At 35.5% G+C, this 115,343-nt stretch carries 121 protein-coding genes, 7 pseudogenes and 1 riboswitch (1 of these 129 running past the window's edge); of the genes and pseudogenes, 52 read left to right on the forward strand and 76 right to left on the reverse strand.

Features of this window, described 5'->3' with window-relative positions; all coding sequences use genetic code 11:
• The first annotated feature begins 116 nt into the window (after positions 1-116).
• A complete protein-coding gene (locus BANVL01_RS03350) occupies positions 117-692 on the forward strand; it encodes a dihydrofolate reductase family protein (RefSeq protein WP_066089807.1) in 576 nt (191 codons plus the stop codon).
• A 44-nt stretch (positions 693-736) separates the two neighbouring features.
• The gene (locus tag BANVL01_RS03355) at positions 737-1,129 is read left to right on the forward strand and encodes a hypothetical protein (RefSeq protein ID WP_066089810.1); all 393 of its coding nucleotides are present in this window, start codon (positions 737-739) and stop codon (positions 1,127-1,129) included.
• A gap of 233 nt (positions 1,130-1,362) precedes the next feature.
• On the opposite strand, the gene BANVL01_RS03360 is transcribed toward BANVL01_RS03355, so the two are convergent.
• The 8 genes and pseudogenes from BANVL01_RS03360 to lipM all read right to left on the reverse strand — a co-directional run bounded on the left by BANVL01_RS03360 (position 1,363) and on the right by lipM (position 10,146).
• Positions 1,363-1,716 carry a disulfide bond formation protein DsbD gene (locus tag BANVL01_RS03360; RefSeq protein ID WP_235845477.1) on the reverse strand — a complete coding sequence of 118 codons (354 nt, stop codon included), beginning with the start codon at positions 1,714-1,716 and terminating at the stop codon, positions 1,363-1,365.
• 807 nt (positions 1,717-2,523) lie between these two features.
• Positions 2,524-4,155, reverse strand: a complete 1,632-nt coding sequence (locus BANVL01_RS03365; protein WP_066089816.1) for a P-loop domain-containing protein — start codon at positions 4,153-4,155, stop codon at positions 2,524-2,526.
• Between the two features lie 422 nt (positions 4,156-4,577).
• Positions 4,578-5,180, reverse strand: a pseudogene (locus BANVL01_RS03370) (ribonucleotide reductase barrel domain-containing protein); the annotation flags it as partial.
• Positions 5,181-5,476: 296 nt separating this feature from the next.
• A pseudogene (locus BANVL01_RS03375) lies at positions 5,477-5,992 on the reverse strand (ribonucleotide reductase barrel domain-containing protein); the annotation flags it as partial.
• Positions 5,993-6,052: 60 nt separating this feature from the next.
• The gene (locus BANVL01_RS28855) at positions 6,053-6,988 is read right to left on the reverse strand and encodes a restriction endonuclease (RefSeq protein WP_066089824.1); all 936 of its coding nucleotides are present in this window, start codon (positions 6,986-6,988) and stop codon (positions 6,053-6,055) included.
• Positions 6,989-7,193: 205 nt separating this feature from the next.
• Positions 7,194-7,847 (reverse strand): annotated as a pseudogene (locus BANVL01_RS03385) (ribonucleotide reductase barrel domain-containing protein); the annotation flags it as partial.
• Between the two features lie 346 nt (positions 7,848-8,193).
• Positions 8,194-8,982, reverse strand: a pseudogene (locus tag BANVL01_RS03390) (ribonucleotide reductase barrel domain-containing protein); the annotation flags it as partial.
• A gap of 327 nt (positions 8,983-9,309) precedes the next feature.
• The gene (gene lipM, locus BANVL01_RS03395; protein ID WP_066089830.1) at positions 9,310-10,146 is read right to left on the reverse strand and encodes a lipoate--protein ligase family protein; all 837 of its coding nucleotides are present in this window, start codon (positions 10,144-10,146) and stop codon (positions 9,310-9,312) included.
• A gap of 194 nt (positions 10,147-10,340) precedes the next feature.
• On the opposite strand from lipM, the gene BANVL01_RS03400 reads away from it, so the two are divergent.
• Positions 10,341-10,724, forward strand: coding sequence for a rhodanese-like domain-containing protein (locus BANVL01_RS03400; protein ID WP_066089833.1), 384 nt, complete (start codon positions 10,341-10,343; stop codon positions 10,722-10,724).
• Positions 10,725-10,793: 69 nt separating this feature from the next.
• Here the strand turns inward: BANVL01_RS03400 and BANVL01_RS03405 are convergent, their stop codons facing one another.
• The 4 genes from BANVL01_RS03405 to gcvT all read right to left on the reverse strand — a co-directional run bounded on the left by BANVL01_RS03405 (position 10,794) and on the right by gcvT (position 15,843).
• Entirely contained in the window at positions 10,794-11,804 is a 1,011-nt protein-coding gene (locus BANVL01_RS03405) for a DUF3231 family protein (RefSeq protein ID WP_066089836.1), read from the reverse strand.
• Positions 11,805-11,921: 117 nt separating this feature from the next.
• Positions 11,922-13,382, reverse strand: coding sequence for an aminomethyl-transferring glycine dehydrogenase subunit GcvPB (gene gcvPB / locus BANVL01_RS03410; RefSeq protein ID WP_066089839.1), 1,461 nt, complete (start codon positions 13,380-13,382; stop codon positions 11,922-11,924).
• Positions 13,375-14,721, reverse strand: coding sequence for an aminomethyl-transferring glycine dehydrogenase subunit GcvPA (gene gcvPA / locus BANVL01_RS03415; protein ID WP_066089842.1), 1,347 nt, complete (start codon positions 14,719-14,721; stop codon positions 13,375-13,377). The genes gcvPB and gcvPA overlap by 8 nt, the downstream gene beginning before the upstream one ends.
• A 21-nt stretch (positions 14,722-14,742) precedes the next feature.
• Positions 14,743-15,843 carry a glycine cleavage system aminomethyltransferase GcvT gene (gcvT, locus tag BANVL01_RS03420; RefSeq protein WP_066089845.1) on the reverse strand — a complete coding sequence of 367 codons (1,101 nt, stop codon included), beginning with the start codon at positions 15,841-15,843 and terminating at the stop codon, positions 14,743-14,745.
• Between the two features lie 183 nt (positions 15,844-16,026).
• A riboswitch (glycine riboswitch) is annotated at positions 16,027-16,115 on the reverse strand.
• Between the two features lie 152 nt (positions 16,116-16,267).
• Between gcvT and BANVL01_RS03425 the strand changes: the two genes are divergently transcribed.
• From BANVL01_RS03425 to comGA, 3 genes and pseudogenes are all read left to right on the forward strand, one after another.
• Positions 16,268-17,956, forward strand: coding sequence for a DEAD/DEAH box helicase (locus tag BANVL01_RS03425; RefSeq protein ID WP_066089848.1), 1,689 nt, complete (start codon positions 16,268-16,270; stop codon positions 17,954-17,956).
• A complete protein-coding gene (locus tag BANVL01_RS03430) occupies positions 17,934-18,725 on the forward strand; it encodes a YqhG family protein (RefSeq protein ID WP_066089851.1) in 792 nt (263 codons plus the stop codon). Before BANVL01_RS03425 ends, BANVL01_RS03430 begins: the two co-directional genes overlap by 23 nt.
• A gap of 116 nt (positions 18,726-18,841) precedes the next feature.
• Positions 18,842-19,642, forward strand: a pseudogene (gene comGA, locus BANVL01_RS03435) (competence type IV pilus ATPase ComGA); the annotation flags it as partial.
• Between the two features lie 488 nt (positions 19,643-20,130).
• Here comGA and BANVL01_RS27150 read toward each other — a convergent pair.
• Entirely contained in the window at positions 20,131-20,298 is a 168-nt protein-coding gene (locus BANVL01_RS27150) for a hypothetical protein (RefSeq protein WP_156482179.1), read from the reverse strand.
• Between the two features lie 293 nt (positions 20,299-20,591).
• On the opposite strand from BANVL01_RS27150, the gene BANVL01_RS03440 reads away from it, so the two are divergent.
• The gene (locus tag BANVL01_RS03440; protein ID WP_066089855.1) at positions 20,592-21,878 is read left to right on the forward strand and encodes a hypothetical protein; all 1,287 of its coding nucleotides are present in this window, start codon (positions 20,592-20,594) and stop codon (positions 21,876-21,878) included.
• Positions 21,841-23,085 carry an SIR2 family NAD-dependent protein deacylase gene (locus tag BANVL01_RS03445; protein WP_066089860.1) on the forward strand — a complete coding sequence of 415 codons (1,245 nt, stop codon included), beginning with the start codon at positions 21,841-21,843 and terminating at the stop codon, positions 23,083-23,085. Before BANVL01_RS03440 ends, BANVL01_RS03445 begins: the two co-directional genes overlap by 38 nt.
• A 445-nt stretch (positions 23,086-23,530) precedes the next feature.
• Here BANVL01_RS03445 and BANVL01_RS03450 read toward each other — a convergent pair whose 3' ends face one another.
• Both BANVL01_RS03450 and BANVL01_RS03455 read right to left on the reverse strand, forming a co-directional pair.
• On the reverse strand, positions 23,531-23,710 hold the full coding sequence (locus BANVL01_RS03450; RefSeq protein ID WP_066089863.1) for a hypothetical protein: 180 nt from the start codon (positions 23,708-23,710) through the stop codon (positions 23,531-23,533).
• A 2-nt stretch (positions 23,711-23,712) separates the two neighbouring features.
• On the reverse strand, positions 23,713-24,258 hold the full coding sequence (locus BANVL01_RS03455; protein ID WP_066089866.1) for a hypothetical protein: 546 nt from the start codon (positions 24,256-24,258) through the stop codon (positions 23,713-23,715).
• 66 nt (positions 24,259-24,324) lie between these two features.
• Between BANVL01_RS03455 and BANVL01_RS27650 the strand changes: the two genes are divergently transcribed.
• Positions 24,325-24,519: a hypothetical protein gene (locus BANVL01_RS27650; RefSeq protein WP_156487449.1), complete on the forward strand. Its 195-nt coding sequence runs from the start codon at positions 24,325-24,327 to the stop codon at positions 24,517-24,519.
• 62 nt (positions 24,520-24,581) lie between these two features.
• Here the strand turns inward: BANVL01_RS27650 and BANVL01_RS03460 are convergent, their stop codons facing one another.
• Positions 24,582-25,094: a hypothetical protein gene (locus BANVL01_RS03460; RefSeq protein WP_066089869.1), complete on the reverse strand. Its 513-nt coding sequence runs from the start codon at positions 25,092-25,094 to the stop codon at positions 24,582-24,584.
• 167 nt (positions 25,095-25,261) lie between these two features.
• Between BANVL01_RS03460 and BANVL01_RS03465 the strand changes: the two genes are divergently transcribed.
• On the forward strand, positions 25,262-25,444 hold the full coding sequence (locus BANVL01_RS03465; protein ID WP_066089872.1) for a hypothetical protein: 183 nt from the start codon (positions 25,262-25,264) through the stop codon (positions 25,442-25,444).
• A 23-nt stretch (positions 25,445-25,467) separates the two neighbouring features.
• Here BANVL01_RS03465 and BANVL01_RS03470 read toward each other — a convergent pair whose 3' ends face one another.
• The 10 genes from BANVL01_RS03470 to BANVL01_RS03520 form a co-directional block, all read right to left on the reverse strand.
• The gene (locus BANVL01_RS03470) at positions 25,468-25,749 is read right to left on the reverse strand and encodes a colicin immunity domain-containing protein (protein ID WP_066089875.1); all 282 of its coding nucleotides are present in this window, start codon (positions 25,747-25,749) and stop codon (positions 25,468-25,470) included.
• A gap of 194 nt (positions 25,750-25,943) precedes the next feature.
• Complete coding sequence (locus BANVL01_RS03475; protein WP_066089878.1) at positions 25,944-26,237, reverse strand: hypothetical protein; 294 nt, start codon at positions 26,235-26,237, stop codon at positions 25,944-25,946.
• A gap of 878 nt (positions 26,238-27,115) precedes the next feature.
• Positions 27,116-27,613, reverse strand: a complete 498-nt coding sequence (locus BANVL01_RS03485; protein ID WP_066089883.1) for a DUF7674 family protein — start codon at positions 27,611-27,613, stop codon at positions 27,116-27,118.
• An 861-nt stretch (positions 27,614-28,474) separates the two neighbouring features.
• Positions 28,475-28,888 (reverse strand): hypothetical protein, encoded by a 414-nt coding sequence (locus BANVL01_RS03490; RefSeq protein WP_066089887.1) that lies wholly within the window; start codon positions 28,886-28,888, stop codon positions 28,475-28,477.
• Between the two features lie 481 nt (positions 28,889-29,369).
• Positions 29,370-30,659: an IS110 family RNA-guided transposase gene (locus BANVL01_RS03495; protein ID WP_066089890.1), complete on the reverse strand. Its 1,290-nt coding sequence runs from the start codon at positions 30,657-30,659 to the stop codon at positions 29,370-29,372.
• Between the two features lie 404 nt (positions 30,660-31,063).
• The gene (locus BANVL01_RS03500) at positions 31,064-31,969 is read right to left on the reverse strand and encodes an ABC transporter permease subunit (protein WP_066089893.1); all 906 of its coding nucleotides are present in this window, start codon (positions 31,967-31,969) and stop codon (positions 31,064-31,066) included.
• Positions 31,962-32,864 carry an ABC transporter permease subunit gene (locus BANVL01_RS03505; RefSeq protein WP_066089896.1) on the reverse strand — a complete coding sequence of 301 codons (903 nt, stop codon included), beginning with the start codon at positions 32,862-32,864 and terminating at the stop codon, positions 31,962-31,964. The genes BANVL01_RS03500 and BANVL01_RS03505 overlap by 8 nt, the downstream gene beginning before the upstream one ends.
• A 363-nt stretch (positions 32,865-33,227) precedes the next feature.
• Positions 33,228-34,049, reverse strand: coding sequence for an Imm26 family immunity protein (locus tag BANVL01_RS03510; protein WP_066089899.1), 822 nt, complete (start codon positions 34,047-34,049; stop codon positions 33,228-33,230).
• A 150-nt stretch (positions 34,050-34,199) separates the two neighbouring features.
• The gene (locus tag BANVL01_RS03515) at positions 34,200-34,676 is read right to left on the reverse strand and encodes a hypothetical protein (RefSeq protein ID WP_066147700.1); all 477 of its coding nucleotides are present in this window, start codon (positions 34,674-34,676) and stop codon (positions 34,200-34,202) included.
• A gap of 1,027 nt (positions 34,677-35,703) precedes the next feature.
• Positions 35,704-36,021, reverse strand: a complete 318-nt coding sequence (locus BANVL01_RS03520; RefSeq protein ID WP_066089902.1) for a hypothetical protein — start codon at positions 36,019-36,021, stop codon at positions 35,704-35,706.
• 375 nt (positions 36,022-36,396) lie between these two features.
• Here BANVL01_RS03520 and BANVL01_RS03525 point away from each other — a divergent pair, with 375 nt between their 5' ends.
• Complete coding sequence (locus BANVL01_RS03525) at positions 36,397-36,936, forward strand: hypothetical protein (protein ID WP_066089905.1); 540 nt, start codon at positions 36,397-36,399, stop codon at positions 36,934-36,936.
• A gap of 1,036 nt (positions 36,937-37,972) precedes the next feature.
• Positions 37,973-38,575 carry a hypothetical protein gene (locus BANVL01_RS03535; RefSeq protein WP_066089909.1) on the forward strand — a complete coding sequence of 201 codons (603 nt, stop codon included), beginning with the start codon at positions 37,973-37,975 and terminating at the stop codon, positions 38,573-38,575.
• A gap of 894 nt (positions 38,576-39,469) precedes the next feature.
• Here BANVL01_RS03535 and BANVL01_RS03540 read toward each other — a convergent pair.
• From BANVL01_RS03540 to BANVL01_RS03560, 5 genes are all read right to left on the reverse strand, one after another.
• Positions 39,470-39,961, reverse strand: coding sequence for a DUF4367 domain-containing protein (locus tag BANVL01_RS03540; RefSeq protein ID WP_066089912.1), 492 nt, complete (start codon positions 39,959-39,961; stop codon positions 39,470-39,472).
• A 145-nt stretch (positions 39,962-40,106) separates the two neighbouring features.
• Complete coding sequence (locus tag BANVL01_RS03545; protein WP_066089915.1) at positions 40,107-40,583, reverse strand: GNAT family N-acetyltransferase; 477 nt, start codon at positions 40,581-40,583, stop codon at positions 40,107-40,109.
• A 234-nt stretch (positions 40,584-40,817) separates the two neighbouring features.
• Positions 40,818-41,063 (reverse strand): hypothetical protein, encoded by a 246-nt coding sequence (locus BANVL01_RS03550; protein WP_066089918.1) that lies wholly within the window; start codon positions 41,061-41,063, stop codon positions 40,818-40,820.
• Positions 41,064-41,269: 206 nt separating this feature from the next.
• Positions 41,270-41,779, reverse strand: coding sequence for a hypothetical protein (locus BANVL01_RS03555; RefSeq protein WP_066089919.1), 510 nt, complete (start codon positions 41,777-41,779; stop codon positions 41,270-41,272).
• A 162-nt stretch (positions 41,780-41,941) separates the two neighbouring features.
• The gene (locus BANVL01_RS03560) at positions 41,942-42,664 is read right to left on the reverse strand and encodes an alpha/beta fold hydrolase (RefSeq protein ID WP_235845479.1); all 723 of its coding nucleotides are present in this window, start codon (positions 42,662-42,664) and stop codon (positions 41,942-41,944) included.
• 159 nt (positions 42,665-42,823) lie between these two features.
• On the opposite strand from BANVL01_RS03560, the gene BANVL01_RS03565 reads away from it, so the two are divergent.
• Positions 42,824-43,663 carry a tyrosine-type recombinase/integrase gene (locus BANVL01_RS03565; protein WP_066089922.1) on the forward strand — a complete coding sequence of 280 codons (840 nt, stop codon included), beginning with the start codon at positions 42,824-42,826 and terminating at the stop codon, positions 43,661-43,663.
• 59 nt (positions 43,664-43,722) lie between these two features.
• Here the strand turns inward: BANVL01_RS03565 and BANVL01_RS03570 are convergent, their stop codons facing one another.
• The 11 genes from BANVL01_RS03570 to BANVL01_RS03620 form a co-directional block, all read right to left on the reverse strand.
• A complete protein-coding gene (locus BANVL01_RS03570; protein ID WP_066089925.1) occupies positions 43,723-43,962 on the reverse strand; it encodes a hypothetical protein in 240 nt (79 codons plus the stop codon).
• A 308-nt stretch (positions 43,963-44,270) separates the two neighbouring features.
• A complete protein-coding gene (locus tag BANVL01_RS03575) occupies positions 44,271-45,185 on the reverse strand; it encodes a hypothetical protein (RefSeq protein WP_066089927.1) in 915 nt (304 codons plus the stop codon).
• A 19-nt stretch (positions 45,186-45,204) separates the two neighbouring features.
• Positions 45,205-45,696, reverse strand: a complete 492-nt coding sequence (locus BANVL01_RS03580; protein ID WP_156487450.1) for a DUF6932 family protein — start codon at positions 45,694-45,696, stop codon at positions 45,205-45,207.
• Between the two features lie 363 nt (positions 45,697-46,059).
• The gene (locus tag BANVL01_RS03585; RefSeq protein ID WP_066074826.1) at positions 46,060-47,019 is read right to left on the reverse strand and encodes a DUF4179 domain-containing protein; all 960 of its coding nucleotides are present in this window, start codon (positions 47,017-47,019) and stop codon (positions 46,060-46,062) included.
• Positions 47,016-47,567 (reverse strand): sigma-70 family RNA polymerase sigma factor, encoded by a 552-nt coding sequence (locus BANVL01_RS03590; RefSeq protein ID WP_066074828.1) that lies wholly within the window; start codon positions 47,565-47,567, stop codon positions 47,016-47,018. The genes BANVL01_RS03585 and BANVL01_RS03590 overlap by 4 nt, the downstream gene beginning before the upstream one ends.
• Positions 47,568-47,764: 197 nt before the next feature.
• A complete protein-coding gene (locus tag BANVL01_RS03595; protein WP_066074831.1) occupies positions 47,765-48,073 on the reverse strand; it encodes an immunity protein TriTu family protein in 309 nt (102 codons plus the stop codon).
• A gap of 560 nt (positions 48,074-48,633) precedes the next feature.
• Positions 48,634-49,239 (reverse strand): hypothetical protein, encoded by a 606-nt coding sequence (locus tag BANVL01_RS03600; RefSeq protein WP_066089933.1) that lies wholly within the window; start codon positions 49,237-49,239, stop codon positions 48,634-48,636.
• A 225-nt stretch (positions 49,240-49,464) separates the two neighbouring features.
• Positions 49,465-49,782, reverse strand: a complete 318-nt coding sequence (locus BANVL01_RS03605) for a hypothetical protein (RefSeq protein WP_066089936.1) — start codon at positions 49,780-49,782, stop codon at positions 49,465-49,467.
• Between the two features lie 507 nt (positions 49,783-50,289).
• Positions 50,290-50,961 (reverse strand): VanZ family protein, encoded by a 672-nt coding sequence (locus BANVL01_RS03610; protein ID WP_066089939.1) that lies wholly within the window; start codon positions 50,959-50,961, stop codon positions 50,290-50,292.
• 188 nt (positions 50,962-51,149) lie between these two features.
• Positions 51,150-51,365 (reverse strand): hypothetical protein, encoded by a 216-nt coding sequence (locus tag BANVL01_RS03615; protein WP_066089942.1) that lies wholly within the window; start codon positions 51,363-51,365, stop codon positions 51,150-51,152.
• A 507-nt stretch (positions 51,366-51,872) separates the two neighbouring features.
• Positions 51,873-52,256 carry an IolE/MocC family protein gene (locus BANVL01_RS03620; protein ID WP_066089945.1) on the reverse strand — a complete coding sequence of 128 codons (384 nt, stop codon included), beginning with the start codon at positions 52,254-52,256 and terminating at the stop codon, positions 51,873-51,875.
• Between the two features lie 271 nt (positions 52,257-52,527).
• On the opposite strand from BANVL01_RS03620, the gene BANVL01_RS03625 reads away from it, so the two are divergent.
• Positions 52,528-52,755, forward strand: a complete 228-nt coding sequence (locus tag BANVL01_RS03625) for a hypothetical protein (RefSeq protein ID WP_066089948.1) — start codon at positions 52,528-52,530, stop codon at positions 52,753-52,755.
• Between the two features lie 148 nt (positions 52,756-52,903).
• Positions 52,904-53,299 carry a DUF3888 domain-containing protein gene (locus BANVL01_RS03630; protein WP_066089951.1) on the forward strand — a complete coding sequence of 132 codons (396 nt, stop codon included), beginning with the start codon at positions 52,904-52,906 and terminating at the stop codon, positions 53,297-53,299.
• Positions 53,300-53,829: 530 nt separating this feature from the next.
• On the opposite strand, the gene BANVL01_RS03640 is transcribed toward BANVL01_RS03630, so the two are convergent.
• A complete protein-coding gene (locus BANVL01_RS03640) occupies positions 53,830-54,945 on the reverse strand; it encodes a DUF4179 domain-containing protein (protein ID WP_066089957.1) in 1,116 nt (371 codons plus the stop codon).
• A complete protein-coding gene (locus BANVL01_RS03645; RefSeq protein ID WP_066089960.1) occupies positions 54,942-55,508 on the reverse strand; it encodes a sigma-70 family RNA polymerase sigma factor in 567 nt (188 codons plus the stop codon). The genes BANVL01_RS03640 and BANVL01_RS03645 overlap by 4 nt, the downstream gene beginning before the upstream one ends.
• Before the next feature lie 575 nt (positions 55,509-56,083).
• On the opposite strand from BANVL01_RS03645, the gene BANVL01_RS03650 reads away from it, so the two are divergent.
• Positions 56,084-56,314: a hypothetical protein gene (locus BANVL01_RS03650; RefSeq protein ID WP_066089962.1), complete on the forward strand. Its 231-nt coding sequence runs from the start codon at positions 56,084-56,086 to the stop codon at positions 56,312-56,314.
• 322 nt (positions 56,315-56,636) lie between these two features.
• Here the strand turns inward: BANVL01_RS03650 and BANVL01_RS03655 are convergent, their stop codons facing one another.
• The 3 genes from BANVL01_RS03655 to recJ all read right to left on the reverse strand — a co-directional run bounded on the left by BANVL01_RS03655 (position 56,637) and on the right by recJ (position 60,931).
• On the reverse strand, positions 56,637-58,529 hold the full coding sequence (locus tag BANVL01_RS03655) for a TnsB C-terminal domain-containing protein (protein ID WP_066089965.1): 1,893 nt from the start codon (positions 58,527-58,529) through the stop codon (positions 56,637-56,639).
• Between the two features lie 212 nt (positions 58,530-58,741).
• On the reverse strand, positions 58,742-59,086 hold the full coding sequence (locus BANVL01_RS03660) for a hypothetical protein (RefSeq protein ID WP_066089968.1): 345 nt from the start codon (positions 59,084-59,086) through the stop codon (positions 58,742-58,744).
• 174 nt (positions 59,087-59,260) lie between these two features.
• Positions 59,261-60,931, reverse strand: a complete 1,671-nt coding sequence (recJ, locus tag BANVL01_RS03665) for a single-stranded-DNA-specific exonuclease RecJ (RefSeq protein ID WP_066089971.1) — start codon at positions 60,929-60,931, stop codon at positions 59,261-59,263.
• 151 nt (positions 60,932-61,082) lie between these two features.
• Here recJ and BANVL01_RS28730 point away from each other — a divergent pair.
• From BANVL01_RS28730 to BANVL01_RS03685, 5 genes and pseudogenes are all read left to right on the forward strand, one after another.
• Positions 61,083-61,409, forward strand: a pseudogene (locus tag BANVL01_RS28730) (TniQ family protein); the annotation flags it as partial.
• Positions 61,410-61,511: 102 nt separating this feature from the next.
• The gene (locus tag BANVL01_RS03670; RefSeq protein ID WP_235845480.1) at positions 61,512-62,894 is read left to right on the forward strand and encodes a helix-turn-helix transcriptional regulator; all 1,383 of its coding nucleotides are present in this window, start codon (positions 61,512-61,514) and stop codon (positions 62,892-62,894) included.
• A 230-nt stretch (positions 62,895-63,124) separates the two neighbouring features.
• Complete coding sequence (locus BANVL01_RS03675; RefSeq protein ID WP_066089977.1) at positions 63,125-65,110, forward strand: TnsB C-terminal domain-containing protein; 1,986 nt, start codon at positions 63,125-63,127, stop codon at positions 65,108-65,110.
• Complete coding sequence (locus BANVL01_RS03680; RefSeq protein WP_156482183.1) at positions 65,103-65,984, forward strand: TniB family NTP-binding protein; 882 nt, start codon at positions 65,103-65,105, stop codon at positions 65,982-65,984. Before BANVL01_RS03675 ends, BANVL01_RS03680 begins: the two co-directional genes overlap by 8 nt.
• A gap of 110 nt (positions 65,985-66,094) precedes the next feature.
• Positions 66,095-67,699: a TniQ family protein gene (locus BANVL01_RS03685; RefSeq protein WP_066089980.1), complete on the forward strand. Its 1,605-nt coding sequence runs from the start codon at positions 66,095-66,097 to the stop codon at positions 67,697-67,699.
• 253 nt (positions 67,700-67,952) lie between these two features.
• Here the strand turns inward: BANVL01_RS03685 and BANVL01_RS03690 are convergent, their stop codons facing one another.
• Positions 67,953-69,284, reverse strand: coding sequence for a hypothetical protein (locus BANVL01_RS03690; protein ID WP_066089981.1), 1,332 nt, complete (start codon positions 69,282-69,284; stop codon positions 67,953-67,955).
• Positions 69,277-69,471: a hypothetical protein gene (locus BANVL01_RS03695; protein ID WP_066089983.1), complete on the reverse strand. Its 195-nt coding sequence runs from the start codon at positions 69,469-69,471 to the stop codon at positions 69,277-69,279. Before BANVL01_RS03695 ends, BANVL01_RS03690 begins: the two co-directional genes overlap by 8 nt.
• 476 nt (positions 69,472-69,947) lie before the next feature.
• On the opposite strand from BANVL01_RS03695, the gene BANVL01_RS03700 reads away from it, so the two are divergent.
• From BANVL01_RS03700 to BANVL01_RS03740, 10 genes and pseudogenes are all read left to right on the forward strand, one after another.
• A complete protein-coding gene (locus tag BANVL01_RS03700) occupies positions 69,948-70,271 on the forward strand; it encodes a hypothetical protein (RefSeq protein WP_342342320.1) in 324 nt (107 codons plus the stop codon).
• Entirely contained in the window at positions 70,237-71,289 is a 1,053-nt protein-coding gene (comGB, locus tag BANVL01_RS03705) for a competence type IV pilus assembly protein ComGB (RefSeq protein WP_342342321.1), read from the forward strand. The genes BANVL01_RS03700 and comGB overlap by 35 nt, the downstream gene beginning before the upstream one ends.
• Positions 71,290-71,307: 18 nt before the next feature.
• Positions 71,308-71,463 (forward strand): annotated as a pseudogene (gene comGC / locus BANVL01_RS03710) (competence type IV pilus major pilin ComGC); the annotation flags it as partial.
• A 144-nt stretch (positions 71,464-71,607) separates the two neighbouring features.
• Entirely contained in the window at positions 71,608-72,486 is an 879-nt protein-coding gene (locus tag BANVL01_RS03715; RefSeq protein WP_066089994.1) for a hypothetical protein, read from the forward strand.
• Positions 72,487-72,496: 10 nt separating this feature from the next.
• Positions 72,497-73,747, forward strand: a complete 1,251-nt coding sequence (locus BANVL01_RS03720; protein ID WP_066089997.1) for a hypothetical protein — start codon at positions 72,497-72,499, stop codon at positions 73,745-73,747.
• Positions 73,748-73,771: 24 nt separating this feature from the next.
• Positions 73,772-74,056, forward strand: a complete 285-nt coding sequence (locus tag BANVL01_RS28145; protein ID WP_235845481.1) for a hypothetical protein — start codon at positions 73,772-73,774, stop codon at positions 74,054-74,056.
• 28 nt (positions 74,057-74,084) lie between these two features.
• Entirely contained in the window at positions 74,085-74,768 is a 684-nt protein-coding gene (locus BANVL01_RS03725) for an HNH endonuclease (protein ID WP_235845482.1), read from the forward strand.
• A gap of 73 nt (positions 74,769-74,841) precedes the next feature.
• Positions 74,842-75,615, forward strand: coding sequence for an HNH endonuclease (locus tag BANVL01_RS03730; RefSeq protein ID WP_066147703.1), 774 nt, complete (start codon positions 74,842-74,844; stop codon positions 75,613-75,615).
• A gap of 92 nt (positions 75,616-75,707) precedes the next feature.
• The gene (locus tag BANVL01_RS03735) at positions 75,708-76,058 is read left to right on the forward strand and encodes a hypothetical protein (RefSeq protein ID WP_066090000.1); all 351 of its coding nucleotides are present in this window, start codon (positions 75,708-75,710) and stop codon (positions 76,056-76,058) included.
• A gap of 1,075 nt (positions 76,059-77,133) precedes the next feature.
• Positions 77,134-77,328, forward strand: a complete 195-nt coding sequence (locus BANVL01_RS03740) for a transcription initiation factor TFIIIB (protein WP_066090003.1) — start codon at positions 77,134-77,136, stop codon at positions 77,326-77,328.
• Positions 77,329-78,025: 697 nt separating this feature from the next.
• On the opposite strand, the gene BANVL01_RS03745 is transcribed toward BANVL01_RS03740, so the two are convergent.
• The gene (locus tag BANVL01_RS03745; protein ID WP_066090006.1) at positions 78,026-78,910 is read right to left on the reverse strand and encodes a hypothetical protein; all 885 of its coding nucleotides are present in this window, start codon (positions 78,908-78,910) and stop codon (positions 78,026-78,028) included.
• Positions 78,911-79,208: 298 nt separating this feature from the next.
• Here BANVL01_RS03745 and BANVL01_RS03750 point away from each other — a divergent pair, with 298 nt between their 5' ends.
• The 7 genes from BANVL01_RS03750 to BANVL01_RS03765 all read left to right on the forward strand — a co-directional run bounded on the left by BANVL01_RS03750 (position 79,209) and on the right by BANVL01_RS03765 (position 83,245).
• A complete protein-coding gene (locus BANVL01_RS03750; RefSeq protein ID WP_066090008.1) occupies positions 79,209-80,282 on the forward strand; it encodes a helix-turn-helix domain-containing protein in 1,074 nt (357 codons plus the stop codon).
• 1 nt (position 80,283) lies between these two features.
• Positions 80,284-80,919, forward strand: coding sequence for a hypothetical protein (locus BANVL01_RS03755; protein WP_066090009.1), 636 nt, complete (start codon positions 80,284-80,286; stop codon positions 80,917-80,919).
• A 150-nt stretch (positions 80,920-81,069) separates the two neighbouring features.
• A complete protein-coding gene (locus BANVL01_RS03760; RefSeq protein ID WP_066090012.1) occupies positions 81,070-81,663 on the forward strand; it encodes a hypothetical protein in 594 nt (197 codons plus the stop codon).
• Positions 81,663-81,821, forward strand: a complete 159-nt coding sequence (locus BANVL01_RS27155; RefSeq protein ID WP_156482184.1) for a hypothetical protein — start codon at positions 81,663-81,665, stop codon at positions 81,819-81,821. Before BANVL01_RS03760 ends, BANVL01_RS27155 begins: the two co-directional genes overlap by 1 nt.
• Positions 81,811-81,948: a hypothetical protein gene (locus tag BANVL01_RS27160; RefSeq protein ID WP_156482185.1), complete on the forward strand. Its 138-nt coding sequence runs from the start codon at positions 81,811-81,813 to the stop codon at positions 81,946-81,948. The genes BANVL01_RS27155 and BANVL01_RS27160 overlap by 11 nt, the downstream gene beginning before the upstream one ends.
• Before the next feature lie 235 nt (positions 81,949-82,183).
• Complete coding sequence (locus BANVL01_RS27165) at positions 82,184-82,333, forward strand: hypothetical protein (protein ID WP_156482186.1); 150 nt, start codon at positions 82,184-82,186, stop codon at positions 82,331-82,333.
• 90 nt (positions 82,334-82,423) lie between these two features.
• The gene (locus tag BANVL01_RS03765; protein ID WP_066090015.1) at positions 82,424-83,245 is read left to right on the forward strand and encodes a hypothetical protein; all 822 of its coding nucleotides are present in this window, start codon (positions 82,424-82,426) and stop codon (positions 83,243-83,245) included.
• 21 nt (positions 83,246-83,266) lie between these two features.
• On the opposite strand, the gene BANVL01_RS03770 is transcribed toward BANVL01_RS03765, so the two are convergent.
• Positions 83,267-84,766, reverse strand: a complete 1,500-nt coding sequence (locus BANVL01_RS03770; protein WP_066090018.1) for a recombinase family protein — start codon at positions 84,764-84,766, stop codon at positions 83,267-83,269.
• Positions 84,767-84,900: 134 nt separating this feature from the next.
• On the opposite strand from BANVL01_RS03770, the gene BANVL01_RS27170 reads away from it, so the two are divergent.
• From BANVL01_RS27170 to BANVL01_RS03805, 8 genes are all read left to right on the forward strand, one after another.
• Entirely contained in the window at positions 84,901-85,071 is a 171-nt protein-coding gene (locus BANVL01_RS27170; RefSeq protein WP_156482187.1) for a hypothetical protein, read from the forward strand.
• 6 nt (positions 85,072-85,077) lie between these two features.
• Positions 85,078-85,518 carry a competence type IV pilus minor pilin ComGD gene (gene comGD / locus BANVL01_RS03775; protein WP_066090021.1) on the forward strand — a complete coding sequence of 147 codons (441 nt, stop codon included), beginning with the start codon at positions 85,078-85,080 and terminating at the stop codon, positions 85,516-85,518.
• Positions 85,505-85,840 (forward strand): hypothetical protein, encoded by a 336-nt coding sequence (locus BANVL01_RS03780; protein WP_169803127.1) that lies wholly within the window; start codon positions 85,505-85,507, stop codon positions 85,838-85,840. Before comGD ends, BANVL01_RS03780 begins: the two co-directional genes overlap by 14 nt.
• Positions 85,788-86,264 carry a competence type IV pilus minor pilin ComGF gene (gene comGF / locus BANVL01_RS03785; RefSeq protein ID WP_235845483.1) on the forward strand — a complete coding sequence of 159 codons (477 nt, stop codon included), beginning with the start codon at positions 85,788-85,790 and terminating at the stop codon, positions 86,262-86,264. The genes BANVL01_RS03780 and comGF overlap by 53 nt, the downstream gene beginning before the upstream one ends.
• On the forward strand, positions 86,261-86,644 hold the full coding sequence (gene comGG / locus BANVL01_RS03790; RefSeq protein WP_066090027.1) for a competence type IV pilus minor pilin ComGG: 384 nt from the start codon (positions 86,261-86,263) through the stop codon (positions 86,642-86,644). Before comGF ends, comGG begins: the two co-directional genes overlap by 4 nt.
• A 45-nt stretch (positions 86,645-86,689) precedes the next feature.
• On the forward strand, positions 86,690-86,875 hold the full coding sequence (locus tag BANVL01_RS03795) for a YqzE family protein (RefSeq protein ID WP_066096772.1): 186 nt from the start codon (positions 86,690-86,692) through the stop codon (positions 86,873-86,875).
• A gap of 230 nt (positions 86,876-87,105) precedes the next feature.
• A complete protein-coding gene (locus BANVL01_RS03800) occupies positions 87,106-87,804 on the forward strand; it encodes a helix-turn-helix transcriptional regulator (protein ID WP_066090030.1) in 699 nt (232 codons plus the stop codon).
• 84 nt (positions 87,805-87,888) lie between these two features.
• Entirely contained in the window at positions 87,889-88,131 is a 243-nt protein-coding gene (locus BANVL01_RS03805; RefSeq protein WP_066090033.1) for a DUF2626 domain-containing protein, read from the forward strand.
• 35 nt (positions 88,132-88,166) lie between these two features.
• Here BANVL01_RS03805 and BANVL01_RS03810 read toward each other — a convergent pair whose 3' ends face one another.
• A complete protein-coding gene (locus BANVL01_RS03810; protein WP_066090037.1) occupies positions 88,167-89,261 on the reverse strand; it encodes a class I SAM-dependent methyltransferase in 1,095 nt (364 codons plus the stop codon).
• A gap of 186 nt (positions 89,262-89,447) precedes the next feature.
• The gene (locus BANVL01_RS03815) at positions 89,448-90,083 is read right to left on the reverse strand and encodes an MBL fold metallo-hydrolase (protein WP_066090040.1); all 636 of its coding nucleotides are present in this window, start codon (positions 90,081-90,083) and stop codon (positions 89,448-89,450) included.
• 211 nt (positions 90,084-90,294) lie between these two features.
• Here BANVL01_RS03815 and BANVL01_RS26515 point away from each other — a divergent pair, with 211 nt between their 5' ends.
• Positions 90,295-90,471, forward strand: coding sequence for a DUF2759 domain-containing protein (locus BANVL01_RS26515; protein WP_066090043.1), 177 nt, complete (start codon positions 90,295-90,297; stop codon positions 90,469-90,471).
• Between the two features lie 33 nt (positions 90,472-90,504).
• On the opposite strand, the gene BANVL01_RS03820 is transcribed toward BANVL01_RS26515, so the two are convergent.
• The 21 genes from BANVL01_RS03820 to BANVL01_RS03920 all read right to left on the reverse strand — a co-directional run bounded on the left by BANVL01_RS03820 (position 90,505) and on the right by BANVL01_RS03920 (position 109,923).
• Positions 90,505-91,635 carry a YqgU-like beta propeller domain-containing protein gene (locus tag BANVL01_RS03820; protein ID WP_066090046.1) on the reverse strand — a complete coding sequence of 377 codons (1,131 nt, stop codon included), beginning with the start codon at positions 91,633-91,635 and terminating at the stop codon, positions 90,505-90,507.
• A 135-nt stretch (positions 91,636-91,770) separates the two neighbouring features.
• Positions 91,771-92,745 (reverse strand): ROK family glucokinase, encoded by a 975-nt coding sequence (locus BANVL01_RS03825; protein WP_066090049.1) that lies wholly within the window; start codon positions 92,743-92,745, stop codon positions 91,771-91,773.
• 1 nt (position 92,746) lies between these two features.
• Positions 92,747-92,959: a YqgQ family protein gene (locus BANVL01_RS03830; protein ID WP_066090052.1), complete on the reverse strand. Its 213-nt coding sequence runs from the start codon at positions 92,957-92,959 to the stop codon at positions 92,747-92,749.
• A gap of 20 nt (positions 92,960-92,979) precedes the next feature.
• Positions 92,980-94,512 (reverse strand): rhomboid family intramembrane serine protease, encoded by a 1,533-nt coding sequence (locus BANVL01_RS03835; RefSeq protein ID WP_066090055.1) that lies wholly within the window; start codon positions 94,510-94,512, stop codon positions 92,980-92,982.
• A 172-nt stretch (positions 94,513-94,684) separates the two neighbouring features.
• Positions 94,685-94,879, reverse strand: a complete 195-nt coding sequence (gene yqgO, locus BANVL01_RS03840; protein ID WP_066090058.1) for a protein YqgO — start codon at positions 94,877-94,879, stop codon at positions 94,685-94,687.
• Between the two features lie 107 nt (positions 94,880-94,986).
• On the reverse strand, positions 94,987-95,940 hold the full coding sequence (locus tag BANVL01_RS03845) for an L-lactate dehydrogenase (protein WP_066090061.1): 954 nt from the start codon (positions 95,938-95,940) through the stop codon (positions 94,987-94,989).
• Between the two features lie 51 nt (positions 95,941-95,991).
• Positions 95,992-96,777 (reverse strand): DUF92 domain-containing protein, encoded by a 786-nt coding sequence (locus BANVL01_RS03850; RefSeq protein ID WP_172800906.1) that lies wholly within the window; start codon positions 96,775-96,777, stop codon positions 95,992-95,994.
• A complete protein-coding gene (locus BANVL01_RS03855; RefSeq protein ID WP_066090068.1) occupies positions 96,777-97,343 on the reverse strand; it encodes a 5-formyltetrahydrofolate cyclo-ligase in 567 nt (188 codons plus the stop codon). The genes BANVL01_RS03850 and BANVL01_RS03855 overlap by 1 nt, the downstream gene beginning before the upstream one ends.
• A 58-nt stretch (positions 97,344-97,401) precedes the next feature.
• On the reverse strand, positions 97,402-97,551 hold the full coding sequence (rpmG, locus tag BANVL01_RS03860) for a 50S ribosomal protein L33 (RefSeq protein WP_015594975.1): 150 nt from the start codon (positions 97,549-97,551) through the stop codon (positions 97,402-97,404).
• 155 nt (positions 97,552-97,706) lie between these two features.
• Positions 97,707-98,330, reverse strand: a complete 624-nt coding sequence (locus tag BANVL01_RS03865) for a hypothetical protein (RefSeq protein WP_066090071.1) — start codon at positions 98,328-98,330, stop codon at positions 97,707-97,709.
• A gap of 14 nt (positions 98,331-98,344) precedes the next feature.
• Entirely contained in the window at positions 98,345-99,595 is a 1,251-nt protein-coding gene (locus tag BANVL01_RS03870) for a glycosyltransferase family 4 protein (RefSeq protein WP_066090074.1), read from the reverse strand.
• Complete coding sequence (locus BANVL01_RS03875) at positions 99,588-100,109, reverse strand: DUF4912 domain-containing protein (RefSeq protein ID WP_066090077.1); 522 nt, start codon at positions 100,107-100,109, stop codon at positions 99,588-99,590. The genes BANVL01_RS03870 and BANVL01_RS03875 overlap by 8 nt, the downstream gene beginning before the upstream one ends.
• Before the next feature lie 188 nt (positions 100,110-100,297).
• On the reverse strand, positions 100,298-100,957 hold the full coding sequence (phoU, locus tag BANVL01_RS03880; RefSeq protein ID WP_066090080.1) for a phosphate signaling complex protein PhoU: 660 nt from the start codon (positions 100,955-100,957) through the stop codon (positions 100,298-100,300).
• A gap of 13 nt (positions 100,958-100,970) precedes the next feature.
• Entirely contained in the window at positions 100,971-101,744 is a 774-nt protein-coding gene (gene pstB, locus BANVL01_RS03885) for a phosphate ABC transporter ATP-binding protein PstB (protein ID WP_066090083.1), read from the reverse strand.
• 12 nt (positions 101,745-101,756) lie between these two features.
• Complete coding sequence (gene pstB / locus BANVL01_RS03890) at positions 101,757-102,512, reverse strand: phosphate ABC transporter ATP-binding protein PstB (RefSeq protein WP_066096775.1); 756 nt, start codon at positions 102,510-102,512, stop codon at positions 101,757-101,759.
• A gap of 83 nt (positions 102,513-102,595) precedes the next feature.
• Positions 102,596-103,483: a phosphate ABC transporter permease PstA gene (gene pstA, locus BANVL01_RS03895; RefSeq protein ID WP_066090086.1), complete on the reverse strand. Its 888-nt coding sequence runs from the start codon at positions 103,481-103,483 to the stop codon at positions 102,596-102,598.
• A complete protein-coding gene (gene pstC / locus BANVL01_RS03900; RefSeq protein WP_066090089.1) occupies positions 103,483-104,403 on the reverse strand; it encodes a phosphate ABC transporter permease subunit PstC in 921 nt (306 codons plus the stop codon). Before pstC ends, pstA begins: the two co-directional genes overlap by 1 nt.
• An 85-nt stretch (positions 104,404-104,488) precedes the next feature.
• Complete coding sequence (locus tag BANVL01_RS03905) at positions 104,489-105,424, reverse strand: phosphate ABC transporter substrate-binding protein (RefSeq protein ID WP_066090092.1); 936 nt, start codon at positions 105,422-105,424, stop codon at positions 104,489-104,491.
• A 270-nt stretch (positions 105,425-105,694) separates the two neighbouring features.
• Entirely contained in the window at positions 105,695-107,791 is a 2,097-nt protein-coding gene (locus BANVL01_RS03910; protein WP_066096778.1) for a peptidoglycan D,D-transpeptidase FtsI family protein, read from the reverse strand.
• Between the two features lie 195 nt (positions 107,792-107,986).
• On the reverse strand, positions 107,987-109,204 hold the full coding sequence (locus BANVL01_RS03915) for an MFS transporter (RefSeq protein WP_066090095.1): 1,218 nt from the start codon (positions 109,202-109,204) through the stop codon (positions 107,987-107,989).
• 110 nt (positions 109,205-109,314) lie between these two features.
• Positions 109,315-109,923: a superoxide dismutase gene (locus BANVL01_RS03920; protein ID WP_066090098.1), complete on the reverse strand. Its 609-nt coding sequence runs from the start codon at positions 109,921-109,923 to the stop codon at positions 109,315-109,317.
• A gap of 360 nt (positions 109,924-110,283) precedes the next feature.
• Here BANVL01_RS03920 and BANVL01_RS03925 point away from each other — a divergent pair, with 360 nt between their 5' ends.
• Positions 110,284-110,979 carry a Crp/Fnr family transcriptional regulator gene (locus BANVL01_RS03925; RefSeq protein ID WP_066147705.1) on the forward strand — a complete coding sequence of 232 codons (696 nt, stop codon included), beginning with the start codon at positions 110,284-110,286 and terminating at the stop codon, positions 110,977-110,979.
• A 36-nt stretch (positions 110,980-111,015) separates the two neighbouring features.
• On the opposite strand, the gene BANVL01_RS03930 is transcribed toward BANVL01_RS03925, so the two are convergent.
• Positions 111,016-111,498 (reverse strand): DUF456 domain-containing protein, encoded by a 483-nt coding sequence (locus tag BANVL01_RS03930; RefSeq protein ID WP_066090100.1) that lies wholly within the window; start codon positions 111,496-111,498, stop codon positions 111,016-111,018.
• Positions 111,499-111,662: 164 nt separating this feature from the next.
• On the opposite strand from BANVL01_RS03930, the gene BANVL01_RS03935 reads away from it, so the two are divergent.
• From BANVL01_RS03935 to ispG, 3 genes are all read left to right on the forward strand, one after another.
• Positions 111,663-112,442: a DUF1189 domain-containing protein gene (locus BANVL01_RS03935; RefSeq protein WP_066090103.1), complete on the forward strand. Its 780-nt coding sequence runs from the start codon at positions 111,663-111,665 to the stop codon at positions 112,440-112,442.
• A 94-nt stretch (positions 112,443-112,536) separates the two neighbouring features.
• Positions 112,537-112,869, forward strand: coding sequence for a protein YqfZ (gene yqfZ / locus BANVL01_RS03940; RefSeq protein ID WP_066090106.1), 333 nt, complete (start codon positions 112,537-112,539; stop codon positions 112,867-112,869).
• Between the two features lie 101 nt (positions 112,870-112,970).
• The gene (ispG, locus tag BANVL01_RS03945; protein WP_066090111.1) at positions 112,971-114,083 is read left to right on the forward strand and encodes a flavodoxin-dependent (E)-4-hydroxy-3-methylbut-2-enyl-diphosphate synthase; all 1,113 of its coding nucleotides are present in this window, start codon (positions 112,971-112,973) and stop codon (positions 114,081-114,083) included.
• A 62-nt stretch (positions 114,084-114,145) separates the two neighbouring features.
• On the opposite strand, the gene BANVL01_RS03950 is transcribed toward ispG, so the two are convergent.
• Positions 114,146-114,502, reverse strand: coding sequence for a hypothetical protein (locus BANVL01_RS03950; RefSeq protein WP_066147721.1), 357 nt, complete (start codon positions 114,500-114,502; stop codon positions 114,146-114,148).
• Positions 114,503-114,885: 383 nt separating this feature from the next.
• Here BANVL01_RS03950 and BANVL01_RS03955 point away from each other — a divergent pair, with 383 nt between their 5' ends.
• A protein-coding gene (locus tag BANVL01_RS03955) for a 5' nucleotidase, NT5C type (protein ID WP_066090117.1) crosses the window boundary here: on the forward strand, positions 114,886-115,343 show its 5' portion. The gene runs 145 nt beyond the window's last position; only the first 458 of its 603 coding nucleotides appear in the window; it begins with the start codon at positions 114,886-114,888; the stop codon falls past the right edge of the window.

The following is a 115,343-nucleotide window of genomic DNA, read 5'->3' on the forward strand; positions in this document are numbered from 1 at the left end:
TTAATTAGTTTTAACTTATAGAATTTTTTATCGAAATTTATAAAAAATTGGTTATACTTACATTGAAGGTAAAGAAGTATAAAAAAATATCCCTCATGAACAAAGGAGAACTAAAAATGAGAAAACTCGTTCTATTTCTGCACGCATCGCTTGACGGTTTTGTAGAAGGGCCGAATGGTGAAATGGACATTGGCTGGGTTTCCTACGATGCTGATTTGGAGAAACACGCGAAAGAAATTCTGAGTACTGCCGACACTGTCATTTGGGGAAGGGGGACTTATCAGATGATGCACAGTTACTGGACATCTGTGCCTTCGAACCCATCAGCTTCGCAGTATGAACAGAATCATGCCGAGTGGATCGTGAAGACAGCCAAAATCGTTTTTTCCACGACGCTGGAGAAAGTCGAATGGAATAATTCCAGACTGGTGAAAGAAGATGTCGAGGAAGAGATCAATAACCTCAAACAGCAGCCAGGCAAGGATATGGTCATCCTCGGCAGTCCTAGGTTAGCACACTACCTTATGCAGCTTGATTTAATAGATGAGTATAAAATTACGGTTTCTCCCGTCCTGATCGGCAGCGGGTTGCCGTTATTCCAAGGTCACAAGGAGAAGATCAATCTTAAACTTATCGAAAACAAGACATTTGATTCTGGAGCCATAGCCCTCGTTTACCAGACGGTGAGATGACCTTGTCTAGTGTGAAGAAATTTTATACTAACGGAGGGTATGAAATGAAGATTTTGTTTGATGAAACATACACTTCAAAAGACGGAAAGCTTACAAGCAGGAATATTTGGTATGGATATGCTGATATATCTGTTGATGGTCACCATGGAAAAACCATTAAGCTTAATGAAGATTTTATGGATCAATTATGCGAATTAATAAAAAATGACTTATCTAAGAATGCAGCAAATGCGCCTACTCAAACTAACTGGTATTTCTATGGAAGTGCTGTAACTAAGGACGCTATTGGAGACAATATCCGTCCGACAATTATGGTTCGTGAGAGATCTGACGAGTTTATAACTAATTTTAATATCAGTGACCATGATTTTGCTGTAAATATTGATGCTATTCTGTTGTTTAAGACGGATTTTGAAAAACGTTTAGCGAGTCATTGATGAGTAATATAAGTATAAGCATATTCAAACTATTTGAGGGGATGATTCCATAATGAATTCATTCTCCTTTTTCATGTGGTGGGAGTCTTTTTGTGTGAGGAAAAGGCCATTTAATAATACAGTTTGTGAATAATTACACTTAAATTAGACTCCCTATAGTTGAATAAGAAAAGTGAAGCTTATTCAACTCCCGATTATTGAATATGGATTCTTCAAAAATTCTTATACTCTATCTACCTTTTTTTTGAATTTAAGTCTTCATTTACTTTATAAACAATACTGCCAAATGTAAACTTAACAGGGTATAGAGCAACGATTACAGCAATAATTTGACTAAGTGTTTTAATCCATCCTTGAAGATGTAATACATCATTGATTAAATAATTAGCTAGTTGAATAAGTGCAAATACAACAATTACAGATATAATAAATGAAAATACAACGGAAATCGATTGAGATCGGGAAAGTTTTTTTATCTTTTTTAAGTTCTTGATACTACCATCGCTAATTGAAAAACAAAGATACGTAACCGGAAGCCATAACACGTAGATATCTAAATAGCCTAATCGAATCCATGAAGCAGCCAACCCTATAAGCAATACCCATCCGATTATGTTGAATACTTTTTTATTCACTTAATCACCATCCTATATATTTTTAAGATAATAAAATTTCAACTACAGACTGTTTAAGGGCCAATTTATTCAATTAAATGGCCTTGATTGTTCAACACAAGTTAAACAACACTCTTCAACAAACCTGATTCGTCAGCTTAAGTATAATCCTTCACACTCTCTTCTGTACCGCTCATAAAACCTTTTAAAAAAAGTTATGAATCTTGTTCCCCCTCGCTTTTGCATTTGAAATAGTGGAGTACATAATTCGCAAAAAAAACTGCCGATAAACTTCTCGGCAGAACAAAATGTCCGTTACAATATTTTCCTTAATTTCAGTCACACTTATAGTCACACTCTAAACGAAAGTCACACTTTTTTAAACCAAATCGGGAAGAAAGGGATTGATTAAGCTCAATTAAAAAATGGCTTAAACCGCTGATTTGACAAGTTTTCATAGTATTTTCAAAGGCTTTTAAAACAACCCTTACAAAAAATCATAAGGTGAAACGTTCTCCATGTAGCTTTAAAATAAAGTTTGATCAAAAACACGTCACAAATCCACATCTTACTGTAACTTAATAGAACCCGTTTTGAAAAAAAGATTGATCAAAACGGATTCTTTCTTTGTGAAGCATTGCACAATTTTTATAAAAAAGTTTGATAATTTTCTAGGTATTATCTTCAACAATTGCACCCGATTGCCGAATATTTAGGATATGTCTTTCACTAATTACCTTAACTATTTGATTATCAAGATAATCAATATTTATGTCGTAATCAGAGGTGTTCAGGGGGCTCAATCTGAATAGAATTCAAATGTTTCATTCGGTTTATGACAGATAATACTTCATTAATTCTGGGTAATTCAAGCCATCTTTCGAAACCGGGAAAAAAGGAAGAAAATACAATATCCACTCCTTCTCTCTCCATATCTTCGAGAGCTTTTTTGATCTTTTCATGAAGAAAGATGACGCGATCCTGATTACTTATAGCGATTTTTCGAATTAAAAAGGCAATAGCCGCAAGCTGGGCGTGTGATGTAATATTGTAAAGCCCTCTGATATCAATTTGTTCATCACCTATCACCATGTATCCCATGGTTGAAACCATCAGCTTTTCTGTACCACTCCCCTGTGGATAGCTCGAAAAGTGATTGGTGGTTATTTTTCTTTCTATCTCCCATTTTGTAAGGGGGATACGTTCACGTGGTTTGTCGTGTTCACATAAATTTTTTGCTTCCTCGGTTACGTTTTTTGGCACAAAATTGTCCATCAGGATGATTTGATCGGCAACGGATAAAAATTCACCGCTACCTCCAATAACAAGAACGGAAGATACGTGGGCAGCCTCATAAAGCTCCCTGACGCGTTCCGTAAAAGGTGTAATGGGTTCATGCTTGATTAATGAACGCATTTTGATGTCTTGAATCATAAAGTTGGTTGCACTTCTGTCTTCATCAATAAGAAGAAGCTTACACCCGAAGTTGATTGCCTCCATTATATTTGCGGCTTGAGATGTGGAACCGGAGGCGTAGTCAGTCGAAAACTGTTCAGCCGAACTATTGGGTATCCATTTTATGAAAGGCGTAATATTGATATTTTTTATGGAACGGCCTTCCTCTGCAGATATTTCCATTGCACTTTGATCTGAAATCACAAATTCTCGTCCGTCTCCTATGATGTGATTGTAAATCCCCGAATTTAGTGCATCCAGCAATGTGCTTTTACCCGAATAACCACCGCCGGTGATGACCGTCACACCATGTTTTATCCCCATTCCTCGCAAACCACAAATTTCAACTTCAACATCTTCCGGGGATGTAAAAGGCAAGGCACCCTCCAGTGGCCCGCGTTTGTCTTTATTTCTTGGCAAAATGCTGCCATTCGCAATAAACGCAGAATAACCATTGGATTTTAGCCATCTGCGAATCCTATTTTGTTTTTTTACCAATTCAAAGGCAGCATTTAATTTGATGAGATCAAACTTGGCATTAAACTCCTCCACTTCTTTTGGAACCATTTTGCAAAGCATGCGCATAGCTTTATTATTATTCTTGAATGGAAGTTGAACTGTAATCATTAAGCATAAATACCATTTTTCCGAGATGACTTCGACATAGGATGCATTACGTTGCAACAACACATTGGTTGGACGAAAACAATAAAAAGCACCATTTTCTTTATCAGAACGTGACCGGTTATAAATCAATTCATTTAATGCCTCAATATGATCACCCCATTCTCTTAATGCAAAATCTGAGAGAACAACTTGATCCATATTTTCATCTAAGCCGAGACGTTCAAAAGGTATTTTTATGGTAATACATGGTTTATCCAGTGTGAGTCTATGTGTCGGTTCAATGTAATAGGCAACATCATTATTCCAATAGATTGGGTCTTCATAAATCATACTGTAAGATGACTGTCCGGATTGTAATGAGCGAAAATATTGAGCGAGTCTTTTAATAAAGCATCATCCTTTCATATTTGGAAAGCGGGGAATAACGGAAAACAAAAAAATAACAGCCACTCCGTAAGTGGCTGTCATAGACCGGCAAGAAAGCTTAAACGTTCCTTCTGCCATATAAAAAGCCCTGAGAGTGAATCATACCCTCAGAGCCTAATGTATTCGTAAAAAAATAACTAAAAAGCAATATGAGGATATGACGTATATTTTTTTGTTTTCATTATCCTCACCTCATTACGATTTATTTTTACTGCAACACAATCTTAACATTAATTTAACCATTTGAAAAGAGGCTGTGCATGTCACTTTTCGCACGGGGAACCATTTCCCTAAACAACTGAGGCGGCTTTATCCCCTAGAAAACTCTATAAACCACACTTTAATTGTGCACCACAATTGGTACAGGTATTACACCCGCCGATTTCTTTTACATTTCCTTTGCGGCAGACTGGACAAGTGTTCCCTACCTCTGAGCCAATTGTTACATCTGTTGAACGAAGATCACTGATAGTGTCAACAAGAACGACATGCTGCTTTGGTTTTTCATCAAACATCGATAATTGTTCATTGGTATTTTCTTCAGCTTTAAGTGTTAAAACCTGAGAATCCCTTGAGCCGTCCACATAAACTGTTCCGCCTTTGGCACCTCCGCGGTATAAGCGCTCGTAAACTTTTTCTACCTGTTCTACGCTATACCCTTTCGGCGCATTTACGGTTTTACTGATTGAGCTATCAATCCAACGCTGAATCACACATTGTACGTCTGCATGTGCTTCTGGGGCTAGCTCCATAGCTGCTACGAACCAGTTCGGAAGATTGTTTGCATCAGCTTCTGGGTGCTGATCCAAGTACTCTTGTACGATATCTGCTTTTACTTCTATAAATTTACCTAGACGACCGCTGCGGAAATACGAGAATGAGAAATAAGGTTCTAATCCGGTCGATACGCCAACCATTGTTCCAGTACTCACGTTTGTTACTCTCTATAAAGATTATATAGAGGGCGGGATTATTAGTACCCGCTCCATACGTCGCCATATGGGTCAGACTATATCACCAACCATTAAAAATGGTTGCTCAGCGTTTAGTCGTTGAGGGGTCAGCCACGACTTCCCTGCGGATTGTCTGGTAGGAATTTCACCTACACTCTTACATTTTTACCTATTTACAGTTGGCAAGACTAGGTAGTAAGAGATACGCCAGGGTTTCCCGCATACAGCTAAGTTTACGCAGCGCTCTTACGAACACTGGGGGCAATATGTTTACCCGTCGGAGCAACAGTTAGCAAATGTGAATTTCTTATTCCGTTATCTAAAATTGATTGACGGACATCTTCAGGCATTTTTTTCATAAAGCCTGTATCGATGAAAGCTTGTCGTAACCGATTTGTATCATTTTGTGAATTACCAGTTAAGAATGGGAAACTTCCCTTCTCTTTGGCTAATTCTATTGATGTCCGATAAGCTGTTGTAGCAATTGTTTCAAATACTTCATCAACAAGTTTGTTCCCTTCAGGTGAACCATACTCGGTTTCGCAATAGATAAGTAAATCGTGTAAGCCCATTACACCTAGACCGACACGGCGTTCACCATGTGCTTGCTTTTTATTTTCATCCAGGAAGTAAGGGGTAGCGTTGATGACATTGTCCTGCATCCGGACGCCGACCGCTACTGTTTTCCTTAACTTTTCAAAATCAACTGTTTTCGTTTCCTTGTCTGCCATTTCTGCAAGGTTAACAGCTGCAAGGTTACAGACTGAAAATGGTGCGAGAGGTTGCTCCCATTTTGTTATCCTATTGGTTTTTTATCCAATAGATCTTACAGTTCAATTCCTGTAAGTTCAGCATACCTTTTCATTACACACATTTTGCATAAACTTAATTAATTCTTTTCTTCCTTGATCCTCACCAAAAACTGCCTTGGATATGACTCTCATATCTTTCACATCAAACAGTTTTTCGATGTCTTTCAATAAAGGCTTAATAGTGGTTTTAATCCTATTTAAGGGAGTCGCAAGAACAATTTCTCTGTGATCATTTGACCATTGAATTATATATTCTTTAATATCATCATGAATTTCTTTTCTTTTTCCCACATAAATATCAGTGGCTCTTTTTATCGCGTCTTTTCCAGCACATGATTGACTACAAAATTTTTGAGGGGATGTTTCAATTACAATAAATTTCTTTTTGCACTCTAAACAAAATCTGGTTTGCCTTCTCTTTTTTAATTTTCCTTTTTGAGCTAAACCAGAATTTCTTAATCCCTCCAGCATTCTTTGTTTTGCAGTACCATCACTTGCCCATAGCTTTTTTGTATGCTCACCTATTTTTCTTTTCGAATCATTATTATGCTTTAGATTATAATGGCCATTAAGTTCACCATAAGCAGCTTTATTTATAGTAGTATTACTTGAAGTTATCCATTCATTAATTGTTGATGTTAAAGAAAATGGTAACTCTTTATAAAGCTTTAATAATTCTTCATAAGAAATAAGTTCACATTTGATATTAAATTTTTCTTCAATGGTATTTAAAGAATTCCTTGCATTATTTTTTGCTTCCTTGTTTCTAGATTTTATTTCCACTATCTTTTGTAGCCTATTATCTTTGTCGTAAAGAAAAAAATCCGGCTTATACATTTTATAACCTAAATCAAATACCTTTTCTTCGTATCTCCAATGAATCGAAAAATAATCAAGATATTTAGCATATGCGTATTCGTAAGAACTTCTTAAATAATGTCCTTTATAAAAACCCGCATACCCTCTATTCACTTTAATCACCTTAATCCTATCAATTCATTATTTGATTATGGTTTTTGTGTGTAATGTTGCGGCCTCGTGGATGGATTATATTCTGCTTTGCAGGTTCACCATCTATGCGTTGCCCCTGACTAGACTTTTGCATCTAGCCTTCGGTTCGGATTCCCAATCTCAGGGTTCCCGCTTCATTCCGCAATTTTTAACGTGAGGCAAGCTATTCACCACACGGATTTGTAGCAACGACTTGCTGTCCATATGCTTTAGCATTTGTCATGTCGTTTGCGTTATCAATGAAAAATATTCCCGGTTCTGCGGAGTAGGTAGCGCAAATATTAATTAAATTCCATAACTCTTTGGCTTTGATTTTTTTGTAAACGCGCACCTTGTGACCGAGTTTTTCCCACTCACGGACGTCCCCAATTTGATGCCATTCTTCATTGTATATTTTCATTTCCTCTTCGTTGTAGTGTTCAACATAAGGAAAACGCAGCTCATATTCACCGTCTTTTTCAACAGCTTCCATAAACTCTTTCGTTAAACAAACGGAAATGTTTGCTCCAGTTAGGAATTCAGAATTATGAACAGTATAGTTACCACCGGTCGCTAATTTTTCTTCTGCTTCTGCAATGATCTTTTCATCAAATCCACCATAACCTGGAATGTTTTTGTAATTCGCAATTCCCTGGTACATTGCCGTTTCCTGTAATGTTAGAGGAGTGAATTTAAGTTTATCTTTTGCATGTTTTTTAATCGTTTCATCGTTTGTATTTTCAATTAAGAATCGTAGAATTCTCGGATTTTGCATTTTAGAAATAATAAATTCAATAATATCTGGATGCCAATCCGTCAACATGATCATTTGCGCTCCACGCTTTTTTGTTACTACTCAAAATTGAGCGGCTAGGTCATTTCTGCCTAGCTCTCATGCTTTCACATGAGATCAGAACTATATCATCAAAGATTAAATCTTTGTCTCGTGCCCTGAAATTCCGTTACCAGAATAACAGTTTACTCTTTCCATAGTGGTTTACCGTAGGAAATTTTAATAGTCGTTGAACGTTCATCTCCGTTTCCAGAGAAACTTCGCTGCTGATTGCCCAATCCTTATCATTTTCAAACCTTCACGCTCACCGTTGCCAGTCACGTTGTGGTTGATAAGGCTCTAAGGGTGTTCCAGCAATTCACGAGATTTTAATCCCGCCGTTTGGAGCTAGTTAACGGGATCCACCCTGCTCAACCAAATGCGTCAATTTTGCAATATCATCCAGCCATGAAACCGATCCAGATGATTTTCCATTTACGCCTCTTGCTAAGGTGTTTCTAGGTCTCAAAGTCGATCCATTCGTGCCGACACCGCCGCCGCGGCTCATGATCTCCATTACCTGCTTACGGTGGTCAGAGATGCCTTCACGTGAGTCCGGAACGAACGGCATCACGTAACAATTAAAAAATGTCACATCCGTATTTGCCCCTGCACCATACAGGACGCGACCCGCTGGAATAAAGTTCATCGTAACAAGCTCTTGATAGAACTTTTCAAACCACTCTTTTCGCTTCTCTTCGGTTTCTTCCACCATCGCTAAGCCTGTGGCATTCCGCTTCGCAATTTGCTCGTAGAAAAGCTCTAACGGCTTTTCAATGATATCCAGTGACCGCCAAATAAGTCCTGTACTCGTTTCCTCGGGGTCATCGAGTACACCCCTGAATTCCTCATCCACCAAAACCTTTGCTTTTTTCCTCTCCCAATCAATTTCCATAATGGTACCAAGGCCGCGGGCTGGAAATTTTGGATCCTCTTTAATGGTTAAAACAACAAAGTCGCCATTCGTGAGGGTAATTTTTGCTGTGTCTTTAAAGGTGTAACGGTCTAACATGACCAAACGTGAAACACCCTTGTGAGTTATTTTCATATCTGGGGTTACCGGGTGCACTTGAGGGAAAAGGCGGATATCCTCATTCAACCTTTCAAAATCAATATTCATTTTTTGTCTAAAAACTACAGACATGAGAACAACTCCTTCGATTAATTTCTCTACCATGTTTTAGATTCTAGTAAGTTATGCCTTATCTTGTTGTCTTAATATCCATTAGGTTAACATAGAGAAAGACCCTAAATCAATATATAGTACCGAAAATATTTTCGACACCACTATATATTGTATTTAAGGCAAATAACTATTATTTTGTCAAACTTTAAAAAAACTAGATTATGGAGGAAATTAAAGGATTCAAATGGTTTTCACCATAAAACAGGAAATTTTAACAAATTTCGCACCTTGCCACTTTTTAAAATAAGTAATAAAGCAAAAAGCGGCATTCGCCGCTTTCTGAAATTACCGTTTAAAATTCCATTCATCACTTTCATAACGCTCACTCGCTAACTTTTGAACGTAGGCCAGTTCTTCCTCCGTAAGTTGATATGATTCAAGCTCAATATTCAACCCTTCAGCAAAGCCTTTATAAAAAGCATCTTTTGCTTCCTCGAGTGAAACCCTTCGTGAGCTAATCGCATTGATAGCCACAGCTTTATCCTTAAAGGCCTTCTTCATTCGTTCCTTGACCCGGTCATTTGAATATTTAAATAGACTGAAAAGCTTATCTTCGTCTAAATCCAATAGAATCGAGCCGTGCTGCAGAATAACACCCTTTTGCCGCGTCTGTGCACTTCCTGCTACCTTTCGGCCTTCGACGACAAGCTCATACCAGCTCGGGGCATCAAAGCAGACAGCGGAGCGAGGATTTTTCAACGCATCCCTTTCCTCCGGAGTTCTTGGAACCGCGAAATATGCCTCAAGCCCTAAATGGTGAAAACCTTTTAATATTCCTTCCGAAATGACCCGGTATGCTTCAGTAACGGACTTAGGCATTTCCGGATGTGCTTCTGACACAATGACACTATATGTAAGCTCATGTTCATGAAGGACTCCACGTCCGCCAGTAGGTCTTCGGACAAACCCCAGCCCATGCGCCTTTACTGCCTCCATATCAATTTCTTTATCCACGTTTTGAAAATAGCCTACAGATAAGGTTGGAGGGTTCCAGCCATAGAAGCGGATCACCGGCGGGAATTTTCCCTCGCTGTGCCAATCAAGTAACGCTTCGTCTAATGCCATATTAAAAGATGGTGAACTATTACCCGTATCGATAAATCGCCAAACTTCGTTATTCATTTAAAAACCTCATTTTTATAAAGTTACTTCGAATTTTAGTCTACCAAAATCTGATAGGAATTCAAAATGAGATGTTTCTGGTATAATTAAATTAGGCAAAAATAAAAAGATTTTTCCTATTCATCTTTATCTTTATGGCAATGACTTATATAATAAAAACTAGTGCAAGAAAGCTTGAAAGGAGCAAAAAGAAGTTGAGTTCACTTTATGTCTTATTAATCATCATTGCAGCAGTAATCATCTATTCCGTTTTTACCTATTTCTATCAGAAGAGGATTGTTAAAACGGTAACCGAAGAAGAGTTCCGTGCGGGATACAGAAAGGCACAACTAATAGATGTTCGGGAAGCAAATGAATTCGATGGCGGCCATATTTTAGGGGCACGTAATATCCCAATGTCCCAGATGAAAATGCGAATGAAGGAAATTCGCCAGGATATGCCTGTTTACTTGTATTGCCAAAGTGGCATGCGCAGCGCACGTGCAGCACAATTTCTACACAAAAAGGGCTATAGAGACCTAACCCAGCTGCAAGGCGGGTTCAAGAAGTGGTCTGGCAAAGTAAAAGTGAAAAAGTAACATCAAAAGAGGATGTCTCAAAAAGGTCTGATCCTATTGAAACATCCTCTTAAACGTTAATTCCCATCTTTATGAACTAGTCAGTTTTCGTCTATCTTCGATTTGCGGCGGCTCCTCCATCCATCCGTTTTTAATCATGATTTCCCCGCCTTTTTTGGCAAAAGAGAAAATGTCTAATGCAATCCGAGCCATTGTCATTGGTAAATCACTTCGTAAGCTAAATGCTCCCCCGAGTGCATTACTCCCAAGACCAAAAGTGCTTAACAAGTTGGTGATATACATCATCAGCTTATCTGAAAATGGGGCAACAGTGGAATCGGTGGCTTTTCCATTAGGTGTAGCCGGTGGTTCAATAAAATCCTGCCGTAAAAATTCTCCTAATGTGGTTTCAATTTTCATTGATAAATTCATGCCCTTAACAAAATAGTCTTTCACCTGTTTATCTTTTGCAACCTGGGCGAAGCCAATCATTAATTGCAAGCCTACTAAGTTTGTCTCAATCGCATGATAAATCAGTGAAACTTCAATTGTATTTAAAGATCTTGTCTTATTTAAGATGTTAAAACCTGATAAATAATCTTTATCTTGAACAAATGTAACCTCTTTTGGCATTGACACAGCTGGCGAACGGACTAGAACCCCCTTCTCCAATAGAATTTGTGTCGCCTGATCTAATTCCTCTTGGGCGTTATCAGTCAATTGCATAAAGAAATTTCTGATATCTTTTCGGAAAGACATGGTTGAATAGAGAGCAAAAAGACTTATACCAATTTTATCTATCATTTGTAAAAACATTAAGTCATAAAGATTACCAAATAATTTAGGCTTATTTTTATAGACATCATTTTCAGTAAAGCCAATTGGGACTACTGCTCCCTCTTCCTCAAATATAGTGCTTATTGTTTCTACGGCTTGTTTCGAAAAATCATAACTTGATTGTAATAGTTGTTGAATTTCTTGCTCTTCAACATGTTCAAGTAAATGTTCGAGCACCCTCATAAGCATCGTTTTGTCCTGATAGGTCATCCAAAGGTTTCCTAATTCAGATGCTGTCAATGGAATATGGTTTGAAACCGCCATTTTTTGCCCTCCTTGTCTTATTTTTATTATTTACCTAAGAATGAAAAAAAATAATAATCACCTTCAAGAATGAAAAAAAAGAGTCAGATTCACTATCCGAATCTGACTCAATCCTTTTTAATTCTTTTGATATTTTAAAATTGGCTTACGCGCTGCCAACGTTTCATCCAAACGACCAACAACCGTCGTATGCGGTGCCTCTTGAACGATTTCAGGATTCTCTTCCGCTTCTTTAGCGATTTGAATCATAATATCGACGAAAGAATCAAGTGTTTCTTTTGATTCTGTTTCCGTTGGTTCGATCATGATACATTCTTCCACATTTAACGGGAAGTAAATGGTTGGTGGATGGTAGCCGAAATCAAGCAGGCGCTTCGCAATATCCAATGTGCGCACACCCAATTTTTTTTGGCGTTTACCGCTAAGGACAAACTCGTGCTTACAATGTTTATCAAATGGCAAATCGTAATGCTCAGCAAGTCTTCTCATCATGTAGTTAGCGTTTAATACCGCATATTCCGTTACCGCTTTTAAGCCGTCAGGACCCATGGAGCGGATGTAAGTATATGCCCGAACATTGATGCCAAAGTTGCCGTAGAATGGCTTCACACGGCCAATTGATTGCGGGCGGTCATAATCCAGCACAAACTCCTCGCCGCGCTTCGAAATAATTGGCTTCGGAAGGAATGGAATTAAATCTGCCTTGACTCCAACCGGTCCTGAACCAGGTCCGCCGCCGCCATGTGGGCCAGTAAAGGTTTTATGAAGATTTAAATGGACAACGTCAAAGCCCATGTCACCAGGTCTAGCTTTTGAAAGAACTGCGTTCAGGTTCGCTCCATCATAATAAACCTTTCCGCCTGCTTGGTGAACGATTTCAGCGATTTCGAGAATTTCCTCTTCAAATAGTCCAAGTGTATTTGGGTTTGTAAGCATAAGGGCGGCCGTATCTTCCCCGACAACCCTTCTTAAATCCTCAAGGTCAACAAGACCCTTATCGGTTGATTTGACAGTAATCGTATCAAAGCCTGCAATCGTCGCAGATGCCGGGTTCGTGCCATGGGCGGAATCTGGAACGATTACCTTTGTTCGCTTCATATCACCGTTTGCTTCATGATAGGCACGGATTAGCATTAATCCGGTCCATTCCCCGTGCGCGCCTGCCGCCGACTGTAATGTCACTTCATCCATACCGGTAATTTCAATTAAATGCTCCTGCAAATCGTATAACAGCCCGAGCGCACCTTGGACAGAGCTTTCGTCCTGGAGCGGATGTACATGGGCAAAGCCGTTATAACGGGCAACATTTTCATTAATTTTCGGATTGTATTTCATCGTACAAGAGCCTAATGGATAAAAACCTGAGTCTAGGCCATGGTTTCTCTTCGAAAGAGCGGTATAGTGACGCATGATATCAAGTTCAGATACCTCTGGAAGCTCAGCTTCCTCTTCCCGTATATACCCCTCCGGAAGAAGGCTGACCAAATCTAATTCTTGTACATCCATTTCAGGGAGACTGTATCCAATTCGTCCAGGTGTACTAGATTCAAAAATGAGTGCTTGATCATGATTATGCATGCAAATCCCCCAATTCTTTCACGAAAGTATCGATTTCTTCCTTCGTCCTTTGTTCCGTTACAGCAATCAGCATATGGTTAGCAAGCGCTGGATAGTCACGTCCTAAATCATAGCCGCCGATCATCCCTTTTTGTAACAGCTGCTGATTTATTTCCTTCACAGGTTTGTTTAATTTAACGACAAATTCATTGAAGGAATGGCCATCATAAACGACTTCAAAACCGGCTTCTTTAAAAGCAGTTTTGGCATAGTGAGCCTTCTGTAAATTAGCGGCAGCCATTTCGCGGACACCTTTTTTACCAAGCGCTGTCATTGCTACAGATGCTGCAAGGGCATTTAATGCTTGGTTCGAACAAATATTGGATGTGGCTTTTTCACGGCGGATATGCTGCTCACGCGCTTGGAGTGTTAACACAAATCCACGTCGGCCTTGATCGTCTACCGTCTGTCCAACAAGACGGCCTGGAACTTTTCTCATTAATTTATTCGTGACAGCAAAATAACCGCAGTGTGGTCCGCCAAATGCAGTTGGGATTCCAAAGACTTGAGCATCGCCAATAACAATATCCGCCCCAAATTTGCCCGGAGGTGTTAACAGCCCAAGGGATAACGGATTGCTGTTGACCACAAACAACCCCTTACTGGCATGGGTGATTTCTTCTACTTCTTTTAACGGCTCGATTCTGCCAAAGAAGTTCGGATATTGAACAATAACCGCTGCCACATCATCATTAACTAATTCTTTTAATACTTCAACATCTGTTACGCCATCTTTTACAGGCACTTCTACTACTTCTAGATACTGTCCTTTGGCATATGTTTTCAGAACGTCACGATACTCAGGATGAACGGCACTTGAAACGAGAATCGTTTTTCGTTTCGTATGGCCTGCACTTAACATCGCTGCCTCAGCAAGTGCTGTTCCGCCGTCATACATCGAGGAGTTGGCCACATCCATTCCCGTTAGCTCGCAAATCATTGTTTGGAATTCAAAAATCGCTTGCAGTTCGCCTTGAGAAATTTCCGGCTGATAGGGTGTATAAGCAGTATAAAATTCAGAACGAGAGATAACATGATCCACGATGACAGGCATGTAATGGTCATAAACACCGGCACCTAGAAAAGATACATTCCTTTTAAGGTCGGCATTGCGGTCCGCTAACATAAAAAGTTCCTTCATTAATGCCGTCTCAGACTTTGCCGCTTTAATCTTATACTCACCCTTAAATCTTACTTTCTCAGGGATATCGCTAAACAGTTCATCAATCGAGGAAACACCAATCGTATCAAGCATTGCCCTCTTATCTTCTTCAGTCATAGGTAAATAGCGATGTTTCATAAACCTAACTCCCTTCATGTTTTACTTTTCTCTTTTATAAAAAGGTGTTTGAACTACTGCAGCTTTTAAACGTTTGCCGCGAATTTCAACTTCAACCTCAGTATCAAGACCCGTAAATTCAGTTTTAATGAGTACAAGGCCAATATTTCTCTTTGATGTAGGCGGCTGTGTGCCAGTTGTCACTTCACCAATCAGCTCATCACCTTTATAAACAGGGTAACCGTGACGAGGAATTCCGCGGTCAATCATTTCGATACCGACTAACTTTCTCGATAAACCATTTTCCTTTTGCTGTTTTAGTGCTTCTTTCCCAATAAAATCAGCTTCTTTATTCAATTTCACTGCAAAGCCAATCCCCGCTTCAAGTGGAGAAATTTCTGGTGAAAGCTCCTGTCCGTAAAGGGCTAAATTTGCTTCAAATCTTAGCGTGTCGCGAGCTCCCAACCCAACAGGCACGACGCCTTCTTCTTCTCCTGCGGTTAAAATCGATCTCCAAAGTTCAACAACATCACTTACATCACAATAAACCTCAAAGCCATCTTCACCGGTATAGCCCGTCCTTGATACAAGTGTCTTTTTACCTTTTATAATCACTTCTTGTTGAAATTTGAAAAAGCCGATTTCACTTAAATTGGTGTCAGTTAGTTTTTGCAATATTTTTTCAGCAAGTGGTCCTTGAAGAGCGAGCTGAGCCGTTTTCTCTGACAGGTTTTCAATGCTGACATCACCTTCTAAATGCTCTTCCATCCATTTGTAATCCTTTTCGATATTGGATGCGTTTACAACAAGCAGATAATGGTTGTCTTCAATTTTATAAACAAGCAGGTCATCAACTGTACCGCCGTTTTCATAGCACATCGCGGTGTATTGAGCCCCGCCATTTTTTATTTTGGATATGTCATTGGTCATTATTTTTTGCAAGTAGTTTAAGCTGTCAGGGCCTTTTACTTCTACTTCTCCCATATGGGATACGTCGAATAAGCCTGCACGAGTACGAACGGCTTCATGTTCTTCCTTTATGCTTGAGAATTGAACTGGCAGCTCCCAGCCTCCGAAATCAATCGTTTTTCCGCCGTATTCCTTATACACTTCAAAAAGCGGAGTACGTTTTAATTCAGTCACGATAAATCCCCCTTTAATCTTTTGATACTTGAATTAGTTGAAAAAACCAAAATGGCTCATATAAAAAAGGACAGAAACCTCCCTTGAAACATAAGAAGGTCTCTGTCCTTGCACCTGAAAGTTTACCTAAAATGGCTTTCCCCTTTGGTGGCTCACAACACAGGTGAGCTCTCTCCAGAGCTGCGTCAAACAAGAGTTCTTTTGCCTGAGAGATTCACATCATCTGCTTGCTCCTTCGGCGCTACAAAGGTAGTCTCTCCCCTTGTTGTCATTCGCATTTATAATATTATCCAATTTGGTCATACTAATTATACTTCTCAATAACATTACTTTATTAAAATATTTTAAACTTTCAAAGCTATTTTCATCCTACCATTAAACCAATACTTGGGCAATATATTTTGTAGGAATAGGAGATGAAACTATGTCGGTTCAAATTGAATTTGATTCCTCCTGGCAGGATGATTTTTTACATAGAATTGAGCATGATGGTCCATGGGGGAATTGGGAGCTTTTTAAACTAGCAATTGGCGTCGAAAACCATCTTGTCATCCCAGAGTTTGAGGGCTTAATGGCCCCTAGTCATTTGTCAAATCTAACCCCGCTCCCCCACCAGCTCGAAACGGCTAAACAGGTAATTGAAAACATGAATGGAAAAGCCATTCTAGCTGATGAGGTTGGACTAGGAAAGACAATTGAGGCTGGATTAATTCTGAAAGAATATATGATTCGAGGACTAGTAAAAAAAGTGTTAATCCTCGTACCAGCCTCTCTAGTTACACAATGGGCGATTGAATTGAATAGCAAGTTTTTTATTCCAGCGATTACACAAAGAAAAAGCTATGTGTGGGAACAGTGTGATATCGTTGTTTCCTCCATTGATACAGCCAAGCGCAATCCTCATAGAGAGATCATCTATAAGCAAGATTACGATTTAATTATCATCGATGAAGCCCATAAGCTGAAAAATAATAAAACGAAAAACTATGAATTTGTCCAAAACCTGAAAAAGAAATTTTGTTTATTATTAACGGCAACACCGATTCAAAATCGAATTGAAGAAATTTTTAACCTTGTTTCCCTGTTAAAACCGGGACATTTAGGCAGTGAGACTAGCTTTTACGAAAAATATAAACGCGATGCACGGTCGTTAAATGATGATGAACATTTAAAGGAATTAGTGAACAAAGTCATGATTCGAAACCGGCGTGCCGATACGGGCATTGAATGGACAAAAAGGCATGTTGAAACCATTCCGATTGAGTTTTCAGCAGCTGAGAGGGATTTATATGAATCGGTAACTGCCCTTAAAAGTGAAGGAGATTGGGTGCAGGCGAGCTCTTTCTCGGTAATGACCTTGCAGCGCGAAGCCTGCAGCAGCAGGGAAGCTGTTTTTTATACACTTAAGAATATGCTCCAGAAGAAAGAGAATCCGACACCAGCCTTTGAGAATCAAATCCAATACCTGATTAAAAAAGTCGAAGCCGTCGGGCAGAATTCGAAGGCAGAAAAGGCCCTTGAATTGATTCAGAAGGTAGATGATAAAGTGATTATTTTCACTGAATATCGCGCCACACAGATGTACCTTCAATGGTTTTTAAAGCAGCATGGCATCTCCTCCGTCCCCTTCCGCGGCGGGTTTAAGCGTGGCAAAAAGGATTGGATGCGGGAATTATTCCAAAAGCATGCCCAGGTTCTCATTGCAACTGAAGCGGGCGGCGAAGGAATTAACCTGCAATTTTGCAACCATATTATTAACTTTGATTTACCATGGAATCCGATGCGACTTGAACAGAGAATTGGCAGGATTCATCGTCTCGGCCAGGAAAAGGACGTCATGATCTATAATTTCGCGATTAGAAATACGGTTGAAGAACATATCTTAAAGCTTCTATATGAAAAGATTGAGTTATTTGAGCGGGTCATCGGCGAACTCGACGATATCTTAACAAAGCTTGAATTCGGCAATATCGAGGATCATTTAATCGATATTTTCGGACAATCCGCATCAGAAGGCGAGATGAGAATTAAAATGGAAAACCTATCATCCATGATTGAGTTTGCGGAAGGAATGAAGAAAGGAGAATCACATGCAGCAGCAGGAAATTCATAATTTTCTTTTGAACTATTTTCAGGCAAATGAATGCCCAATCCTTGAAAACCATCCAGGATATATAACCATACAGTTAACCATTGAACTTGATAAAGAACTCATGAACCGCCCATTTTACTGGCATTATTTAGAGAAGACGGGCGGGATTCCGAACCCGATGAGCCTCACCTTTATTACCAACAAGGAGGAAGCTCCTGAGAAATTAAAGGGTGAAATCATTCATTTTGGTTCACCAAGGCTGCATCAAATTTTTGATTCGACAAAAAGTTTATCCCGTTACATTCGTCTTTATGAAAACCATCAGTACCATAATAGTCAAACCCCTTTGCTGCCATGGCTGTGCATGAATGTGAAAATTTCTTATCAATGTGACCGTAAGCGCGATGTTTTTAAGTCGATCGGCCTTCAGCTGATTAATGGACAAATGGTCGAAAACTTCCACGACCGCCTGCAGCAAATAACGCTGACGCCAAAAATACCGGACTATTCCTTTACCCTATCCCCGCTAGTAAAGCCAAAAAGCGGGATGTCGAGAATTGAAAATTATCTGAGATCAGTAATTGAGGGAGAAGAACATTCATGGGCCGAGGAAGCAAGAATGCGCTGGAATCAAGATTTGCGGCTTTTAGATCATTTTTATGAAGACGTCGAAGAAGAAAATGAGAGCTATTCAACAGAAAAAAAAGCCCTCCAGGAACAATATGAACCCAAAATCAACATCTCCTTCATCAACGGCGGGCTCTTTTATCTAACAGAAAAGGCAATATAAGGAATAAGGTGTCAGGCACCATGTGAAATTTTCACATAGTGCCTGACACCTATTTGTCAAAAAAAATAAAATAATTTTAAATTTAAAGAAGGAAAAGGTGGAATGTTGTCGAATATATGCAGGGACAAATTAAAAAGGTGGTGTTACTCATTGTTAGTGCTATTGAAATTTTAGCAAATCGGATTGTTACTGATGCAGCACGAAACCAAGCGACAGATATTCATATCGTCCCAAGGAAGAAAGACACACTCGTTCAGATCCGTTTAACGAACAAACTTATTCCCCGGCTATCCCTTCCTAAGGATGAATGCGACAGATTAATCTCACATTTTAAATTCACAGCCAATATGGATATTGGTGAACGACGACGCCCGCAAAGCGGCGCAATTTTTTGTGAAGTTGACGGACAATTAATGGGTCTTAGACTTTCAACACTCCCATCAAACAACAGAGAAAGCCTTGTGATTAGGCTTTTACCTCAACAAGAACAGATTCCTTTTCATCAGCTCTCATTATTCCCTGCAATGACGCGAAAACTACTAGCACTTCTTAAACACGCACATGGATTAATCATCTTCACCGGGCCAACCGGCAGTGGCAAAACCACAACACTTTATTCGCTATTAAACGAAACGGCCCACTTATTTCACCGTAATGTCATTACACTTGAAGATCCAATTGAAAAAAACTATGACTCTGTCCTGCAGGTCCAAGTGAATGAAAAAGCAGGTGTTACTTATGCTGCCGGCCTTAAGGCGATTCTTCGCCATGACCCCGACATTATTATGGTTGGTGAAATCAGAGATGCAGAGACTGCGAAAATCGCCGTCCGTGCGGCACTCACCGGGCATTTGGTGCTTTCGACGATGCATACCCGGGATGCTAAGGGCGCAGTATATCGTCTCCATGAATTCGGTTGTTGTGTGTCACCATCCTTGGCATTGTGTCAACATCCCTGTCATCCTCTCAACATCCTAGGCACTCAGAATACCCCAATCCCCTGATACAACAATACTTCGTTTCAGAATGGTTGTCATCGTGAAGATTTCTTCAAATTGTATTTTAAAAGGAAATTCATTGTTTGGCATTAGCAAAGTATTATGCCATAATGCTTGGCGGAAGGAAATTCAAAACTTGGCACAAGAATAATAAATGATCAGTATCCATGGCAAAATATAATTCTATATATGGCACAGGAACAATTTACTTTCAAATTGCTTGGCAACGAATGTCATGATTCATAAAGGTCGAATAGCCATACAAGTTAATCGAGCTTATTTTGGATGTGGAATTCTTTCCTAAATTAGTTTGTGTTGTATAATTAAAAATCCTATTTATTCCACAGAATGAAACAGAAAGTTTATTTTCTTCTTTTCAAAAATCAAATCGTTCAAATAAAAAGCAACTACCTTAATTTTGGCAACTGCCTTACTTTTATTTCCATTCTTTTTAATAAAAACCTATTTGGGTTGTTTTTATTGTGATTATCATCTATTTTAGTATTCTTTAATAGGTCATTTATCTTTTTATTTGCTTCATTTTTGCCTATTTTTAGCATCAGATCATCAAACATGGCTACGGTTTCGACCTCCAAAAAATATTCTAGATTTGAAGAAATTCAACATCTTGTTGTATAATTTTAATTTTTCTCATCTACTTCTTTTTCCGCCTGTTTAAATTTCTCTTCGAATTCCTTCATTAATTTATTAAATATATCATCGAACGATTTAGACACATCTCCATACCCCAACAACAAATTTATATCTAATAGGTATGAGATATCAGTATTATTCATAGTACGGGGTTTGTTATAATAAGAATTGGAGTAAATAGCTAATAGTATAGAGAGATATTGGGGGAATGTTTTTGGAAAAGCAGCTTGTACCCGACTTCTTAGGAACTAAGTTTATTGATTATATTCATTTTAAGCGGTTCAAAGAGCTTATGAAAGAAAGACTTAATTATAAAAATAATAAGCCAAAGGATTTTATTAGTTTCTATTCTGCATATTTAGATGATCAGAAAAACAGGGATATAAATGCCGTATTATTTGAACATATTTTCTATGGACAATTAAAAAATATTACAGTTCATAAATTAATATTAACTAAAAAACCTAGCATTAAAGATTTTAAAAAAAATACTAAAAAATTGTTTGACTTCTTTCAAAGTGATTCCATTCCTCCTAATGTGAAAAGGAAAATGTCGGAAGATGGCTTTTATGTTATGGACAGCTTCAATGTATCTGTAAAGGGAACAAAATTTTTGGCTGGATATGATTTTGTTGAGGATGAAGATAACGTAAAAAGTGCAAGGTTTTTAATTGGAAGAGTCGTTCCCCGAAAGAAAAAGGACGGGAAAATTAGAAACGAATACTTATTGGCTGGTGTAGAAATTAATTTTGAAGAGAAAACGTGCCTCATTTTAAATCGGAACTTGACTGGAATTAATTTTGAAAGTGAGGAAGAAGAAGACCTTGGTCATACCATAAAACAATTTCATGACTGGGTAAAGGAAAAAATATTTTTCCATTTTTCTCTTAAAACGAAGTTAGATGTAAAACAGGATCGTAAGGGTATGTATAGTTTATGCAAGATGCTCTTTGACCAACTTGTGTCTGAAGATCGAAATAAAATTAAAACTATGGCAGATAATGAAATAAGCAGTATGACTAATCGCCTCTTTAAGAATTTAGATAAAATGGGTGAAAAGTCTAATAAAAAACAGAAGAGTGATTTCATAGAAAAAATTCACTCTTTATTATTAGGTATTTATGTAAGTAACAATCTGGATGATGAAAAATTAGTCAAGAAGGCTAGGGACTTAGGCTTAATCGGCTTTCCGACTAAAATATCATATAAAAATGAAAAGGCAAATAAAAGCTCAACTGGAACTTCTGCTGCACAAAATCCGATCGCTAGTTCTGACACCTTATATAGCCTATATACTGACTTTGAAAATGCAAAAGAGCTTCAGCAATGGTCAATGTCATGGTTTTACAAAATTGTGGATACGAATGATGTTGATGTAGTACAAACAACAATCTATACAACAACTGAACAATTTAGAATAATATTTAAAGCTAGAAGGCATTTGAATAAGGAGTTTATATATCATGTCGTTAGAAACCTTGATAGCCACCGTCAGTACTGATTTAGGAATAGATAAAAGTGACACAACCCGACTGCTATTTAATATGGTGGAAACAGTCGGTCGTCAAAAATTCACCTTACGTACTTTTGAAGGTGTTTTCAGCCCATTGCAAATTGATTTTTTTATAAAACGGACAACAGATTTTAACTTTCTTGATGTTCAAATTCATTATGAATGTTTTACGTACAATGATGACTCCATTGCATCAGATATAAAAGATAATTGCAGATTTTGTAGAGAACCTATTGAGGGCAGTTTAAAACATGAAATTGAATACTTGTATGTATTAAAAGATATTTTTATAAATGAGATTAGAAATATGATGAAAAATGTTTTACAAGAACATTATTTAGTATGGGATTATAAAAAAAATTTAGACATGCTTAAAAAAGAAAAAGATTTGCTAATTCCATTTATTGGTGCTGGGTTATCTATGCCATTTGGTCTTCCGAATTGGGGAGGATTGTTAGAGTTGCTTTCTGAAGAGAATCTGCCGAAATTACACCAAAAGGAAGCCTACAAAGAAATCATGGAATTAGGCGATTATTTAGAAGCTCTTGATTATTTGCGAAAAGTTTCCCCCTATATATCGACAGAAGAACAAATACAAGAAGAGATTAGTGGCATAATTGAAAAAGAAAAAAATTTAAATATCCTTGATGAAAATCATAATTATTTTGATTTGTTAAAGCTAAATTCAAATTTTTATATAACTACCAATTATGATTTATGCATAAGTGACTTTCTGAGCAGGGAACATGAATATACAGTGCCGTTAACAATCAAAGAAGTTCAAAATCCAAAAAAGTTAATGCAAGGTCAAAATCAAGTCATCCATTTACACGGTCATGTGAAAAAGTTGGAAACCATGATTGCTTCAAAGAAGAGTTATCAAGATTTGTATAAAGATGAAAAGTTTCATCTGTTGTTGGCGTCTATTATAGGTAATCGCCCTCTATTATTTATTGGATTTTCATTCTCTGACGAATTCTTTCAGGATTTATATAGGAAGTTAAATGCAACGTTAAAAACTTATCATTATATTGTGCTTATTAATCCTGAGCTTAAAGATGTAAAAAAATTCATTGAAGATAACATTAAAGTAATTGGGCTTAATGTAAAAATAAATGATAAAGGAAAGACTGACTATAAAGACTACGTAATAGCACTACGATCATTAATTAATTATTTAATTGATGATAACTGAAAATTGGTTATCATACCCTTATTGAAAATATTAAATTGTTCAAAGAAGACGAAATAATACGAAGGATATATTTTGAATGGCTAAATTAATCAAAGTTTACGTCAATTTATTAGGGGCTTAATGATTGAGATCGTTAATATTAGAGCATGGTTTCACTTGTAGCGTCTTATGTAATTGAAGAGAATATTAAATTAAATAAAAAAATCCTACATATTTTTTTTATCAATTTGCACAGTACTTTATTTAAACGAGTTAGGTTACTGAATCTTTTTCAAATCTAAATAAATGTTTATTCACTTATCAAGTTGATCCATATTAAGAAGAAGAAGACTGTTAAGAACTTATTATTTTGCTTTAATCTATATTGCTTGTTAATTGAGAATACAAAAAAACAAAGGAACTTTGATTTTTTAAGTCCTTTGTTTTTTTGCAAAGCTTATTTATTTTATCTTTCTCTGGCTTGTCGCTTATCTTCATTAATTATATCAACCAAATATTGTAAAGTTTCTGGATTTGTACATTTATCTTCTACATCTAAACTATTAATTACCTTTGTTAGTATTTCAACTGTTACAAAGTCGTATTCTTCAAAAAGATCCTTTTTAATGTTTTCTTTCCCGTTCATTTTTAAATCACTCCTCTCAGTGTTGAATATTTCAAATTAAAACTTGAAGAATTCATAGTCCAAAATTTATGTAGCCATGGATTTATTTTTTGAATTATTTGGTCTAACTCCTTATTTTCTATTTCTTCTATTAACTGTTTCTTAAATAATGCTGCCATCCTGCTTGAATCATGAAAATTCGTAACACCTATTTTCCCCATTAAATGCAAATCCCCATTCTTCCCGATTACTATAACATTCTTCAATTGGTGATAGTCCAATAAATGCTTAATATCTGGCGGAGAAAAGGACGAACTATCTGGATGAGTATGTATGTGAACATATTGTTTATCTTTTTCCATTAAATCAAAATGTTCTTGTACTTTTATTTCACCATATTTTCCAGCTAATCTTCTGCCGAGTATTTCCCCACTTTGATAATTCAATAAAGTTGCATACTCAATATTATCTTTCAGGGTTTCAGACTTAAGTTCCTTCAATATATTTAATAATTGATTTTTTATGTGATTTAATCCGTGTACTTCAAAAGCAAATTCAATTGATGTCATTTTTTTAATCATCCTTTTTTAGAATAACAATATAATACTTTAATTTTTCGTCAACTTTTTCATTGAATGGAAATTGCAAACATTAAAGAGGCAGAGCATTATGACAGATTTATGGTTCAATCCTTCTTTTATTATGTTGAACTACTAAGGCTTAATTGCATTATGCAGAACCGCGAGGAAGTTAAAAAAGAAGATGATTATTTGGGCAAAGAAAAAGATAAAGCTGGTCATAATCAATTTGACCCTCTTTACCCTTTTTAGTGCATGTTTTCCTAGATGTTCATTAGTTCACTTATATGATTTCAGAAAATGCACAAATAAGTTTAGACTTTGCTAAACACTTTTAGTAATCTGTTTCTTTTAGACCAATCGTAAATATAATTCTTTATTTCTTCAACCCTTGCATCTGAATTTGTTTTACCGTTTCTTTTTCCTACCAATGAATCCATTTTCAAAATATCACCAATAATGTTTTCAGAATCAGGATATTCATAAGTATCATTATACCCTGGGTTCAACCAATGCAAATAAATATAATAATCATTTTCATGAAAATACTTCAATGTATTTAAAGCTTCTTTTTTGAATTGTATTGAACATAACACAATTTCTGGGTTATAGTTCACCTGAATAATTTCCTCAACTTTTTTCCCGCGTTCTTGCGGTGATCCATTAATGAGAAAAACATTGGTGTATTCACAATTCTGTCCAACTTCGAGTCTTCTTTCTGACTTTTGAGCAGTTCTAATGTTCTTATCATTAAATAGTTTTTTCCATGTTTCTGATTTCCCAGAATTCCTATGCCCGATGACTGCTACCAATAACTTTTTTGCCATGACCTTCCTCCTAATACATTATAGTACTACTCTATGATTTATTTATTTAATAAAGAACACTTTATTATGGAATGACATTTTCAAATATATAACTAATAAAAACTCATCGTAATCTGGTATAATATTAGAAAAGTTTACAAAAATATCTATTTTTTAGGAGGATAGACATGCTTGCTAAGCCGTCGCCAAGTGGGATTGAAAATATAGATCAATTACTAGAAAAGCTTTTAAGAGGAAAAAGAAATGAGCTTGAAGCTTTTTTAACAGGAGTCAAGATTAATGAAAGATTACTTGGTACAGAGTCAAAGTTAATTTTGTTATGCTTTTTTCTGGGTTTTGACCTTTTTTAATTTTCATGGGAGTTGAATAAAGTTTATGGGTTATTCAAAAAACTATTTAATTTAACCAACGCTTCACTTACTTCCTTTCTTAGTTGTTGTTCGGATATTTCAAAGGCAGTTTCTTCTCCAGGGAGGCATTCGTGCCAATAACAATCAACTGCTTCAAAAACTCCGTTTAAGATTTCGAATAGCGTGTTATCCATTCTTTCTGTCTCATTTTTAAATGTATTTAGATAACCACGTTCGAAATCCTTAACAGTAATTTCTTCATTAATAAAATCCTCCATTAACCTCTTATACTTATAAGCAAACATTTTTTTACCTCTTTTATTAATTTTCTTTCAATCAATTCTAATGATATTCCTTATTCAAGTAAAGTCCCGTTACTTGAATAAGAAAAAGGCTTAACTCCATATAAAAGTAAAGCACCCGTTTGTTTAAGTATATTCCTTCACAATCTTTTATATAAGGGATGCTGCCACGTTTGTTCAATAAGGAGTTTCAGTCGTTAATTCATATGGACAATCACACCCATAGTCAATGCCAAAACAATCGCTCCAACAATAAAAGCAGCTATATGTAATATAATCTTGTATCTCAACTTAGTTGTTTTTAGAGAAAAATATAATTTAAAAACAAAAAACAGAATAACCAAATTTATAGATGACTCAAATAAAGCTGGAAGAAGCCTATTATTAATAGAGAAGGTTGGGTCATATACATACTCTCTAAACACAATATCATTCGCAATACCCATATATGTTAGTATGACTTGATAAATGAAAAACTTAAGGTTGTTCATTTTATTAACCTCGTATTCAGAACCACTAAAATTCTTTCGTCGATTTCATAATTTGTCAGTTTCAATTCAACACCTCTTGGCTGGATTTCAATAATGTACCGTATACTTTAATTACATTTTACTATATATCCCCAATTTTTCAGTGAACTCTTATTGAACTAAACTGTCCGTTAGCGTGAGTACATTTTTTCACAAACTTCATTTCATCTTAACATATATATCCAATTATAACGTACATTCAAGCATTTTTGTAAGACAATTTGTATATCAAATTAAGGGTAAAATTGTAGGGGTACAACAGCCATTGTACCCCTACAATTTGGGGTGCATTTTCCTATACAAATTTTTATGTAATTTCCGCACAAATGGCATTTGTATTTGCTCATTCAAATAGAGCCACCTCGATCACGAAATCGTAAGTCACTCAATTTCCAGTTTGAGCACGCCATGATTTGGAGTGAGAGGTATGATAGGCTCACTGCCGACTCGAAACACCTTGGTGTCTCGGCTTTCGAGCAAAATCATACCTCTGGAGGCTCCATGTCAAGGCATTCCAGATTTTCCAGTATCAAAAGGACAAGTGGTTCACTTTTTGATGATCGGAGTGGCTCAAAATGCAGTTAGCAAAAACAGCATTATACCAATAAAAGATGAGTGTCAATTTTATATGCAAATTGGCACTCATTTTAACATACATTTTTAATGTTTGTGATAGGAAACGAAACCCGATAGTAATTAGGTAACGGGTTTACTTGTGGGGTGCAAAAGAGTAAATCGCAATTAATATCTAACTATTAATCGCAATTGTTTCACCTATGAATTCACAATATAATTCACAGAAAAAAGGCTTGGATTTTTCTCCAAGCCTTGTTACATAATTATTTGTATTTTTTACCATTCTTGGCATCTCTCCGTTGTTTCTTTGTTCGTTTTTTCGAGGATTCCAATGATGTATTCAACTGGGGGCTTTTGGGTCTTTCATTGAATAACTTCCCTGACCAAAAATCAAAAAGATAGTTCCACCACTGCAAAGACTCTGGTTTCAAATATTTAACAAAAAAATCGTGCTCCTGTTTGTCAGTGAGGCTAAGGTGAATATCTTCCAAAAGTCCAATCGTTGCCAATTCTTTAACAAATTCATCACCTTGTATGTGTAAAAGCTCGATCACTTCAAAAACAGCTTCGAATTCTTCAGTTTCGTTAAGTTTATATATTTCAATTATATGATTAGCAAAATCAGCAACATCTATATAAAGTAATTGCTCATCCCCATCTTCATAATTTTCTTCTAAATATTTTTCCCATCTTTCAGAGTATGAAGGACAAGCACTTAATAACAGACCCATAACTTGTTCTTTTGTTATTCCCTTTTCCAACCTTATCACCTCTTTATATTAGAACTATATTAACATAAATAACTAAATCCTTTATAAAAAATATAATCACTCCGTTCAGTGGGAGTGATTTATTTAAATTACAATATATCATTTAGCGAGAATTGTTTATTTGTAAGTCCCAGTTGTTGAGCAAGAGTTATTCCTCCGTTCTAAAAATTCACATATGAATTCACACTATTAATCACAACGAATTCACATACCCTACAATAATTATTTCCATACCTGCGATTTATTCTGCGATTTGGGGTATGAATTAGTTGAAGAATTACCTACGAACATTGATATGACAACAAAAAAACACATTAGAATTCATATGCGAATTCCAATGTGTTTTAGGCTGTGTTTTGACTGTTTGCACCTCTGAAGTAAACCCGTTAGTAATTAGCACGGTGTTTTTTGTGTATTTATTATTATTTCTTATTTCACTAAAGCTACCCGTTAGCCATCCATGAAGCGCAAAAATCAGCGCTTCACCACAGAGAATGAAAATTGGTTTCTAGGTCGATAATGTTTTAATGGCTGGCGAAGAAGGTCGTTGAACTATGGTGCCTTTGAGCCCATCCGTTAGTCTGACTCCGACGACCACGGTGTACCACCGACTGTCGCGCCCTTTATGGGTAGCACTCATGGGAGATTAATCCTTTTTTGGTCGTCGCGCTAGCCTCTACTTTATTTGCTATAATTGGAGGTTTTTTTTTAACGATTTACCAAACTCAATCAGATCACTCATAAGGCTCAGCCTTTTTTTAAAAAAGTAATTTTCTGGGTCTATTTCTGTATGCTCTTTTTTAGTTTTTAGACTATTTTAATTTTCATGGGAGTTGAATAAGAACTTTATTTTTATAATGTTCTTTTTAAGATAAATCGTGGTGGTGCCCCATATACTTGTTCCGCTTGAAAATACGCTAATTTACCGTGTGTACAAGAAATAAATGAAGGCATTCCATACCATATCAATTCTTCTATGGCAGTTGTAAGAGGAAACTCTTTACCATCTAATGAATGCCAAGATATTACATAACAATTTTTACTTGCACCGTGTACCTTCAATAAATTTACTATTTCTTCTGGGTCAGAATTAGGTTTGGGGATTTCAATCATAAATTCATTACGAAGAGTATCTAAATAATTGTGATTCAGTCTTTCAATTGCATCCTGCCGTTTTTTTGACGAAGATAATTCAAACAACACTCTCTGCTGAATCCTTTTATTAAAGAATGACTTAACGATAATTTCTTCAATTTCTTTATTCATCCCAACCCCTCCCATAAACTAATGTTACCTTAAAACACCATATGTGACGAGTGATTCTTATTAAACTAAACTCCCTCTATATAGAAAGGAAAATCTCTCGATTTCTCTTGTTTTCTCCAAATTACGTAGTAGTCTGTTTTAAGATTCATTTGTAGCTTGGAATAAAGGTGTATTCAAGGATAATTTTGGGGACAAACTGAAAAAACGACTTATAGCTATCAAACCACCCTTATCCAAAAGATGGATAACTAGTTAAAGTATGGTCGCACTGGTGGATCTCCACATTTCTCATGGAGGTTAACCCTCCCATATCTCACAGAGTCTTTGCTCCAAAATTCCTTCGTCCAACCTTTCCATGAGGTGGATGTCAGTCATGCTGCCCGACAGGGTCCTTGCCCGTATTTTAGTTGATTTACTGACTAATCCGTGCTTCAAATGTGTAAAACAATTAACCTAGTAATTAATATCAATCAAAAGAAATTTAAGCTGCTATCTGTAATGATGCTGCCATATGAGGAATGTCCCTTAACATACGTTCCTCACTAAAGTCACACTGCTTTTTACCGATGGTAAACAAAATACGTATGAGCTTATTACATATTGCAATTAGCGATTGCATCTTCTTCAAAGGATTATCTGGGCGTTTTGTAAAATACTCATGTAATGCTTTAAAAGCAGTATTTTTAGCGACCAAAGGCATTGCAACTCGAAAGAGGAGAGCTCTTAATGTCTTCCTACCTCTCTTGGTAATTTTGGTTTGTCCTTTATGCTTTCCAGATGTATTTTCCTTAAGACTAAGCCCAGCTAGTTTGATAATCTGTCTTGGGTGAGAATAGTAACTTAGGTCTCCTACCTCTGAAAAAAAGCCTGCAATCGTGTCTTTCCCTATTCCCTTAATAGCCAACATTTGTTCAACACCTGGAATTTGTTCAAGAAGTTTATCTATGTTAGATTCCAGTTCTTCGAACTTTTCATTTATTAGTTCATATTTGTCTATTAAAGTGCGAAGCTCTAACTTAGCCATATCAGAACCTTCCCGAATGCCAATTGAAGCAACTGCAACCTTCTTTAGTTCTTTTATTTTACTGAGTCCCACTGCACGTTTAACAGCTTTTCGAAGATGTACTAGTATCTCTTGTTCAGAGAGAGCTACTAACTCATGTGGCAATAAATTTAGTTTTAATAATTGTATAGCAGATTTACCTTCCCAATCTTTAAAGACGGTAAGGAACTCTGGAAAATAGCGGTCTATCCAATTATGGACTTGCCCTTGAACTGCTTGAAGATCAACAGATAGGAGATCACGTATTTTTCTAGCCACACGAAGTTCTGCAAATACTCCTTGTGGAATATTAGGTTCAGCATATCTCCCGTCTTTGACCAATTGTGCGATAACTCTTGCATCCTTTACATCATTTTTAGTTGGAGAATTATCATCTAACTCTTTACTTTTCTTTACATGCATAGGATTTACAACTACAAACTTGATATTTTTCCCCTTAAGGAAGTGAGCTAAATTAAGCCAATAGTGACCTGTCGGCTCCATTCCTACGATCACCTTTTCCATATTGTTTTGATCCATTAACTTTTTTATCCACTCTATGAAACAGTTAAAGCTAGAATCTGTATTTTCAAAGTATAAAGGTGCTGAAAATTCTAAACCTCTAAAGTCTTGGGCTCTTGCCACATGCTTGTATTTAGCAATATCAACACCTATAATTAATGTTTGAGAAGTAATTTTAGCAATCTTTTCATTTTGGTTATAATTCATTTGAATAGCCTCCTGGTATATGTGTTTGTTGTCCTTTTTGCCGCCAAGCTTTGGACACTTATATCATACCAAGGGGCTTTTTTATGTTCAAACCTCATATTTCTTCATTACAGGAATGCTGCCCGTTACTTGAAGAAGAAAAAAAGCGATGTTGAAAGACAACAAAGTCGGGTACTGGACAACAAAGTCAGGTACTCGACAACAAAGTTGGGTACTGAACAAGAAAGTCGGGTACTGACATTTATAATTGTTGTTCGGCATAACTCATTATGTAGTAAAATGTTTTTAAATTTTTGACCTGTTCCTATTTTGGCTCAGGTCTTTATTGTGGAAATAAAAAAGGGCAGCTAGATCTTCATAGCTGCAAATTTTTAAAAATAATTTATCTTTCTTTTAAAAATAATTTATCTATCATATATTTTTTCTAATTGCATAATCATAATATTTAATAACAGAATTAAACCTATCACGGCAAGTGCAGGATATATTAGAAGCCAAGGGAAATGAACCATATCAAGTATGCTTTGACCAATCATCCCGCCCCATTCACTTGAATTGGATAGATACTTGTTATCTTCTCCAATTATTCCACCTTTTACTTTTCCTCCAATGAATATTTGGAACACACCTAGATGAATTAATAAGATGATAGTAGCAATTGTTTGTTGTATAAATACAATAAACAACCGCCTTTTGAAAACAGGGAAAATTTGTTTTCTTACTAAATGAAATTTATTTGCTCCAAGTAATCTTGACGCGACAACATAGTCTTTATTTAATAATTGTTCATATTCCTTTATCAATAGAAAAAGCAAAGGAGGAAATCCAATTAAAGAAACGATGATGATCTGATAAAAAATCAGAAAGTATTCTCCATGTGCGTTAATGATAATTTCTTCTTCTTTTGCTAAAAGGATAAATAGAATGAAAGCAGGAACATAAAGAAATGGCGTTAAAAATGTTTCAATATAAGGCTTTATCTTCTTTAAATAAAACAATATAGCGAAACTGCAAACAATTCCTATCATCAATCTTAAAAGGGTGACGATGGCTGATATGAAAAATGTGTATTTAAAGCCATTTATCAATTTGAATAGGAAGTCATTTCCGTTTTTATCCGTTCCCAATGGATGTTCAATAGATGATGGAAATGGAGGTCTTAAAACCTTACCTTCCGAAGTATAGATAAGTCTTTCAGGTTCAACTGAATTCTTCATTCCAAATTCAACTATAAAACTAGCTGATAGAAAGAGTAAGAAAACACTGAAAATAATAAATAAAATAATTTTGGACCAATTAACCTTATTCATTTAATACTCTCCTTTCATAAATTCTGAAAAAAGCAGCCCGCATTAAACCAAAAGGTATTAATATCAAAATGATTGCAACAGAAGATAAACTGCTGTCATTAACTCTATACAAGAGTGATGTAAAACCTTGCATTTGAAACAGGTATTCAATAACAAATAAGGATGATAACATATACCAGTAAATCAAGCCGATATGACTAAATATCGATTTTATTACGTTCCGAACAACATGTTTAATGAATACAGTGGATCGCGATAAACCTTTAGCAATAGCAAATTCTACATACTGTTCTTCTATTTCTTCTTCAAAAATCTTAATCATGATTTTGACGACCATTACGATTGGAACGAAACTTAAGCATATGATTGGAAGAAGATAAACGTTATCTCTAAGTCCATACAATTGGAGGACTTTAAATCCTGTTGCCTGATAGAGACGGATAACAAGTAATTGACTTGCTAGAATAATAATTATATCGGGTATGGAATCCATTATAAGTAATATTCCTTCGAACAACCGCTTAAAACGTTTAGAAAAGAAATGGAACACATACGAAATAAGGAAGGATACAAGAATAGTTATAATTATGGCATAAAATAAAATGCTCATTGTGTAAATATATTTATCAATAATATAAGGAAACACGTCGTATTCTTTACCCATGTAAAAAAATTTAGAATCGTATATGGAAAATAATCGGATGAATGTGATAAAAATTTCTTTTAAAAAATTTATTGGATAAAACCCAAAACTATGAGAAAAACCAGCACTGTCCCTCAAATAAACTAATGAGCGTAAGGAAGTAATGCTACTCACACTTATTAACAATAGTATAATTTTAATCGAAACCTTTAAAATATTTATATATAAACTCTTTGCTAAACCTTTCTTCATTTCAACCTCACTTTCGGAATAGTGTTTCCTGATATCAATTTAAAAAAAGAATTCTATTGCCTTAATTAAAAGTATAACAATTACTTCGCAATAATTGTTAAATAATTCCGAACTCCTAGTTAAAAGAAGCGGCAATTTATTTTATTATCTGTGACAGTCGAGTACCCGACTTTGTTGTTACGCATGAAAAAAGTCGGTACCCGACATTCTTTTTTATAAAGTGTAAAATCGGACGTATTAATGCGGGTTTCAGCGTTTCATAGTACCCGACTTTGTTGTCATTAAACAAGCGACCTTCGTTATTGAAGTATCGCACCCGTTACTTTAAGTACATTTCTTCACAATCTTACTTGTTAAAAATTTTTACTCCCATTTTCTTTCTTTTCGATAAAGCTTCCTTTCGGATAACGATAAAACCTTAGCAGTCGAAGGACGTTTAATAGTTGGTAACAGAATTTGGTCAAAATAATCCTCTTCAGCAAATACGTTCCAAGGTGTAACTCCGTAAAAGGCGTTTGCTAAATCTTCAAGGATACCACTTGAAAAACTAATGGCACCAATACAATCGGTACCGTTGAATTTTTTAGGGACGTCCTCCTTTTGATTGCTTACATTCATATTACCAATCACCTTCCAACGGTGACTATCTAATGAATTTGGTGTTAATGATAGTATCGAAATAAAGGGATTACTCATAATTTCTTCTAAAGTAGGGATTTCGGTTTTATTAATATCAAATAAGCCACAAACAGGGTGTGTATAGCTTTTCCAAACTATCTGTCCAAAGGCATATGTACCATTCTCAAGAGGGATTTGGCATATATCTCCCACTTTCCATTTTTGCTTCTTGGGTCTTTTATGTGAGAGTAATTGATTTTTGGCAATGCCTATTTCTTGTTCGGCTAAGCTCACCTTAGCAATTTCATTTATAACCAAGGCTATCTCTAGAATCAATTCAGCATTGGTCGTTCGAATAATAACCGCACTTGATTCGTAATCAAAACCAATACGCTTATATATATTTGGTTCAACCTTTTCTCTAATGGCTTTGCGTAGAAGTTTTAATGCTTCATTATTCGTTTCCAAATTAAACAGTTCTGCTAAATCATCATCAATAAAGAAATACGAAGTTGAGGCATCGGGTAGTAGGATTTCTATTTTTCCTAATTTGCAAGTCAATTCCATAATGTATCCTTTAACTCCTTTAAAGGTCTTTTAATTATTGAGTTATTCTCTATTCCTTATTGTAAATCCTTCTTCAGCTAACCTGCCCGTTACTTGAATAAGAAAAAAGCAATCCTTTTTTGAAGAATCGCACCCGTTACTTGAAGTAATTCAACTGTGCATAGATAAAAATTCTTTAATAATTGAAGTCAAATCCTTATTAACATTGGGTAAATTAAGGACATTTTTTAATACATTTAAATAATATTTCTTTTGCACTCCTTCGCACCCATTTACTACTCTATTTAGCATCCAAACTGTGTGAGAAGTTGGAAACCTTTCTATTGATTGAACTAACTTTTCTTCATAACCATTTCCATAAAATTGTTCAACAAAGTGTACTAGTGGACCTGGTAATCCAAAATCAATATCTGGATTTTGTTCTATCAGCTTAAGAATAGGTTCAACAACATCAAAAGCATTTTCATAACTTTCGATTTCTTCAGTAACATCATAAGCAATATCAATAAAGTCTTCACTACGAACAGAATTATTTAGAATTTCTAATTGGTTATTTAATCTGCTATCCATATAATCACCTCTATAAATATGAATTATATCTCCAATTCTACCATCTTTCTTCTTCATACAGATAGGTAGGGCTTTGAAGTTATCGCCACCTTTCCCCCTGTTCACACCGTACGTGCGACTTTCACCGCATACGGCGTTCCAACTAATCCAATTCGATTTAATCATCGACACTTTAGAAATCGTAGCCCCTTCCGTGTCTCAATTCCTCCGTTTTAATAAGTCGGTGCCTCCCGTAGGAGGTGAACCTCTATTAGTCTCACAAGAACCTTATTAACCGATAAAGATTTGCCTTACATGATTAAATGATTCTTCATTAGTCTAGTGGCTATCCCTCCAGGCTGATTAGACCTTTCATTGGTATTGTGCCACCACTTTCACTGACATAAAGACAAGTTATACAATAACTAATGTCATTATTGCTTTCCTTGCCAACGCTTCTTCGGGAGTAAGCCCTCCACGTTATCAGCTTACAACGTTGAATTATATCTATTATAGAATGAACTAAGGTGCTTCCTGTAAGCCTGTTAGCATTCATACGCCTGTAACGTATCATGGATTTTCATATTAGTTATTTTTACTCACCCACATCTAACCTCACAATTTGGTGATATACACATTTCTATGTATCGCAGGTATAGACCCGTACATTCAGAAGTTCGTCAGCTTAACCTTTTCTTTTAGGTTTATTTTGCATTCTCACCATATTCATTCAACTCAAGCATCATGATTTACACCACCCCATCGGGTAGGCTTTCGTCAGCTTAACCTGTTACGGTAAATTCTCACGCCTTTTTGCCGAGCTTATAACACTATCATTCTTACTAAATCCAGTGCAATTCGACTAAGAGAGAACCCTTCAGGACGTTACCCCATCATTTGATTCTTCGATATAATCCTTCAGTTCCGACAGGAACTGTCTAGCCTTTACCTGAGTATTGTGACCAATCTCAATTTAAGCTAGAAACATTTCGCACCACTAACCTGCACCGTTACTTGAAGAAGAAAAAAAGCGACCTTCGTTATTGAAGTATCGCTACCCGTTACTTTAAGAAGGTTTACTCCGCAACCGTACCCTTTAGCAGTATTAAATTATTGCATAAAACACTAATAATAATCCTGGGATAATCATAATTAAAGACAAATTCCTACCCAATTTGGCTCCAAGGTTGCTTTTGTACTTATGACCCAGTATTAATGCGGGTATAAAGAAGATAAGTGAATAAATTATCGTATAATGTGTTCCCATTTCGCCGTTTGACCAAGGGTTTAACCCTAGGAACCTTAATATGGTATCTCCAAGAGCCTCGGTATTTTTCCATGAAAAAGAAAACAGTATCCCAAACATAAGTAGCAATAATGAAATCGAGCCCATCCCAATTTTCTTATTTTGACTATCTTTCAAGTTCAGCCCCCCATTTAAACTCTTATTCTCCAAGTTGGTCCGTTTGTTGAACAAAAGTTATGCAATTCTTTACCCGTATTTTACCATAAATATAATTAATTCCTTCTTGCACTAACCTGCCCCGATAGTTTAAGTACAATATTTCACAAATCTTTCATACGAAAAAAGAAAGAAGGCGACCTCCTTATTGAAGTATCGCACCCGTTAGTTTAAGTGCAAACTTTCACAAACTTACGTGATACAACGAAAAAATAAAATTCATTGATTATTAAATAAAATAACAATTTACATTTTTTTACACATATACTAAAATATAATTAAGCAAAAAATTTTTTAGTAAAAAATAATTTATTATAGGGAAAGGAGAATTTTAAAATGAGTCTATTAGATATTTATCTGCAAAAGAACGGGAAAAAACGATACGATGTATTTAAAGAAACTGGAATCAGTCAGCAAATGCTTTCAAGTGTTAATAAAAAAAGTGTCAATCATTATTCAGTCAAAACAATTCAAGCTATTGCGAAAACAGTAGAGAAAAGTGAAGGAACTGTGCTAGATGAATTAATACAATTAGAGAAGGAAAATGCTTATTTCGAAGTTTATAATGCTGAAGATTTACTATTAGCCTTTAGAAATAAGGAAGAATATATTCTAATCAAAGGCGAATACAAAAAAGAAATGGATGAATTAGCGAAGTCACAACTTTCTGATACAGAAACATTAGGTTGGGAATTAGGGGCAGTATGGTCAGGTGGATTAGTAACTGTGTCGACAGAAGTAATTTTGCACTTAGTAGATTTATTCAGTAGTAAAGATGATGACAAAAAGAAAATTGAAAGCCAAGTTCGTAAGTATAAGTTTAAAAAAATAAATGAAAATGAAATCTTATTGTATTTACGTCAATTAGATTATTAGGAGTTTAAGAAGAAGTGACACTGCGGGATAGTTGTTAGTAAAAGAAAAGTGACTGGAAGAAGAATCCTGCCAACTAAAGAATGTTTAGATAGCTGGAATTACAAATAAATCTATCCTTGGAGAATCCCTCTTGGATGGATTTATTTGTTTATTGGCTAATAAATATATCCCCGTTCTTAAACAAAACTGCCACGTTAGCTCAACAAGAAGAGGGATCGCCGTAGCGGTCCCCATCTTAAACTCTTGCACCCGTTAGCTTGATAATTCTTTTTTCCATTTGCTATAAGTATAAAATAATGTAATTCCCGTAACCGCCAAAATAAATGTAATAATATCAATAGATAAAAATAATGAAAGTTTATCTGAAAGTAAAACCCATATTATTAATGTGATAACTAAAGGAACTTGCACTAAATTCCAAAGAAACTTCTTTTTATAGGACCATTTCCAATAAATCAAACGTTACACACCCTTTCAATATTTAATTAGCATTTCCTCTTAGTATTTCTTTTTTTATTATACCATAAATACCCAACTCGTTTTTTCATCTAACCTGCCAAGTTAGTTTCACAACAAAAGAAAAAGGACTTCCGAAAACAGCCCATTTGTTGTGAAACTAAAGCACCCGATAGTTGAAGTGTAATCTTTCACAACCTTAATGGATAATGACACCATTTAAATGGGTTATACCCAGTTCCGTTTGAATTGTTTATACTTTGTGTAAACGTAACATATATAAATCGAATTAATCCCCGCTCAACAGCTTGGCATTAAGGATAAACAGTTTACGCTGAATGATATTTTGTATTTCAAATAAAATGTCCCTTAAAAATCGAGGGGCATTTTTCAGTAGGAAAAATAAAATGTTTGCCTAATACATTTAAAGGAAATTTATCTTTAATTTTTAATATTTTGTAAAAAAGAAAATTTGTTGTGTTATTATTTAAATATACAGAAAAGTATCGAAGGTTTTTCAATCTAATGGTAAATTAATTCATAAAATTAGTACATTAAATAATATATAAGGTGGAATAAAATGAGCAACTTAATAGTTAAAACTGAAAAAGGACCTTCTCTTCTCGTTTGGACGATTATATTATTTTTTAGCAGTCCCATTACACCATTTTTATTGCTTGGTCTAATACAAGATTCTATTTATCACGACCGCCGTTCGCAATGGTTTTTCATAGCACCTCCTTCAGCCTATATTGCCTGTTTAATAGCTATAATCTGGATTCCGATAGTTTTAACGTTACATTTAATCATTCAATACAAATATGAGTTCAAGAAAATGAAATGGGTTACGCTGTTTCTAATTTTTTTGAGCATTCCCGTTTTATTGGGAGGCATAACGAATTATTACTATTTCGATGAAAAAGGAGTCCATTACAATTCCTTAAACACGCTCAATGAAAAAACTAATGAGTGGTCGCATCTTCAAGAAGTGAAAATAGTTTATTCAAAAAATGAAGCGACAAATGTCATCGATTTAAATGAGTATCAATTTATAACAGATGATAATAAAGTAATAACCGTACCTATCAGTGGGGAATTTAAGGCATATGAAAATCTAATATTAGCAAAACTTAAAGAAAATAATGTAAAAGTCACAGATAATTTTGCGGAACAAAATGAATAATCAATCCATCCTAAACGGGACTTTCCTCTAATTAGGAAACAAAATATTTTTAAATTAAAAGGGCTTGGAATCCAAGCTCTTTTCTTGTGAATTAATATGTGTTTTCTATTGCACTTCACTTAAACTAACCTCCCGTTACTTTAATTAGAAAAAAAGGTGCATTCCTTTTTCAAAAGAAACCACCTTTGGTTTAATAAAAAATTCAATTATCATTTTTTTAAATTATCTACTTTTTCCTCTATCCTTTTTAGACGTTCATCTCGTTTCTTTGACGATCGTACGAATAGGACAATAAGAACAATAAAAGCCACTGGTATGAGTATTGAAAATAACTGAAAAATGATGTCCCAATATTTATCATTTTTTATTCCTCCACTAAATCTTTAAAAAAATTCTAACATTTATTTTAATTTTCATCGTTCAAGCAACTGCATCGTTACGAAGAAGAAAAGGGTAATATCGTTGTTCCAGTAAAGCCCCCGTTAGCTTAAGTACATTTCTTCACAATATCATTTAAGTGAGTAATAAACCTTCTAGTTATTCCGAAGAAACAATGGAAAGTAACCCCATTCATTGATAAAATAAATACATAAAATTTGGAGGTATTATATGTCAACTTTAGTTTTCCTCATTATTCTTATTCTAATAAGTATTTTTCTTATTTATCGTTATAACAAGTTGCCTAACCCTCTAATAACCTTTTTTGTCGTATTTGCAATTATGTGTATTATTTACGCATTACCAAGTATTCTGATGCTTATTTCAAAGACATTATAAAAGTTCCTTTGTTGCACAGTAGATTTCAAATACGCATTAAGCGTTTTTTCCTCTTCAACTCCTATACTTGAATAACGAAATGAAAAAAGACTGCCGAAACAGTCCATTTGTTGTGATTTAATAAAGGTAATTCATCGACCTTGCAATTTCTAACATTTTTTCTTTCGGTAATCTTGAACTATTCATTTCTACATAAGTACCATCTTGTACCCAATTAAGTAAGCCACCAGTAATGGTGTCACCATTTTTATCAATTTCACCACTTTCTATCCATTTCTGAAAATAACCTTTTTTTCCATTAATATCAACTTGCTGAGAATGAGGAAAATCTTCATCGGATAATGGAAATCCTCTTCTTAAATGAATAGCGACCATCAATTTGGTATCCTTGCTGTCCATATAATGTAGCATTATCCAAGGGGATGTTTTGGTATCTAATGTCCAATCAATAGGTATCTTTTTGGGAGTTAACACTGTAAAGTCAACTTCCTTCGTTATTTCTGAAATAGTTTTGCTGTTGTGATTATACTTAATTTCTTTAGCCGTACTTAACATTGGGCAACTATTTAATAGGATTATAAATATGATTAGACGAAAAAGAAGTGCCATTTTTTAACCTCAATTCGAATTGAATCTTCTGTCAACAGTATCCCCATTTTGTCACTTCTTATTAAACTATCCTGCTGTTACTTGAAGAAGAAAAAGGCGACCATTCTTATTGAAGAATCGCACCTGTTAGTTCAACAAGTAAGCCTCATAATAGTTTGATTTCCATCTTTCTCGCTTGGGTTTTCATTCCCATAGCTTCGTAAAACTTAATCGCCTGCTCATTAAATTCCCAAACACCAAGCTCTAAACTTGTTGCACCAACCTCTTTTGTAAACTCTAAGGCTTTATTAAAAAGTAATTTTCCTAAACCTTCACCTCTAAATTTTTCTGTAACACCAAGGTCTTCCATAAAAACGTATTCCTTCTTTACCACAGTTTCTCGGTGAGCCGTTTGATACTTTCTTAAAAATGTAAATGCTATGATTTTTACATCATTTTCAATGATGTAAATTATAGAGTCCTTATCATCAACTAATGACTTAAAATAATTAAAATCTAATGTGTTATTTGTTGGATTATATTTATCTGGTCTACCCTTAACGTGTAGGTCGTGAACCTCTTTATGTATTGGCTTTATTTTCTCAAAATGATTAAGGCTAGCAACTCTTATTTCATAATCCATTTTACCCCTCCTTTTAATTACCTAATTTTAGCATATTTTAAAGTTCTTATTGCACTAACCTGCCCCGTTACTTCAATAAGAAAAGATGACCGCAGCCGTTACGATCCTTGTTAAACTCTAGCCCCCGTTACTTTAAGTACATTTGTTCACAAACTTATTACAGGATTGCTGCTACGTTTATTTAATCCTTGAAAAAATGCATTGACCCCCATCAGAACAGCACATCCCTAGATTTCATTTATTTTTATGATTAGAATTCAGTAATTCTGCCTCTATTTCTTCTTCTGACACAAATACCTCTTCATTGTTTTGGCTATTACTTTTAGGAATTAGCAATAAAATGCCCAAGATTAACACAATTAAAATTAGACAAACAGAAATAGTATGCAACCCTTGCCCTTCCGCCACAGCAACTTGCAATACAATTGAGGCTGCCAACAGTGATAAACTAATTATTAAAAGTCCAAATAACCTGTACATAACATCCCCCTTTCAATTTCTAGTTAAGTCGTTATTGATATTTTATTCTAGAAAATAATTAGTTTTTCCTTCAACTAACCTCACCCGTTAGCCATCCTTGAAGCCCTACTTCACCACAAAAAATGGAAGAAACTATTGTTCTTAAATGGTAGTATAGGAAGCGAATATTCCACTTGAAGAATCGCACCCGTTAGCACAGGTATATGTTAATTTAATGGGGATTCAATCTTTTCATTTAATTCCTCTGCTTGTTTCATAAAAGAATCCATATTTGCACTGATTGTTATATTTAATCCTAATCCTACCTCACGAAGTATTTCCCTCAGCTTTTCAAAATTCTTTTTATCTTCATCAGTTACATCAGCAAAGCTATATAATTTATCATTCGGATATTGTGTTAATTTTGAATGCAGGTGCGACAATGTTTTCTTATCACTTTCTGAAAGTGTCCCTAATTGTTCCCCAGTAGTCATGCCAAGCCAAATTCCATTTAATACATCCCCCAATTCAGTTGTCACCAAATTCGGTTCTGACCAATCATTATCAATCTGATGTGCAATTAAACCTTCTAATTCCACTAAATTATTCTGTACTTCTGTGACAAGAACTTGCTCTTTAACAAAATTCATCTTGATAATTCCCCAAGCCACAATTGCGACGAGCAATATATTCAAACCAATTGAAATTATGAATAGCAACTTCCTTTTTTTACTCAATTTTATTCCCCCTTTAAGATGACTTTACTATAAAACCCCATATTACTTATTGAAGTATTCTGCCTGTTACTTGAAGAAGAAAAAAGCGACCTTCGTTATTGAAGTATCGCACCCGTTAATTAACTAAAGAAAGAAGGAGAGAGCATCAATGTTGAAGTAAAATCATTTGAATTTTTTTATAAAATCTCCAAGAACTTCTCCTAATTTATTTTGCTTGGTAAGCCAAATATAATGCTCAGCCCCTTTCAATTCAATGTACTTAGAAATATTAATAAGGTTTGAAATTTGTTTAATTGACCAAGATGGTCGAATATCATTTTCGGCGTAGATAAACAGAGAGGGTAATTCAAGATGTGAGATGTCTTTTAACAAGTTAGGATTTTTTATATAATGCCTCCAAGAATCAATTAGTGAACGGTGGACAATCTTATTATCCTCGTATTCAAAGTCTGGAATTACTTCTCCCATTTCTGCTTTGTTACGATTGTAAGCGTTCTTCCAATCCCGATCATTTTGAATTCCAGTTCCAGATATAGAAACATACCCTAAGATAGAATGAGAATATATAAGAGAGTATGCAAGTCCTAAATCTGCACCCCAAGAGTGACCAATTACGACCCACTTTTCAATCCCATATTCACATCGAATTCTTTCTATGTCTTGAAGACATATTTTTAAGTCGTACCCCTCTCCATCATAAGTGGAGCGACCACAGCCTCTTGGGTCAAACATAATAACCTTACAAAAATTTTCTATAAGAGTTGACAAAGGTTCTAAATAATTACATGTTCCAGGTCCTCCGCTGATTAAAATAACAGGGATTCCGTCTCCCCTTTTTTTAGTCCAAAGCATAGCATTTTCTACTTCAATGAATTTTTCAACCAAAAATACCACCCTTTATTACAAAGTTTTAATATATTAATTCTACTAATATTTCTAAACCTTCTGCTACTAAACTGACCGATAGTTCAATACCTTACGTTTCCAATTCAACAATCAAGGCAATAATTCCTCCAATATAACCGAAAAAAGGAGGATATTATTTTGTTATTATCAAAAACCTGGGAATTATATGAATCGGATAAAAAGATTGAAGGATTCTCCACTCAGACATTAAAAGCATATAAGCTCCAATCTAAGCTACTTATCCAATACTTTAACGATGTAAATATTGAATTATTGACGACTGATCGGCTGAAAGAATACTTGGCAAAATCAAGCGAACACCTAAAGCCATCAAGTTTGGCTCATCGAATTCGATTTATTAAATCGATATTTCGTTGGTCACACGAGGAAGGGCATATCCCGAAAAATCCAGCTGCGAAAATCAAAGAACCTAAACAAGGAAAACGGATTCCAAAATTTTTAACAGAAAGAGAAATAGAACATTTGAGGGAAGCGTGCATTACGCCAATGGAAAAGGCATTATTTGAATTTATGTTTTCAACGGGTTGTAGAATAGGGAAAATTGTTTCTCTTGATAAAAATTGTATTAATTGGTCGAATCGATCAGCTATTGTCCTTGGAAAGGGTGATAAGGAAAGGGAGGTCTACTTTAATATACGGTGTGAAATATGGCTCAAGCGATACTTAGACCTTCGCCAGGATAAAGACCCAGCAATTTTTGTTACTGAACGGCACCCACATAGAATGAGTATTGGACAAATGAGATATATCATAAAACGAATATCAAGTCGGGCAGGGATCAACAAAGAAATTCATCCACACCAGCTACGCCACAGCTATGCTACACACCTATTGAACAACGGAGCTCCCATTGATGTTATTCAAAGTTTACTGGGACACGAAAAAAGCGAGACCACCAGAATTTATGCTCAGCTAAGTGGAAGCGTTAGAAGAGAAATTTACAGAAAGTATTTTTAAAAATGGATGGCAAAAGGCAACGGATACTCCACTGCCTTTTCACTATCACACCCGTTAGCTTAATAAACGCCTGCTGAAGCTATCATTGCTATGCTCCACACAATAAGAGTGAAAGATATTGTAAGCCAAGCAGTATTGACCGTAGTTTTTTCTTCGTTTTTTACCTTTTTCAATATAGAAACCAAATTCAAACAAAATATAACGCACAAGATAGGCATTAAAAGCCATCCTATGTATAGAAAGGCAATAATCACATTCTCCATATTTTTCCTCATTTGTAGTTTTTTATCATTGTTCAACTAAACTGCCCCGTTAATGCAATAAGAAACGTATTCCTGTTTCTACAATAATTGCTAAAACCGAAGTGATGAATATACCCATTACTACATATTTCTTTGCTCTATTCTTATAATTAGAGTCCATAAAATATCTTATTATGTAAAAGACTATAAAGATAGAAAGTATTTTAAAATAGTCCATTCAATTCACTCCTTAATATCCTTCTTGTTTCGACATTTTCCATTAAATATCCTTCTTTTTGTTAAACTAAACTGCCAGTTAGCTCAATAAGAAAGCCCCTCATTGCCAAAGAGGGGCTTTCTTAAATTTAAACTTTTTCGGTTGAATTCAAAAAATAACTTTCTTTTTGTTCACCAGTCGCAGTATTTTCGATAATTTTTTTGGTAAGGTTAAACTTATATTTCTCATTAATGGTTAATCCCATTTTGAAAACTTCGGCAGTAGTCTTCCCTTTTAGAGTTTGACCAGTATCCAAAATAATTGCGAAGGAATTATTGGTGGAACTAGCCGATACTAATTCTCCAGAAACCATTAGCGGTTCTAATATTTCTTTTGTTTTTATGGATTCTAATTGTTGTGTAGCTTTTCTAATTTTTTCTTTATTTAGCACTACTGCTTTGTTGTTCTGGTTATTAAAATATTCAAATTCTACATTTCCCTTTTCCAACTCTTGAAACCAATTTCGCAAGATGTTAAATGTCCTATTACCATATTCTTCTGCTATATCGGTATAATCCTCTCGTTTTTCCATTTCATCAAAAAGTTGAGTCAATTGATCTAATGCAGCTAAATCATGACTTGCCATAATTGGGTTATTACTTTTTAAATTAAGGTGTAGTCTAAAAGAACCAGCCGAGGTAGCATTAAGAATTAATTCACTAGATTCAATTATCTCCTTTGGAATCATTCCACGGTTGTTCCCCTTACCAAAAAAAGTATTGTAAATACTTGTAAAAACTCTTTGAATTCCTGATGAAACTAAATTCAACGATCTGAGACTTACTTTACCTGAGGGAAGAGGAGAGTGGATTCTGACTAATAGATCTTCTTTTTTAAGTCTTTGGTTTTGCTCAAATCTAACTATTTCATTAAAGGAAAACCTAGCAAGTTGATGATAAGGATTGCTTTCATCAAGTTTTTGTAATGACTCTTCAATATGTTCTTTTATAGGAAAATCAGACCGCAACTGTGAAGGAAAAGAAATGGATTCGAATTCGAACAATTAAATCACCTACTCTCTCTTATAAAATAAGTTCTATTATACCCTTATTTCTTGCATCTCGGTTAAACCCAAATTGACCCATCCAATATTTTGTTTCGTATTCAAAATGCCTTTTTGCGTCAATTTCGTTACTTGGTATTAAGGTGTGGTCTATACAAAAGTAGGCATCGCAGTAGTATTGTACGCCAATTGTATGAATTTTTTTTGCTTCATTTTGAAGAAATTGTAGAATATATGGAATATCATTTGGTTCGGGATTAAAGTAAAAAACCAAATCAATGTCGTTTGGATCTATTTTGTTAGTTAAAAAACTGCCGTCTAACCACAATTTAGATAACCTCTGCTTAACACCAATTGTACTAAGGATGCTTAAAAACTGTTGAAATCCTGCGAAATTCCTGGCTCTGGTTTGCGAGGTGGAGAAGTCCCTTACAAAAAAACTTTCTACATCCTGCATTGATAATCCTCTAATAATGCCACCATTCAAGTTCCCATGTTCATTGAAATTCACTTTCTATTCACATCTTTTCCCTCTAATTATATTTTTATGTATAAAAATTCCTAAATAGGTAACTTAAATGTAAAATATTTTCAACATAAAAGAAATGCATTCGACAAAAACAGTCGAAATTAGACAAATTAAATAGCCAGGAAAAGGCTGGCAGAAAGAGCAGGCGTTTACAACCTATTATATATATAATAACCCATATGTCTTTTGCATTAACCTGCACCGTTAGCATAACAAGAAAAATGACCGCCGAAGCGATCACTTCTTTAACTCTTGCACCCGTTAGCTTAAGTACATTCTTTCACAAACTGAGTTTTGTGGTTTTGAATTAAAAGTATAAATAGTGCCTTTTGTGAATTTGATAAATCATTTGTTTGATACGGGTATTTTCTGATTCTCAATTGTAATAAATGCTACATTTTTGAGGTCAATAACTTTCCTATTTGCTCTTGGTCCAGTTGAAAATACTACCCTATTATTGTTTGCCATGTAAGCATATAAATTTAAAGTCGAACCATCTTTATAAGTCACAAATGTATTGTTTCTCCAGCTATCCCAGTCTTCCCATGAATCTCGATTAATGCTTTCGGTGGAAGATAAAGTGTGGAAATTTATTTCTAGTCCTAGTGGGTCCAAACTTACTTTATCAAATTTTACATGAGCTCCATTGTGTAAAGAGAAGTTATTATTAGCAACTATCTCAAGATTTTTTACTTGTGCAGGAACTTTAAACTTGACCGACCAATTTCCATTGTATTTTTTTCCATTGTCAGTAGTGATAGAGTGAATTGAGAAGGTCATTGTTTGATTTTGCTCTCCAATTATATTCGCCAAATAAGTAATTGTTTTAGTGGCAGGATCATAGTCAAGATTATCCCATCCATAATTTGCGTGCAGTTTTGTCGTTTTACTTAATCGGTCTTCTGTTTTATCTGTTAACGTGAAGAATACCATTACATGATCAGAGGGATTGTGAATAACCGATACTAATCTCAGTTGAATTCCATCATGTTCAACTTCGCTATTCAAAACAGTACCATATTGACTAATATATGACGTTCCCCCTTCACCAAAAATCCCATGATAAATGGTAGTCAATTTATCTGAATTTGCATAACCTAACCCTGCGGAAAATAGTAAACTAGCTGCCATTGCCCCAACAATTAGTGGTTTCTTTTTAGTATGTTTCTTTTTTATCCCAGATGTTTTCTCTATAAAACGATTCATAATATTTTTATCGTTTCCCTCTGAATATGAAGGAGCATATTTAAGTAGTTCATCGATTTGGGTTTCATTCAAATCTGAAATCAATCGGTTTGTTTTCAAAACGTACCTCCCTGTTCGGCGAGCATCCTTTTTAGTTTTAATTTCCCACGGTAAAGCCTATTTTCAACTTCCTTTACATTGATGGAAATTTTTTTTGCGATTGCAGTGGGTTTTTCTGCAAGAAAATAGCGACGTATCATAATTTCTTTATCAGGTTCATCAAATGATTTAATGGCTATATAAAGTTGTTCAGATGTTTCTTTGTTTAAAACATAGTCTAGCAAATCATCATTGGAGACATGATTGGTATCGTTCAGTTCAACCGTTTTCATTTTTGTCAATTGTCGGTATTTATCTAAGGCTTTATTTCTTGCAATGGTAGCTAAGAAAGTTTTCAAAGTTCCTTTTTTCGGATTAAATGATTTTGGTCTCTCCCATAGCTTGATATAAACATCACAGATACATTCTTCAATATCCTGTGGTGTACCAACCTCATTCAAAATCCCACCAATGATAACCCATAAAAGTTTATTATATTTGCTCATGATTAATGAATAATCGTCTATCTCATGAGCTTTTAACCCTTTTAATAAAATCTCATCATCCAAGTTAGCATCCCCCCACCTGTATTCTATTAATAAACGGTTACATCATATAATACGAATAAACTCAAAAAAACACTTAAAAATATTGTCGATGGACATAAAATATTTTATCAAAAAAGTCCGTAAGTGGAACAAGAAAAAAAGACCGCTGCGGCGATCCTTCTCTTTAACTCTTGCCCCCGTTAGCACAATAAAGAATTTTAAGATTGGCTAATCAATTTTTCGATATATTCATCCAATAAATTTTCAATATCTGAATATTCAACTGTTAAATCTAAATGTTTAAAAAAGATAAGTTCAACAGATTGAATGTCCAAGATTTCCATATCAATAAAGCCTGATTTCCAAACAGTTACTCTTCCACCCCTTGTACTAGTTAGATGGTCTACAAAAATACTTGGATTTGGATTACAAGATTGAATCGATTTTGATATTAAGTCAGTTTGAATCCCCATTTTTTGCAGCTTTTCCTTGTGGTCATTAAACCACCTATAAAATAGTTCATCCATTGTTATATCACCCCTAAAACCCATTACTACTGTATATTCCACTTGATAAATTAATTCTCCTTCTCCCGCTAACCTGCTCCGTTAGTTCAATAAGAAAAAGTCGCTTGGTTTGGCAGCTGGCTCTTCGACTCAGGCATCCATTAATTGAAAAAACTTCTTAATAGACCTGTCTTTATTAAAACAAAAATAATAAGAAAAGTAGAAAAAACACCAAAAAACAAACCACTTACAAATGCAGGAAATAAATTTGAAAATTGTCTAATTATTCTTTGCATGCTCTCTTTCCTCCCATTAAATGACTAAAATTACTATATTAAGTATAATTATCTTTATATTTGTAAAATCCTTTTTTTAAATATTTCTTCTCCTTATTTCCTTTTTCAGCTAACCTGCCACGTTAGTCGAATAAGAAAAAGCTGTTAAATAATAAGTCGTTCCGTTTTGAGGTGCAAAAATGCAATTAGCATAAGAAAAAATACCTAAAATAGCACTTTAATTGGTCAATAATAAATTAAAAGCGTGGTTATAATTAACCACGCTTTTATCAACACTATTAGCATTTAATTTGTTTTTTCTTCTGTTGTAGAAAATTCAACATAACCGTATCTCAAGTTCACCATTATAATGTACTCTTTGTTATTTTTTTCCGCTACCCAGCTTTCGACTACATCTTTCTCATAAAGACTGTCATAGGCTGGTTTATTTACAAAAGATAATTGGTTTCCATCATTAATAAAATCTTTTGCAAAATTTTCAACCATTTTTTCAGCGGCATCTTTTGAAATCTTATTCTCTTTTAAATCGAAAGAGTAGTTCTTATAATGATACTGTTTAAATCCATTTTCGTTGAAAACAAATTCAATTTTATGAATAAAGTTATCACTGTTTGGTTCATATTTACTCCAAAGGTATAGCGTTTCTTTATTATCCAAACCTTCATCTTTGAAATTCGGCATATTATCAAGAACATTTTGAGGTAAGTAATTTTTCAGCTTTGAAAAAACCGTTTCTTTTGTAATTTCCACTTTTTCAATTTTTACTAGTGTTTCCGCTGCTGAGGTCGTTTTTGTTGATTTCTCTGGTTTGATGTCACTACTTTTCTGCCCACAAGCACACAGCACTATCCCTAAAACACCAATTAACAAAATAATATTATACTTTTTCATTCGCTTTTCCCGTACCTTTCAATTTTTGTATTTATATTTATATTTTTCTTTATTTTGTCGGTGAGAAACCTATTTCTGAAAGCGACACGAGAGGGCGATACGAATCGTCTTTGATAATGCTGATGTATCAGTGGTTATTGGCAGGTCCATTAATCAAACAAGAAGAGAACAATGGAGCGATGATATTCAAAGCAGATGATGAAAACTTCTTCCGCATAAAGCTAGTTATAGATATTCCCAATAATAAATCAATGTAATAATCAATGAAACAATGGTGTAAGATAATGCTGTAAGAAAAATAATATTGGGAGTAAATTTGAATTTTTGTCTTTTCATTTTGATATTTGTCTGCCCTTGAATAGTAGTGTCTATATAATGCGATGTGAAGCCACCCTTTGAAGTTAAAAACCAGATTAAAGTAGTTAAAACGAACCCAACCGCAAAAGAATATTCGATAAACTCTTTATTAGTGTTTTTAGCAATAATAAAATTTATTCCAAATAAAACAAGTAAAGTAAAGATAATACCAATTAAGCGTTTCATATTTTACCTCCAATTTACATAATTTGCCTTTATTCAAATAATAGCACAAAACAGTTTATAATGTTAATTATATATTGTTTTCCTTTGGGAATTCGGATAAGTTGAAATGAAAATGGGGTTCGGGGTCAATAATGTTTAATGGCAGGCGAAGAAGGTCGTTGAACTATGGTGCCTTTGAGCCCATCCGTTAGTCTGACTCCGACGACCACGGTGTACCACCGACTGTCGCGCCCTTTATGGGTAGCACTCATGGGAGATTAATCCTTTTTCTGGTTGTTGCGCCAGCTTTAACTGATTTCATTTTAAGTAGAAAGGTTTCACAAGACGATTTACCTGCCATCTTATATACGATCCTTCAAGAGGCTCAGCCTTTTTTTAAAAACTGGTTTTTCTGGGTCTACTTTTTCATGCCCTTTTTCAGTTTTTATTTTCATGGGAGTTTAAGTGCTTTACTTCACAATCTTTTTTTCAAAACAACAAAAAGTTTAGAGTATCATTGGCTTTCTATTAAAAAGTTACTCCAGAGTTTTTTATCTTTTGAGTAACTAATTTTTTGATTTTTACCCATAGAAAATAACAGCCAACTCCAACAACAGCCCCTATTGTATTTAAAATTACATCATCAATATCCGAACTTCTTCCCATACCTATTTCAAACATCGAGACTAAGATACTTTGTAAGAACTGTACAAATTCAATTCCAACTGTACATAGAAAAGAATACCAAATAGCTTGTTTATTACTCTTTGCCCATTTGAAATAAAGCAGAGCAAATGCAAATGGGGTAAGCATAAAAGCATTTCCAGCGATTTGGAATAATGGAGAAGGATTATTATAAAGAACATCAAGAATCCCTTTGATGGGTAATAAATTCACATAATGGACTATATATTTTAAGTTTTTTAATGAGTAATTTACATTATCAAAAAAGAATAAAAGTTGAACCGTATTATGATACAGTATGCAAAAATAAACTGAGAAACATATACCAATAATCCAATCAAATACATTTTGTAATCTTGTACGTTTTAATAGGAATATCATACAACCTGTGATAATAGCAATATTCAGCAAAACTTGCAAAATGATAGGCAAGTATCGATGCAAATTACTAAAATAAAGAAAAAGACTTTCTCCATAAAAGATAAGCGGGACGCCTAATAATATGTATTTCTTCATATTTTATCTCCTTATATCAATTCTTTATTAAATTATAACAATTATCTCGAATATTGGTATCATTTACATTAATTTAGTTGAACTAACCTGCCAATTAGTTGAATAAGAAAAAGACCACCGCAGCGATCTTCATCTTCAACTCTTGCACCCCGTTAGCTTAAGTAACTTTATCACAATCTTATCAAATCTCACTGATTGTTATGCTTTATTCTTTTATATAGCCAGCTAAATAAACTTATCACTTCAATGATAACAAAACCAATCAATATCGCCTTTAAGAAAAATAGTTTATCTGAAGTGAGGGTAAATGTTCTGGTCCTGAAATAGTGAGTCAAATACCCCAATATCGCACCGCATAAAAGCCATAAGATGTGTTTCAATCTCTCATAAAGATATGTTTTCATTAGGTTCTCCTAGCTGCTTTCACAGGCAATTTAATTTTAGTCTCATAACAAATAAATAATAACTGATTTTTAGGATAATAATAATGGAAATCTACTCTTATATGAGAAATCCTTTTGAAACTAAACTGCCCCATTACTTGTATAAGAAAAAAAGGTGGATTTCTTTTTTAAAAGAAACCAACTTTTTTGGTTTAATACAAAATTCAATTATCATTTTTTTAAATTATCTACTTTTTCCTCTATCCTGTTTAGACGTTCATCTCTTTTCTTTGACGACCGTACGAATAGGACAATAAGAACAATAAAAGCCACTGGTATGAGTATTGAAAATAACTGAAAAATGATGGTCCCAATATTTATCATTTTTTATTCCTCCACTAAATCTTTTAAAAAAATATAACACTTATTTAAAATTCACCGTTCAAGCAACTGCATCGTTAACGAAGAAGAAAAGGGCAATATCGTTGTTCCAGTAAAGCACCCCGTTAGCTGAATAAGAGATGTGGATTATTTAGACTTAACTATCAATTTTTCTCCAACATCCTTAGTTCCTTTAAAAATAATGTTATTCTTATATCCTATATCTAATTTGACGTTGTAATAATCCCAAGTCTTCTCATTGTTTGAATACTTTTCAATAGTTTTTAATACATCGTTATATATCTTTGTTGCTTCCTCAACTGTTGGTTGTTCTTCAAGCAATAGTCTAAACTTTACTGTGTCATCATCAAATGCTCCAACACAATCAATGCCTTTTGACTTTTTAAAATAATCTTCAGTTTTGGAAACAGCTTCACCTATATCTTGCTCTGGTGGTTTATTACACCCACTTATAATAATTAATGAAATTAAATAAATAACTAAAAAAAATGTGGATTTTCTTTTTATCAATCAGTTCCCTCCTCACCCGCCATATACATATTTTACCACAAAATTGCACCAAAAATGTTTTGTTTTTATTCAACTAACCTGCCACGTTAGTGCAGCGAGAAAAAAGGATCGCCGCTGCAACCCTTTCTTAAACTCAAGCCCCCGTTACTTCAATAAGTATCCCATTTTCGTTGAATATTTATCTAATAAAGAGGGTTCAAATCATTGGAAATTATATGATAAAATAGGAGTAACTACAATTAACACTTTAATGTTTAATGGGGGAGTCAATGTGGCGAATAAGTTTAAAATTGCGTCGAATTCTTTCTTAACCCTTTCAGTTTTTTTGATAGTAATAATGTTAATTAAAATTTACATCGATTATCAGAATTATATTAAACATCCTGAATGGTCAGCCCCTTTTTCAACTCATTTGATAGCAACAGGTATTATTTATGGTGTTCCAGTAATTGTGTCATTGGTAATAGGTTTAATTTTTAAAATCAAAGCAAGTAAATAATAGGCAGTAGAAACTCGAAATAAAAAATGGCACAGTTCAAACCTGTGCCATTTTTTCAATGCTATTTTGATCGTATATAACTGGGGGAGCTTAATAAGAATTTCTTGAATTGTTAATTATAAGAGAAACCTGGAATGGAGGATTTTTTATGAGAAAAAGCCTTTTCATATTGATTGCCTGCTTAATCCTTTTCTCTTATTCACCTGTTAAAGCTGAAACCGTAACTAAAAATGATGTCCAGTTGCGTGATGACTTGATTTTCATTTTGCTTTATCCCTCAATTCAACAGGAATTGAAGAAGCAATATGGCGAAATTAAACAAAATTATTGTGGTAATATAACCCAAATTAAGAAGCTGCCACAAGGCAGTTACTTATTTAATGTCACCGTGCAGGTAACAACATTTGAATGTGCTCACAGTCCCCCACATGATTTAGTGACAATCACTTTTAGTAATGAAAAAACCATAGAGTGGCGGGCTATTGATTTCAAAAGAAGAAGGTTAAAGCCAAATGAGATAACTAAATGCAGGCATCCTTTGTAAAAGGGTGTTTTTTTCTTCGGTTATATTCTTAAACTGCTTCGTTAGTTCAGCAAGGAAAGGTGACCACAGCAGCGATTTCCTGCTTTTTTACTAACGCACCCCGTTTACTAAGAACCAGCCGAAGCGATCATTGCAATACTCCACATTATCAAGGTAAATGATGTTGTAAGCAAGAATGTATTAGCAGTAGTTTTCTCATCATTCTTAACTTTTTTCAGTATAGAAACTAAGCTGAGACAAAATATAATGGACAAAAGTGGCATTAAGAAAACCCCAATAAAGAAAAATGCAATCACCGATAGTTCCCCCAAATAATTTAAAATATCTCAGTTTAAATTTTATTCCACACATATCCTTACTTTTCCTGTTTAACTTTCCTGTTTCTTTAGTTCAACAAAAAAAAGACCGCCGCAGCGACCTTTAACTTTAATTAATGCACCCTTTAGATTCTTCACAGTAACCCTTCCCTCTGTTGCTTTAAGGAAAAAGCGACCCTTCAATTTCGAAGAATCGCAGTCCTAACTACTATATTATTTTACTAGTTCGATAATAATGTCATCTAATTTATGTTCTTCTTTAACTGTATTAGGTTTCGCTTGTGCGTTGGAGTTGTGACTACTTTTAACATGAGGAGTTATTATTAGTTTAGATGCCTTCTGATCCAACTTTTCGAATGTTTTACTCCAATTAATATTGTAAGTTCCCTCGGCACCTTCTCCTCCGTTTTCTTGACCAGAATAGATATTTCCTAAGTCATCTTTAATTTCTAAATCAACATGCACTCCATCCCAGGTGCTTTGTATCAATTCAGAAACTTCTTGATTATAAAAAAGTGTAAAGGACATTGGAGTTATAGATATTTTTTCTACATTTACTTTTACTCCATTTTTTTCTGAGGTAATGCCACTCAATATTTGCACTTTACTTTCCGTAGCCTTTACAGAAAAATCAAATTTCCAATCTCCTTTTATCTCTGTCTTATTATCTGGGTTTTTAATACTGTCAATATTCCATTTAATATCAGCGACATCAAATTTTTCATCTTCCAGATTATTAACAGTTAAAAAGCCCACATATTTATTAGTATCTATTTTAGTTGTTATGCCAGTACCTCCCGTTGCGTACATCCCTGATATTCTTGGTAAAGTAAAGTTTGCATTCCCAATATCTTGTTCACTTTCAATGGTATATGTTAGCGTCGCTGTTTTCCCATCAAAAACAGCGTCATTTATCGTGAATTTAACCCCGTTACTTTCCTTAGTAATATTGATTTCATTTGAATATTTCTTATAGTCATAATAGAGTCCAATATTTTTTTTCTGTGTATCTTTACTTTCGTTGAAGTCTTCTTTATCAGCACCAGAAAGTCCAGTTGTTCCATGGTCGAAAAATCGGAATATATCTTCAATTACTGGAATATTTCCAGCATATGCAGGTAAAGTTACAAAGCTTGTAAGGGATAGTCCGACTAAAATGGATGCTGCCGCAATATTCATTTTCCATGCTTTCGTTTGTTTATTCTTTATGATTATCGATTTCTTTAAGGTTCTTTTAACATTAGCTTTTTCTAGGGCACTTACTTCCATTTCCTCAAATTCTATCTCATCTAAGTTTACATCATTCAATAATTGGTAAATATCCTTCATACGCCATTCTCTCCTAACTTGAGGTTTGTCGTTTGCTTAATGAGCTTCTTTTTCCCTCTGTAAATTCGATTATCAATAGAAGCTTTGGTTAAACCTAGTTTTATTGATATATCCTCTGACTTTAAACCTAGAAAAAACTTCATGATAAAAATATCTCTTTCAAGAGGTTCTAGTTGATTTATTAACTTTATCAGTTCATTTTTGTCTTCTATGGAGAGTAATTCTTCTTCTGCGGACTTTTCTACATTAAGTTCCATCTTATCTGAGGCTATTTCAATTTGCTTACTAGCTTTTCTGTAATAATCAATAGCTTTAAATTTAGCAATGGCACAAACCCATTTTTTAAAATCATTTGAATCTCCGTTAAACTTCTTCGAATTGTTCCAGATGGAAAGAAAAATATCATTGATACATTCTTCCATGACACCATTGTTATTTAGAGGACTCAGCACTTTATAAGCAATCCCTTTTATCAATGGCAAATACTTATCTACGATAAATTCGAGAGCGTCTTCTTTTTGTCGTTGTAATCGATGTATAAAATTTGATTCATTTGACCGCATGTACCGATTCCCCTTATTTTTTGTAAAAGCTTTTACACCTTATATAACGAATAGAAAATGTTTTTTTCTCGCATTTACAAAAAATCTTTTATTTTAATCTAACATAGTGCAAGAGTAATATTATGATTTAAGGAATATGATTTAAGGAATATGATTTCGAAATTTTCATCAATTTGGTTAGTTCCATAATGACATTGAGTAAACATTATGGAGATATTGTTCACTCATATCAAAAAGGGACCGCCAAAATGACGGTCCCGTTGTTGAACTAACGCACCCTTTAGCCATCCATGAAGCACAAAAATCAGCGCTTCACCACAGAGAATTAAAGTAGGTTTATTGTGGTCATACTAATTTTGCGACATGAGGTTTAATTTTAGGCTCAGCTTTTTTAAAAATTATAATTGCTGGGTCTAATATAGCATTGTCTTTTTTAGATTTTCACTGTTTTGTACTTTCATGGTAGTTTAAGTACATTTCTTCACAATGTTACTTTGAATTCGGGAAGGACGAATCCTAGTGGTCACCGTTCTTTTTTTCACTTTCGAATAATATTTTTATAAGGGGTGTATCTTATGAAGTTATTAATATTGATTATATTATTGTTATTAATATTTGTTATTTTTTTATTCATTCGAAAGGACAAGGAACAAATATTAGAAAGTTTTTCCCTAGGTGACTTTTTACATCAAAACAATCCTGAACACAAAGATACAACTATTATCACCAAAATCAACGATTTTTTCGATACTGATAATGATGATGGCAGTGAAGACGGGATTGATGATGGCGATGGTGGTGAGTAGTAATGTACTAGCGATTTTGATTCACAGGGAGAAAAATTAAATTAACACCACGATTTTGAGTCCAATTCGCACGCACAAGAATTGGACCCCTTATTTTTGTTGATATACCAATGTTTAAGAGCAACAGATGTATAAAATAGCAAATAAGCTCAGTGGGAAATTTATTCACTGAGCTTTTCTCCTGTTATGATTTCATTAATTCAACAAAAGTTCCTGTTGTCGTATTAGAGTTAGATGATATTTCTCTGTTAGTCATAAGGAACCTTCCAGTCAATATCCATGCCTAATTCTTAGTTGGCATAATTTTCCACCTTTTCTTTTTTCACCATTTCCTTTCCTTCCTTTTTTTTTCAAAAGTGACTGCTATTGTCCCTTTTTTCACTTTTCCAATGATTGCGGTCGAGCTATTTTGTTCCATCCTAGCTTGTTTCTGTCTATCTTTTTTACTTTGAATTTCCTCTTGTGCCTTTTGTACAATTTTGGCTATTGCCTCATCAATCTCCCCTATCTTAAAACTTGCTTTTTCTTCTTCTCTCGTTTCATCTACAAATAATTGATGAGCGTACTCACTTAGATTTTGGGAATATTCTTGATTGGTGCAAAACACCTCAAGATAGTCCTTATCGAATTCATTGTAAACATAAACCTTTGAAATATCACTAGGGTCATATTTGTAGGTAACTTTCGTACCTTTCCCTTTCATAACCAATCTAATTTTAAGTTCGCTTAACTCCTTAGATTGGTAAAACAAGTGAGCCTTGCGGATTCCTGTGTTTTGAATAGAAGATGTTCCAATTTTCATTAACGCTACCTTCCAATCCAATTTTGTAGAAGGGATTGATGGGGTAAATCCATTTTCCATGGCTTTTTTCCACATTTTTGTTGGTGCTGGACGATTTAGACTTCTTGGTTTCTGAGAATAAACATCCACAATATAAATATGAAGCAGTTCCAAAAACGAATTTAGATGCATTACAGCGTTTTTTTCTGGATCGTAATCTCCCTTTTTTAATATGTTAGAGAAAGTTGTACCAGGCAGTTGATGAATTAACCCTTCATTTAATGTTCTAAAATAACGCTCGACAATACCCTTTTTCCAAGTGCTTCTAGCTTTTGTGAATTCTAAATTAATGTCTAATTTTAAACATGCATCTATTATGTGCTTACTAGTAAATTCTTTTCCCCTATCTACAACTAAAAACTCTGGTAACCCAAAGGCTAACCACTCATTTTTAACACTAGGATAAAGCTTTTTAATATACGTTTTGGGAGAAGAAGCATGCAAAAGACAATTCATAACGGACACATATGATGGTGGCTCAAACCCAACATAAAAGCCTAAAAGATTTCCTGTAAATTTATCAAAGGCTGTTGTAAGGGTTGGTCTACCTAGCGGGTAATCATTATCGTCTAACAAGATCAAATCTAATTTAGTGTGATCTACTTCCACTCTTTGTAAAGGGCGATTGGCAGGTTGTAATAACATTGCAGACGCAAATTTTTTTCTAGTGGCTTCGTGTCCTAATCTTACTTTATCTCGTTCATACGAATCTGAATCAGTGATTCTTCTTCTTATGGTCGAGATGGACGGATAAGGGAGTTTTTCGTTCGCCTCATTCTCTTTATTTCTATTATGAATTTCATTCACTACTTCATAATGTACTTTTTTCGGGTTAGCTAATTCTCTCCTTTTATAAGAAATATTTAATACCTGCTCGATAATTAACTCAACTTCTGTATGCAGCCGTTTTTCTTTAGGAGCAGAATTATGCTTATTACTTACAAGAGATCGAATATCTCCATCTGATTCTAGAAATGCACCAAGCCAACGGTAGATTGATTTTTCTGAGACTTTGTGACCCAGCTTTTCTAGTTGCTCTATTCGCCCCTTAATATACGGTTTTAATGTATTATCAGACACAACTAATAGTGGTTCAATTACAAAATGGCGAAATTTGGCACCTTCCTGCTGTTCAATCGGTAGCATAGAAAAATCCGAAAAGTCGAAGGTCTTCTTCTGTTTTTCATTTTGATTCTGTAACTCAAGAACCCCTTCTTCCATCCAGTTATAAATGTCCGTGATAGTAACTTTATTTTTCAAACTTTCGAACTCTAAATCCTTTGTCAAGAAAACATTTGGTTCAATTTCCTCTGTAATTTCAAAGGATCGGTTAAGATGTACATACTTTGTTCCTATACCTACATAAATTCTCATGGCTTCCTCCTTATTGTGCTAGCTTGCTAGCTTACCAGTTTATTTTCTTTATGGGCGCAACTTCGAAGTTTTATACGTCGCCTGTGCAACACAATTCCAGTTTATACGACGAATTCACTATTTTTACAGAGGTATATTATGGAAACCGTTGATATTATTAAAATAATAATATAAAATATAATTTTTACAAAAAAAAGAAAAATCCCTTGGTATCACTGACTTTTTCTCCTTTTCATATACTCTTCAAATTCACATTTTTTCACAAAAGTTTTCCTGCATATACCAGTTAAATAATTCTTTAATTTCCTTCTGTAAATTGCATTTCGAACCAACGATTCCGTAACTCCATATTCTTGTATAAGCTGTTCTAAAGTCCTAAAAGACTCTTTGATTTGAAGTAAATTCTCTTTATCAAATCGATATGGAAATGCTTTATTGTTTAATTTTTCAACTCTTGGTTTGGTAAACAAACCTGCTTCAACCAACTTCAATGTTGTCCTCGCTGTAAAGCCAAATAACCCCGCAACTTGCTTTAATGAAATATTGTAAGAAGCCATGTAGTGATGAGAAACTTAGTATTTTTCAATTAAACTTAAATTTAGCTGTTTTTCATTTAAGGATAAACGGAAAAAGCTTAATTCTGATAATTATTATGAAGCTAAATGTATTACATTAAATTAAGATATACCCCATAAATTGGAATAACAGAAGCTTCTTGTTTGGGTGCTATTTTAAAATATTCGAAGGTCATTAATAAGAAAGTTCTTTTCTTTCCAACAATTAGGAGTATATAAAAATTCAAGAGTAGTCCATTGTTTTTTGAAATGATGACCTTTTGAAAATGCTAATAATTTTTTCTTATTGATAGTTAACTTTACATGCTCTTTGTTATTTCCAAATAGTTCAAAGTTGCTTAATTGTTGGGTGGGCGGGCAATGAAAAATTGGTTTTGGGTTTCCTATTCCAAAAGGTTCCAATGCCACTAAGTCTTTAAAAAGTTCAACAGGAAATTTCATCAAATCAAACTGATTAGTATATTGAATCATTGGTTTAATTTCCGAATCATTCATTATTGCTAATTGAACTGCTTTCCTAAATAAATCTATTTTCTCTAAATCAATAGACAATCCAGCAGCGCCTTGATGTCCACCGTACTTTTTTAAATACTGAGAACATTGTTTAATCGGATTTATGATTGAAAAATTAGAACCTTGAACAGTTCTTGCAGAACCAGTCCCCGATTGCGATATCACAATTGTGGGTTTATGAAAATTTTCAGCCACTCTCGCAGCAATTATCCCGATAATACCATTGTGGAATTCTCCGTGTACAACGATTATTTTCTCATTATCCCAACCATTTTTTAAAATGTCTTGTTCAGCCTGTTGGTATTGCTCAGTGGTTAAGGATTGGCGCTTGCGATTGATTGCCATTAATTCTTTTAATTCTTCCTCGCTAGTATCTGTATTCGTTAATAGCTTTGTTGCTTTATTTGGATCATCAATACGCCCAACAGAATTAAAAATGGGAGCGATTTGAAATCCTATTTTAGTGCTATCAACGTATGAGAGATTAAGTAAGCCAAATAATTTCTTTAATACTCGGCTAGGATCGTTATTCATTTTACAAAGACCTAACGAACAAATTACTCTATTTTCACCTTCTAGTGGCATTAAATCTGCTATTGTTCCTAAGGTCGCCATTTCAATATAATCATGAAAGTGTTTTTCCCAAGATAAATTGGAAGTTGCTTGAAATAAAGCTTGAACAAGTTTGAATGCAACACCTGCACCAGAGAGGTTAGTGTAAGGGTATGTGTTATCGAATCTTTTCGGATTGATAAAAGCATAGCAGTTTGGGAATTCACCTAAAATTTCATGGTGGTCTGTTACAATAACATCAATTCCCTTTTCTTTTGCCATTCTCATAGCCTCATGAGCACTTGAACCATTATCAACTGTGATAATAAGTGAAACACCCAGATTTGAAATTTCCTCTATTGCTTTAGGTGAAATACCATACCCTTCATGTCTTAGTGGTAAGCGAAAGGACACATTTGCACCAAAGTATTTTAGGCATTGATGCATAAGTGTCGAAGAACTGATGCCATCTAGATCATAATCGCCAAAGATTAAAATGGTTTCATTTCGTTTCATCGCTTGAATAATCCGAAATACGGATTTTTTCATATCATTTAACAAAAAAGGATTGTGTAAATCGTTAATGGAAGGATATAAAAAGCTCCAAACTCGCTCTTCCTTATTGATTCCTTGCTCAAACAATCCATGCATTAAAATAGGTTCGATACAAGTTTGTCGAGCTAAAAAATAAATTATCGACTTATTAGGATGGGAGCATAGTGGAGGACTTACTTGCCGCCATATAGTTTGATTTTTAAACATATTTTTTTAATTATCTCCATTTCTAAAAAATTAGTATAAAATAACTATTGACGAAAATCTCCAGTTTTATACATACATTCTATTATTCTGGTAATAATAGGAATAAAAGGAGTGATCGGTAATTAAAAAGTTTATAAAAAAGCTACCAATTATAGAAACAGAAACACTAAGCAGTTACCTTTTTAGAATTTTTAAATGGAACTATTACGAAACTCCATACGCAATAATCAGCAAGTCACTAACAAGGTATGAATTTGATCAAAATCAAATAAAGGAAGAAGTTTGCGAAGAGTTATGTTCATTAACGGAAAATGAATCCCTTTTTAAGTTCTCTTATAGGAATTTACATATTGGCATTGAAAAAGAAAACACATTATTTCTTAAGAGATGGACTAAATGTTGTCCGATATGTCTTTACGAACAAATCCATCAGGAGTTTACCTGGGGAATTAATCTAATAAATGTATGTACAAAGCATAATGTCTATTTACGAAAAAAATGTAGGCTTTGCAATAAGCGTTGGACAATAAATTCCCTTTTTAATAATAGGTGCCGTGGATGCGGTCAATCTCTTTCAAAATTGGAAACTGAGAAAGTGACGGACGAGATTATCATGAAATCCCAAAAGGAACTTACGGAGTTTTTCCTTGGAAAAAGGAAATGTTTCTTAGGGTTATATGAAATAAACGACTTAATGATTGTTCTTTCTGGATTTGCACAATTATTCCACGGTTTGTACAGTTTTACACAAATAAATGCTCCTCAATATAGGATGGAATACACAAACAAAATTCCTTTTAACCAAGAAGGCGTGGTAAATTTAATTGCTGACTTATATTGGATGTTTGAGGATTTTGACAATCGATTTCCTTTAATTCTACAAGCAACTTTTCAGCAAAAAGCAACTAGAGAAACCAGAAAGAGAAGAAAGAATTTCGAAAACATAATCACTTCTTCCTCGAATTTGGAATTTATTTTTAATGCATATCAAAACTTCCGACTTGAGCATTACATACACGAAATGAATGTGCCTAAAAATATTAAGAGTTTTGATAATCATGCGGCAGTGTTTATTGAAAAAAATTACCTTACGATGATGCAGGTCAAAATGCAATTCGGTATTGTCGATAGTGAATTAGCCTGTCTAATGAGTAAAAGTTCCTTTAAGGAATGTTATTTTAATAATGGGAGGGCAACCTATTTCAAAAAAAATAAAACTGAGGAATTTCTTCAGGAATTTTTAAAAGAAAAATCTGATAAGGTGGCTGCTTTGGAGGCGGCAACAATATTAGGCATTAACGTGGATAGAGTGTATGACTTTTTAAAAGACGGCTTATTAGAGTATTCTCCGTATTTGGAAGATGATAGAACGCTATCCAAAAAACAAATAAATCAATTTTTGAGCTCAATAAATGCAATAAAAATAAATGAAGTTAGAAATAAAATAACTCTCGCGCGGTGTTTTGAAAAATATAATACCTCTGGATTGTCTCTTCCTCAATTAATTTCATTTATTAGAATAAATGGGTTGTTTGCATATACGCAAGAAGTACCTTATAAACTTTGCGATTTGTTTTTTGAACCTACTGATCTAGCAAATAAACTTAAAGAACATCGCATTTTTACAAATGGTTATAACTTAAAACAAGTTTCTCAAGAATTGAAATGTAGTGAACGGACTGTTCTTAAATATGTAAATGCGGGATTGTTAGGTAAACCAATCGTAGAAAAAATAAATAACAGAGCGTTTGTTTATCGTTTTGAAATCAAAGATATTGAAGATTTTAAAGAAGCTTTTTGCTCGGTCGAGGAAATTGTAAAAGAATACAATGTATCCGAGTCACTTGTACGAAATGCTTTATATAGAGGAGTAATCAAGAATCAATTATCTGGAATATGCAGGAAAACGCTTGTTAACAAATGGGAATTTGAAAATTATCAAAACAAAGGAAAAGACCAATAATACCAATGGTCTTTTTGTTTTTTTAAAGAAATATATTCTATATTATTATTTTGATAATATCAAGTACTTTTCTCGACTTTCCTTAAATTACCAAAAATTTTTAATGAAAATTCGAGTATACTGGTACCAGCGACAAGTAATGACGTATAAAACTATTTTGTTGCGCCCATAACATAAATAAATTAAAAGCTAGCAAGCTGGTTAGCTAGCTAATATATAAGGAGGACATCATGAGGCTTTATGTCGGTATAGGAACAAAGTTCAAATTGAATGAAAGGTTCTTTGAAATAGTGGAAGAACTTGAGAGAAATCTCTTTTTGGCTAAAGATTTGGATTACGAAACGGTGAAGCAAAAATTCTCTTTAACTGAGCTGTATAAATATCTGGAAGCAGGTACTTTACAGTTTCGTAATGGTAAAGAAAATGAAGAATCGGTTAAATATGATTATGAAGATTTCTCTATGCTACCCTGGGAACAGCGGGAAGGAGCAAAATATAAACATTTCGTTATCAAGCCGCTGCTTCAGGTTTCAGGGGAAAAATTAAAGCCCTTTATTGAAGAACGTCAGAAAAAGTTAAGCGAACAAGGTTATAAGGTTTCAGTAAGATCGATATATCGATGGTTATCAGATTTTTTGAAATCAGATGGTGATATTCGTTCACTTGTAAACAATACTCACAACTCTGGACCGAAAGAAAAGCTAATTCAAGGTGAAGTTGACTTGATTATTGATGAAGTGATGGATTCTTTATATAAGAGGAGGGAACTTGCTAATGCCAAGCGGGTATTTTATGGGGTTATTCACAGAATCGATACTGAAAACCAAACACGCAATCAGGAAGATAAACTGAAGTCCCCATCTATTTCAACAATTAGAAGAAGAATCAATGACTCTGATTCTTATGAAAGAGACAAAGTGAGGCTAGGACATGTAGAAGCCCGAAAGAAACATGGTAGCGTTCAAATGCTTAAAAAGCCCACATATCCTTTACAGAGAGTAGAGATTGATCATACTCCTCTTGATTTAATCTTGATAGACAAAAATGGTTTGCCGCTTAGAAGACCTAATGTCACATTAGCCATAGATAAATTCACAGGGTATCCTTTGGGAGTATATGTTGGGTTTGAACCAGCATCGTATACATCTGTTATGTATTGTTTGTTACACGCATTTGCACCTAAGACTTATTTGAAAGAACGATTTCCAAGTGTTCAGAATGAATGGCTTGCTTACGGGATACCTGAATTATTAGTGACCGATAGAGGGAAGGAATTCAAAAGTAAACATTTATCAGAGGCTTCCCTCCAACTAGATTTCGAGCTTGACCATAATCCAGCTAGGAAACCTTGGTATAAAGGAAGTATTGAAAGATATTTCAGGACGTTGAACGAAGGATTAGTGCATCAATTACCTGGTACAACTTTCTCAAATGTTTTTAAAAAGGGGGATTATAATCCTGAGAAAAATGCTGTAATGATGCTAGAGGATTTCCTTGAACATCTACACATTTTTATCGTTGACATCTATGCACAAGAACAACGGGGAATTCGTCTTTCCCCCGCCCGAATGTGGGAAAAAGCAGTAGAAAATGGTTTTTCTCCAGCTATACCTTCATCAAAATTAGATTGGAAGGTTGCTTTGATGAAACTTGGAAAGGGTTCAATACAAAACACTGGTATAAAAAAAGACCATATGCATTACCAATCCAAAAATTTGCAAGAGCTTAAAATTAGATTGGGCATAAAAGGAAAAGGCAATATCATTAAATATAAATATGACCCAAGTGATATTTCTAAAATTTATGTTTATGATGAGTTAGAAATGCAATACATTGAAACATTGTGTACAGACCAAGAATACTCACTTCATTTAAATGAGTATTCACATAAGCTATTTGTCGCCGCAGCGAATGAAGAATCAAAGAATAATGTAAGTATTAGTTCTATCGCGGCTGCAAGAGCAAAATCTGAAGAATTAGTCAAAAATCAGATTCTATCTAAAAAGGAAAGATCCATTTTGGCGCGAATGTCAAATGATGGATCTAATACATTATTGAACAATGATAAAGTAAATGCTTTAGATTCTAAACCAGAAGAAGAACCTGAAAAGCCAAAGAAAACTCAAAAGGAGCCAGTGGTACAACCTGTTAAGACTGAATATTATGAAAATGATACATTGGATTTGGATGAAGATTGGGGAGCATCGTATGACTGAACAACTGCTGTTGTCTAAAGAGGAAAAAATTAAACAAATCGATTTTTTTCGAATTTATCATCCCGATTTTAAGAAAGCTCTTGAATTAATTAGCTTGTGTCACAAGTCAAAGTTAAAATCCGCTGATCCGCAATGCTTGTTAATTACTGGTAACTATGGTACAGGAAAAACAACTATATCTGAAAGATATATTAAACAAAATCAAAAAGTAATTCCATTGGAAAGAACAACAAAAAGGGCTATCCTGTTCGGATCAATTCCAAGTCCAACTAAAATCAATACATTTTTAGAAACTATGCTCGGTGATTTAGGTGATCCCTACCCTGTTAAAGGAACGATCGGAAATAAACAATATCGTTTGGTCAATTTAATTAAAGATTCTGAAGTTGAATTAATTATGCTAGATGAATTTCAACATTTTGTCCATAAAGAAAATCATAAAGTAAATCATGAAGTAGCAGATTGCTTTAAGTCAATCATTAATGCTACAAAGGTTCCTGTTGTGCTGTTAGGTTTAGATGAATCTGAAAAAGTTCTTGATTCTAATGGACAATTAAAAAGAAGATTTTCCTTCAGACATCACCTTACTGATTTTAGTTGTAGGGATGAAAAAACGACAGATCAATTCAGAATATTACTCCACCAAATTGACAAAGCACTTCCGTTTGAAAAACTCGCTGGTCTTAAAGAATCAAGAATGTGGAAGAAATTCGAAAATGCTACAAAAGGAAATATGAACGCTCTTATGAAGCTAATCCGTTATGCTGCGATAGCTGCGGTCGAAGCAGACCATGATCAAATTAAAGAAGAGCATTTCTCGAAAGCTTTTGAATTACATTCATTTATTTTGAATGGTACAGATCCATTTAAATAATGATTAGTCGCCCAACACCTCAAAAAGGTGTTGGGCAGCCTATTGGATTTAATGCTCGAAACAAAATAATTTCAATAAAATTAAGGACAACCTAGAAATGAGGTAGAAATATGGAGAAACTCCCTCTCAACAGAATTAAGCCTAAAAAGTCGGAAAGCCTATATTCTTTTTTACATCGATTGGCGCTAGAAAACCATTATGAGCATTTAGGTTCCATGTTTACTGAATTAAAGTCAGCCGCTTTCAATGAGAATTGCAATGACATTCATCCATCCCAATCTTGGTACGATTTTATTTCAATTTTGTTAGAACGGTTGGGGTTAAATATAAACGCCTTGGTTACGAATCAATACGACCATTTGTTTATTCGAAGAAATAAAGAAATGAATCGAAAAAACATCAGAAAATTTTATCATAGATATTCAACAAAGTATTGTCCTGAGTGTATGCAAGAGGATTTTTATCATCGAATTTATTGGGATTTAAGTTATGTTACTGTTTGTCTAAAACATAACACCTCTCTAATCACTCATTGTTCAAATTGTAACGATGTCGTTAAGTTATCACGACTTGTTAAGGGGAAATGTAAATGTGGTCAAAAATACACAAAAGTCAATTCAGTAAAACCTAATTCTGTTACTCTTGAGGTTCAGAAAAAATTCCAACCTATTCTGTTTGGCGAAAAACAAGAAATAAAACGAAAAGATGGCAGCTTTATTAATAGAGAGGAATATTTAGATTTCCTATATTTGTTTAGACATGTAATTAAGAACTTAGATATCAATGTGTTTTCACTTTCCAATCATTATAAGATAGAAGGTAAATTAATCTTCGGTGAAAAAAATATTAGGTTCATTAACCTAAATAAACTAAATTTCATTGTATCAACTTTACATTTTTTAATTACTAATCCTATTAGGGATTTAGGAAGTTTAATCACCTCCTTAGATAATAAAAGAAAAGGAAGAAATTACTCTGTGAATTCTCGCCATAATAAATACCACAACTTAAAAGAAATTTTTGATTTCCAAATGGGTGAGTTTTATCATCTTGTTTATTCTGATATCCTTATTAACAAAAAGGACGAGTATATTAACGAAAGATTCATGGTCCCTCCCTTAAAAAAGGATAAAATTTATTTAAGTGTAACTGAGGCACTTCCTCTTGTGAACACAACTTATAAAACTCTAAAAAATTTATGTGAGTACAAATTAATCAAACAGCATATAACCTACAATGATGGAAAGAAAGTAATGCTTTTTGAAAAGGCGAGCATTGATGAATATCATAAGATGAAAAATACAAGCTTCACATTAAATCAAGCCACTATGTATTTAGGGTTGAATTACCAATATATTAAGGAATTACTTGATTTAAAAATCATCCAGGCAAAACATGGTCCTGGTGTTGATGGTTATGCCTTGTGGTATATATCTAAAGATGAAATTTACCGTTTTGAAAATGAACTAAAGGGAAAATTTCTTCCATTGTCCTCTGTAAATAGCAATGAAGGACTGACAATTCAACAAGTATGCAACATTTTAAGAAGAGAACGAATTCGTGTAGGGGACGTATATCAATTAATTTTATATGGTAGATTAAGAGTATTTCATGACGGAAATGCAAGATTAATAGATGGGATTAGGGTCCACAATGAGGATGTAAAACGACTGGTAAAAGAGCTATATTACAAGAGAATTAGCGAAAAAGGTTAACTAAGAGAAGAAATACAACGAGCTTGTATGTGTAGTAAGTATATTATAAAGCAACTATTGAAGGATGAAATTTTAAAAATTAATTTTTATATTGAAAACGGAAAATCACCACCTAAAGACTATATCACAAAGAAACAAATCATAAAAGATAAATGAAAAAGCACAACAGAATCAACACTGTTGTGCTTTTTTGATAAATATAACTGCTAATGTTGGAGCCTATTTTTAAAGAAATTGATATTTGATAATTCAATTAAATTCCTTTTTCTGAATCAGTGTAAAGTCTTTGAAATAGGTATGCTTCCGTGTCAACAGGTTTTAATTTGACAATTAATTCTTCCTCGTCATTTTTCATTGCTAATTTTCTGTCAAGCAATTCAGCATCTTTTAAAGTGATGTTATTCAAAAAAATTTGATAAATGTTAAAAGAAAACTCGACGCCAAATAATGATATAGGAACATTAAAGTGATCGTTTAAGCAAATTGAAAAACCATCTTTTCTTGTTTTATGTAGAGAAAGCAACGATGCTATTTCATTTCCATCTCTCATTTTCAATGAATAAATTTTTGTTAATTTTTCCTTAAGTGAGCCGTTGTTAACCGAGGAATAGATTAGATTTATTATATTTAATTCATTTTCCGTTATAAAGCCGTGACTAGGAAGTGTAAAATTCACTTGCAATTTGTCCTCGATTTGTCTTAATTTTCTCAATAAGTCTAAGAACTCTTCTGTTTCATCTGATTTATCTTCATTAAAATGCCATTCTTTTGCGATGAAGATATCTGAATCTTCCTTTAACATTTTTAAGGCAAGTTCATGACTAGATTTTTTATTGCTTAATTGGACGAATTCTTTAAACATTAAAACATGTTTTACACTTGAAAAAAATTCATCGTTAATTTCTATTTTCATATCAGCACGAGAGTTAGCAATGTCAATCATAAATTGAACATAAAAAGGGGCATGTTTTTGTTTATGATTATCCATAATAACAATTGAACCATCAATTTTTGTAACACCAATTTCTAAATAATCAATCGACCATGAATGACCTTTTAAATATAAACGCATTGGTGTCGGTGGCGGAAATTCTATTGGAATTAATGTTAGTTTCATTGTCGCAAAATCTTTCTTATGATGCTCATCGATGATTGTTTCATCCACCCAAGTTTTAAATGCAACAACGTCTAATTCGATGTTTTCCTGATTACCGTAAGAATAATTTAATAACTCGTTCATATTGTTAAACTTCTGGTACTTTTCAGGCAAAATGAAATTAAAACTACCCTTTAAAGGATGAAGTAAAGGAGCTTCTGGATAAGCTGGGACAATAGATGTTATTATATTTCCACTTTTATCTTCACTAAATTCGTATTTATAGTGAGGGGCAGCAGGATGTTGGGAGTTTACAAATTTTTTCATTTGAAGTAGTAATTTTGCAGCACCCAGCAAATTCCCTTTTTGGATAAGTTTGCTTAACTCATCCATTGCCTGTACATTATTCACTGTTACATTTTTTGATTTTAAAATTGCTATATTGCCAGTTCCCAATTGAGAAATTACATTTTTGAATTTTTTAATCATCCTTCTTGCTACCAAATGTGACTTTTTTTGATTTATTTGCTACTTGGTTTCCGTCCCCAACTTGAATGATTGTATCTTTGTTTTTTATTTTGTTTTTCACAGTAAGTTTGTAAATGACACCTCCACCTAATATGAGTCCCGCAACGATACTCGCTATAACACTCCAACTGAAATCATTAATATTCATATCATATGTTCCTCCGATAATATATCTTAAATTGAATAGTTTGATTTAATTAAAAAAATGATTCATAGTCATGGAATTCTTTCAATAAAATCATACATCATTCGACAACGATTGCATATCCCTTTACAAAGGAAAACCTTAAAAATTCGTAGCTGGAAAATGGATTTCCTTTTGATACTTTTTGTTAGAGTATTTTAAAACATAACTCCGACCGTAACTTTTAAAGGGCAATAGTGATATTTAGCCTTATTTTGAATTATTTCAGGGATATTCTTTGCCAAGGATTCTGGAATAGAACGGTGTTTATGCCGAACATTGATTCTAGTTATGACAGGCATTTTGGAAAAAAATATTCAGTGACATGCATGATGGCTAATTAATCTTCTTGAGCCGAATATTGAATTTTATGATGACAGATATGCTGAAACAAGGAGTTGATTTAACAAGGATTTCACGAATGGGCTGTGCCTTTTATTGTGAAACATAACATCGGTGTAAATTGGTTAGAGGTCGAGCAGACATTAATCGCCGTTACCGCCCAAAGATTAGTAGAACTTACCTGTCCATTTTGCAATGGCGAGTGTACGCCATTTTGTTATTCCTACGGCAGATGGAAAAGGGCCAGTGTGTTTGAGCTTTTATCAGGCAGAAATTTAAATGCCGCCATGAAGGGAGCAAAGGGCGAACAAATTGAAACAAATTACCGAACGATTAAAGACGTGATTAACAAGGGAATCGCCCTCGGATACATCCAGGAGTCTGAATATGAACGGCTGGTGTATGATGATGAAACGTCCTAAATGGTCTGTAAATGAACAAGCACGTTTCTTGAAAAGAACAGGTGAATTACTTGCAAGGGGATATCCAATTGCGGAAGCAATTGAGTCCATAGCATTACAATTACCGTCTAAACGAAAGGAGGAATTAAATGGTTGTTTGGTAGAGTTGAAAAATGGCTTGCCTTTTCATGATGTCTTAAGCAATCTCGGTTTTCACAAAGACTTAATCGGTTATGTTTATTTCGCTGAACAGCATGGCAGTTTCGCCGACGCCTTACTTGAGGGCAGTGAACTCGCATCATTAAAGGATAAGGATTTACGGAAACTTCTTAAACTACTTCAATATCCGTTACTGCTCATTACGATTACCGGCTTTCTCTTTATTTTTGTGGAAAACACATTGCTTCCAAAGTTTACAAGCCTTTTTTCATCTCTCGGTCTTGAAGCCAATTTTTTCACGAAGGTGATTTATGCTTTTGATCAATATTTCCCCATTATGATTGGGTCTGTGCTGATTATCCTTTTAATAGGGATATTCTATTATTTGCTTGTATTTCGTAAGCTCTCCGTCCTAAAGCAAAGGTCACAGCTCGTTCGCATTCCAATTGTCGGCAAGATCCTCAAATTATTGTTTACCCACTACTTTTCCATTCAACTAAGTTTCCTATTATCCGGTGGAATATCCGTCTCTGAAGCCCTGCTGCTTTTTGAAAAAAACCAAAGACAACCCTTTTACAGCAGTCTTGCACAGGAAATTAAATTTAAACTTATGACCGGAGAAAAGTTAGAGACTATTCTTGAAACTTTTTCATTTCTCGAAACAGAATTCCCAATGATAGTTAAGCACGGGCAAGAAAATGGAAAATTAGAACAGGAGTTATTATTTTTCAGCAAACACTGTGTAACCAATATGGAGGATATGATTGAAAAAAGCTTCAAAACCATCCAGCCGATTCTTTATCTTTTTATTGGATTTCTGGTGGTGTCCATGTATTTAGCAATTCTTTTACCAATGTTTCATCTACTGGATGGCATTTAAAAAATGGAGGTTAAAAAAATGAACATAAAAACATTAAAGAATGAAAAGGGTTTCACTTTAATCGAAATGATGATTGTTATGCTCGTCATTTCTGTTTTGTTAATTGTTACGATTCCGAATGTCGCCAAACATAATTCAAATATCAACAATAAAGGCTGCCAGGCATTTGTGAAATGGAATAAATACAGTTCAGCCTCATTACAATGCTGATTTTACAAGGGTTTTAAGCAATGGTCAACTGCTATTATTATAAATATAGAAATACTTTCATTTTTTGGTAAAATGGAATTGTATAGTTTAATAGTAAAGGGGATTATTATGAGAAATAGACATAGGATAAGAAGGATTTTACACCAAAATATGCACAATACCTCTCCTCAGTCAGTTGTGGAAAAAAGCAAATTTAATTGGTTGGATACAAGTTTAATTATTGGATTCATAACAGCTTTGGGATATTTTGTAGCATATTCATTTAAAAAAGGTTACTTAAACTATTTTGGAATTTCTGAAATTTTTTTAAAACAAATAGACATTATTATTGTAATAATTTCTATTTCAATTGTTGGAACTCTATTATTTTATTTATATTCAATTTATAATAACCTATCAAAAGTACTTGAACAATTTAATAATCCTTACACAAAGCTCTTTAAAGAAGCATTTTTACCATTTTTAGTACTAGGTCTTCCTTCAGCTATTTTCCTATCTGATTCCATTAAAGTTGTTCTTATAATATTAAGTATATATTTAGTATTAATTTATATTTTACCAATTATCAAGTTTAAGGATGTTAGAGGGTATAAAAACAAGATAGAAAAGGAGTTAATCTCCTTAGATGAAGAAGGATTTACTTTAAAAAATATCATGTTTGCATTTAGAAATCTCCCTTCTTCAAGAATATTTTTAACTATTGTAACCTTTCTAATAATGCAACCTACTGTGCATTTGATTGGGCATATGAATGCAGAACTAGAAAGAAAATTTTATGTTTTAGATATTAAAGGACACAACTATTTAGTAATTGATAAGTTTGGTGATAATTTTATTATTGCTCCCTATGATACTAAAAAAAATACAATGAAACAGGAATTTCAAATTATAGAGATTAAATCAGACTTTGATAGCCCATTAGTATATAAAAAAATAATTCTTCCAGATAAAATTAAATTTATTCAAGACAAGTCTAATAAGAATTAAGGGGTTATAAATGGAAATTAACATTGGTATAACAAGTGAGCAGGAATCTAATGAATTTTTAAGGTGTTTATGGGCTGAAATGGGAAAAGAATTTGGTAAATGTGGCTGGAACTATGCACCTAATAAAAAACTCATAAAAAATAGAATCTTTTTTGGCTTTATGGATATTGGAGTAAGTACAGATATTGCAGTAAGTATTACATATAAAGAAAGAGGAACAATCAAAAATATTTACTTTGAACTACCTGATAAATTTGATGCTATCCCTAAGAGTATGGAGTTTCACCACAGAATTAAAGCTGTAGTCAACAATGCCAAAAGAAATATTGGTCAATACTCTTCCTTTCAGTTTGCACCTATAATTTGCTTGACTTTACCATTAGCCACTTATGAGGGTAGATATTTTAAGACTGAAATTGTAGATGATTTTTATACTAGATTTAGGTTTGAAGTAAAAGGTTATGACAGAAATCAGGTTGGGGGAAATGCAGTAAAAAAAATAATCCAAGTAATGGAATTTTTAAGTGTAGAAACAAATATACCAATTTGGAAAGAAAAATATTCAGAAAACCATGGAAGTTTATTGAAAACTGAGATATTCCAGGAGGATAATGATTTTATAGATGGCTATTCTATAGTAGATAAAAAATACATTGTTTTATCAATGGAAGGAAAGTTAATGCTAGATAAAATTCTTAGTCCTGATGAAAGGGATGATGAAAATCTAGAACTTTTCCTAAAGGCTTGTCATCATTTTTATACTGCAAGAATGTATGATGCAGGATTATCTGAAAATTACTCAGATGATTTATTAGTTATTGATGATAAAACAGATTACCCACTCCAAAGTTTGGACATAGAATTAGCAATATCTAGAAGGAGAGGTAACTCAGACACAGAGATAGCAACCACTTTGTATTTGTCAGCTCTTGAGGTATTAACTCTCATTGACTTTAAAGGTGAAAACTGTAGTTGTTGTGGTCAACCAAAATATCAAATATCTAAGAGGGTTAGAAGTTTGGTAGGTCATTACTTGAATGATGATGTTGCAAAAAGCCTTAATGATTATTATGACAAAAGGTCAAAATATTTACATACAGGCATGAAATTAACTATTGATGAACCTACAACAAGTATAATACCTTTACTTGATATGAATGAAAAAAGTGGATGTAAAATTCCTATCCAAGTATCTTTACCTAATCTAAGGGAGTATGTAAGCTACTGCATGAGAAAGTTTTATAAAGAGAATTTGATATAGAAACTACCTGGGAGAGGAATATTCATGTCAAAACCATTACATATAGTCCTCAAGTTTCCTAATGAAAATGTAATTCTTGATGATTACAGTGAATCAGATAGGATTACAGAACATAAAAAAGTTTGTGAGGATAAGGCTAGAGTCATTTGGGGACAAGATTCATCCAGGATGAGAAGTGGTGTAGCAAATAAGAACAGAATTAGAATTAAGGATCAAATTGCAAATGGCATAAATACATACTCATTTTTTTTAGGTACTTATAGAGGAAAAAAAGACCTTTATGTTGGAATGATGAGAAAATATTTATGATATTGGAGAAATAACTCCTGAAAGTCCTTTGATTCAGTACATTCCTGAATGCTTTAACTCTAAAGTTAGTGTTCCCAATGTCTTTGTAGAAGTTAGGAACATTTTTAAAATAGATTCAAATTATTTGAACAGTATTTTTGTTGAGAGTACAAAGGAAAAAATAATTGATGCTAAAAGAAACTCAGTTTTCTTAGTAAACATTGATAAGGAATTAGAAGAAATATTAGATAAGCTATCAAATGAATTGCTTACCAACCCTGAGACAAACTTTCAATATCAAGTAGAGCATGAGGATGTTCCAGAGGATGTCACTGTATATGACCAACCAAAAGAGAAACCATCTAAAACATCAGGTAATGGTATAAATTCATATATTAGGGATGCTAAAACAGCAAAGAAAGCAATTGTCTTAGCAAAATATAAATGTGAAATTGATGAAAGTCATGAGGATTTTATTTCAAGAGTAACAGGTAAAAACTATATTGAGGCTCATCATCTAATTCCAATGGAATATCAAAATGATTTTACAAACAGTATTGATGTGGAGGCTAATATTGTTTCTTTATGTGTAGGCTGTCATAAAAAGCTACATCATGCCACTTTTACAGTCATAGAGCCATTAATTGAAAAGTTATATGATGATAGGATTAAAAGAATCAGAGATTGTGATATAGAACTGACAAAATCTAAATTGCTTAGCTACTATAAATAATTTGAATCTTAATAGGATTAATAATCCATTTTATAATCTAAATTTGTGAAAAAGAAAAAGTGAGGTCTCTTTGATGGCTAAAAAAGAGAATTTTATAAACTGGCTTAATACTAGTACTAATCTGAGCTCTAATACAACTGGAAAGTATTCTGGTGCTATTAATACAATTTCTGATGAGTTAGGTAGGTATGGTTTACTAGAAGGTAGTCTATATAACATTACTGATCCAGTGATTATTGAAAGTAAATCTAGAAAATATTTATCTATACCAGAATTTATTGAAAAAGATATTAGAGGAAATAAAATGTATAGTAATGCCTTAAGATACTATAACTTATTTGCTAAATATCTTTTAGACAATGAATTCCAAGCTGAGCTATTTAAAGAGGAACAGGAGTTTGAAAAGTACCTTACAGAAAATCCTGCTGATATTAGCAAAGCCAATATTGAGGATAAGCCAAAGGATAAACCTAACTACAGGTCAGTAAATAATAAAAAGGTATGGAGCAGAAACCCTAAAACTGCAAGTGAGGCTGTGGCTGATGCAGATTACTTATGTGAGTTTGACAATCAGCATAAGCATTTTATTTCTAAGTTTAATGGCAAGAATTATGTAGAGGCTCATCATCTAATACCTATGCAGTATCAGGAGCAGTTTGAAAACAGCTTAGACATCCATGCAAATATTGTTTCAATCTGCTTAGTCTGTCATAAGAAAATACATTTTGGACTTTTTGAGGATAAGAAAGAGATATTAGCAAAGTTATTTAACAGCAGGAGAGAAAGACTTATCAAAGCTGGAATTAAAATTAGCCTAGCTGAGCTTTACAGTTTTTATCAGGATTAAAATTGTCTCAAATACCTTTAAATAGATACTCCTTAGCTACCTAAGAGTAGAGCTGATAAAACAGCCACATCTACTATCAGGAGGTAACTGCAATGAGTATCAATTATAAGTTTAATCAGTACAGAATATCAGGAGAACAGACTGAGGCATGGTCTCCAATGGCTTACAGGCTAATTAGTAAAAACTCAGCCTCTGAGCATATCAATGGGTTTAAGGTAGGTCATATCCTGTATCAGCATCATGTTAAGGGATTAGCAGCTAAGGAGATTAGAAAGACCCCTGTAGGCTATGGCTTATCTACAAACTTAATTAAATCTGTCTTAAAAGGCTTTGGCAGTCAGTCAGGGATTGAGTCAAAAGAGGCTTATGAGATTGCTATGTATATGCTTGAGTGTGAGCCTGAGACCCTAGAAAAGATGTACAGATTGACAATAATTAAATAGAGGATATTGCAGGGAGTTTTAAAGAGTCATCCCTTAAAGCATGGAGGTAGAGCTGTCTTAGTAGATGGCTTTGCCTCCTCATTTTCTGTAAATAGGAATTAGTAATTTTTATAAGGAAGAGGCTTTTTTGTCTCCCCCTCCTCTCTGCCTGTCTTTCTTGTATTGGAGCAGATGCTTAGCTTTAAGCTATTGCCTCTTGATACTGAAAAAATAGGTTATGTATGTTATTTTAGCTTGTTTCCCCCTATTCTCCCCCCTGTCCCCCCATATGCCCCCTTCTCAGCCTCTCTCAGCCTTTCTCACAGTCTTTGCTCCTTTCTAATACAATCTTACTGCTATTCTTTTGCTGTTCAATCTCAGCTAAGTTATACAGTCTCAGAGCTATTGACAACAGTAATATTATCTGCCTTGGTCTTACATCATTGCTATTATTGTCTACAGCTTTGCTCAGTCATTGTTTACTGCATCATGCTCTGTCTCATGCTGTGGTTCGCTGATAGATGCTGAGCTAATACTGTTACTGATTACTTACTGTAGCAGTTGCCTGTAGCCCCTGACCTACTGGCAGTAGCTGAGCCTGTAACAATAGTAGCCCCTGTTACAATAGCCCTGCCCATGTTCTACAGTAGCCCCTGTTAATTTAGATAGCCCCATACTGAATAGACTGCCCCTATCAGATTGTATAGCCCCCTTAGCAGTAGAGCATCCCCCTGTACAAATAATAGCCCTGCCTTTAGCAGAGTAGCCTCCCTGCATTTAGAAAAGTTGCCCCTGCTGTAAGTGATAGTCATATATACATATCTCTACTTTATTGTCCCCCCCCCAGAAATGGCTCTATATCAAGCTTTGTCTAACTATGCAAATAGCTGTATATTTACTGATTAGGTTGAACATATTTTTTAACCAATGGAGTCAGTCACAATCAGCCCCTAGATGTTATTGCCTAATGCCTGTAATTGACAAAAAATTAGCAGGAGGGAAGGCTATCTGAGCTGTGTTTGTTGCACATTTTGGCAATACTGCTGATATTGCAACATCATGCTATAATTAATCAAAAATATGGGAGGTATTAAATATGGAGATTGATAAATTGTGTCCAATGTGTGGAGGTAGTGAGATTGGCAAAGGAAGGACAATAGGACAGGGTGGTATGGTGCCTATTAAGAGTCTAATGAAAGGTTCTATGGTCTATGCAGATATTTGTACAGAATGTGGTCATATTCTTTCTATGAGAGTAGAGAAACCAGAAATGTTTAAAAATAAAAACTAAGAGGACCAAGGCTGTTACAGACCTTTAGAATTATCCTAACTACACATAGCTGCCATTTAAACAGTAAACAGTTTAAGCAGTAGTTATAGCCTCTCCCTTTGGTCAAGGCTAGAGTCTGCCCTATCAGGCATCCTCTCTAAAAATAATTAAATAGAATATTGTATAAACAAATGGATAAACAACAGCATTTATTTTTAGGTTGGGAGGACTGAGCTTACTCAGGACTCAAGGCTTTAGCCTTTGCCCTTTTCTTTTGCTTTTGTCTTTACTCTTTTAACTGTTATAAGGGCAAAAAAAAAGACTGCCTCAGCATCCAGTTAAGGATACCAAGACAGGGTACAAAAAATATTATTCTCAGGAGGCAGACAGAGCAGAGGGCTTTAATCCCTGTTCTATCTGCTGTAGTAGGACTCTGCAAATCCCCTACATTCTTATAAACAGCTCTCAACTGTAAAATAAAGTTAATCAGCAGAGGAGTAGCAGTACAGTTTCTATTTGTAAGATAAGAGAGATTCTACTTTTGAAAAAGTGGGTTCATCCTTAGAGCCACAAGGGATAGAGTCGCTTTTGCAATTTGACTTTTTACCCCCCTATCAGCCCTAAAATTGGACTTTTCACCCCCCAATTAACTCCAAGATGATTATAGGATTATTAGCATATGGGCAGATGTAGACATAAAAAAAAGGAACAGAGCCAATTACAAGCTCTGTCCTGTTAGTGTAAAGTCTGCTTTTAATTTTTCATCAGGCTCTACTCCTCTAAAGAATAGGGATGGATTAACTTTATAAACTGAGTTTCTGCCTGCTCTGAATGTACCAAAAACATTAACTCCTGATAATTTCATCTTGAGATACTTTTTAACATTCTTTTCATCCAGTCCAGTAATTTCTATAATGTCCTTTTGAGATAATGCCTCAGCTTTGGCAAAGTCTCTCTCATATGGATGCTTAACAAGATGATTAGTTTGAAAGTGCATGTATGGCAGTAACATGAAAAGAAAGCCAATGTCAGCAGGTTTAATATCCTCTTGGCTGTATAGCTCCTGTAGTGAGCCAATGAACATTTTGACTACCTTATCTGATTTAGTTGAGCCTCTCAAACAGTATTTATTATCAATAAAAAAAGCCTGATACTCTTTACCATAATGAGTAACAGACTTCTGATTCATCAATCCTATTTCTATAAATTTGTTAATCACTTTTGAGTAATGCTTTTTATTCTTAATCTTGAGAGCATGACCTAGCTCTTTTTCTGTCATTGGCAGGTTAGCATCAGATGTCTTTTTCAACATATTGCTATAGTCTACATAGCTTTGCAGAATTAGAAAGTATCCAAGCTCTTTTGTATTCAGCTCCTCCAATGCAGTTACCTCCTTAGATGCCTCCATGCTTACAAGGGTAAAAGGATTGTCTGCCCTGTTCTTGTAAGTCTTTAGCTCTTTTCTCTTTTTGGATGCCTCTTGCATCTGTGGAGTAATTACCTTTACATCATCTCTTATTTCCCCATTGGCATCTACTACAGTAAATACCTCTTTAGCTCTTATCTTTTGTTCTATCTCATTCATTAATCTTTTGACTGTCATGATTTAATTGCCCCCTGAGTATTTGTGTTTTTTTCTCTATTGCAGATGCCTGAGTATATTTGCAGATGTAGCTCATGCAACTGCTGTACCTATAGCTGAACTAAGGGGATGCTTTTTAAAGTTCCATTTAGAGATTAATTTGTTGGTAAATTATTCTTGATCCATTTTCAGATAAATAAACTTTTGCCTATTTGTTGCCTCTGATTACTTTAAAACCATATGTCTCAGCTCCACTATAGGTAGAGGCAGATAAGAGGCAATCTTATAGCCTTTCTAAATATCAAAAGGAGGGAATGCCATGTTAAGTAAGTTTGATTACAAGGAGGCTACTAATGAGAAAAAGCAGGAGATGCTCTTAGAAATAGTCAACCTTTACAAAATGACTGACAAGGCTCAAGTAGTGCAAGCATTGGCTCATTGTCAGGCTGTATTAGATGCAACTCAAGAGGACTTTGCAGAGGTAGCAGGAGTATCAGTAAGGACTTTGAGGGATTGGAAAAATAAAGATTATCCTGAGCTTTACAATGAGGCTTATGAGAGGTATCTCTCTGAGCCTGAGCTAGTGGATGTAAATACTGAGGTTGAGGAGGATGCAATGGAGGCAGTTTACAATAACCTCATAGCTAGATTGCAAAATCCTAAAACAGCTACAAAGGACTTAGCTACAATCCTGCAATACTTTGGTATCTCAGGTCAGGAATTGAGGCAATATGCCAGTATCAGAAATGCTACTTTGAGAGGCTTTATCAGGGATAACCAAAAGCAATTAGTACCTAATGAGGATGTATCATCTCTACTGAAAGCTACTCTAGCAGAGTCTGAGTTTTTGTATCTTGGTACTGAAAAAACCAAAGGACATACAGCTAATTACATGGAAATGGATTTAACTAATCCTCTTGTAAGGTTAGAGCTACAGATGGCTGGGATGCTGATGTATGGTCTTTGGAATGGAGCTATTAATCCTCAGTTTGTAGAGATGGCTCAGTCATTGAGAGTCTTGAAAATGGCATCAGGTGAGGAGCTTGATACTGCTCAGGCTGTAAAAGACTTTGAGGGCATGGATGGCAAAGCAAAGCCTAAAAAGCCTGTTACTGAAAAGCTCAGAAAAGACCTAATTGACATCTTTGGTCAAGCTGAGGGAGAGCAGATGTACCAACAGCTATTAAATGCTAAGGCTGATGTAGATGCTAAGACATCTGTACCATCGCCAAAATATGAGGTAGTTAAAGGTGATTACAATAACTATTTAAGATTGTTCCCTAAACTTGAGAATATGCCTTTAGATGTTTTCCTAGCTAAATTAGATGGAGATGCAGATATTAGCTACAAAGAAAAATATAAACAATACTTAAATAATCAGGAGGAGATTTAATATGAATAAAGCAAAATTAGGATTTGTTACTTTTTTAGCAAGAGTAGGACTTGAGGAGAAAGCTACTGATAGCCTTGTAAATGAAATGAAAAAGCAGTTACCTACATTGGATGCAGTAAAAGCTAATACAGCTAAATTGAAAGAGGTTCATGCTCAATATGAGGAATTGGCTGAGAACATGAAAGCAGAAAAATCAGCTATTGAGGATGAGATTGTGGAGCTTAGGCAGTCAATCAATAAACTGAATGTATCTAGTAACATTGTTGAGGCAGTAATGGAGATTAACAAACAGATTGAGGGAAAAGAGGCAAGGATTAAGGCTTTGGCAGGTGCTATGTTAGCTCTAGGTAAGAAAGGGAAAATGGATCAATTTGATTTATTGGCTGAATGTTATTCAGCTTTTGCTGAACTGGGTAAAGAATGTAGAGAGCTAGTTACAACAGCTCAGCCATTAGTAAATGGGCTGAATAAGGAAAGCATTGTCAAGGCAGTAAATGCTATTGATGCTGAGGTCTCAGGACATTGCAGACTTTATAACAATGTTTCTAGAGAATTTGGAGCAATGCAAGTTACTCATAATGGAGTAAGGTTGTCTACTCCTAATGATAGCCCTATGCTATATCACAGGATTAATTAGGAGGATGCTGAGCATGGATATTTTGCTACAGGTCTTACTATCAATGGCTATGTTGAAAGCATTCAAGATAAGCAGATACAGCAAATAAAATGGATGGCTCAAAACTGAGCTGTCCTTTTTTATTTCAACTATAAGCAAAGGAGGGATAACATGGACAAAAATTTAGTTTACAGATGTTTAAAATTACATTTTGCAGATATGAAAAATATTGCTCAAATTTCAGAACAGACAGGATTAAGAAAAAATGTAGTATTAGCTATTTTGAAAGGAATTAGAGAGCCTAAGGTAGCTACAGATTTTTTTACAGACAGGAAAGCAGGAGATTTCAGCAGGACATATCCTCTGCCTGAGTACAACAAACTGAGCTTAGCTGATTATATTGCATTAGAGCAAAGGTATATGAGCCTGATTTATTCAGGTAAAGCCACTGTAAATGATGTTAAATCTTATCTGATTGAGGACTCTATAGAGCCTGAGCAAGCTGAAAAGATGCTCAAGAGCTTAGAGGCTTTCTGTCAGGAAAAGAGGTCTGAGCAGTTAGATGTAAGGCTCTTAGAGTTACTTGATATTTTATCAAGACCTGCAAAGTGGAGGATGACTGATGCAGGACTTGTAACTGTCTATCCTATCCCTGTTCTAGATGAGAATTACAGGGTAATAGCTGTAGAGTATCAGGATAAAAGAGGAGCTTTCTTTCTGCCTGATGATCTGTGGGAAAGATATTCAAATAAGGAGGCTATGTAATGGCAGAGGATAAAATTACATTGGATGCTGAGAGAATGGCTCAGGTATTGCAGGCAGGTAGAAAACCTGTTCCTGATGCCCCTGCTCTAATTGTAAAAGGCTCAGGACTTATAAAAATTATTGAGGCATTAAAAGGAGGTGGACAAAATGGCAGGTAATACTATTAGAAATACTCAGGCATTAAATCCAGTAAAAGTAACTGTAGCTCCTCCTGTTAAGACAGTACAATCTGTACAGCCTTCTCAGGTGCAAGCTAATGCAAGGAAAGCTACTGGCAGTAAATAAACAGTAAATAGCTTAACTCCCTTAAATACTCTCTGAGGCAGGTGCTGTAATGGCATCTGCTTATTTTTTTGTCATCATGTCACAGTTTTATTATCAGCCTCTAAATACAGTCATGAAAGGCAGTTATTCAAGCAGATGTCACAGTTTGGAGAACAGCCTCTAATGATAAAGATGTAAGGCTGTGAAACTTAAAGCAATATCAGCCAACAAATAAAGCATCAGGGAGAGATAACAGATGACAAAGCAAATAGATAATAAAGAAATTATAACTTTTAAAACTAAAGATAAGGTTACTGTAAATATTCATGGAAAGCCTAATCTTGATATTTTGGCTAAGAAAATGATTGACCTATATAATCAAAAGATAAATACATCAGCAAGTTAAAGGAGGAGCTATGAGGCTTTTCCTTTTTTTATTATTCAAACTGCTCCATTTATTGTAAAATGATTGTAATAAGGGTGAGGTGATTTAAAGATGGATTTTGAAATACAGCAATTATCTGATATTGGAACAAGTAATCCAATTGTAGCAAGGCTCTCCTTTCAAACAAGTGAATTAGTTAAAATGTTTCCTCTAACTGATAAGCAAAAGGAAGATATTTTTGGTCTTTTGGGAATGGATGTATCTGAGAGATTAGTTTCTTGTTATAAAATTTATTCAAAGCTACAGGATGAATTGATTAAGGTCAATCAAACTAATAAAGATGACTATTTTAAAGGGAATGCAGTTTACACTCCTGCTGTTATGGATTTAAGAAATTTGTGTGATAATTTCCTTTATGAAGCAAAGTCTACATTAAGAGATTTACTAGGTATTTTTAATATCTTTTTTAATAAAGAATTTCCTAAGCCTCAATTTGACCTTGCATACAAATGGGCAAAAGAGAAATTTGGAGAAGATGATAACCTAACAAAAATATTAAAAGATGACCATGACACATGGATAAAAAGAATTGTATCAATGAGAAATTCTAGAGAGCATCCAGGAGGATACTCAGGACATTTAAAAATAAATAACATTATGCTTATTAATAAAAATGAGCCTCCTTATTTTAAAGCTCCAACATGGCAATTAAATGATGAGAGAGAGTCTCCTGTCCTTTCTGATATGGCAACATTTATAGATAATACTTTGGGTTTGTGTGAGGATTTATTAGTTATTTTGCTTGAAAAATTGCCTGAAAGTAATATACCCTTAATTATTTATGAAATTCCAGTAGAGCAAAGAGATGATAATTGTCCTGTTAGATTTAAGGTATCCTTGCATCCTGATTACTTAGAGCAATTTGAAAATTGAACATAAAAAAGAGAGAGGCTATTACAGCTCTCTCCATTTAATATCTATAACAGGCTCCTTATTTGTCTCAGCAGTTTTAGTAAATATAATTCCTGAGATTATCAGCTTTAATGTAGCATTTTGCTCATCTAGCTCCATCTCTTCAAAATTATCAATCATATCAATAATTCCATTTACTTTGTCTACCTGAGCAGAGGCATCCATGCTCTCCAATTTATATTTAACAATGCTTATCTCATTTTTAAGAGCTGAGATAGTTTCCTCTAAAGTCTGCTTTTTCTGTTGATATGAGTCTTTATCCAACTCCTCATCAAGATACAGGTCTAACAACCTTTTGGCTTTTCTCTCCTGCTTTGTTAGGTCAGTCTCTAGACCTGCTAAATTAGCTTTTAGATTATCCTCAATTCCTGATGTATCCTCAGCTAACAACTTTTCTAATGACTGCTCCAATTCTTTTTTATACAGCTTTAAAGCCTCTCTAACAGCTTTTTCAACTTTTTTTATTACAAAGCCTGCATTGTGGCATTTAGTTTCTACATCAATATAATTTCTGCAAGGTCTTATCTGATAAAATGAACCATCCCTATTGCCTTTTAAAACTTTATTATTTTTCTGTATTGATAAGCCTCCCCCACAAACTCCACAAACAAGGAGCTTATTCACACAGGATTTAACACCTAATGAATAAAGGTTTTGTGAGCTTCTTCTAGAATTAAAAAGAGATTGCATCTCAATAAATTCCTGTTCTGTCATTAATGCTTCATGAGTGTTCTTGGCTACAGCAACCTTTTTAAGCCTTTTTGAGTTATAAGTTGACTCCCCTAGATAAACTCTATTTTGCAGGATGTGTAATATTCTGTCGCCCTTAAAAGGATTACCCTTTCTTGACCTGTAGCCTAACTTATTTACCTTATCTGCTACCTGTCTAGAGGAGTAACCTAATAAAGTTAATTCAACTATTTTTCTAATTACTTTTTTCTCCTCAGGATTTACAAGTAATTGCTTTGTATTCTTATCCCATGTATAACCTATAGGAGATATTGAACCAATCCATCTATTTTTAATTGCAACAGCATCATATTTACCTTTATTAAGTCTGTGCCTAATCCTCTTGTATTCATAAGCTGAAAGGACAGAGGTAAAGCCAAACATTAGCTCTTGATTTTCATCTGAAAGGTCAATAATGTTATCAGGTGTCTCAATAATGATTTCATGCTCTATAAAGATTTCTTTTAATTCTGCTGAGTCTCTTTCATCCCTGCTCAATCTGTCAGGATGGGTAACAAGGACTCTGCTGTATTTCTCATGTATGACTCCCTCAAGCATTTTAGCCAATTCAGGTCTATTCCAGTTAATTGAGGACTCGACCTCTTGAAAGACATCATAGCTATAACCTTTTTGCTCAGCTATCCTTACTAATGTTTCCCTTTGGTTTAGTAAGGTCTCCTCTGCCCCTCCCTTTTCCTCCCTTGATTTCCTAACATAGATAGCTACCTTTAATTTTGTTACTGTTTTAACCATTTTGTATTCTCCTCCTGATAAGCTCTAGCTGTCTAAAAAATTTAGTACCCATCCTATAATTAGAGAGGTTTCTAAAACTGTGACAGATTAGAGCTATTGATTTAATGGAGGTTGAACTGTGATTATTCAACAAAATGGTCCAAGCCGAAGTCCAAGCATATGAAATGGATAATAATAATAAAGTGCCAACACTTGAGGAACTTAAAACTGCTGGATATTTAAAGGATACAAAAGGCTGTCCAAATGGCCAAGAAATTGCTATTGATACACAAGGAAATGTCACAGCAGTTCCAAAAACCAACTAACCTAAAATGAAAAGCAGACAAAAAGGTTTTACATTAATTGAGTCATTGGTCGTTCTCTCGATATTTATGATTATTTCCTCGGTTACCGTCTTCTCTTTAAAGCCGCAGCAGCCGATGATTGAAGAGGAGGCTTTTATAACCCAACTGAAAGCGGATCTATACTATGCGCAAAACTATGCGATATCCCATCAGCATGAAGTATCGGTTGTTTTTATGCCAAGTCAATATAAGTATTATATGTTTTTGCAATCGGAGCTTCCGCCCTTTATCGTGAGAAATTACTCAACAAATATATATGTAGATGAAGGTTCACTTCCTTTATATTTCAAATTCCTATCCGATGGAAATGTAAACAAGTTTGGCACCATCTATATTCAAACGAATAGGAAGAATTATAAGTTAACCGTTTTGATTGGAAAGGGACGGTTTTATGTTGCGGAACAATAAAGGCTTCTTTTTACTCGAATTGCTGCTGTCATTGTCAGCATTATTAATGCTCAGTTTATTCTTGCTGCCGTTGTTGATGGATTTAAAAGGCCAATCGCGGCAGCTGGCAGTCGAAAATAAGGCACGGCAGCTTATGTATGAAGAACTGCAGGCAAAATTAATCACTAGTCAAACCTTTACTAATTACACTTTCGTTGAAAATGGAGTTGAGTACAAAATCATTTGGAAAGATTCTCGTGCAGCTGGTCAAAAGGAGGTGTGCGTAAGAGTTGAAAGAAATTCCTTTCTTCCACAAACCGAAATATGCGGTGCGCTCGAATGAGAAAGCTTTTACGCTTCTCGAGGTGCTGTTTGCATTTTCAATCTTTACAATCATTATTTTCTTTATAACACCCGTTTTTCAAATTATCCTGAACAATAAGGGGTCTCAGGCAGAATTACAAGCAATGGAGTGGCAAACTTTTTGTAGTCAAATAAAAAAAGAAATTCGGCTGTCCAACCGTGCTGAGGTCATCTCTGGCCGGTTAATCTTAACAAAGGATACTGAAACCGTCCAATATGAAAAGTACGGTTCGAACCTGAGAAGACGTGTGAATTCTACTGGACATGAAATAATCCTCCAAAACGTTTCTCAATACTCCTTTACGATATTAAACAATGCAGTTAAGGTAGTTGTTACGGATCTTTGGGGGAAGGAATATTCAGTTGTAATATATCCCTTAATCAACTGGAATGCAGTCACATGAAAAATAATCAGAAAGGGTTTACCTATCCGCTTACATTGTGCTTACTAATCCTTTTTCTCTTGTTTTTCTCCATGCACATTGAACGATTGCAAACCGAAAGAATGATGGCACATGAAACGGCTGCTATTTTACAACAGGAATATTATTTCCTCTCATCCGTTAAGAAAATTGAAGTGATATTTCAAGCTGGCGGAATCATCCCTTCCAAGGGCGCTATTATTTATTTAAACGGTAGGATGGACTACCAAGCCGAGACCCCGTCCGGATATGTTCAGAAAGTTAATTTCACCCTTCGCACTAAGTCTGGAGATGGTATAATCGGACGTGGATTTTTTGACACAAGAACCAAAAAATTAATAAAATGGGTAGAATTAAAATAAACCGAATGGACATACTGTAAGGTGAATAAAAAGGCAGGTGTGTCCGTGAAAACGAATGACTATGTAAAATACATGACGCAAACAATTGTTAAATACGCCGATCAGCCAAAAGAAGAACGAAAACGGCTCCGCTCAGAACGAAAACAAGCCAGAGCGTCTTTTTGGTACCGCTGGTTCGGAATTCTACCCTATATCCTTTATACCGAAGTAAAGAAAAGACGTAAGCTTTAAGGAAGCGAATGATGGCCATCGCTTCCTTTCTTAATTTTAAACACCAAAAGAAAACTATTGACAAACTGCCAGCGTTATGAAATTTCATCAATTTATTATGTTTTTACAATATAAAGACAGTAATTGTGAACATTTTCTAAACATATAGTGTTAACATTGTTAACTTCATTCCCTTGTTATTACGCCTGTATTATAATGGAATAAATTATGGGGGTCCGAGGTGAACAGAGATGGAACAAACATTAAAAATAACAAACGTTTTGTCAGATCCAACACGGTACTACATTTATCAATACATTACCAAACGGCATCAAGAAGTAACTGTTCAAGAAGTGGCAGAAAATTTTAATATTCATCCGAATGTTGCCAGACTGCATTTATCAAAGCTTGAGGATGTTAATATGTTAGCATCTGAAACGAAGAAAACGGGAAAAGGCGGCAGACCAAGTCGATTATATCGTTTATCCGACGATGTCATTCAACTTCATTTTCCATTCCGCGACTATATGCTTTTATCAAAAGTGGCGATTCAAACGATGATTTCACTTGGGGAAGCTGGGAAACAAGCACTTTTCTTAACAGGAAAACGGTTTGGTACCGAGGTGATTGAGCAGGAATTGGCAAAAAAATCACTTGGTGAGGAATTAGAATTTGATCAAAAGCTAACAATATTAAAAAGTGCTGCAACACTTGCCGGTTTTTATCCAGAATTTGAAGCAAATGGTGAAAAGACTAAAATTTACTTCCAAATATTCAATTGTCCATTTAAAGAAGTGGCCGAGGAACATTCGGAAACGGTTTGCAGCATGCACCATGAATTTCTTAAGGGAATGTTTGGTGCCCTGTTTAATTCCGTTGAGTTAATTGAAAAAGAAAACATGCTTACCGGTTGTAATACATGCTCATATCAAGCACTTGTAACAAACTAATTCGAAACCATTATTTACATTACACCTCCTTTTACTTTATAATATTGTAATGATGGTATCGATGGGGTAAAAGGAGGGATACATATGGATCGCATGTTCAGAGTTTGTGGTTTCTGGACGGGCATTTTTACCGTTATGTTTTATCTTGGTGATATGGATAGGACAGCAATGCTGTTCTTAGCCCAAACTGGATTCTTTGTTCTGCTTAGCTATCTTAAACTTTCTGAGCGTATGTATTTGTACGTGTTCGGAGCATATTTAACTGTTTTCTTCGCAGGCTTCACTTATTGGACAACGTTCATGATGCCGCTTGGCGGAGGGCTATAAGTAGTAAAAAACGCCGGTTAGCTCCGGCGTTTTTTCTATTTTTCAGTGAACACATCACTTTCACTTATTTCAATTCCTTTTTGTTGAATAATGATATGAAAATAAGAACTCATACCTGCTGGCATAATTAAGCTCCGAATTGCCCGGTTGCGCTTGCTGACCGCCGAAAAAGGATTCGGATCGTAATGATTTTCTAATTCCTTCAAGATACCTGCTTTTAATAAAAATTCATCTTGCCTAAGCTTTGTTACCAACTTTAAATCTACTTGCTCTCCTTTTTGAATCAGATAATCAAAATGGATGTGGGTGGTAATGTCCATTTCTCCCGGACTTTCAAGGACATTATCCATCATTTTATGTTGATAGTATCCTCGTAAGCTCCCCTTTGCTCTTAGCGGGTCCTTCCACTCCTCGTTTGTATAGCCATAATCAGCTGTTACAACCATTCCCTTTGTCAAGGTCTTCGAAATCTCTTGGAGCATCTTCACCATTGCTAAGGGAATCTCAATCCGCTGCATTTCTTTTAATTCGATTTTACTTTCTTCGATAAAAGAAATAATCGCCGGATTTTTTAATCGAATTTTCTGCTCGAACAATTCCTCAGCATCACAACCTACCATTACCTCAAAAAGCTGTCCGTTAACCAGTTCAACGACATGAACCGGGAGCGCATCGAAAAGCTCGTTTGAAAAGATGGCACCCTCAAATTCCTTTATTTCATCAAGCCGCTCTACTTGAACAACCGAATAGCCGGGCATTAGTAATTCCCTTTGTAACTTTCGATGATAAGGACTAGCCTCAACCAAAATATATTGTAAAGGAGTTTTTATTGATTCATGCCATTCCTGTAAAAAAGCTTTGGCAAATCGGCCATTTCCACCGCCTATTTCGCAAAAGACTGGTGGCAAGTTTGTTTTTTCACAGACGGAGGAAAACCATTTTGCGATTAATCTGCCGTATACATCAGAAATATTGCTTGTTGTAATGAAATCTCCCTGCCGGCCGACCTTTTGCTTATCCTTCATATAATAGCCATATTCGGGATGATAAAGAACGGCCCCTATGTAATCAGCGTAGGAAATTAACTTTGTTGGCGAATTTGCAATTAAACGTTGTAAATAGGTAATCATAGTAACTCCTTTTTCAAGTTAACACTATTGACATAGTGTTAACTTTATTATATTGTTATGATAGTAGCTTAACAATATCCCCTCCCATTATATGAAAAAGAACATCCCCCAGAAAAGCCCTTCTCTTAGCGGAGAAGGGCTTTTCTTTTTTTGTCGTCAAGCAGCGCCAAGGCACTTGCGCTTTTCTTAAAACCCATTCAAAAATGGATTGCTGTCCATTTCATCACCAATTGTTGTCACTGGACCATGGCCGGACAAGACATAGGTGTCCTCTGGTAAGTTTAACAGCTTGTCATGAATGCTTTTGATCAGCTGTGAGTTATTCCCGCCCGGAAGGTCAGTACGGCCGACACTGCCTTGAAATAAGGCATCACCAGAGATTACAAACCCTTCCTGCTCGAAATAATAAGAAAGACTTCCCGGCGAATGACCAGGGGTATGAAAAACGCTGAAGGCAAAATCGTTGATTTCCATAGCTCCTTCGTTTTTTATGATATGGTCGGCATCATTTACCTTGATTGGATTCTGAACCATAAATAATTGTGAACCGTTTAAGGCTGGGTCAGCTAACCATTTTTCTTCCTGTTTGTGAATATAAACGGGAATCTGAAAAGCCTCTCTAACCTCAGTAACTGCTCCAATATGATCGAAATGTGCATGTGTTAAAAAAATTGCACAAGGCTTTAATTTTCTTTGATTCAGTAAATGAATCAGTTTTTTTCCTTCACTTCCAGGATCGAAAATTAAACAGGAGCGGTCAGGGTTTTCTACGATGTAACAGTTTGTTTGCAGACTGCCTAAGGGAATTTGCTGCCATTTCATTAAAAGAACCTCCATTACAAATTGCGATACCCTCATTTTACACCAAATAACAAGCGGAGTGAAAGCAGCGTTATTATATTAGTGCGTTTTTGCCCTCGACAAATGAAAGAAAAAAATATAAAATAGGATTCGAATGTATATAATATAGGTACATAATTTTTTGACCATGTTAGGCTTCAGCCTGCTTATACTAAAAAGGGGGATTTTAATTATGGGTTTAGTTATTATTTTTGCAATTGTAACCGTGCTTGCTGCCTTCGGTGGATTTAGCGCACTTAAGAACAAAAACCTCTTGGGCGCATTTTGGGGAGTGGCTTCATTCTTGGTTTTTGGCTGGTTTACCGTTATGACAATTTTAAAATCTGGATTTCCTACCGGAACACACTAAAAGACTGTCACTGACAGTCTTTTTTTGTTTAGCTTATTCTTTAATCAACTCATATATTTTCTTTGCATTTAGATCGATGATTTTTTCGAAACGGTTGCCATAGAGAATTGCCTCTCCAGATGGGGAAAAATTGATTGGCTCATTATCCATCCCAGCCATAATCACTTTAGGAAGGGACCCCTTCTTAAGATTATAAAGCAGGAGCTCAAAGCCGTCGGAATAGGAATCGGCTTCCCCGCTTTTTACTGGCCTGAAGGTGATAAATTGGCCCAAGGGATCATTATAGTCATAAAAGGGAACTAACCAATCAGAAAACTTTGTCAGCTGCGGCTGTGAAAATGAAAAGTATTCCTTTAGGTCCTTATCAAAAAAAGAATAGACAGCATTTGTTTGGTCTTGTTCGTTAACTGTTACAGTCATTAGTTTACCGTTAAACGTTGTAAACTGTAATACGCGGGGAAACAGCGTTTGTTCAATTCCCTTCTCTAAATCGCTCACAGTAAGCGGGGCAAATAAAGTGGGATTATCCTCATCCCAATCTAAATAGGCAATCTTTTTTTCCCCCATCCACTTAATAAAAGGCTGCGGTATCGAAAGTTCCTTCGTGTTTAATTTATTCATATCCAGCAATGCTAGTTGAAAGGTCCAGTCTTCATTAAATTTTGATACAAGTACCTGTTCTTCATTGTATGGATTCCACTCAAATGCAAGTTCATAGGAGGGGATCGATTCCTTCATCTTTTCAGTTCCCTGTGTATCAATAATGGTGATTAATCCTTCGTACGATGAAGGCGAAGAATGGATCAAAATATACTTTTTCGTGGGGCTTATTTGCACGGTGACAATTGGGTGCTCTGTTTTATAAATTAATTCACTTTTACCCGTTAAAAGATGATAGCGATAGACATTTGATGTTTGTTCCAGGTTGGTGATATAAACAACCTCATCCTCTGAAAGCCAGCCGCCAAGTCGATCAAATTCCCCCTCGGGTATGGAAATAGGTAATTTCCATTCACTTCCCACAGTTAGCGTTGGTTTCGTTCGTTCATTTTTTGCTGGAATTTTTGGTTTCTGCTGTTCTTTACTCGTGCACGCACCTAAAAGGAGGGTCAAAAAAATGAAAATGAGTATTAAAATAAACTTTTGAAACGATAATTTGTTCAATTTAAATGATTTGCCCCCTCCCTATATATCTCACATATGTTAGTACGTATTTTTGATAAAAATGTTTCAAGGTTTTCAAAACATTTCAACAAATAGGAAAAAAGCCGTAGACTACCGACTTTTCTCCTTTATAACCTATTGATTTAATTTATTTTTAATCAGCCAGGCAGCACCAAGCACTCCGGCATCATTTCCTAATGTAGCCAGAGCCAGTTTTGTCGAGTCTCGAACTGCTGAAAAGGCAAACTTAGCAAAGTTTTCGGTTACAGCATCTAATAGTATGTTTCCTGCCTTTGAAACTCCGCCGCCTAAAACAATTTTGTCCGGATTAAGCGTATTAGCAATACTCGCCAAAACGAAACCTAAGTGGAAGTAAACTTCTTTTAATACCTTATTTGCCAGAGCATCACCATTTTCAGCTGATTCAAAAACATCTTTAGATGTAATTTTGCCATTTACAGCAAGCCTTCCAGCAAGTTCCCCTATTGATTCACCTTTTGACAGTTCCTCATTCGCTAGACGAACAATACCAGTTGCAGAAGCAACCGTTTCAAGACAGCCTGTTTTACCACAATTGCATGGTGCACCACCATCTGGGATGACTGTAATATGCCCTATTTCTCCAGCTGCACCATTCTTGCCCTGGACAATACTTCCATTAGCAATCACCCCGCCGCCAACACCTGTTCCGAGGGTGACACAAACAAGATTCTTCGCTCCATTACCGGCACCCTTCCACATCTCACCCAATGCCGCGCAGTTCGCATCATTTTCAACCGCTGCAGGCAAAGAGGCTGCCGATTCAAGACTTTCCTTTAGAGGATAGTTATCCTGCCAGCCTAGATTCACCACATTTAAAATAATCCCTGTTTCATAGTCTACTGGCCCGGGTGCCCCCATACCAATTCCTAATAAGCTGTCTTTCGATTCACCTAGTGCATTCATTTTTTCATTAATGGCTTTAGCAATATTAGTCGTTATGTTCTGGCCTTCATTCGAATTATCCGTGGGTATTTCCCATTTATGAACGATTTCTCCATCCATTGTAATAAAGGCTATTTTCGTAGTAGTCCCGCCCAGGTCAACGCCTGCAATCCATTGATTTGCCAATTTATTCACCTATCTTTGATTTTTCTTTTTGAAATTGGATTTCGTGCCGTAAAATTAATAATCCTGTTTGAAATTCACGTGTTTCAATCAACTGTGAATGATAGAGCTCTTTTAGCTCTGTTTCCATTAATTCAAGGTCTGCGACTCGATCACCAATATAAATAATCGTTCCGAATTGCTTTAATAATTGCTGAATATCATAAACCGTTTTCATCTTGTGGTCCCCCCTTCTACCTAAGGAAGTTGATTAATTTCGCGGACTAAATCTGTATACGCCTTTTGCTTTGGCTTTAATTCAGCCGCCTTTTCTGCATTAACTTTTGCCTGTTTAAAATCTTTTAGTTCATAGTTAATAAGCGCTAGATTATAATAGGCTTCATCAAAATTGGGGTCAAGCCTGATTGCCTTTTGTAAATGTGTCTTCGCATCAGAGAGCAGCCCCTTTTTAATTTCCACAAAGGATAAAAGAAAATATGTTTTCTCAGACAGATTCGTTGAGTTCTTCTCAGAGTCCTTTAACATACTGTAGGCCTGGTCATATTTATTTTGTGTAATATACTCTTGGGCCATCATTATCATTGAATTTTCCTTTTGTGCAGTATTGTTAAATCCATAAAATAATGAACCGCAAACAATAGCAGCCGAGCCAATTAGAAAGAGTATTTGTAACCAAAACTTGCTTTTTTTCGGAAAGTGGACAATACCGGCCGCAAGGAAACCTCCAGCCAATCCGCCCAAATGTGCAGCCCCATCGATTCCTCTTACTGAGAAACTAAAAACCAAGTTAATTCCCAGAACAACGATTAAATTCATCCCCATTGTCCTAGAAAATAATTTTGGATAGACCGCACCAAAATATAATAACGCACCGAAACAGCCATATATGGCACCACTTGCTCCAACGGATAGGGAACTAAAGATAAAACTGGCAATACACCCTGTGACACCCGCAAACAAGTAAATAAATAGAAAACGAAAATTACCAAATATTTTTTCGACCGTCGTACCAAGAAAATACAAAAATAGAGTATTCATTGCTAAATGCAAAAATCCACTATGTAAGAAAACAGGTGTAATGAACCTCCACCATTCTCCCATATAAATTAATTGGTTAACCATTGCCCCGTATTTAATTAGAGTAGAACTATTGGTACTCCCACCATGAAATTCAAGCCAGAGAAACACAACAAGCTGGATTGCTATGAACACATATGTAAAAATAGGCCTGCTATTTAACAGAATAGCTCTATCTGTATTCACTTTTTTAACCGCATGCTCCAGGGCAGCTTTCTTTAATGAATCAACCTCCTGTTCAGCATAATCATCATTAATTGGAAAGTGAACCTCTGCCCCGAGCCTGCTGGAAATTTGCTGAAAACCAGTGTCGTGTTCACCATTTGCAAATAGATATGTACTGACCGATGTTTTATTTCCCTCCGGATGAACAAATGGTGCTGCCAGACGATATTCATATTCATCAAATGGCGGTAAATGGCTAATGTAAATATTGATTACATTTAACTGATTGCGGCCAATTTGCCCGCGAATCTTTTCCCCGTTAGATGCTGTAAATTCGATATCTCTTTGCATCGCATTACTCCAATCTAAATCATGGAGCAGCATACGAATAATTGGCGCTTGCTTATTTTCTACCTTTTCAAGCCATAATTCTTTTTGATTTTCAAATAATTGAATAATTCGGTAACCGTGATCCGAGATGAAAGAATAGGCCAATCTCCAAAAGACATATCCTTCTTTATTACTCATATCCCCCCTGCTTTCCATATAATGTGTTGAGCCTGCGAATAGAATGATAATCTATCTTATATTAGGGATTTTAGTTTGCCATTATATCCATTATAAACGATATAAGCATTTCCCATTAATAAAACAACTTGAAATGTTGTCATTTAGACAATAAAAAAGCCATCTGTGGTTTTCACCAATCAGATGGTCCTCCAAATACCGATTGCATCATTTTCCGTTTAACACCTGGGAAACTCATTATGGAGCCAACAGTAAGCCGGCGTATCCAACTAGAACCAAGCAGGACATTGATAAGTCGGTATCTGTACCGGAATGCAAAATACCCTATTGACCCTATCATCAAAATGGATGTTAACATACGTGACATTCAAATCCCTCCTACACCATATTCTGTGATATTTACCAAAGGTTTATCCGAAAAATCAATTAAAAAAGGATTAGATTCATTTGTTAGAATCTTAATCCTTTAAAAACCTAACTAATCTTAAACACTGGCTCCATCGTCTTCTTTAAGACATTGACAGAGTTCGTGAATTTTTCCCGTTCATCATCACTTAAATCAAGTTCGACGATTTTCCTAATCCCATTCCGATTAACGACAGCAGGTACACCAATGTAAATATCATTTTGCCCATATTCACCCTCAAGATAAGCAGAAATGGTAAGAACAGAATTTTCATTCCGGAGAATTGCTTTCGTCAATCTCACTAAGCCCATGGCAATTCCATAGAAGGTTGCCCCTTTTCGCTCAATTATATGGTAGGCAGCATCGCGGACATTTAAAAAGAGTTTATTTAGGTCTTCTTGATTAAATCCATCTTTATTTTTTGTCCATTCAGAAATTGATAAACCCGCGATATCAGCGTGACTCCAAACCGGAAGCTCCGTATCGCCATGTTCCCCAATAATATAAGCATGGACATTACGAGTATCCACATCAAAATATTCCCCAAGCAAAAAGCGGAACCGGGCTGTATCTAGAATCGTACCAGAACCAATTACCCGCTCTTTTGGAAGACCGGAAAACTTCCAAACCGCATACGTTAATATGTCCACTGGATTGGTAGCGACAAGGAAAATGCCATCAAACCCGCTTGCCATAATCTCTTCGACAATCCCCTTAAAAATCCGTGTATTTTTCTCTACTAGATCCAACCGTGTTTCACCGGGTTTCTGGTTAGCGCCAGCGGTTATGACAACAAGGTCTGCATTGCCGCAATCAGCATAACTGCCATACCAAATTTTTGTCCGTGATGGTGCGAAAGGAAGACCATGATTTAAATCCATTGCATCCCCTTCAGCTTTATCTTTATTTAAATCAATTAAAACAAGTTCTTCTGTTATCCCTTGATTTAACAAGGCAAACGCATAGCTGGAACCAACAAACCCGGTTCCAATAAGTGCCACTCTATTTACCCGATTTAACATAAAAACTCCTCCAATCCATTAAATACCGCATTTTTTTAGTTGCCGATAAAATCAATGTATAAACTGAAGAACCCCCATCGCCATCCATGCTGCTAAAAAGCCTGAAAGAAAATTAACCATATCATTATCCATAATGGGAAACCCTTTTATTCGGATCGTCGGCAAATGACAATGAAGTCTTTTTTCAGTTTCAATTCCGCAATGGGTACAACGAAAAACTTGTTGATAAAAGGCACCCATTAATGTATCGATGACATTTCCGAAATAACCGGATAAAAAAATAAGCAAACAAAATACAAATTCCAAATGGAACAACCAAAAACTGATAAGTGAAATAAGGAGGGACCCGGCAAGTGCGGCTAGACTTCCTAACATACTCACTGCGCCTGATGTACCTTTGTCAATTCGTTTAAAGGTACGTATGTAAATGGGATCCTTTTTGCTTAAGGACCCAATTTCCGAAGCCCATGTATCCGAATTAGCACTGGCAAGGATTACTGCAAATCCGACTAACCAGGTACTATCATCAGATATGTAATGGATAATGCTAAAAAGAGCTGCTGCCCCGCCATTTGCCAGTACTTGACGCCAATCCCTTGTTGCTCCCTTAGCTAGTTTTTCTTCAATCGTCTTTTTTTGCGAACTTTTATAGTTGGACCAAAGACTTGAAGATAAAAAGAAGGCACCAAGCAGGAACAACCCCTTAACACCAAATCCAAGATAGACGGCTAGACCAACTAAAACAGCCGCAACAGCACCTGATATCGTCAATGACTTCAATAAGTAACCTGCCAAACCTGTTAAAATAATTATCGTGAAAATAATCATTGTTTCCATCATTTTGTTTGGATGACCTCAAGATTGGTAATAATTTTCGAAACGGGTATATCGTGCCCTTCGACTGGGAATTGAGGGATAATTTGCTCGTTGAAGGCTAGTGATAAGGTTTTGCCAAAGTAATTGGTCAAATACCGGTCGTAGTAACCTCCGCCAAACCCTAAGCGATACCCTTCTCTTGTATAAGCAGCTCCGGGAACAATCAAGAGATCAATTTCTTCTGAAGGAACTTCTGATGTCAGGTCTACAATCGGCTCCAATAACCCATAGTATACGGATTCCAGCTGAGAGAATTCGCTTAGGGTTCTGAAAGATAACGTCCGCTCTTCCGGGTAACATTTAGGAACCGCCACTTGTTTTCCTAATTCCCATGCTTTCCGGATAATTTGGTAGGTATCTGTTTCTGGTGCCTTTGAAACGGTAATTCCGACGACTTGCGCTTGTATCCAGTTTTCATCTTCAAAGAGCTTAGCCGCAATTTTACCGGAATAATCTTCATAGGCGGGCTTTGAAAGCATTGCAAGTTTTTCTTTCATCTGCTTTCGAAGGGAAGTTTTATCACTCATTATATACAACCTCCTTATCTTTGGACAATAAAAAAAAAGCAACAGGAAGCCCTGATGCTTATTTTGTTTCGCGGTGTGCAGTTGTACGTTTTTCTCTTGGGCAATATTTTTTAAGCTCAAGACGATCTGGATTATTACGTTTATTTTTTGTTGAAATATAGTTACGATCTCCACACTCAGTGCAAGCTAATGTAATATTCACACGCATGTTTATTTCCCTCCAAACGATTAAGCTATTCATTCATACGACTTTTCTATAATATCATTTATCTAAAGGAAATGCTAGTCTGTTTTTTAAGAAAAGGGAAACGCCTTTTTGTGACGTACACCAGCCGCTGGGTGGATACATGAGAGTTGTCGATGTTAAAGGGATTCTAACCTTTTTAAAAGACCTTCCTCCATGGAAATCAATTCATTTTTGTTCGTGCCCGTTATAGTCCAAGTGTTCATCTTACTAGTCTCCCTCGGCTCCACAGCCATTTTCGTGGCGAATATACTCGCTGCAGCACCCTTGGCTATTGGCTGATACTTTAAGGAACCCTTTTGCAGGGAACTCCAAATTTGATCTGTATATGCATACCACTGTGGCATTGTCGTATACTCTTTCAACCCTTCCCCCTGATGTTGCCCATTAACAAGAAAAACATGGCTATTCGTATGGTGAAAAATCCGATTATCTGTCGGTGAAATAAATGTTACGTTATCTTGGCTTACGTTAGAATAATGGTGCATCGCTAAAACCTTAATCTCTTTCCATTGCTTGCTGTGATTACTCACATAAATATGAGCAAGACGAATTTTCGAGTGGATTTGCTCCAGTTTCACTTTAATAACTAACTCTTCATTGTAAATAACCTTTTCAGTGCAGTTTTGCAGCCAAAAAGACATTCCATTTACCCATATCCCAGGAATAAATTGCAGTGTTTCGAATGGCTGCTGGCGTTTAGAAGTCTGCTTATTATTTTGTGATTCTGTTAGATTTATCATCATATACACCTAATTTACAATTTATTTGGTGTTTCTGCTTGCTTAAACTCATTCACTCGTTTGTTTAACAACATATCTTCGATAACTCTGCTTGTTTCTGAGGCAATCCGTTTCCATCCATATATACTTTTTACAATTTGGCTTCCCCGCTTACCAATTTCCTTTGCTTTTCGGGGATTTTCCCATAAAAAGTTAATCTGTTCTTGCAGACTTTGAGCATCACCAGGTACCATCAATAATCCTGTTTGCAAGTGCTTCACAAGCCCTTTCATCCCGCCTGTATTGGACACAATCGTGGGTTTCCCGAGAATCATCGTTTCAAGGGCGGCAATTCCGAATGGCTCATATAAACTTGGAATGACAGCCATTTCGCATCCTTCGATGAGTGCATTCCTTTGATCATCGCTAATATAACCTACAAATGCAACAAAGTTTTCTAGTTTCCTATCAACAACCTGATTTCGGTAGGTCTCAAGCATTGGTCCTTTCCCCGCAATAACAAAAAAATAACTTTGGCCATTCTCTTTAGCATTGAATGCCGCTTCAATAATCGTTGCAAACCCTTTTTCTTTTACCATTCTCCCTAGCGAAAAAATATATTTTTTTTTCTTTAGGTCAGGTAGTATCTCTTCTGTTGTTCGTTCTGCTGTCATCGGGTTAATCCCGTTAGGAATAACCGTTATCTTATCAACTCGAGCTTTAAAAACTGAAAAGAGTTCATCCCTCATGTATTCACTGCAAACGATTAATTGATCGGATTCTTTAATTAACTGCAGTTCCTTATCATGGATAAATTGCTGCATTTCCGTATGGATACCATTATGCCTGCCATGCTCTGTAGCATGGATTGTCGCAAGGAGAGGAATGGTCAGGATCTCCTTTAATGCAATCGCAGCGGAACCGACCAGCCAATCATGGGCATGAATAAGGTCAAATTTTAAATCTTCTGTTAATTTTCCTGCCTTGAAAGCCATGGCTAAATTAAGCCCGCCTATCCAGGAAAGAAAATCATTATCCAGTTCATTAAGTGGTTTGACACGATGAACATTCACACCATGACTTTTTTCAAAAGGAGGAAGGCTCCCATTTCCAGCTGTTACTACATGAACCTCATGACCCATTGTGGCCAAATAAACAGCTAATCCGAACACATGCCGCGAAAGACCTCCAACTATATTGGGCGGATATTCCCAGCACAGCATCAATATTGTTAATCTCCAGCTTTTTTGGTTCATGTCAACTTGATGGGATAATGCTTTATCCATTTTTCTCCTCCAGTTGGTTTGATTCCAGATAATAGCTGTAGGTACTTACATGATCAAGCCATTTTGGCGGGTGGTCTTCATATTGCTGATATTGAATTAAATCCCGATTTATCTCAATCCCGCTTAGCAATGCCGACTTAGTGGTTTGAATGCAGTTTGACCTAAAGAGAGGAAAAAAGTTAGCTTCCGATATATAAACGCCTAATTCAGCTGTGTAGCTGCGATTTGGCGCCAATCCTTTTATAAACCAGTGTCCACTTTGATAGGGCACGGTAATTTCATAAAAATGACGGGCGTTTTTCCCATTAAAGATGATATCAGTAACATCATAAATTCTGACAACAGTGACAAACTCTTCAAACCTGCGATTAAAAAATAATTCAATCAGTTTTTTGGGTAATTCGGATACGTCCCAGAAAAGAATCATTTTTCCGGGGGTAATAAGTTTCGCCGCTAGTTCACCTTTTAAAGGGATAAACGCTTGGGCTGCGGGGCTGACAATATCCTTAAACATAGCTTCCTCCATTCTGCAAATGATCAATATATGCTATATCAAGTAAATTATTCATAATAGTTGATAGTTTAATCGTATCACTAGAATGGCCAGCACACAATAAACGCAAATTGTCGTAATGTGTAAAAAAAAAAAAGAGATGAAGCCAAATTTTTCAGCTTCATCTCGGGTTAGTCTCTATTCTTTTTCTATTCATTCAAATTAATGCGTTTTCCGGTCACAAGGTAAACTACATTCTCTGCGATATTGGTTGAATGGTCAGCGATTCGTTCGATAAACCTACAAACAAATGATAATTGGATAATCTGATTGGTTGCGTTTGGATTTTTCGGGATGTAGCTCAATAGTTCCTGAATTAAATCTCCAAACATATTGTCTACTGCATCATCTTTTTCCGCACATTTTTTAGCTATTTCAATATCTTCGGAATAATAGGCAGTTATCGATTCAGAAACCATCTCTAACGCCATTCCCATCATTTTTGGTATATCTATGATATCTTTAAAGTATTCTTCATTGCCGATTTGCAATGTCGATTTGGCAATATTTACGGCGATATCCGCCAACCGCTCGACTTCGGAAGAAACTTTTAATGCGACACTAATTTTTCTAAGATCGGTTGCTACCGGAGATTCCCTTGCAATTAATAATAATGCTTTATTGTTAATTGCATCCTCCATATCATCGATTTCGTTATCGCCATCAATAACTTTTTTCGCCTTATCCATGTCCTGATTTAACAGGGCAACCATTGATTCCTTCATTGCTTGCTCCGATTTATGAGCCATTTCTAAAAGCATCTCTTTTAATTCTTTTAAATTGTTATCAAAATTTGCTCTTGCACTCATTTATGCCACCCCATCATCCGAATCTTCCTGTTATATAACCTTCAGTCCGTGAGTCGTTTGGATTTGAAAAAATAGTAGAAGTTGAATCCAGTTCAATTAATTCACCCATTAAAAAGAAAGCAGTCTTATTGGACACGCGTGATGCTTGCTGCATGTTATGGGTAACAATGACAATCGTATATTTCTCTTTTAACTCTAAAATCAGTTCCTCGATTTTCAAGGTTGAAATCGGGTCTAGGGCAGATGTTGGCTCATCCATTAACAAAACATCCGGTTTTGTCGCTAATGCCCTTGCGATACATAGCCGTTGCTGTTGCCCCCCAGATAATCCTAGGGCAGGTGCGGTTAAACGATCCTTTACTTCCTCCCATAAAGCTACATCCATTAATGATTTGATGACAAGCTCATCTAAGTGTTTCTTCTTTTTAATGCCGTGAACTCTTGGACCGTAAGCGACATTATCATAAATTGATTGGGGGAAAGGATTTCCCTTCTGAAAAACCATGCCAACGTGTTTACGAAGTTCGACAAGGTCCATTTTCTCGCCTAATATATTTTGGCCATTAAAGTTAATTTCTCCGGTCATTTTTACACTTGGAACCATATTAATCATCAAATTTAGTGTTTTAATAAAAGTGGACTTGCCACATCCGGATGGGCCGATTATCGCTGTTACCTCTTTTTTGTTAATCGGAAAGTTGATGTTTTTTAAGGCATGATGATCACCATACCATAAATTCAAGTCCCGTATATCAAATACCTGTCTAGTTAATGTCGGAGCTGACATTCGATTTCCTCCTTATCCAAACCTTCCGGAAATATATTCTTCTGTCTTTTTAACAGAAGGGTTGGTGAAGATTTTTTCTGTTGCATCATATTCAATCAAATCACCACTTAAAAAGAAGGCCGTTTTATCGGAAATTCGGGAAGCCTGCTGCATATTATGGGTGACAATGATAATAGAATAATCCTTTTTCAATTCCACAATTAAATCTTCCACTTTTGCGTTGGAGATAGGATCCAATGCCGAAGATGGTTCATCTAGAAGCATGACAGTCGGTTTCATGGCAATCGTCCTAGCAATACACAGACGTTGCTGCTGTCCACCCGAAAGCGATAGGGCAGATTTATGGAGCCTATCTTTTACTTCATCCCACAATGCCGCCTTTTGCAGACTTTCCTCGACAAGCTCATCAAGCTGGCTTTTCTTTTTGAGTCCACTGAACTTCAGGGCATGCGTAATATTTTCATAAATTGATTTTGGAAATGGATTTGGTTTCTGAAACACCATCCCAATTTCCTTTCGTAATGCCACAACATTTATTTGTTTAGACAGGATATTGAGATCTTCATAGATAATTTCCCCTTGGGCTCTTGCACCGGGAATCAGGTCATTCATCCGATTGACGCTTCTTAAAAATGTTGACTTTCCACAGCCTGAAGGTCCAATCAAAGCCGTTATAGAGTTTTTTTCAATGTCCATGGAAATACCGTTAACCGCACGTTTTTCACCATAGAATATTTCTAAATTATGCACCTTTAAAATATGTTCCATATGCAACTGGACGGTTGTTTGTATCGTTTGTTCTGTCGATTCTTTTTCCAAATAAGTCGTAACCATCCGTTCTCACCTGCCCTTTATTTAGTTGCAGTCATTTTTTTCGTAATGATACTGCCAATCCATCTAGCTAATAGGTTAAATAGTAAGACAGAAATGACTAATACTGCTGCTGATCCATTCGAAACCGCTTCAACATCGGGAATTAATCCTTGTGTATTGACCGACCAGATGTGAACGGCGAGCGTTTCAGCCGGCCTGAAAATATTTAATGGAGATTGCTCAGAAAATGGATTCCAATTTGCATAATCGAGTCTTGGTGTTGAAAGACCTGCTGTAAATAATAATGCTGCTGCTTCTCCAAACACACGACCAGCTGCAAGAATGATCCCCGTTAATATCGATGGAAAAGCACTCGGTAATAGGACGGTTTTTATTGTATGCCAATGTGTAATACCTAGGGCAAGACTAGCCTCTTTCAGATCCCGAGGAACAGTCCGAATGGAATCCTCACTTACACGTACGATAACAGGCAAATTAAAGACGGTAAGTGCTAGAGCTCCTCCTAAAATCGTATATCCCCAACCTGTTACGTTAACAAACACCAATAATCCGAACATTCCGATTACGATAGATGGAAGCGATGCTAACACTTCAATACAGGAACGAATAGTGTCTGTTATCTTTCCCGGCTTCGCATACTCTGCCATATAGATTCCCCCGCCAACCCCAAGGGGAACAGCAATAATCATGGTAATTAGTAAAATATAAAACGAGTTAAATAACTGGTCGCGAATTCCTCCACCCGCACGAATATTGCTTGAAGGTGTAGTTAAAAACTCCCAGGAAATGTGTTTAAATCCGTTGATCAAAATATAAGAGAATAATCCAACAAGAATAGAAACAATGATAATAGCAATAGCAACAAATACTCCGGTTGCAATTCGGTCAGCTGTTTTACTTTTCATTACAGCTTCCTCCTTGATGATAGATAGCGAATGAGTAGAATAAAGGCAAATGACATAACTAATAAAATTAAGCCCATTGACCAAAGGGTATTATTTTCTACACTTCCGTAAGTGGTATGTCCCATATTTAACGTGATAATTGTTGTTAAGGTAGCTGAAGCATCCAAAATACTTGACGGTAAATTTCTAACATTTCCGATGACCATTTGAACAGCTAATGCTTCCCCAAATGCCCGAGCCATCCCCAAAACAACCGCAGTCAGGAGGCCTGGAAGGGCGGCAGGAATTAGCACCTTTCGAATCGTTTGCCACCGGGTTGCACCAAGTGCGTAAGAGCCTTCTCGTAAATATTTTGGCAAGCTGCCCATTGCATCTGTTGCAATCGAAGTGATCGTTGGCAAAATCATAACCGACAGCACGATCATCCCGGAAAGCAAACTAAAACCTAGTCCACCCACATGTGCCCTAACAAATGGAACTAATACTGTAAGCCCGATGAATCCATAAACAACAGATGGAATTCCAACTAATAGCTCGACGACTGGCTGTAATATTTTTCTTCCCCATGAAGGTGCAATTTCCGTCATAAAGATCGCAGCGCCAATTCCTAATGGTGCCGCGATAAGTGCCGCAAGAAAGGTGACGGCAAATGAACCGAAAATAAACGGCAAGGCACCATATTCCGGATTGGCTTGATTTGTAGGATTCCAGTGTGTACTGGTTAAGAACTCAATAAGACTGACACCATTTTTAATAAATGATTGTAAACCTTTCGTGCCTAGAAAAATAGTAATGGATATGGTTGCAGATATCATGATTACGGCACATAGAATTACTAGAATCTTTCCACGTAATTCCCCGTCCATCCTATTTTTTGAGGATTTTATCAATCTTTCCTTTGCAGGAATAATCTTTTCCATAATGCACCAAACACCCCTAAAATACGTCATAATAGGGTAAATGCATATCTGCACTTACCCTTTTTTATCCATTTATTTATTAAGCTTATAAATCTTTTTGATTTCCTTTTGCATCACGTTCTACCTTCATTTTTGTGACAGGAAGGTAGCCTTGTTCTTTTAGTAAAGTATTTTGAATATCATCAGACATTAAATACTCTAGGAATGCTTTTGCTAAGCCATCAGCTTCGCCTTTAGTGTAAGAATGTTGGTAAGCCCATACTTGGAATTTACCGGATTGTACATTTTCTTCCGTTGGTTCCACACCATCAATAGCAAGTGGTGTTACAGAATCATCGGTGAAGTATGAGAAGGCAAGGTATCCGATTGCACCGTCTGTTTCATTGATAATCTTTTTAACCGTGTTTGAAGAATCTTCAGTAATACCTTCAGCTGGTGTTGCACCATCAAGTGCGAACTTATTGAAAATTGCACGTGTACCAGATGAATCTGGACGGTTTACAAGGACGATCTTTTGGTCTTTACCGCCAAGTTCTTTCCAGTTGGTAATTTTTCCAGTGAACACTTTAATTAAATCTGCTTTTTTAATATCTTTAATGCCAACTTTAGGATTAACCGCTGCAGTCATACCTACAACAGCTACTTTATGATCAACAAGCTCACTTGCTTTATCAGGAATCTTTTCTTCAGCAAATACGTCTGAGTTTCCAATTTGTACAGATCCTTCAGAAACTTGTGAAAGACCAGTACCAGATCCGCCGGCATTTACTTGAATATCAGCTTTTGGATTTGCATTCATAAATTCTTCAGCTGCTGCTGCGACTAATGGCTGCATAGCAGATGAACCAGAAACGGTTAATGAACCGGAAAGTTCTTGTTTTTCTTCAGTCTTTGGAGTTGTATCGTTTTTCTTGTCTGTTCCACTCGTGTTGTCTTTCGAAGTCCCGCCCCCACAAGCAGCCATAAATACCATTAATGCTGCAAATAATGTAACAAGGCTTAATTTTTTCAAACTTTTCATTTCCTTTATTCCCCCTAAGGTTTTTGGTGTGATGATGTTTGTCTGCCTTACATGTTTTAGAATAATCCATTACTGTAAACTGCGTTTTAATGAAATGTAAAGGTTTTGTAAATTTGCATTACACTTTTGTAAATTGAGAATTTGCTCCTATTGACTTCCTTAGCTAATTTGGATGAACAAATTTCTATATTTATTGTTCTCATTTATTATTTTAAATATGTAAAAAACACCTGCCTCAAATTTGAGACAGGTGTTTCGAAAAACTTTTATTTATTGGCCAGTTTGCTGGCTGTTTTGAGTGGTGTCAGCATTCCCTGATTGTTGCGTACTATTTGCAGCCCCTTCATCTCCTGGACGTGATTTCTTCAAGTCAAAGTATGCATCCATTACACTCTTGCCGATGGCCATATTAATACTTGGACCCGTATTTCCTTGATATGCCCATGGGACTACAACGGCCATCGCCACTTCCGGATTATCATATGGGGCAAAGCTGACAAGACTTAGGTTCATAACCTCTGCATTCTTTTGCGATTTAACAGGACCGTCATAAAATGCTTGTGCTGTTCCTGTTTTTCCAGCCGGGTTATAAGCAGCACCTTTAAAGGCATTAACACCCGTACCGTCACCTACCTGCATAACCATTCTGAATCCATCCTTAACCCGATTGATCCATTCATCTTTCAAATCTAAATGATTCAACACTTTAGGTTGGATTTCTTGGATTATCGGGCCTAATTCATTACTATCCATGACAGGCTCACGAATTTCCTTTACAATATGCGGCTGCACACGATTACCTCCGTTAGCAATCGTGGACACGTACTGTGCAAGCTGTATCGGTGTATACGTATCATATTGACCGATTGCAAGGTCTAGAGCTAAACTTGCCTGTTCATCTCCGCCAGGAAAACCACTCATTTCATTAGGTAGGTCTATCCCTGTCCTCGTTCCTAGACCGAATTGTGCGAAGGATCGGCGCAGCGTATTAAACGTCTTCTTCGAGTCTATTAAGAGTGGACCGTTTGGAACATACCTTCCACCTCCCATAGCAATGACGGTTTTCCACATGTACACGTTGGATGAAACCTGTAATGCCCTAAGGTCATTAATGGAATTAAAGTTCTTCCAGGATTTTTTTGGTTTTGTATTTTTGAATATTAATGGTTCATCATAAAGAAAATCGCCTGGACTAATAGCTCCCGTTTTATAGCCGGTTAAAATGGTTGCCCCTTTGACCGTTGAACCAACGTTATAGGAAGTGGTAATATTCCCTCCGGCAAAGTCCTTCATTACCGTTTTGCCGTCATCATCCTTGCTAATTTGCCTTCCGGCAAGCGATAACACTTCGCCAGTTTTAGGATTCATCAAGACCACAAAAGCACGATCCAAAAGAGCTGTGCCTGGCTTTTTCTTGGCCTCCCACATCTCTTTTTCAATGATCTTTTCGACTTGTTGCTGCAGTTCCATATCGATTGATAAGACAAGGTCTTTTCCTCGCTTGCCATCCGAAACTACTTCGGTAGAGAGGATTTTCCCTGTCTTATCTGTTACATTTTTTACTTTTGCTTTTTGACCATGGAGGACATCTTCATACTTAAGCTCGAGGTAACTTTTTCCTACTCGGTCGTTTCGGCTGTAATCGCGGGCAAGAAATTTATCTAACTGTTCCTTAGGTATGCCTGCTTCGGAGGTAGTTACATCCCCTAAAATTGATTTTAATGTATTTCCAAAGGCATACATTCGTTCCCAGTCTGTTGTGGTATCCACACCAGGAAGATTCTCTAAATTTTCACTGACAACTGCAAATTCTTCTGAAGTTACATCTTTATTTTTGACAATTTGCGGTGTTAAGGCGTATCCACTGTTAAATTGCTTTAAAATTGCAATGGTTTTGAGTTCATTATTTTTGTAATCAGCGATTTCAGCTTTGGGAATTCTTTTAAGCTGCAAATCATAAATTTGCTTATATTCCCACTTTTTATCGTCGTATAACTTCCATTCTTTTTCTGTAATTAATGCTTTTGCTCTGTCGGGATTTTTTAAGATCCAATATTCCTCTTTTTCACGATCACGAACCTTTGTCGTATCAACCGTAATGATTTTTGCTAATTGTTCTGCTGTATCAAGCATTTCCTTTTGATTTGTATTTTGATATTTTGTATACGTAATCGCATTTAACGGGGTATTATCAACAATGACTTTCCCATTTCGGTCAAACATCTTTCCACGTGGTACTGGATTACTAACGGTAATATCTTCGGTCCGCTGCAGCTCCCGTTTAAAATCGTCACCGAAAACAATTTGAATTTCACCAAGTCTTAGGATGAGAACAGAAAATAGCACAAAAACCACAAAGAAAACCATATTCAAGCGAAATGGGACATGGGTCTTCTTCTTCTTTTTCTTTTTATTATTCAATTTCTATTTACACTTCCTTTTTTCAAGCCATAAGATAACTTCCTCTATTCTATAAGATAATGCTCATTATTTCTATGAATAACACTTACCATTTTTACAAACATCAACTAAAAATGCGATGAGTGGAAGATACTCATCGCATTATGCAGCAGGTAATTGAACCTTTCTTATAAACAAATAAATCAAAGAATGCCCTGCACCCAAAATCAAAAGTAAAATCGGAATACTTTTTACATCATTAAACCTGGTTACCGCTACTAAGAATGCTAAAATAGAAACAATTCTGCCAAGATTTAAGAATATTTCGCGGACGACAATATATTCAATTCGCATTTCTGCGGCTTTCCAGCCAATTCCAATCACATCGTATGTAGTTGAGTTATACGGAACGAGCAACAGTGGATAGGCGATCGCAATCATCCCGGCATAGATTAACAGTTTGGTGAAATTCACATCCCAAACAATTACTAGGACAGCAGCATAAAGAAGAATCCCGCCCATAAGTATCGCTTTTTTTCGGTGATTTTTTTTAATTAAGCGAGAGGCTAGATAATAAGCAATAAATGAAATCCCCGAATTAATCAGGCCAAATGTCCCTAAAGCCATTTCACTGTTTGTCGAAATGTAAACAAAGACGGAGATGATAAATAAAAACGTCCCTTCTCTTAACCCCTGGAAAAAGTGGGCATTGGTAATGAGACGCCAATTTTTATTACGTTTTCTTTCCTCTAAAATCCGTTTAAAACAATACCTTCCCGCTGCCGGTCGTGGTTTTAACGAAAAACTCATGAAGACAGCAAGGGCGAATAACGCTAATGACAAACCAAAAACAAACGTATAACCTGTGAATTTTTCAAATCTGGTAATAATGAAACCAGCGGCCAGCGGGCCAATCATTCCTCCCGCAGAGGTTAAAGTTCCTAAAAAGCCATTAAAGAAATCTCTTGTCTCAGGTTCCGTGATTTCAAAGGTTAACACATTGTAGGCTAACCAATAAAACCCGTAGCCGATCCCAAGCAGGCTCCCTAACAGTAGTAAATAGGTGTGTGCTTTCGTTCCTGTAATTAGTACAGACAAGTAAAAAAAAGCCAAAAAGATTACACCAATTCTTAGCACAATGACCCTGTCGATTTTCTTAGCCCATCTGCCCGCTAAAATAAACGTTAACGGTTGTAGTACGACAATCGAGAGGTTATAAAGGGCCAAATCCGAATACTTTCCCGTTTGTTTCCAAAGATAGATATTCACAAATGTGTTGGAAAGAGCAATACTCAACGAGTATAACCCGCCAATAATTAACAACAGTGATAGATCTTTGGTTAACTCTACATCACCTAATAATTTAAATTTTTTTGCCATAAAAAAACTCCCCTTTGTATAAGGGTAGTCTTTATCTGGGCGCTTGTTCTTATTCAATAATTTCGGATAACGAAAAAAAGCAGCCAGCGGCTGCCTTTTTCGTTATCCTCTTATTTTGCTTCGTTATAACGTTTAGAAACTTCGTCCCAGTTTACAACGTTCCAGAATGCACCGATGTAGTCTGGACGTTTGTTTTGATATTTTAAGTAATAAGCATGTTCCCACACATCAAGGCCAAGGATAGGAGTTTTGCCCTCCATTAATGGTGAATCTTGATTAGGTGTGCTAGTTACTTCTAATTCGCCGTTGTTTACAGCAAGCCATGCCCAGCCGGAGCCGAAACGAGTTGTTGCTGCTTTGGCAAACTCTTCTTTAAAGCTTTCGAAGCTGCCAAATTTATTGTTGATTGCGTCTGCTAGTTCACCAGCTGGTGCACCGCCGCCATTTGGAGAAAGGATTTGCCAGAATAAAGAATGGTTTGCGTGTCCGCCGCCATTGTTACGCACAGCCGTACGTGCAGCTTCTGGAACAGCATCTAAATTGGCAATTACTTCTTCAACAGATTTAGATAACAATTCTTCGTTACCTGCTAAAGCATTGTTTAGGTTTGTAACATATGTGTTATGGTGTCGAGTGTGGTGAATGTTCATTGTTTCTTTGTCAAAATGTGGCTCAAGTGCATCTTCTGCATAAGGTAATTGTGGTAATTCGAATGCCATGATAATTCCTCCTATGTAATTGTTTTTTTTAGCCTTAGACAATCTAAAATCAAATGATTTTTAAGAATATTTCTAAAGCTTTATTTCTAAGATACCAAAGTTGGTTCATCGTTTCAAATAAAATGCTTATGTTCCAACATAAATACAATTCCCATTGGTAAGATATTTATTCACTAAGCTTTGAAAACGCAAAATAAGGCATCACGTTACAATGTTTCGAAAAATTGTCATGATTCATCCAAACTGCAGTCTGTCAACGATTTTTGTCATATCCCCTTGCCGCCGCTATTTAGTCATGCTCTTCTCATATTGACATGGTGCAAATAATTCATTTAAATCAAATTGAAAGGAGTGACAGACATGCAAGATTCACATTTTTCGATATATAGTTTAATGGTTCAATTTTTCCCAAAAAAAGAGCCCATTCAAAAAATCAAATCTGGTTCCGTTCTTTTTCAAGAAAAGGATCCTGCCCAATATGTTTACTTATTGCTTAAAGGAAGTGTTGCGCTTGGAAGAGTCCATTTGCGCGGAAAAGAGTTTATCTTAAAAATTTTAAATGATAGGGAACTTATTGTTGAGTATCAGCTTTTTAAAGCAAATCCCCGTTATCAGTTTTATGCCAAAACATTAAGCGACTGCGAATTTCTGGTCATTAAAAGGGAACAATTTGAATATTTTATCTCAACTGATCCTGAGGCAATGAATGCATTTGTTTCCTGGCTAAGTACCGGGTATTTAAAGGCACAGATGAAATGCCAGGACTTAATTATGAACGGGAAGAAAGGCGGCTTATACTCTATTCTCATCCGTCTTTGCAACACCTATGGTGTGAAAACAGAGGATGGCATCCTGATAGATCTGCCCTTAACTCATCAAGAGTTAGCCAATCTTACGTATGGAACAAGGGAAGTCATTCAACGTTCATTAAAAGAGCTTCGTGAGAAGGATGTTATTTTGTATGAAAATCAAATGTTTACTGTAAAAAACTTAAACTATTTAAAAGAAGAAGTAGACTGTCAAAACTGCTCCTTTGAAATTTGCGGGATCAATTAATCAACTAAAAGCCACCAATGCTTAATGGTGGCTTTTTTAAAGTACTGCAATGAAAAAGCAGGCAATCATAATGATTTGAATGATTGCTTTCGCCAAGACACTGCTAATAAAACCAATAACAGAGCCGAAACCAATCTTTAAGCTATCGCTAAAGTTTCGTTTGTTGAAAATTAATTCAGCTGCTATCGCTCCGATAAAAGGGCCAATTAGGATTCCGAGAACAGGGATAACAAATGGTCCAAGGAGAATGCCAATCGTACTTCCCCAAACACCTGCTTTAGAGCCGCCATATTTTTTTATGCCAATCATATTGGCAATATAATCCGCGACAAACAAAAGAACAATAAACAATCCCTCAATAACCCAAAACAGCCAATGGAATGACTCGAAACTAAAGAACACCCCATATAATAAAAACCCTGCTAACAAGAACAATACACTGGGGATAATGGGGTACACCAGCCCAACGAAAGCAACAACAAAAAGAACACCGATGATCAGCCAATAAACAATATCCATCTCATCCAACCTTCTTTATTTTTGATTATATTTTGAGTTATTTCATTCATCCTTACCTATTTACGGATAACACCGAATTTCGTTCCATAAATAATCGGCCAATCTTGTGTATACCATTCACAAAAGCTACAATAGAATGGTGAATCTATATTGAGGTGGTTGTTATGAATATTTTTAAACAATTAGTTAAGAGTATCTATTCTCCAAAGGATATTGCCTTATTTCGTTTTCAGGGAATCGGAAAAACAATTTTATTTGTCTTTCTTCTAACTTTAATTTCCATCCTTCCTTCGATTATTTACTTAAGCACTGCCCTAACTACGGGGATAGATTCCGCTAGAACCATTATAAGCAAAGAATTACCTGACTTTGCAATAAAGAACGGGCAGCTTTCGGCAGATACATTGGTGCCTGTTACGAGTAATCAAGATGACTTTACGATTATTCTTGACCCAACAGGGACAATTTCAGACGCAGATGTTGAAAATGAAGGAAATGCTTTCGCTTTGTTAAAGGATGAATTTGTCCTAGCAGCAGGCGGCCAGAGCAATATTTATCCATATGCGATGCTGCAGGGAATAAATTTCTCTAAAGAAGATTTGCTCAAATTTATTGATACAATAGCTGGAAATAGAGGGATTATCATTCCACTCTTCTCTTTGTTCATCTATTTAGTTTCCAGTGCAGCCAGTTTTGTTGAGGTTTCCGTCCTCGCCATAATTGGATTAGTATTAAAAAATCTGTTGGGCAGAAAGTTAACTTATCGGCAATTGTGGCGATTGGCCGCATACAGCGAAACCCTGCCTACGCTATTTTTCACCGTTATGGCTGCCATTAAAACATCAGTACCGAACAGCTTTATGATAAACTGGTTAGTCGTGATCATCGTTTTATATCTGGCCATTAACGAAATACCCAGACCAAAAAAGAAGATGAATGAATAAGCATCCCTTCAAGGATGCTTTTTTGATTATTTGTTCTATTAGAATGTGGACAAGCATAGGAATGTACAAACATTCCCTTTTGGAGGCTTGTCCGATGAAACAATTATTTGGATTCTTATTTGTCATTCTAGTCATATATGTCATCTATTTCGATTTAACGGTTGGCACGCTTCCGGCCTCTTTTACTCAGCAGCATGTAGAGGCAAAGATAGAAACAACGGTAAAATCTAAAACTGCCATTCCTTCTTTTGATGCCAAAGTCCAACCCGGTGAAACGGTCATCTCAATTGTTGAGCATAAAATAAATAAACCACTACCAGTTTCGATTAGTGATCTAATCGACGACTTTCGTAAATTGAATCCTAGTCTAGCGCCAGAGAAAATTCAAATTGGCTCCACCTATCATTTTCCTGATTACTCTAAATAAACAGAATGGGCCTTAATCTTGTCAAAGATAGCAAAAGACTGTTAAAATAAACTCGAATTGTTGTTATCCAATTGGATTCCAATTAAAGGAGCGAATAAAAGTTGAATGAAATTATCCATCGCACAAAGACCCGGCCAGTTAAAGTGGGCAATTTAACAATTGGCGGGAATAATGAAATAATTATACAGAGCATGACAACCACTAAAACGCATGATGTTGAGGCAACGGTTGCTGAAATCAAACGCCTCGAGGACGCCGGCTGTCAAATTGTCAGGGTTGCCTGTCCAGACGAACGTGCTGCAAATGCCATCCCAGAAATCAAAAAAAGAATCAATATTCCCCTTGTTGTTGATATTCACTTTGATTATAAATTAGCGCTTAAAGCAATTGAGGGCGGAGCGGATAAGATTAGAATTAATCCAGGAAATATTGGAAGACGGGAAAAGGTTGAAGCTGTCGTCAGAGCGGCAAAGGAACGGGGTATTCCAATCAGAATTGGAGTAAATGCCGGTTCTCTCGAAAAGAAAATCTTAGAAAAGTACGGTTATCCAACTGCAGATGGCATGGTCGAGAGTGCGCTACACCACATTAAAATTCTCGAAGATTTAGATTTCCATGACATTATCGTTTCAATGAAAGCATCTGATGTAAATCTTGCAATCGAAGCCTATGATAAGGCAGCACGTGCTTTTGATTATCCACTGCATTTAGGGATTACTGAATCAGGAACACTTTTTTCCGGAAGCATTAAAAGTGCTGCTGGACTTGGTGCGATCCTCAATAAAGGAATCGGCAACACACTTCGGGTTTCTTTAAGCGCAGACCCTGTTCAAGAAGTAAAAGTAGCTCGTGAGCTTTTAAAGATTTTTGCACTTTCATCGAACGCCGCCACTCTCATTTCCTGCCCTACCTGCGGCCGTATCGAAATTGACCTGATCAGCATCGCAAATGAAGTCGAAGAATATATTCAAAATATCAAGGCGCCGATTAAGGTTTCTGTACTGGGCTGTGCTGTTAATGGACCTGGTGAAGCAAAAGAAGCAGATATCGGCATTGCTGGTGCCCGCGGTGAAGGCTTGTTATTTAGAAAAGGTGAAATCGTCCGCAAGGTTCCGGAAGCGGAAATGGTTGAAGAACTGAAAAAGGAAATTGATAAAGTAGCAGAAGAATATTTCCAAAAGAAAGCGGAAGAAGAAGCTAAACTTGCAAAATAAAGGCATCAAAAAACCCGGTAAAAGTACCGGGTTTTTTTTTGCTCCTATGCGTGCAGATTATGTTAAAAGAACGGAAGAACGAAGATACCGACAATAATCGATAAAGCCCCAATTCCGATTGCCCAAGCACCGAGGCCTGCTGCTCCTCTGCTTCTGGCAACGAACCCTAACACAATACCTGCAGCACCAAAAAGAATAGGCAAAACAAACAGTGATAAAATCGAAAGTGCTATAGCCAGTGTCCCCATACCGGTTCCACCAGCTGCCCGTTCCCTATCGTCATCCCGTTCCCTTCCACGTACGAGAGGAACAGGCGCCGCAATTTCCGCTGCTGTTTCTTCGTTATATTCTGAAGACCTGATTGGAACAGAAGCATCAACTTCCGCAGCCGTATCTTCATTATAGGCAGCAGTTCTAATTGGAACGGATGCTCCAAACGTGGTTTCTTCTAAATCGGCCGATGATTGAAACGGAACAGGGTGATCAACTTCTCTAGTTGCTTCCCTGAATTCAGAAGGGAAGTTTGGGATCTCTTGTCCAATACTAGCACTTTGAAGAGCCTCTTGCACTTTCGTGTCTCTTTCATCTGCCATCCTAATCCCTCACTTTCAGTAATAGGAGCATTTATTATTATTAGCCTCTTGCTGTTTTTTAAAGATGTTAATGTTTATCACATCTAGTGATATATTTCTTTTCCTGATAAAATTTTCTTATATGAGATTTTCCATAAATAAAGCCTTTATTAATAACCCGTCTTTGGTAAAATAATAATGACTAACGCAATTTGAAGGTGAGCATACAAATGAGAAAGCGATTTGGAATCGACATTGATGGTACGGTCACATGTCCAAAATCAATATTACCTTATATAAATAAAGCTTTTGACATGAACATTGCCTACGAGGACGTGGATCAATATGAATTAACACCCTTCGTAAATGTTTCTGAGGAAGTATTTGCGAAGTGGTTTGCTGAAAATGAACCAACTATTTATGAAGAATCACCGCTTGCACCTGGAGCAAAACGGATTTTACATAAATGGGAAAAAGACTATGAATTGTTTTTTATTAGCGCTAGGTCATCCTATTTACTTGAAATCACTAAAAAATGGTTCATTGATAATGGTTTAACCTTTCACCATATTGAATTAATCGGCTCACACGATAAAGTGAAAACGGTGAAAAAACATCAAGTGGATATTTTTTTTGAGGATAAACACGATAATGCTGTGATGATTCATGAAGAATGTCAAATTCCGGT

This window comes from Neobacillus novalis NBRC 102450, from assembly GCF_001591805.1.
Classification (GTDB): domain Bacteria; phylum Bacillota; class Bacilli; order Bacillales; family Cytobacillaceae; genus Neobacillus; species Neobacillus novalis.

Coding starts and splice junctions, on each gene's coding strand:
- BANVL01_RS03745 (WP_066090006.1), bottom strand. CDS start 78,910: ATGACAGTCAAAAGATTAATGAATGAGATAGAACAAAAGATAAGAGCT.
- BANVL01_RS03685 (WP_066089980.1), top strand. CDS start 66,095: ATGGAGAAACTCCCTCTCAACAGAATTAAGCCTAAAAAGTCGGAAAGC.
- pstA (WP_066090086.1), bottom strand. CDS start 103,483: ATGAAAAGTAAAACAGCTGACCGAATTGCAACCGGAGTATTTGTTGCT.
- BANVL01_RS03630 (WP_066089951.1), top strand. CDS start 52,904: ATGAGAAAAAGCCTTTTCATATTGATTGCCTGCTTAATCCTTTTCTCT.
- BANVL01_RS03505 (WP_066089896.1), bottom strand. CDS start 32,864: ATGAAGAAAGGTTTAGCAAAGAGTTTATATATAAATATTTTAAAGGTT.
- BANVL01_RS03770 (WP_066090018.1), bottom strand. CDS start 84,766: ATGGTTAAAACAGTAACAAAATTAAAGGTAGCTATCTATGTTAGGAAA.
- BANVL01_RS03835 (WP_066090055.1), bottom strand. CDS start 94,512: ATGAGTAATAAAGAAGGATATGTCTTTTGGAGATTGGCCTATTCTTTC.
- comGB (WP_342342321.1), top strand. CDS start 70,237: ATGAACGGCTGGTGTATGATGATGAAACGTCCTAAATGGTCTGTAAAT.
- BANVL01_RS03730 (WP_066147703.1), top strand. CDS start 74,842: ATGGCTAAAAAAGAGAATTTTATAAACTGGCTTAATACTAGTACTAAT.
- rpmG (WP_015594975.1), bottom strand. CDS start 97,551: ATGCGTGTGAATATTACATTAGCTTGCACTGAGTGTGGAGATCGTAAC.
- BANVL01_RS03495 (WP_066089890.1), bottom strand. CDS start 30,659: ATGAATTATAACCAAAATGAAAAGATTGCTAAAATTACTTCTCAAACA.
- BANVL01_RS03430 (WP_066089851.1), top strand. CDS start 17,934: ATGCAGCAGCAGGAAATTCATAATTTTCTTTTGAACTATTTTCAGGCA.
- BANVL01_RS03405 (WP_066089836.1), bottom strand. CDS start 11,804: ATGGCGGTTTCAAACCATATTCCATTGACAGCATCTGAATTAGGAAAC.
- BANVL01_RS27160 (WP_156482185.1), top strand. CDS start 81,811: ATGGCAGGTAATACTATTAGAAATACTCAGGCATTAAATCCAGTAAAA.
- BANVL01_RS03445 (WP_066089860.1), top strand. CDS start 21,841: ATGTCGTTAGAAACCTTGATAGCCACCGTCAGTACTGATTTAGGAATA.
- BANVL01_RS03680 (WP_156482183.1), top strand. CDS start 65,103: ATGACTGAACAACTGCTGTTGTCTAAAGAGGAAAAAATTAAACAAATC.
- BANVL01_RS03615 (WP_066089942.1), bottom strand. CDS start 51,365: ATGAAAACATATCTTTATGAGAGATTGAAACACATCTTATGGCTTTTA.
- BANVL01_RS03475 (WP_066089878.1), bottom strand. CDS start 26,237: ATGAACAACCTTAAGTTTTTCATTTATCAAGTCATACTAACATATATG.
- BANVL01_RS03540 (WP_066089912.1), bottom strand. CDS start 39,961: ATGGCACTTCTTTTTCGTCTAATCATATTTATAATCCTATTAAATAGT.
- gcvPA (WP_066089842.1), bottom strand. CDS start 14,721: ATGAAACATCGCTATTTACCTATGACTGAAGAAGATAAGAGGGCAATG.
- BANVL01_RS03855 (WP_066090068.1), bottom strand. CDS start 97,343: ATGAGTGATAAAACTTCCCTTCGAAAGCAGATGAAAGAAAAACTTGCA.
- BANVL01_RS03925 (WP_066147705.1), top strand. CDS start 110,284: ATGCAAGATTCACATTTTTCGATATATAGTTTAATGGTTCAATTTTTC.
- BANVL01_RS03535 (WP_066089909.1), top strand. CDS start 37,973: ATGAGCAACTTAATAGTTAAAACTGAAAAAGGACCTTCTCTTCTCGTT.
- BANVL01_RS03735 (WP_066090000.1), top strand. CDS start 75,708: ATGAGTATCAATTATAAGTTTAATCAGTACAGAATATCAGGAGAACAG.
- BANVL01_RS03645 (WP_066089960.1), bottom strand. CDS start 55,508: ATGCGGTCAAATGAATCAAATTTTATACATCGATTACAACGACAAAAA.
- BANVL01_RS03765 (WP_066090015.1), top strand. CDS start 82,424: ATGGATTTTGAAATACAGCAATTATCTGATATTGGAACAAGTAATCCA.
- BANVL01_RS03545 (WP_066089915.1), bottom strand. CDS start 40,583: ATGGATTATGAAATAAGAGTTGCTAGCCTTAATCATTTTGAGAAAATA.
- BANVL01_RS03800 (WP_066090030.1), top strand. CDS start 87,106: ATGGAACAAACATTAAAAATAACAAACGTTTTGTCAGATCCAACACGG.
- pstB (WP_066090083.1), bottom strand. CDS start 101,744: ATGTCAGCTCCGACATTAACTAGACAGGTATTTGATATACGGGACTTG.
- BANVL01_RS03425 (WP_066089848.1), top strand. CDS start 16,268: ATGTCGGTTCAAATTGAATTTGATTCCTCCTGGCAGGATGATTTTTTA.
- BANVL01_RS03650 (WP_066089962.1), top strand. CDS start 56,084: ATGAAGTTATTAATATTGATTATATTATTGTTATTAATATTTGTTATT.
- BANVL01_RS03805 (WP_066090033.1), top strand. CDS start 87,889: ATGGATCGCATGTTCAGAGTTTGTGGTTTCTGGACGGGCATTTTTACC.
- BANVL01_RS03350 (WP_066089807.1), top strand. CDS start 117: ATGAGAAAACTCGTTCTATTTCTGCACGCATCGCTTGACGGTTTTGTA.
- BANVL01_RS03760 (WP_066090012.1), top strand. CDS start 81,070: ATGGACAAAAATTTAGTTTACAGATGTTTAAAATTACATTTTGCAGAT.
- BANVL01_RS27150 (WP_156482179.1), bottom strand. CDS start 20,298: ATGTTTGATGATCTGATGCTAAAAATAGGCAAAAATGAAGCAAATAAA.
- BANVL01_RS03610 (WP_066089939.1), bottom strand. CDS start 50,961: ATGAAGAAATACATATTATTAGGCGTCCCGCTTATCTTTTATGGAGAA.
- BANVL01_RS03750 (WP_066090008.1), top strand. CDS start 79,209: ATGTTAAGTAAGTTTGATTACAAGGAGGCTACTAATGAGAAAAAGCAG.
- BANVL01_RS03850 (WP_172800906.1), bottom strand. CDS start 96,777: ATGGAAACAATGATTATTTTCACGATAATTATTTTAACAGGTTTGGCA.
- BANVL01_RS03930 (WP_066090100.1), bottom strand. CDS start 111,498: ATGGATATTGTTTATTGGCTGATCATCGGTGTTCTTTTTGTTGTTGCT.
- yqfZ (WP_066090106.1), top strand. CDS start 112,537: ATGAAACAATTATTTGGATTCTTATTTGTCATTCTAGTCATATATGTC.
- BANVL01_RS03510 (WP_066089899.1), bottom strand. CDS start 34,049: ATGGAATTGACTTGCAAATTAGGAAAAATAGAAATCCTACTACCCGAT.
- BANVL01_RS03550 (WP_066089918.1), bottom strand. CDS start 41,063: ATGTACAGGTTATTTGGACTTTTAATAATTAGTTTATCACTGTTGGCA.
- phoU (WP_066090080.1), bottom strand. CDS start 100,957: ATGAGTGCAAGAGCAAATTTTGATAACAATTTAAAAGAATTAAAAGAG.
- BANVL01_RS03525 (WP_066089905.1), top strand. CDS start 36,397: ATGAGTCTATTAGATATTTATCTGCAAAAGAACGGGAAAAAACGATAC.
- BANVL01_RS03740 (WP_066090003.1), top strand. CDS start 77,134: ATGGAGATTGATAAATTGTGTCCAATGTGTGGAGGTAGTGAGATTGGC.
- BANVL01_RS03355 (WP_066089810.1), top strand. CDS start 737: ATGAAGATTTTGTTTGATGAAACATACACTTCAAAAGACGGAAAGCTT.
- BANVL01_RS03490 (WP_066089887.1), bottom strand. CDS start 28,888: ATGAATAAAGAAATTGAAGAAATTATCGTTAAGTCATTCTTTAATAAA.
- BANVL01_RS03640 (WP_066089957.1), bottom strand. CDS start 54,945: ATGAAGGATATTTACCAATTATTGAATGATGTAAACTTAGATGAGATA.
- comGD (WP_066090021.1), top strand. CDS start 85,078: ATGAAAAGCAGACAAAAAGGTTTTACATTAATTGAGTCATTGGTCGTT.
- BANVL01_RS26515 (WP_066090043.1), top strand. CDS start 90,295: ATGGGTTTAGTTATTATTTTTGCAATTGTAACCGTGCTTGCTGCCTTC.
- pstC (WP_066090089.1), bottom strand. CDS start 104,403: ATGGAAAAGATTATTCCTGCAAAGGAAAGATTGATAAAATCCTCAAAA.
- lipM (WP_066089830.1), bottom strand. CDS start 10,146: ATGAATAACGAAGTTTGGCGATTTATCGATACGGGTAATAGTTCACCA.
- BANVL01_RS03935 (WP_066090103.1), top strand. CDS start 111,663: ATGAATATTTTTAAACAATTAGTTAAGAGTATCTATTCTCCAAAGGAT.
- BANVL01_RS03755 (WP_066090009.1), top strand. CDS start 80,284: ATGAATAAAGCAAAATTAGGATTTGTTACTTTTTTAGCAAGAGTAGGA.
- BANVL01_RS03815 (WP_066090040.1), bottom strand. CDS start 90,083: ATGAAATGGCAGCAAATTCCCTTAGGCAGTCTGCAAACAAACTGTTAC.
- BANVL01_RS03655 (WP_066089965.1), bottom strand. CDS start 58,529: ATGAGAATTTATGTAGGTATAGGAACAAAGTATGTACATCTTAACCGA.
- BANVL01_RS27155 (WP_156482184.1), top strand. CDS start 81,663: ATGGCAGAGGATAAAATTACATTGGATGCTGAGAGAATGGCTCAGGTA.
- BANVL01_RS03715 (WP_066089994.1), top strand. CDS start 71,608: ATGAGAAATAGACATAGGATAAGAAGGATTTTACACCAAAATATGCAC.
- pstB (WP_066096775.1), bottom strand. CDS start 102,512: ATGGAACATATTTTAAAGGTGCATAATTTAGAAATATTCTATGGTGAA.
- BANVL01_RS03365 (WP_066089816.1), bottom strand. CDS start 4,155: ATGATTTATGAAGACCCAATCTATTGGAATAATGATGTTGCCTATTAC.
- BANVL01_RS03905 (WP_066090092.1), bottom strand. CDS start 105,424: ATGAAAAGTTTGAAAAAATTAAGCCTTGTTACATTATTTGCAGCATTA.
- recJ (WP_066089971.1), bottom strand. CDS start 60,931: ATGTTTAAAAATCAAACTATATGGCGGCAAGTAAGTCCTCCACTATGC.
- BANVL01_RS03595 (WP_066074831.1), bottom strand. CDS start 48,073: ATGGATGAACTATTTTATAGGTGGTTTAATGACCACAAGGAAAAGCTG.
- BANVL01_RS03830 (WP_066090052.1), bottom strand. CDS start 92,959: ATGAAAACGGTTTATGATATTCAGCAATTATTAAAGCAATTCGGAACG.
- BANVL01_RS03660 (WP_066089968.1), bottom strand. CDS start 59,086: ATGGCTTCTTACAATATTTCATTAAAGCAAGTTGCGGGGTTATTTGGC.
- BANVL01_RS03870 (WP_066090074.1), bottom strand. CDS start 99,595: ATGGATAAAGCATTATCCCATCAAGTTGACATGAACCAAAAAAGCTGG.
- BANVL01_RS03500 (WP_066089893.1), bottom strand. CDS start 31,969: ATGAATAAGGTTAATTGGTCCAAAATTATTTTATTTATTATTTTCAGT.
- BANVL01_RS03455 (WP_066089866.1), bottom strand. CDS start 24,258: ATGACATCAATTGAATTTGCTTTTGAAGTACACGGATTAAATCACATA.
- BANVL01_RS27165 (WP_156482186.1), top strand. CDS start 82,184: ATGACAAAGCAAATAGATAATAAAGAAATTATAACTTTTAAAACTAAA.
- BANVL01_RS03720 (WP_066089997.1), top strand. CDS start 72,497: ATGGAAATTAACATTGGTATAACAAGTGAGCAGGAATCTAATGAATTT.
- BANVL01_RS03470 (WP_066089875.1), bottom strand. CDS start 25,749: ATGTTTGCTTATAAGTATAAGAGGTTAATGGAGGATTTTATTAATGAA.
- BANVL01_RS28145 (WP_235845481.1), top strand. CDS start 73,772: ATGTCAAAACCATTACATATAGTCCTCAAGTTTCCTAATGAAAATGTA.
- BANVL01_RS03465 (WP_066089872.1), top strand. CDS start 25,262: ATGCTTGCTAAGCCGTCGCCAAGTGGGATTGAAAATATAGATCAATTA.
- yqgO (WP_066090058.1), bottom strand. CDS start 94,879: ATGTCACGTATGTTAACATCCATTTTGATGATAGGGTCAATAGGGTAT.
- BANVL01_RS03810 (WP_066090037.1), bottom strand. CDS start 89,261: ATGATTACCTATTTACAACGTTTAATTGCAAATTCGCCAACAAAGTTA.
- BANVL01_RS03915 (WP_066090095.1), bottom strand. CDS start 109,204: ATGGCAAAAAAATTTAAATTATTAGGTGATGTAGAGTTAACCAAAGAT.
- BANVL01_RS03600 (WP_066089933.1), bottom strand. CDS start 49,239: ATGAAAAAGTATAATATTATTTTGTTAATTGGTGTTTTAGGGATAGTG.
- BANVL01_RS03460 (WP_066089869.1), bottom strand. CDS start 25,094: ATGGCAAAAAAGTTATTGGTAGCAGTCATCGGGCATAGGAATTCTGGG.
- BANVL01_RS03845 (WP_066090061.1), bottom strand. CDS start 95,940: ATGTTAAATCGGGTAAATAGAGTGGCACTTATTGGAACCGGGTTTGTT.
- BANVL01_RS03910 (WP_066096778.1), bottom strand. CDS start 107,791: ATGGTTTTCTTTGTGGTTTTTGTGCTATTTTCTGTTCTCATCCTAAGA.
- BANVL01_RS03875 (WP_066090077.1), bottom strand. CDS start 100,109: ATGTTTAAGGATATTGTCAGCCCCGCAGCCCAAGCGTTTATCCCTTTA.
- BANVL01_RS03690 (WP_066089981.1), bottom strand. CDS start 69,284: ATGATTAAAAAATTCAAAAATGTAATTTCTCAATTGGGAACTGGCAAT.
- BANVL01_RS03675 (WP_066089977.1), top strand. CDS start 63,125: ATGAGGCTTTATGTCGGTATAGGAACAAAGTTCAAATTGAATGAAAGG.
- BANVL01_RS03515 (WP_066147700.1), bottom strand. CDS start 34,676: ATGAAGAAGAAAGATGGTAGAATTGGAGATATAATTCATATTTATAGA.
- BANVL01_RS27650 (WP_156487449.1), top strand. CDS start 24,325: ATGGAAATTGCAAACATTAAAGAGGCAGAGCATTATGACAGATTTATG.
- BANVL01_RS03865 (WP_066090071.1), bottom strand. CDS start 98,330: ATGATAAATCTAACAGAATCACAAAATAATAAGCAGACTTCTAAACGC.
- BANVL01_RS27170 (WP_156482187.1), top strand. CDS start 84,901: ATGGTCCAAGCCGAAGTCCAAGCATATGAAATGGATAATAATAATAAA.
- comGG (WP_066090027.1), top strand. CDS start 86,261: ATGAAAAATAATCAGAAAGGGTTTACCTATCCGCTTACATTGTGCTTA.
- BANVL01_RS03695 (WP_066089983.1), bottom strand. CDS start 69,471: ATGAATATTAATGATTTCAGTTGGAGTGTTATAGCGAGTATCGTTGCG.
- BANVL01_RS03920 (WP_066090098.1), bottom strand. CDS start 109,923: ATGGCATTCGAATTACCACAATTACCTTATGCAGAAGATGCACTTGAG.
- BANVL01_RS03450 (WP_066089863.1), bottom strand. CDS start 23,710: ATGAACGGGAAAGAAAACATTAAAAAGGATCTTTTTGAAGAATACGAC.
- BANVL01_RS03605 (WP_066089936.1), bottom strand. CDS start 49,782: ATGAAACGCTTAATTGGTATTATCTTTACTTTACTTGTTTTATTTGGA.
- gcvPB (WP_066089839.1), bottom strand. CDS start 13,382: ATGCATAATCATGATCAAGCACTCATTTTTGAATCTAGTACACCTGGA.